Origin of the sequence: Pseudomonas sp. S30_BP2TU TE3576, assembly GCF_050436025.1 — a bacterium.
In the GTDB taxonomy this organism is placed as follows: Bacteria; Pseudomonadota; Gammaproteobacteria; order Pseudomonadales; family Pseudomonadaceae; genus Aquipseudomonas.
Window position 1 is genome coordinate 2666475 of sequence record NZ_JBNDLK010000001.1, and the last position, 115343, is coordinate 2781817.

Annotated in this window: 90 protein-coding genes, 2 tRNA genes, 1 pseudogene and 1 riboswitch (2 of these 94 cut by a window edge); of the genes and pseudogenes, 26 read left to right on the forward strand and 67 right to left on the reverse strand. The window is 60.4% G+C overall.

What is annotated here, in order from left to right; translation table 11 throughout:
• Positions 1-702, forward strand: partial view of an AGE family epimerase/isomerase gene (locus ABIA48_RS12130; protein WP_429488866.1) — the 3' portion only. The gene continues 432 nt to the left of window position 1, outside the view; 702 of the gene's 1134 nt are visible here — the last part of the coding sequence; its start codon lies beyond the left edge, outside the window; its stop codon occupies positions 700-702.
• Between the two features lie 9 nt (positions 703-711).
• Here the strand turns inward: ABIA48_RS12130 and ABIA48_RS12135 are convergent, their stop codons facing one another.
• The 9 genes from ABIA48_RS12135 to amaB all read right to left on the reverse strand — a co-directional run bounded on the left by ABIA48_RS12135 (position 712) and on the right by amaB (position 11853).
• On the reverse strand, positions 712-1617 hold the full coding sequence (locus tag ABIA48_RS12135; RefSeq protein WP_429488868.1) for a cation diffusion facilitator family transporter: 906 nt from the start codon (positions 1615-1617) through the stop codon (positions 712-714).
• Positions 1618-1789: 172 nt separating this feature from the next.
• Positions 1790-2560 (reverse strand): SDR family oxidoreductase, encoded by a 771-nt coding sequence (locus tag ABIA48_RS12140; protein ID WP_007991197.1) that lies wholly within the window; start codon positions 2558-2560, stop codon positions 1790-1792.
• A gap of 841 nt (positions 2561-3401) precedes the next feature.
• Positions 3402-4118 (reverse strand): ABC transporter ATP-binding protein, encoded by a 717-nt coding sequence (locus ABIA48_RS12145; RefSeq protein ID WP_007991194.1) that lies wholly within the window; start codon positions 4116-4118, stop codon positions 3402-3404.
• A complete protein-coding gene (locus ABIA48_RS12150) occupies positions 4115-4990 on the reverse strand; it encodes an ABC transporter ATP-binding protein (protein WP_007991192.1) in 876 nt (291 codons plus the stop codon). Before ABIA48_RS12150 ends, ABIA48_RS12145 begins: the two co-directional genes overlap by 4 nt.
• Entirely contained in the window at positions 4987-6270 is a 1284-nt protein-coding gene (gene livM / locus ABIA48_RS12155) for a high-affinity branched-chain amino acid ABC transporter permease LivM (protein ID WP_429488871.1), read from the reverse strand. Before livM ends, ABIA48_RS12150 begins: the two co-directional genes overlap by 4 nt.
• 3 nt (positions 6271-6273) lie before the next feature.
• Positions 6274-7188, reverse strand: coding sequence for an ABC transporter permease subunit (locus tag ABIA48_RS12160; RefSeq protein WP_429488873.1), 915 nt, complete (start codon positions 7186-7188; stop codon positions 6274-6276).
• Positions 7189-7428: 240 nt separating this feature from the next.
• On the reverse strand, positions 7429-8562 hold the full coding sequence (locus ABIA48_RS12165; RefSeq protein ID WP_429488875.1) for a branched-chain amino acid ABC transporter substrate-binding protein: 1134 nt from the start codon (positions 8560-8562) through the stop codon (positions 7429-7431).
• A 363-nt stretch (positions 8563-8925) separates the two neighbouring features.
• Complete coding sequence (gene amaA / locus ABIA48_RS12170; RefSeq protein WP_007991184.1) at positions 8926-10209, reverse strand: L-pipecolate oxidase; 1284 nt, start codon at positions 10207-10209, stop codon at positions 8926-8928.
• Positions 10210-10362: 153 nt separating this feature from the next.
• Entirely contained in the window at positions 10363-11853 is a 1491-nt protein-coding gene (amaB, locus tag ABIA48_RS12175) for an L-piperidine-6-carboxylate dehydrogenase (RefSeq protein WP_310064051.1), read from the reverse strand.
• A 175-nt stretch (positions 11854-12028) separates the two neighbouring features.
• On the opposite strand from amaB, the gene ABIA48_RS12180 reads away from it, so the two are divergent.
• The 3 genes from ABIA48_RS12180 (at position 12029) to nadE (ending at position 15205) form a co-directional block, all read left to right on the forward strand.
• Entirely contained in the window at positions 12029-12940 is a 912-nt protein-coding gene (locus ABIA48_RS12180) for a LysR family transcriptional regulator (protein ID WP_429488878.1), read from the forward strand.
• Positions 12941-13146: 206 nt separating this feature from the next.
• Complete coding sequence (gene pncB, locus ABIA48_RS12185) at positions 13147-14373, forward strand: nicotinate phosphoribosyltransferase (RefSeq protein ID WP_429488880.1); 1227 nt, start codon at positions 13147-13149, stop codon at positions 14371-14373.
• Positions 14374-14377: 4 nt separating this feature from the next.
• Complete coding sequence (gene nadE, locus ABIA48_RS12190) at positions 14378-15205, forward strand: ammonia-dependent NAD(+) synthetase (protein WP_429488882.1); 828 nt, start codon at positions 14378-14380, stop codon at positions 15203-15205.
• 200 nt (positions 15206-15405) lie between these two features.
• On the opposite strand, the gene azu is transcribed toward nadE, so the two are convergent.
• Positions 15406-15852 (reverse strand): azurin, encoded by a 447-nt coding sequence (azu, locus tag ABIA48_RS12195; protein WP_429488884.1) that lies wholly within the window; start codon positions 15850-15852, stop codon positions 15406-15408.
• A gap of 343 nt (positions 15853-16195) precedes the next feature.
• Between azu and ABIA48_RS12200 the strand changes: the two genes are divergently transcribed.
• Both ABIA48_RS12200 and ABIA48_RS12205 read left to right on the forward strand, forming a co-directional pair.
• A complete protein-coding gene (locus ABIA48_RS12200; RefSeq protein ID WP_007982025.1) occupies positions 16196-16783 on the forward strand; it encodes a TIGR00730 family Rossman fold protein in 588 nt (195 codons plus the stop codon).
• A 68-nt stretch (positions 16784-16851) separates the two neighbouring features.
• Positions 16852-17031: a hypothetical protein gene (locus ABIA48_RS12205; RefSeq protein WP_007973286.1), complete on the forward strand. Its 180-nt coding sequence runs from the start codon at positions 16852-16854 to the stop codon at positions 17029-17031.
• 133 nt (positions 17032-17164) lie between these two features.
• Here the strand turns inward: ABIA48_RS12205 and ABIA48_RS12210 are convergent, their stop codons facing one another.
• The 11 genes and pseudogenes from ABIA48_RS12210 to rnr form a co-directional block, all read right to left on the reverse strand.
• A complete protein-coding gene (locus ABIA48_RS12210) occupies positions 17165-18055 on the reverse strand; it encodes a transglutaminase family protein (RefSeq protein ID WP_429488886.1) in 891 nt (296 codons plus the stop codon).
• Positions 18055-20541 carry a circularly permuted type 2 ATP-grasp protein gene (locus tag ABIA48_RS12215; protein WP_429488888.1) on the reverse strand — a complete coding sequence of 829 codons (2487 nt, stop codon included), beginning with the start codon at positions 20539-20541 and terminating at the stop codon, positions 18055-18057. The genes ABIA48_RS12210 and ABIA48_RS12215 overlap by 1 nt, the downstream gene beginning before the upstream one ends.
• 88 nt (positions 20542-20629) lie before the next feature.
• On the reverse strand, positions 20630-23905 hold the full coding sequence (locus ABIA48_RS12220; protein ID WP_429488889.1) for a DUF2126 domain-containing protein: 3276 nt from the start codon (positions 23903-23905) through the stop codon (positions 20630-20632).
• A 363-nt stretch (positions 23906-24268) separates the two neighbouring features.
• Entirely contained in the window at positions 24269-26572 is a 2304-nt protein-coding gene (locus ABIA48_RS12225; protein WP_007982036.1) for a YgiQ family radical SAM protein, read from the reverse strand.
• Positions 26573-26759: 187 nt separating this feature from the next.
• Positions 26760-28157: a replicative DNA helicase gene (gene dnaB, locus ABIA48_RS12230; RefSeq protein ID WP_007982038.1), complete on the reverse strand. Its 1398-nt coding sequence runs from the start codon at positions 28155-28157 to the stop codon at positions 26760-26762.
• Positions 28158-28291: 134 nt separating this feature from the next.
• On the reverse strand, positions 28292-28738 hold the full coding sequence (gene rplI, locus ABIA48_RS12235; protein ID WP_007973276.1) for a 50S ribosomal protein L9: 447 nt from the start codon (positions 28736-28738) through the stop codon (positions 28292-28294).
• 19 nt (positions 28739-28757) lie between these two features.
• Positions 28758-29651, reverse strand: coding sequence for a hypothetical protein (locus tag ABIA48_RS12240; protein ID WP_116263000.1), 894 nt, complete (start codon positions 29649-29651; stop codon positions 28758-28760).
• 36 nt (positions 29652-29687) lie between these two features.
• Entirely contained in the window at positions 29688-29918 is a 231-nt protein-coding gene (rpsR, locus tag ABIA48_RS12245) for a 30S ribosomal protein S18 (RefSeq protein ID WP_002551829.1), read from the reverse strand.
• A 28-nt stretch (positions 29919-29946) separates the two neighbouring features.
• The gene (gene rpsF / locus ABIA48_RS12250; protein ID WP_007982042.1) at positions 29947-30369 is read right to left on the reverse strand and encodes a 30S ribosomal protein S6; all 423 of its coding nucleotides are present in this window, start codon (positions 30367-30369) and stop codon (positions 29947-29949) included.
• Positions 30370-30687: 318 nt separating this feature from the next.
• A pseudogene (gene rlmB / locus ABIA48_RS12255) lies at positions 30688-31456 on the reverse strand (23S rRNA (guanosine(2251)-2'-O)-methyltransferase RlmB).
• Positions 31453-34089: a ribonuclease R gene (rnr, locus tag ABIA48_RS12260; RefSeq protein WP_429488892.1), complete on the reverse strand. Its 2637-nt coding sequence runs from the start codon at positions 34087-34089 to the stop codon at positions 31453-31455. The pseudogene rlmB and the gene rnr overlap by 4 nt, the downstream one beginning before the upstream one ends.
• A gap of 225 nt (positions 34090-34314) precedes the next feature.
• On the opposite strand from rnr, the gene ABIA48_RS12265 reads away from it, so the two are divergent.
• The 4 genes from ABIA48_RS12265 (at position 34315) to ABIA48_RS12280 (ending at position 37572) form a co-directional block, all read left to right on the forward strand.
• A tRNA-Leu gene (locus tag ABIA48_RS12265) sits at positions 34315-34401 on the forward strand.
• A 167-nt stretch (positions 34402-34568) separates the two neighbouring features.
• Positions 34569-34655: transfer RNA gene (locus ABIA48_RS12270), tRNA-Leu, on the forward strand.
• 341 nt (positions 34656-34996) lie between these two features.
• A complete protein-coding gene (locus ABIA48_RS12275; protein WP_429488894.1) occupies positions 34997-36007 on the forward strand; it encodes an extracellular solute-binding protein in 1011 nt (336 codons plus the stop codon).
• The gene (locus ABIA48_RS12280; protein ID WP_429488896.1) at positions 36007-37572 is read left to right on the forward strand and encodes an ABC transporter permease; all 1566 of its coding nucleotides are present in this window, start codon (positions 36007-36009) and stop codon (positions 37570-37572) included. The genes ABIA48_RS12275 and ABIA48_RS12280 overlap by 1 nt, the downstream gene beginning before the upstream one ends.
• 121 nt (positions 37573-37693) lie before the next feature.
• Here the strand turns inward: ABIA48_RS12280 and ABIA48_RS12285 are convergent, their stop codons facing one another.
• From ABIA48_RS12285 to ABIA48_RS12340, 12 genes are all read right to left on the reverse strand, one after another.
• A complete protein-coding gene (locus ABIA48_RS12285) occupies positions 37694-39628 on the reverse strand; it encodes a methyl-accepting chemotaxis protein (RefSeq protein WP_429488897.1) in 1935 nt (644 codons plus the stop codon).
• Positions 39629-39777: 149 nt separating this feature from the next.
• Complete coding sequence (locus ABIA48_RS12290; RefSeq protein ID WP_007984000.1) at positions 39778-41070, reverse strand: adenylosuccinate synthase; 1293 nt, start codon at positions 41068-41070, stop codon at positions 39778-39780.
• 54 nt (positions 41071-41124) lie between these two features.
• Complete coding sequence (locus ABIA48_RS12295) at positions 41125-42312, reverse strand: ATP phosphoribosyltransferase regulatory subunit (RefSeq protein WP_310064355.1); 1188 nt, start codon at positions 42310-42312, stop codon at positions 41125-41127.
• Positions 42313-42608: 296 nt separating this feature from the next.
• Positions 42609-43478, reverse strand: a complete 870-nt coding sequence (gene hflC / locus ABIA48_RS12300; protein ID WP_204933348.1) for a protease modulator HflC — start codon at positions 43476-43478, stop codon at positions 42609-42611.
• On the reverse strand, positions 43478-44650 hold the full coding sequence (gene hflK / locus ABIA48_RS12305; protein ID WP_429488900.1) for an FtsH protease activity modulator HflK: 1173 nt from the start codon (positions 44648-44650) through the stop codon (positions 43478-43480). The genes hflC and hflK overlap by 1 nt, the downstream gene beginning before the upstream one ends.
• Positions 44651-44746: 96 nt before the next feature.
• Entirely contained in the window at positions 44747-46048 is a 1302-nt protein-coding gene (hflX, locus tag ABIA48_RS12310; RefSeq protein WP_007983993.1) for a ribosome rescue GTPase HflX, read from the reverse strand.
• A gap of 12 nt (positions 46049-46060) precedes the next feature.
• Positions 46061-46321 carry an RNA chaperone Hfq gene (gene hfq / locus ABIA48_RS12315; RefSeq protein WP_003221112.1) on the reverse strand — a complete coding sequence of 87 codons (261 nt, stop codon included), beginning with the start codon at positions 46319-46321 and terminating at the stop codon, positions 46061-46063.
• 93 nt (positions 46322-46414) lie between these two features.
• Positions 46415-47386, reverse strand: coding sequence for a tRNA (adenosine(37)-N6)-dimethylallyltransferase MiaA (gene miaA, locus ABIA48_RS12320; RefSeq protein WP_429488903.1), 972 nt, complete (start codon positions 47384-47386; stop codon positions 46415-46417).
• Positions 47386-49296 carry a DNA mismatch repair endonuclease MutL gene (gene mutL / locus ABIA48_RS12325; protein ID WP_007983989.1) on the reverse strand — a complete coding sequence of 637 codons (1911 nt, stop codon included), beginning with the start codon at positions 49294-49296 and terminating at the stop codon, positions 47386-47388. Before mutL ends, miaA begins: the two co-directional genes overlap by 1 nt.
• On the reverse strand, positions 49293-50723 hold the full coding sequence (locus tag ABIA48_RS12330; RefSeq protein WP_429488905.1) for an N-acetylmuramoyl-L-alanine amidase: 1431 nt from the start codon (positions 50721-50723) through the stop codon (positions 49293-49295). Before ABIA48_RS12330 ends, mutL begins: the two co-directional genes overlap by 4 nt.
• The gene (gene tsaE / locus ABIA48_RS12335; protein ID WP_429488907.1) at positions 50724-51194 is read right to left on the reverse strand and encodes a tRNA (adenosine(37)-N6)-threonylcarbamoyltransferase complex ATPase subunit type 1 TsaE; all 471 of its coding nucleotides are present in this window, start codon (positions 51192-51194) and stop codon (positions 50724-50726) included.
• Positions 51182-52681: an NAD(P)H-hydrate dehydratase gene (locus tag ABIA48_RS12340; protein ID WP_429488909.1), complete on the reverse strand. Its 1500-nt coding sequence runs from the start codon at positions 52679-52681 to the stop codon at positions 51182-51184. The genes tsaE and ABIA48_RS12340 overlap by 13 nt, the downstream gene beginning before the upstream one ends.
• Before the next feature lie 63 nt (positions 52682-52744).
• Here ABIA48_RS12340 and queG point away from each other — a divergent pair, with 63 nt between their 5' ends.
• Positions 52745-53824, forward strand: coding sequence for a tRNA epoxyqueuosine(34) reductase QueG (gene queG / locus ABIA48_RS12345; RefSeq protein ID WP_429488911.1), 1080 nt, complete (start codon positions 52745-52747; stop codon positions 53822-53824).
• 20 nt (positions 53825-53844) lie between these two features.
• On the opposite strand, the gene ABIA48_RS12350 is transcribed toward queG, so the two are convergent.
• The 5 genes from ABIA48_RS12350 to orn all read right to left on the reverse strand — a co-directional run bounded on the left by ABIA48_RS12350 (position 53845) and on the right by orn (position 65309).
• Positions 53845-58572, reverse strand: coding sequence for an RHS repeat domain-containing protein (locus ABIA48_RS12350; RefSeq protein ID WP_429488913.1), 4728 nt, complete (start codon positions 58570-58572; stop codon positions 53845-53847).
• 55 nt (positions 58573-58627) lie between these two features.
• Positions 58628-59605, reverse strand: coding sequence for a hypothetical protein (locus tag ABIA48_RS12355; RefSeq protein ID WP_429488915.1), 978 nt, complete (start codon positions 59603-59605; stop codon positions 58628-58630).
• A 226-nt stretch (positions 59606-59831) separates the two neighbouring features.
• Positions 59832-63833 (reverse strand): dermonecrotic toxin domain-containing protein, encoded by a 4002-nt coding sequence (locus ABIA48_RS12360; protein ID WP_429488917.1) that lies wholly within the window; start codon positions 63831-63833, stop codon positions 59832-59834.
• A gap of 107 nt (positions 63834-63940) precedes the next feature.
• Positions 63941-64552, reverse strand: a complete 612-nt coding sequence (locus tag ABIA48_RS12365) for a trimeric intracellular cation channel family protein (protein ID WP_429488919.1) — start codon at positions 64550-64552, stop codon at positions 63941-63943.
• A gap of 202 nt (positions 64553-64754) precedes the next feature.
• Complete coding sequence (gene orn / locus ABIA48_RS12370; protein WP_429488921.1) at positions 64755-65309, reverse strand: oligoribonuclease; 555 nt, start codon at positions 65307-65309, stop codon at positions 64755-64757.
• Between the two features lie 107 nt (positions 65310-65416).
• Here orn and rsgA point away from each other — a divergent pair, with 107 nt between their 5' ends.
• From rsgA to ABIA48_RS12390, 4 genes are all read left to right on the forward strand, one after another.
• A complete protein-coding gene (rsgA, locus tag ABIA48_RS12375) occupies positions 65417-66448 on the forward strand; it encodes a small ribosomal subunit biogenesis GTPase RsgA (protein WP_007983967.1) in 1032 nt (343 codons plus the stop codon).
• Between the two features lie 202 nt (positions 66449-66650).
• Positions 66651-67058 carry a TIR domain-containing protein gene (locus ABIA48_RS12380; protein ID WP_429488923.1) on the forward strand — a complete coding sequence of 136 codons (408 nt, stop codon included), beginning with the start codon at positions 66651-66653 and terminating at the stop codon, positions 67056-67058.
• A gap of 2 nt (positions 67059-67060) precedes the next feature.
• Positions 67061-68020 (forward strand): caspase family protein, encoded by a 960-nt coding sequence (locus tag ABIA48_RS12385; RefSeq protein ID WP_429488925.1) that lies wholly within the window; start codon positions 67061-67063, stop codon positions 68018-68020.
• Positions 68020-68511, forward strand: coding sequence for a toll/interleukin-1 receptor domain-containing protein (locus tag ABIA48_RS12390; protein ID WP_429488927.1), 492 nt, complete (start codon positions 68020-68022; stop codon positions 68509-68511). The genes ABIA48_RS12385 and ABIA48_RS12390 overlap by 1 nt, the downstream gene beginning before the upstream one ends.
• A gap of 51 nt (positions 68512-68562) precedes the next feature.
• On the opposite strand, the gene motB is transcribed toward ABIA48_RS12390, so the two are convergent.
• Positions 68563-69582, reverse strand: coding sequence for a flagellar motor protein MotB (gene motB / locus ABIA48_RS12395; protein WP_429488929.1), 1020 nt, complete (start codon positions 69580-69582; stop codon positions 68563-68565).
• Between the two features lie 3 nt (positions 69583-69585).
• Positions 69586-70437: a flagellar motor stator protein MotA gene (gene motA, locus ABIA48_RS12400; RefSeq protein ID WP_429488931.1), complete on the reverse strand. Its 852-nt coding sequence runs from the start codon at positions 70435-70437 to the stop codon at positions 69586-69588.
• Between the two features lie 166 nt (positions 70438-70603).
• On the opposite strand from motA, the gene ABIA48_RS12405 reads away from it, so the two are divergent.
• Genes ABIA48_RS12405 through asd form a run of 3 tightly spaced genes read left to right on the forward strand, consistent with a single transcriptional unit; the run spans position 70604 to position 73878 of the window.
• Positions 70604-72142 (forward strand): HDOD domain-containing protein, encoded by a 1539-nt coding sequence (locus ABIA48_RS12405; RefSeq protein ID WP_429488933.1) that lies wholly within the window; start codon positions 70604-70606, stop codon positions 72140-72142.
• A gap of 41 nt (positions 72143-72183) precedes the next feature.
• Positions 72184-72999, forward strand: coding sequence for a rhodanese-like domain-containing protein (locus tag ABIA48_RS12410; RefSeq protein ID WP_429488935.1), 816 nt, complete (start codon positions 72184-72186; stop codon positions 72997-72999).
• A gap of 18 nt (positions 73000-73017) precedes the next feature.
• Positions 73018-73878 (forward strand): archaetidylserine decarboxylase, encoded by an 861-nt coding sequence (gene asd, locus ABIA48_RS12415; protein WP_007983952.1) that lies wholly within the window; start codon positions 73018-73020, stop codon positions 73876-73878.
• Positions 73879-73991: 113 nt separating this feature from the next.
• Here the strand turns inward: asd and serB are convergent, their stop codons facing one another.
• Positions 73992-75206, reverse strand: coding sequence for a phosphoserine phosphatase SerB (gene serB / locus ABIA48_RS12420; RefSeq protein WP_007983950.1), 1215 nt, complete (start codon positions 75204-75206; stop codon positions 73992-73994).
• A gap of 135 nt (positions 75207-75341) precedes the next feature.
• Between serB and ABIA48_RS12425 the strand changes: the two genes are divergently transcribed.
• On the forward strand, positions 75342-76859 hold the full coding sequence (locus ABIA48_RS12425) for an AhpA/YtjB family protein (protein WP_429488938.1): 1518 nt from the start codon (positions 75342-75344) through the stop codon (positions 76857-76859).
• 250 nt (positions 76860-77109) lie between these two features.
• Here ABIA48_RS12425 and ABIA48_RS12430 read toward each other — a convergent pair whose 3' ends face one another.
• The 9 genes from ABIA48_RS12430 to ABIA48_RS12470 form a co-directional block, all read right to left on the reverse strand.
• Positions 77110-77823, reverse strand: coding sequence for an ABC-type transport auxiliary lipoprotein family protein (locus ABIA48_RS12430; RefSeq protein ID WP_204934687.1), 714 nt, complete (start codon positions 77821-77823; stop codon positions 77110-77112).
• A 175-nt stretch (positions 77824-77998) separates the two neighbouring features.
• Positions 77999-80266, reverse strand: coding sequence for a DNA topoisomerase IV subunit A (gene parC, locus ABIA48_RS12435; protein ID WP_007991562.1), 2268 nt, complete (start codon positions 80264-80266; stop codon positions 77999-78001).
• 7 nt (positions 80267-80273) lie between these two features.
• Positions 80274-80798, reverse strand: coding sequence for a retropepsin-like aspartic protease family protein (locus ABIA48_RS12440; RefSeq protein WP_429488940.1), 525 nt, complete (start codon positions 80796-80798; stop codon positions 80274-80276).
• Entirely contained in the window at positions 80795-81784 is a 990-nt protein-coding gene (locus tag ABIA48_RS12445; protein WP_429488942.1) for an esterase-like activity of phytase family protein, read from the reverse strand. The genes ABIA48_RS12440 and ABIA48_RS12445 overlap by 4 nt, the downstream gene beginning before the upstream one ends.
• Positions 81784-83691 (reverse strand): DNA topoisomerase IV subunit B, encoded by a 1908-nt coding sequence (gene parE, locus ABIA48_RS12450; RefSeq protein ID WP_429488944.1) that lies wholly within the window; start codon positions 83689-83691, stop codon positions 81784-81786. The genes ABIA48_RS12445 and parE overlap by 1 nt, the downstream gene beginning before the upstream one ends.
• A 74-nt stretch (positions 83692-83765) precedes the next feature.
• The gene (locus tag ABIA48_RS12455; protein ID WP_007991554.1) at positions 83766-84374 is read right to left on the reverse strand and encodes a YqiA/YcfP family alpha/beta fold hydrolase; all 609 of its coding nucleotides are present in this window, start codon (positions 84372-84374) and stop codon (positions 83766-83768) included.
• Positions 84375-84577: 203 nt separating this feature from the next.
• A complete protein-coding gene (cpdA, locus tag ABIA48_RS12460) occupies positions 84578-85393 on the reverse strand; it encodes a 3',5'-cyclic-AMP phosphodiesterase (RefSeq protein ID WP_429488946.1) in 816 nt (271 codons plus the stop codon).
• Between the two features lie 112 nt (positions 85394-85505).
• On the reverse strand, positions 85506-85958 hold the full coding sequence (locus ABIA48_RS12465; RefSeq protein WP_007977461.1) for a DUF1249 domain-containing protein: 453 nt from the start codon (positions 85956-85958) through the stop codon (positions 85506-85508).
• Positions 85949-86566 carry an NUDIX domain-containing protein gene (locus ABIA48_RS12470; protein WP_204934681.1) on the reverse strand — a complete coding sequence of 206 codons (618 nt, stop codon included), beginning with the start codon at positions 86564-86566 and terminating at the stop codon, positions 85949-85951. The genes ABIA48_RS12465 and ABIA48_RS12470 overlap by 10 nt, the downstream gene beginning before the upstream one ends.
• Positions 86567-86791: 225 nt before the next feature.
• Between ABIA48_RS12470 and ABIA48_RS12475 the strand changes: the two genes are divergently transcribed.
• On the forward strand, positions 86792-87538 hold the full coding sequence (locus ABIA48_RS12475; RefSeq protein ID WP_429488948.1) for an RsiV family protein: 747 nt from the start codon (positions 86792-86794) through the stop codon (positions 87536-87538).
• Here ABIA48_RS12475 and cytX read toward each other — a convergent pair.
• Together cytX and thiC are read right to left on the reverse strand one after the other, a co-directional pair.
• Positions 87507-88799 (reverse strand): putative hydroxymethylpyrimidine transporter CytX, encoded by a 1293-nt coding sequence (gene cytX, locus ABIA48_RS12480; protein WP_429488950.1) that lies wholly within the window; start codon positions 88797-88799, stop codon positions 87507-87509. The genes ABIA48_RS12475 and cytX overlap by 32 nt on opposite strands.
• Positions 88800-88951: 152 nt before the next feature.
• Positions 88952-90841, reverse strand: a complete 1890-nt coding sequence (gene thiC, locus ABIA48_RS12485; protein ID WP_429488952.1) for a phosphomethylpyrimidine synthase ThiC — start codon at positions 90839-90841, stop codon at positions 88952-88954.
• A gap of 166 nt (positions 90842-91007) precedes the next feature.
• A riboswitch (TPP riboswitch) is annotated at positions 91008-91113 on the reverse strand.
• A gap of 205 nt (positions 91114-91318) precedes the next feature.
• Here thiC and ABIA48_RS12490 point away from each other — a divergent pair.
• Positions 91319-92752 carry a TolC family outer membrane protein gene (locus ABIA48_RS12490; protein ID WP_429488954.1) on the forward strand — a complete coding sequence of 478 codons (1434 nt, stop codon included), beginning with the start codon at positions 91319-91321 and terminating at the stop codon, positions 92750-92752.
• A gap of 111 nt (positions 92753-92863) precedes the next feature.
• Here the strand turns inward: ABIA48_RS12490 and waaA are convergent, their stop codons facing one another.
• Both waaA and ABIA48_RS12500 read right to left on the reverse strand, forming a co-directional pair.
• Positions 92864-94141 carry a lipid IV(A) 3-deoxy-D-manno-octulosonic acid transferase gene (gene waaA, locus ABIA48_RS12495; protein WP_429488956.1) on the reverse strand — a complete coding sequence of 426 codons (1278 nt, stop codon included), beginning with the start codon at positions 94139-94141 and terminating at the stop codon, positions 92864-92866.
• An 11-nt stretch (positions 94142-94152) separates the two neighbouring features.
• Positions 94153-95055 carry a LysR family transcriptional regulator gene (locus ABIA48_RS12500; RefSeq protein WP_429488957.1) on the reverse strand — a complete coding sequence of 301 codons (903 nt, stop codon included), beginning with the start codon at positions 95053-95055 and terminating at the stop codon, positions 94153-94155.
• A gap of 103 nt (positions 95056-95158) precedes the next feature.
• On the opposite strand from ABIA48_RS12500, the gene ABIA48_RS12505 reads away from it, so the two are divergent.
• The 4 genes from ABIA48_RS12505 (at position 95159) to ABIA48_RS12520 (ending at position 98655) form a co-directional block, all read left to right on the forward strand.
• On the forward strand, positions 95159-95491 hold the full coding sequence (locus tag ABIA48_RS12505) for a DMT family transporter (protein WP_007991536.1): 333 nt from the start codon (positions 95159-95161) through the stop codon (positions 95489-95491).
• A 181-nt stretch (positions 95492-95672) separates the two neighbouring features.
• The gene (locus ABIA48_RS12510) at positions 95673-96848 is read left to right on the forward strand and encodes an NAD(P)/FAD-dependent oxidoreductase (RefSeq protein ID WP_429488959.1); all 1176 of its coding nucleotides are present in this window, start codon (positions 95673-95675) and stop codon (positions 96846-96848) included.
• Complete coding sequence (locus tag ABIA48_RS12515; protein ID WP_429488961.1) at positions 96845-97657, forward strand: aldo/keto reductase; 813 nt, start codon at positions 96845-96847, stop codon at positions 97655-97657. The genes ABIA48_RS12510 and ABIA48_RS12515 overlap by 4 nt, the downstream gene beginning before the upstream one ends.
• Positions 97658-97689: 32 nt before the next feature.
• Positions 97690-98655, forward strand: coding sequence for a metal ABC transporter ATPase (locus ABIA48_RS12520; RefSeq protein ID WP_310064279.1), 966 nt, complete (start codon positions 97690-97692; stop codon positions 98653-98655).
• Positions 98656-98819: 164 nt separating this feature from the next.
• On the opposite strand, the gene hldE is transcribed toward ABIA48_RS12520, so the two are convergent.
• Both hldE and msbA read right to left on the reverse strand, forming a co-directional pair.
• Positions 98820-100244: a bifunctional D-glycero-beta-D-manno-heptose-7-phosphate kinase/D-glycero-beta-D-manno-heptose 1-phosphate adenylyltransferase HldE gene (gene hldE, locus ABIA48_RS12525; protein WP_007991528.1), complete on the reverse strand. Its 1425-nt coding sequence runs from the start codon at positions 100242-100244 to the stop codon at positions 98820-98822.
• A 168-nt stretch (positions 100245-100412) separates the two neighbouring features.
• Entirely contained in the window at positions 100413-102215 is a 1803-nt protein-coding gene (msbA, locus tag ABIA48_RS12530) for a lipid A export permease/ATP-binding protein MsbA (protein ID WP_429488964.1), read from the reverse strand.
• Positions 102216-102369: 154 nt separating this feature from the next.
• Here msbA and ABIA48_RS12535 point away from each other — a divergent pair, with 154 nt between their 5' ends.
• Positions 102370-104232, forward strand: a complete 1863-nt coding sequence (locus ABIA48_RS12535) for an O-antigen ligase family protein (protein WP_429488966.1) — start codon at positions 102370-102372, stop codon at positions 104230-104232.
• A 112-nt stretch (positions 104233-104344) separates the two neighbouring features.
• Here ABIA48_RS12535 and ABIA48_RS12540 read toward each other — a convergent pair whose 3' ends face one another.
• The 11 genes from ABIA48_RS12540 to rfaP all read right to left on the reverse strand — a co-directional run.
• The gene (locus ABIA48_RS12540) at positions 104345-105229 is read right to left on the reverse strand and encodes a glycosyltransferase (protein ID WP_429488968.1); all 885 of its coding nucleotides are present in this window, start codon (positions 105227-105229) and stop codon (positions 104345-104347) included.
• Entirely contained in the window at positions 105226-106380 is a 1155-nt protein-coding gene (locus tag ABIA48_RS12545; protein WP_429488970.1) for a glycosyltransferase family 4 protein, read from the reverse strand. Before ABIA48_RS12545 ends, ABIA48_RS12540 begins: the two co-directional genes overlap by 4 nt.
• The gene (locus ABIA48_RS12550) at positions 106377-107819 is read right to left on the reverse strand and encodes a PIG-L deacetylase family protein (RefSeq protein ID WP_429488972.1); all 1443 of its coding nucleotides are present in this window, start codon (positions 107817-107819) and stop codon (positions 106377-106379) included. Before ABIA48_RS12550 ends, ABIA48_RS12545 begins: the two co-directional genes overlap by 4 nt.
• Before the next feature lie 8 nt (positions 107820-107827).
• Complete coding sequence (locus ABIA48_RS12555; RefSeq protein ID WP_429488974.1) at positions 107828-108724, reverse strand: antimicrobial resistance protein Mig-14; 897 nt, start codon at positions 108722-108724, stop codon at positions 107828-107830.
• Positions 108724-109854 (reverse strand): glycosyltransferase, encoded by a 1131-nt coding sequence (locus tag ABIA48_RS12560; RefSeq protein ID WP_429488976.1) that lies wholly within the window; start codon positions 109852-109854, stop codon positions 108724-108726. The genes ABIA48_RS12555 and ABIA48_RS12560 overlap by 1 nt, the downstream gene beginning before the upstream one ends.
• Positions 109838-111595, reverse strand: coding sequence for a carbamoyltransferase family protein (locus ABIA48_RS12565; RefSeq protein ID WP_429488978.1), 1758 nt, complete (start codon positions 111593-111595; stop codon positions 109838-109840). The genes ABIA48_RS12560 and ABIA48_RS12565 overlap by 17 nt, the downstream gene beginning before the upstream one ends.
• A 166-nt stretch (positions 111596-111761) precedes the next feature.
• A complete protein-coding gene (locus ABIA48_RS12570) occupies positions 111762-112097 on the reverse strand; it encodes a YceK/YidQ family lipoprotein (protein WP_429488980.1) in 336 nt (111 codons plus the stop codon).
• A 210-nt stretch (positions 112098-112307) separates the two neighbouring features.
• A complete protein-coding gene (locus ABIA48_RS12575) occupies positions 112308-113759 on the reverse strand; it encodes a lipopolysaccharide kinase InaA family protein (RefSeq protein WP_429488982.1) in 1452 nt (483 codons plus the stop codon).
• On the reverse strand, positions 113759-114511 hold the full coding sequence (locus ABIA48_RS12580; protein WP_429488984.1) for a lipopolysaccharide kinase InaA family protein: 753 nt from the start codon (positions 114509-114511) through the stop codon (positions 113759-113761). The genes ABIA48_RS12575 and ABIA48_RS12580 overlap by 1 nt, the downstream gene beginning before the upstream one ends.
• Complete coding sequence (locus ABIA48_RS12585) at positions 114508-115242, reverse strand: lipopolysaccharide kinase InaA family protein (protein ID WP_429488986.1); 735 nt, start codon at positions 115240-115242, stop codon at positions 114508-114510. Before ABIA48_RS12585 ends, ABIA48_RS12580 begins: the two co-directional genes overlap by 4 nt.
• Positions 115242-115343, reverse strand: the end of a protein-coding gene (rfaP, locus tag ABIA48_RS12590) for a lipopolysaccharide core heptose(I) kinase RfaP (protein WP_429488988.1). It continues 705 nt past the right edge of the window; the window shows 102 of its 807 coding nt (coding positions 706-807); its start codon lies beyond the right edge, outside the window; its stop codon occupies positions 115242-115244. The genes ABIA48_RS12585 and rfaP overlap by 1 nt, the downstream gene beginning before the upstream one ends.

Here is a 115343-nt window from a genome sequence, read left to right on the forward strand (position 1 = left end):
GAGTCGGTACTCAATGCCTCGCTGGAAGTGCTCGCCCAGCGCTTCGCCACGGGCGACGGCCTGTACGAAGCCATCCTCGACCGCGACTGGGCATCGCTGGCCAGCGGCCCTTTGCAAAACCCGCTGATGCACCTGGCCGAAGCTTTCCTCGCCACGCTATCGGTACGTGATGACCTTGATGTGCAACACGCGCTCGTTGAGTTATGCACAGCCATGCACGCGCGCTTTATCGATCCGCAGCACGGCGTGTTGATGGAAAAGCCGCTGGGGTCTGTGGATAACTGGTTTGAACCGGGGCATCAGTTCGAGTGGTATTACCTGTTGGAGTCATCCGCTCTGCTACGGGGCTCGGCACTGCATGGTTCGCTGCAACGTGCGTTTGCCTTCACCGAGCAATTGGGCGTCGATCGACAAAGTGGCGCAGTGCGGGCCATGCTCGACCTCGAACCGGATGGCGGCGTCCGGGACGCCACGCAGCGTATCTGGGCCCAGGCCGAGTACCTGCGCGCATTGACGCTGCGCCCGGACAGCGAAGCGGATGTACTGCGTCAATTGCAGGCGTTGCAGCAGCGTTCGCTGCACGCAGGAGGCTGGTTTGAATGCCGTGATGAGCACGGTGAAGTCAGCCGCCGCGACATGCCGTCGACCACGCCTTATCACCTGGCGACCTGTTATCGCGGGTTGGCGGACTATCTCGACTGATCTTGTGGGTCACTCAATCCACTTGCGATCCCCGGTAAAGCTGATGGTCAGCCATCGCGCTGCATCCGGCTTACCGAGCTTCGCGGAAATTTCCTCCCGCAAACTGTCCAGTTGCCCTACTCCGTCGAGCCAGTAATCCTTCGGCAATACGATGTGAATCTCGATAAAACAGGCCCTGCCGTGCTTCTGCACGTAGGAAATGTAGTCGTCAAAACCATGTTCAGACTTGGCCGCGTCCATCACCTGGCGCACCTTGTCGTCCAGTTGATCCGGGACGATCCCCAACACATCGCGCAAGGCCGGCCCGAGGATTTTGAACGCTGGAGGAAGCATGCCCAAGGCCAGCAGAATCAGGATCATCGGGTCGACATACACCGCCCACTTGTCGTAACCCTGAGTCTTGAGCAGCAGCGCAATCAGGAAACTCACCAGCAGTCCCGCCGACAGCATCGCGTCCACCAGCCAACTGATGTTGTCGAACTGGATCAGCGATGATTTGAGTGTGCGATTGCGATGGCGGACGTAGAAAAAATAAATCAGTTCAACGACGGTAAACACCGCTGCGTAGAGGATCACCAGACCAAGCTCGACCTCGCGGCCTCCACTGATGATGCCGAACACGCCGTTGAGAAAGGCATAAACGGCAACCAGGAATATGAAACTGCCTTCGATCACCAGCACCATGGGCTCCAGGTGCCAGGAACCGAACTGGAAGCGCTGATTGCTTTCCTTGGCGATCAACCGGGCGGTGATCAGCATCAAGACCTTGATGAAGGCCGCGATTAACGAAAAGAAGCCATCGAACAGGATCGATTGTGCGCCCGAAACAAAACCGGTGATGATCCCGGCGAATGTCACGGCGAGCATCAGGAAGGTCGATTGCTTGAGCAGCGACTGCTCGCCTCGATTACTCACTGGATCTCCTCTAATACCTCTAGACCGCCGGGTGCGGCGGGGTTGTTGGGTGAGGAGTCTAGCTGATGTCCCGTGCTGTCTGTTCCGACGCCTTCGCGAGCAAGCCCGCTCCCACATTAGACCGCGATCCAGTGTGGGAGCGGGCTTGCTCGCGAAGAACGATGACTCGGTATTAAGCCTTGCCACCACTGCGATCAATAGCAAACCCGGCCCAGGTCTGGCTCACCGGCATCAGCTCCAGGCTGTTGATGTTGATGTGCGCAGGCGCATTGAGGACCCAGAAAATGGTCTCGGCGATGTCTTGCGGCTGGATCGCCTCGGCGCCGGCGTAAGTGGCGTTGTAACGCTCCTGGTCACCGGCAAAACGCACCAGCGAAAACTCGCTCTCGCACAGCCCCGGCTCGATGTTGCTGACGCGCACGCCCGTGCCTTGCAGGTCGCAGCGCAGGTTCAGGGAGAATTGTTTGACGAACGCCTTGGTCGCGCCATACACGTGGCTGCCCGGATACGGATAGTTACCGGCGATGGACCCCAGGTTGACGATACCGGCGCCGCGACCATGGGCGATCAGGCGCGGCAAGAGCAGACGGGTGCTGTACATCAGGCCTTTGACGTTGGTATCGACCATGGTGTCCCAATCGTCCAGGTCGCACTTGGGTGCCGGATCGACGCCCAGGGCCAGGCCGGCGTTGTTGATCAACCCGCGCAGTTTGGCAAAGGATGGCGGCAGATTGGCAATCGCCTCTTCCATGGCCTTGCGATCACGCACATCGAGCACCAGGCCATGGACTTCGGTCTGCTTCGACAGCTCGGCGCACAGCGCATTGAGGCGCTCTTCACGACGGCCTGTCAGCACCAGTTTCCAGCCAGCCTCGGCAAAACGACGGGCACAGGCTTCACCAAAACCGGAGGTCGCGCCGGTAATAAACAGGGTGTTGGACATCGTGTTCTCCTTGCTTCGGCTGATCGCCAGCCATTGAAATAGAAAATCAGCAGGCAGCATGCCCGGCCTTGTTCGCAGCGGCAACCACTCTCAAGCTGTTCAAAAAATGTTCAATCCCGGCAAGCCCTTGACCAGCATGGCCTGCAGCCATGTGCGCGCACGTTATCCACAGGCCGGTCCACAGTCTTTGGGGGCAAGTGAAAAAGCTGCAAGCCGCTAACCACAAGGCTTTGCGCGGGGATTCAAAACTTTTTTGCTTGACCCTCAACCACCTGCTGTGTAGCCCTTGGCCATTTTCATGACTGACGGGTCAAACCAGCGATGGCGCCAAGCCAGTAACCACGGCCTTCAGCCGGGTCTTTCCAGAGTTTAATCACAGACTTATCCACAGGCTTGTCCATGCTGATTCAGTGCAGTTTCATCACGAACAAAAAGGTTGACAAAGCAGCCTGAGAGTTGAGCAAAAATACCTGATCAAAAAACAACCACACCTCTGCAAGCCACGGTTTCAAAGGCTTACAGCCAGCTACTCCCACGTTATTCACAGCCGGCTCCACAGCAAACGGGGACAAGTCAAAACCGTGGCAAAACAACTATTTGCAGCGGCTTTATGTCGCGCTTTGCGAGCTTGGAAATATTGTTTTCCACAATTTCCCGAAAGAGCACCACGGACAGTGTGGGAGCGGGCTTGCTCGCGAAGAGGGCGTGTCAGTCACATCAATGCCGAATGAATGGCCGCATTCGCGAGCAAGCCCGCTCCCACAGGGGGATTGATGGTGAATTGGAGAGACAAAAAAGCCCCGGCGATTGCGCGCCGGGGCTTGTGCATCACAACCGGAGCTCAGTGCCCGCCGAGGTAGGCGTTACGCACATCCTCGTTGACCAGCAACTCCTTGCCGGTGCCGGTCATGCGGATTTCGCCGTTGACCATCACGTACGCCCGGTCCGACAAACGCAGGGCGTGGTTGGCGTTCTGTTCCACCAGGAAGATAGTCATGCCGGTCTTGGCCAGCTCCCGCAGTGTGGCGAAGATCTGCTTCACCACAATCGGTGCCAGGCCCAGGCTCGGCTCATCGAGCAGCAACAACTTTGGCCGGCTCATCAATGCCCGGGCGATGGCGAGCATTTGCTGCTCGCCGCCAGACATGGTCATCGCCCGCTGGGTACGCCGCTCTTCGAGCCGCGGGAACAGCTCGAACATGCGTTGCATGTCTTCCTTGGCGTACTTGTCACCGATAGGGATGGTGCCCATCAGCAGGTTCTCCTCGACTGTCATGTCGGGGAACACCCGCCGCCCTTCCGGCGATTGCGCGATACCGTTGGAGGCGATGTAGTGGGACGACTTGTGGGTAATGTCCACGCCCTGATAAAGGATCTGCCCGTCCGCCGCCCGTGGCTGGCCGAAAATCGACATCAGCAGGGTCGACTTGCCGGCACCGTTGGAGCCGATCAGGCTGACGGTTTCCCCTTCCTTGATGTGCAGCGAGACTTTCTTCAGGGCCTGGATCGGCCCGTAAAACACATCCAGTTCCTTGAGTTCGAGGATGGGTTTGCTCATAGCACCACTTCCTCTTCATCGGCGCCCAGGTAGGCCGCAATCACTTTCGGATCGTTACGAATCGCATCGGGTCCGCCCTCGGCGATGACGATGCCGTGGTCCAGCACCACGATGTGGTCGGAAATGCTCATTACCATGCCCATGTCGTGTTCGATCAGCACCACGGTCAGATCGTGCTCGTCGCGCAGCAGTCGGATCATCGCGCTCAGCGCTTCGGTTTCCTGAGGGTTGAGGCCTGCAGCCGGTTCGTCGAGGCAGATGATCTGCGGACGGGTGCACATGGCCCGGGCGATTTCCAGGCGGCGTTGCTGGCCGTAGGACAGCTCACCGGCCAGACGGTTGGCGCAGTCCACCAGATCCACCACTTCCAGCCAGTAGAACGCGTGATCCAGCGCATCGCTTTCGGCCTTGCGGTAGCCCTTGGTGTTGAGGATGCCGGCCAGCATGCTGCGGTTGACCCACATGTGTTGGGCCACCAGCAGGTTTTCCAGCACCGACATCTCCTTGAACAGGCGAATGTTCTGGAACGTACGCGCCAGCCCTGCGCGGTTCACCAGATGGGTGCCACCAAACGCCTTGTAGAACAGCCGACTGGCAAAGGATTTCGGCGAAACGAAATCGGTTGGTTTGAACGATTCGCCCAGCAATTTGATGACGTTGGTCTTTTGACCACGCACATTGAGTTCGATCTTGCCGCCGGAGGCCTTGTAGAACCCGGTCAGGCAGTTGAACACCGTGGTCTTGCCGGCGCCGTTGGGCCCGATCAGGGCGAAGATCGAATTGCGGTGAACTTTCAGGCTGACATCGTTCAACGCCTTGATGCCGCCGAAGTGCATCATCAGCTTTTCGACACTGAGTACGACTTCGCTCATGGCGCTACTCCTTTACGCGGGGTCACACCGGTACGGCTGATCCGAATCAGGCCACGCGGTCGCCAGATCATCATCAACACCATCAGGATGCCGAACAGCAGCACCCGGTATTCGGCGAAGCCACGCAGCAGTTCCGGAGCCACGGTCAGCACGAATGCCGCGATGACGACGCCTATGGTCGAGCCCATGCCGCCGAGTACCACGATGGCAAGGATCAGCGCCGACTCAAAGAAAGTGAACGACGTCGGATTGACGAAGCCCTGGTAAGTGGCGAAGAACACCCCGGCCAGCCCGGCAGTCGAAGCACCGATGGTGAATGCCGAGAGCTTGACCAGCACGTGGTTCAGCCCCATTGAACGACAGGCGATTTCGTCTTCCCGCAGGGCTTCCCAGGCGCGGCCGACCGGCATGCGGGTCAGGCGATGCTTGATGTGCAGCACGGCCAGGACCACCAGGAACAACACGGCGTAGATGAAGTAGTACTTCACGTCAGGGTTGTAGGCGATGCCGAAGAACTCATGGAACGGCACCCCGCCTTCTTTCGCCCTTTTTCCGAACTCGATGCCGAAGAAGGTTGGCAACGGCGCTGCCATGCCATTCGGGCCGCCAGTCAGGGACAGCCAGTTATTGAGGATCAACCGAATGATTTCACCGAAGCCCAGGGTCACGATCGCCAGGTAGTCGCCGTGCAGGCGCAGCACCGGGAAACCGAGGATGCAACCGGCCAGACCAGCCGTGATCGCCGCCAGTGGCAACACCGTCCAGAAACCCAGCCCCAGGTACTGATAACCGAGCGCCAGGCCGTAGGCACCGATGGCGTAGAACGCCACGTAACCCAGGTCGAGCAGGCCGGCCAGGCCGACCACAATGTTCAAACCCAGCCCCAGCAATACGTAGATCAGCCCGAGGATGACCACGCCCAGCAGGTAGGAGTTGGAGAAAAACGGGAACACCACGGCGATGACAATCATCAGCGGGATGATCCAGCGCAACCGGGATTTGTAATCAGGCGCCAGTACATGAACCCCGGAGCCGGTGGTTTCAAAGCCTTCGAGAATTCTCAGGCCTTTTGGGGTTTGCAGGAACAGGCTCAAGGCAAAACGACCGGCCATGACGATAGCGACAATCCACGCCACGCGAGTGGGCTGCAAGTTGAAGCCGTAGCCATCGAGGACGATGCCGACAATCGGGCCGAACACAATCAGGGCGACCAGGCCGGCGAGAATCGCGTCAACCAGACTTCTTTTGATATCAATGGTTTTTTGAGTGGTTGAAGACATCGCTTACACCTTCGACACAAGAGGACGGCCGAGCAGGCCCTGGGGCCGAAAGACCAGAACGAGAACCAGCAGCGAGAAGCTGAAGACGTCTTTGTAATCCGAGTTCACCAGGCCGGAGAACAGCGACTCGGAGATGCCGAGGATGATCCCGCCGAGCATGGCACCAGGCAGCGAGCCAATCCCGCCGAGCACCGCGGCGGTGAACGCCTTGATGCCGATGACGAAGCCTGCGTAGAAGTCGAACGTGCCATAGTTCATGGTGATCAGCACGCCGGCCAGGGCCGCCATCGCTGCACCAATGATAAACACATAGGAAATGATGCGGTCGGTGTTGATCCCCAGGATCGAGGCCATCTTGCGGTCTTGCTGGGTCGCGCGGCACATGCGGCCGAGCTTGGTGTACTTGATGACATAGGTCAGCAGGCCCATCCCGACAAACGCTGCGACCAGGATGAAGATCTTGGTGTAGGTGAGCTGGACGAAGCCGGTCCCGACCTCTACTCGCCATGCACCGGTCAGCAGTGTCGGAACGCCTTGTTGGCGGGCACCCTGGGCGATCTGTGCATAGTTTTGCAGGATCAGCGAAATCCCGATGGCGCTGATCAGCGGTGCCAGTCGGGTCGAGTTGCGCAACGGTTTGTAGGCGACGCGCTCGATGACCCAGCCGTACACCGCCGTGATGACGATGGTGAAGACCAGTGTGCCGAGCATCAACAGGGGGAAGGATTCAATACCGAAGTATGCCAGCAGAGCCAGACTGATTGCCGCGAGGTAAGCGGAAATCATGTAAACCTCGCCGTGGGCGAAGTTGATCATGCCGATGATGCCATAGACCATTGTGTAGCCGATGGCGATCAGGCCATAGACCGACCCGAGGGTCAGGCCGTTGACCAGTTGCTGCAGGAAAATACCATCCATAACGCAATCTCACGCAATGAGAACCTGCACATGTGGCTGTGCGGTTCTTCTAAGGAAAATACAGATATACGTCGGAGCAATGACAACCACGATCAGGCTGGCCACCACCGCCCCCTGTGGGAGCTGGCTTGCCAGCGAAAGCGGTGTATCAGCCAACATTGATGTCGACTGATCTGGCGCATTCGCGGGCAAGCCCGCTCCCACAAGGGAACTGTGGGGTTCAGCCGATCGCGTCAGCCCTTACTTCTGTTTTTCCAGCTGGTGGTATTTGCCGTCCTTGTCCCACTGGTAAACCACGTAGTCGGAGATTTTCAGGTCGCCCTTGTTGTCCCAGGTCTTCTCGCCCATGACGGTCTTGACCGGGTTCTTCTTCAGCCAGGCAGCTGCGTCTTCGCCCTTGTTGGACTTGGCGCCGTTGAAGGCTGCTGCCAGGGTCTGGACCGAAGCGTAGGCGTACAGGGTGTAGCCTTCAGGTTCGGTGCCGGCCTTGCGGAAAGCGTCTACCACGGTCTTGCTGTCTGGCAGCAGACGTGGGTCGGCACCGAAAGTCATCAGTACGCCATCTACGTTCTGCGGGCCACCGGCGGTGGTCACCAGTTCGTCAGTCACGATGCCGTCATCGGACATGAACTTGACGTCTTTGAGGCCCTGTTCACGCAGTTGCCGAACCAGTGGACCGGCTTCCGGGTGCAAGCCGCCGAAGTAGACCACGTCGGCACCGGCCGCACGGATCTTGGTGACGACGGCGCTGAAGTCTTTCTCGCCGCGGGTCAGCCCTTCGTACAGCACCGGCTTCACGCCGCGTTTTTCCAGCTGAGCCTTGGTAGCGTCAGCCAGGCCCTGACCGTAGGTGTCCTTGTCGTGCAGTACGGCAACTTTCTTGCCCTTGAGCACGTCGACGACATAGTCGCCAGCCACGATCCCTTGTTGGTCGTCACGCCCGCACATGCGGAACATGGCACTCAGACCGCGCTCGGTCACCTTGGGGTTGGTGGAACCCGGGGTGATCGTGATGATGCCGGCTTCGTCGTAGATCTCGGAAGCAGGGATGGTCGACGATGAGCAGAAGTGACCTACCACACCAACGACTTTCTTTTCGGTCAGGTCCTTGGCGACTGTCACAGCCTGTTTCGGCTCGCAGGCGTCATCGCCTTTGACCAGTACGATTTTTTCCCCGTTCACGCCGCCCGCTGCGTTGACCGCATCGGCTGCTGCCTGTGCACCCTTCATGTACTGCTCGCCAAATGCCGCGTTGGCGCCTGTCATCGGGCCCGCCACACCGATTTTCACGTCAGCTTGTGCAAACGCAGAAACACCCAACGCAGTTGCCACTGCGAGGGCCAGAAAGCCTTTCTTGTAAAACGTCTGGGACATGAGGTGGTGCTCCATGGTTTTTTTTAATTGGCACTGCGACTTCACTGAATGCTCAGAGCAAGGGCCGTGCCATCGGTTTTTTATTCTGAAAAAAGTCGCTGCTTTCTTGTTATTTCGACTGTTTCGGGCCCATTTTCATTGGGCGTGCAACCGTCTAAACCGCGGAAGGTAAAACCATTATTTTTTTTAGGCGCAACCCGCCTGCGCCATCATTGCAACCGCGGCTTTAAACGACGTGCAACCAGCCTGTAACAACGTGCGTCACCGAAGTGCACACTGCTGGTGCGGGACTGCTACAACCCGCACCACTACAGGCTAGCTGCAGATCAAAAAAGCGCCGCTTTTCACTACGAAAAGCAACATTCAGATCACAATCCGCAGGCACTGGCCTGCGTGATACAGCGAGAATCCCGCCTCATACAGACAGCTGCGTAACCCCACCCCGGCCAGTGGTTGCATGGGGGCAAAGGGGATGGGCAGCGATTGAGGATTTCCGTTACACAAGTAGTCGGCAAAGGCTTTGCCGACCACCGTACCCGTGGTCACGCCCCGCCCGTTGTAGCCAGTGACTGCCACTAAACCGGGCGCCGGTTCGAACAGGCGCATCAAATGATCGGGGGTGAACGCGATGCAACCGGTCCAGGTGCACTCCCACTCCACCGGCTTGAGGTACGGGAAGTAGTGCTGCTGCACCCGGTCAGCCCAAGCCTTGAGAAACCAGGCCGGTTTCTGATTGCCATTGCCGAGACTGCCCAACAGCAGGCGTCCGTCTTTATCCCGACGAATGCTGCTCAGGACCTGGCGGGTGTCCCAGGAACCCTGGCCGCCGGGAAGAATTTGCTGCGCAGCCTCTTCGGTCAGCGGGACCGAGGCCACTTGATAGTAATAACCGGGGAAGAAATTGCGCCGCAGCTCCGTCCAGTCGCCTTCGGTGTAGGCATTGGAGGCAATCACTACTTTCTCGGCCATGACCGAACCCTGGGCGGTTTGCACTGACCAGCGCTGGCCCTGGCGTTCGAGCCGGGTGACCGGGGAATGATCGAACAGTTGACCGCCCAGGCCGATGGCCGCTTTGGCCAGCCCCGTGGTGTAGGCCATCGGGTTGAGCGTGCCGGCGCGGCGATCGAGCAGCGCGGCGGCGATTTTTTGGGTACCCGTCGCTTGTTCGCAGGCCTGACCAGTCAACAACTCCACCGGCGCCCCACGGCGCTTCCATTGTTCTTCACGACTGCGCAAGTCGGCTTCGCCACGGGCGTTGTGGGCCATGTGCAGCGTGCCTTCGCGGCGCAACTGGCAATCGATGTTGTACTTGTCCACAAGGCTGAACACCAGGGACGGCGCCGCACCCAGCATGCGGTTGAGCTGGCTGCCGACTTCCTTGCCGAACCCGGCTTCGATCTCGTCCGGGGGAATCCACATCCCGGCATTGACCAGCCCGACGTTGCGCCCCGAACCACCATGGCCGGCACGATGGGCCTCCAGCACACAAACGGTCTTGCCTTGCTCCAGCAGATGCACCGCCGCCGACAACCCGGTAAACCCGGCGCCGATGACGCAGACATCCACCGTGACCTCACCCTTGAGGGCCGAATTGTCCGGCCTTTGCGGCGTCAGTTTTTCCCACAGACACTCATCGCGTAACGGCATTGCCAGACTCCAACAGAAACCTAACCAACACACAAATCAGTGTGGGAGCGGGCTTGCTCGCGAATACGTCGGCACATCCAGCATCAATGTGACTGATAAACCGCTTTCGCGAGCAAGCCCGCTCCCACAGGGGATCACTGTTCGACGGGAGAATCAGTCGAACGTGATGCCCTGCGCCAACGGCAATTCCAGCGAGTAGTTCACGGTATTGGTCTGGCGGCGCATGTAGCCGCGCCATGCATCGGAGCCGGACTCACGACCGCCGCCGGTTTCTTTCTCGCCGCCAAACGCGCCACCGATTTCCGCGCCGCTCGGGCCGATGTTGACGTTGGCGATGCCGCAGTCGCTGCCCACCGCCGACATGAACTGCTCGGCTTCACGCACATCGGTAGTGAAGATGCACGAAGACAGGCCTTGTGGCACCGCGTTGTTCAGGCGCAGCGCTTCCTGGAAGTCGGTGTAGCCGACCACGTACAGGATCGGGGCGAAGGTTTCGTGGCAGACCACATCGCTCTGCTCCGGCATTTCGACGATGGCAGGCGACACGTAGTAAGCGTTCGGGAACTGGTCTTCCAACTGACGCTTGCCGCCGAAGACTTTGCCGCCTTCGCTCAACGCCTGCTCGAGCGAATCCTGCATGTTCTCAAAGCTTTGCTTGTCGATCAGCGGGCCGACCAGGTTGCCTTCCAGCGGATGGCCGATACGCACTTTCGAGTAAGCGGCTTTCAGGCGGGTAACGATTTCTTCTTTCACCGATTCATGCGCGATCAAGCGACGCAGGGTGGTGCAGCGCTGACCGGCGGTGCCGACGGCGCTGAACAGGATTGCGCGAACGGCCATGTCCAGGTCGGCGCTCGGGCCGAGGATCATCGCGTTGTTGCCACCCAGTTCAAGGATACTGCGGGCAAAGCGCGCAGCCACTTTCGGCGCCACTTCGCGGCCCATGCGGGTGCTGCCAGTGGCGCTGATCAGCGCCACGCGCGGGTCATCTACCAGCGCTTCGCCAGCATCGCGACCGCCGATAACCACCTGGCACAGGTGCGCAGGCGCATCGCTGAAGTTTTTCACGACGCGATCGAACAACGCCTGGCAGGCCAGTGCGGTGAGCGGGGTCTTCTCCGACGGTTTCCACACCACCGGGTTACCGCAGACCAGCGCCAGCGTGGTGTTCCAGGCCCAGACAGCGACCGGGAAGTTGAACGCACTGATCACACCGACGACCCCCAGCGGATGCCAGGTTTCACGCATATGGTGGCCAGGACGCTCGGAAGCGATGGTCAAGCCGTACAGTTGACGGGACAGGCCGACGGCGAAGTCGCAGATGTCGATCATTTCCTGAACTTCACCCAGGCCTTCCTGGGTGATCTTGCCGGCCTCCCAGGACACCAGCTCGCCGAGGTCGGCCTTGTATTCGCGCAGCACTTCACCGAATTGACGCACCAGTTCACCACGGCGCGGTGCCGGAACCTTGCGCCACAGTTCGAACGCATGATCTGCGCGACTGATGTGCTGCTCGACTTCAGCAGCGCCTTCCCAGTTCACGGCGGCGATCTTGCTGCCATCGATTGGCGAATGCACCGGCACTTTGCCGTTCTGGTACAGGGCCGGGTTCACACCTAGACGATCAAGCAATGCGGCAACCATGGGTCACTCCTCAAGCAAAAGACAGAACATGTGCAGCCGGAAAATCACGGCTGATCAGACCTGTAGTTTTAGCTGCCCGGAGGTTACTCAACAAACGACCTTTAAGAGAGATATCATTCCGTTTATTCATGCTGTGCATTGCTGGCAATAAAGAAACAAGAATCAAGGACCGCCCATGCTGAATAAACGCTACTTGCCATCGATCGCTGCGTTGCAGTGCTTTGAAGCCGTTACCCGGCACTTGAGCTTCACCCGGGCCGCCGAAGAGCTGAACCTGACCCAAAGTGCCGTGAGCAAACAGGTCGCGCAACTCGAAGAGCTGTTGCAGCACTTGCTGTTTCGTCGAGTGCGTCGACGCCTGCAGATGACCCCGGCCGGCGATCTGTACCTGGTTGAGGTGCGAAAAATCCTCACGCAGGTCGAAATGTCGACCCATTACCTGCGTTCCTACGGTGGCGAAACAGAAGTCCTGCGGGTTTCCACACCTCCCACCTTCGGCGCACGCTGGCTGGTGCCGCGCCTGAAAGGCTGGCGCCTGCGGCATCCGTCGATCCACCTGGACCTGTGCAGCGAGCAGGAAGCCGACGACCTGCTGCAAGGTCGCAGCGACCTGGCGTTCTACTTCGGCCAGGGCTCACGGCCCGGCACCGAATGCCTGAAGCTGTTCGGCGAAGAGCTGGTGCCAGTGTGTGCCCCAGGCAGCCTGCCGGACACGCCGTTCACCGACCCGACACAACTGACCGACCTGGTCCTGCTGCAAAACGCCTCCCGCCCCCAGGCCTGGCATGACTGGTTCGACCACCAGGGCTACCACACCGAGCACAGCTACCACGGTCCGCGTTTCGAAACGTTCTATATGTGCATCCGCGCCGCCCAGGTTGGCTGCGGTGTGGCGCTGCTACCGCGCTTTCTGGTGGAAGAGGAACTGGCCGACGGCAAGCTGGTCATTCCCTGGCAGCATGCAATGCCCAGCAGCGATGCGTATTACCTGGCCTACCCGGAGCATTCGGCGGAAGTGCCCAAGGTGCGGGATTTTGTGAAGTGGATGCTGGAGCAGATTGATAGCCCGGAGATGTCGCAAATCTAGGGTTGCCCGCTGAATGTGTGGGAGCGGGCTTGCTCGCGAAGGCGTCAGACCAGTCAACATTTATTTTGAATGTGCTGGTCTCTTCGCGAGCAAGCCCGCTCCCACAGGGGATTTGCTGCGGCTAAAAAACTGCTGGTAATCCTTGTCCCGGATATGCGCCACTAGCGCCATCGATCAATACCGCTGCAACGCTGGAGATTCCCGTTATGAGCGAGAGTGTATTTGCCGATCGCATCGTGCAGAACCTGCTCGACACCGACTTCTACAAACTGACGATGATGCAGGCGGTGCTGCACAACTATCCGAACGTCGAAGTCGAATGGGAGTTTCGTTGCCGTAATGGCGAGGATTTGCGCCCGTACCTGGCGGAGATCCGTTTCCAGATCGAGCGTCTGGCCGAACTGAGCCTGAGCGCCGATCAATTGAGTTTTCTGGAACGCATCAGCTTCCTGAAACCGGATTTCCTGCGTTTTCTCGGGTTGTTTCGCTTCAACCTGCGCTACATCCACACCAGCATCGAAAACGACGAGCTGTTCATCCGCCTGCGTGGCCCCTGGCTGCATGTGATCCTGTTCGAAGTGCCGCTGCTGGCGCTGGTCAGCGAAGTGCGCAACCGCTATCGCTACCGCGAAGTCGTGCTGGAGCAGGCCCGTGAACAGCTTTACCGCAAGTTCGACTGGCTGAGCGCCAACGCCGGCAGCGACGAATTATCCGAGTTGCAGGTAGCCGATTTCGGCTCCCGTCGTCGTTTTTCCTACCGCGTGCAGGAAGAAGTGGTGAATGTGCTCAAGCACGATTTCCCCGGACGCTTCGTCGGCACCAGCAATGTGCACCTGTCCCGGGAACTGGACATGAAACCCCTGGGCACCATGGCCCACGAATGGATCATGGCGCACCAGCAACTCGGCCCACGGCTGATCGACAGCCAGATCGCCGCACTCGATTGCTGGGTCCGCGAATACCGTGGCCTGTTGGGGATTGCCCTGACCGATTGCATCACCATTGATGCCTTCCTCGGCGATTTCGATCTGTTTTTCGCCAAACTTTTCGACGGTTTGCGCCACGACTCAGGCGATCCGGTGCGGTGGGCGGAAAAAGCCATCGCCCACTATCACAAACTCGGCATCGACCCGATGAGCAAGACACTGACATTCTCCGACAGCCTGACCCTGCCCAAGTCCCTGGAGATATTCCGGGCGCTGCGCGGTCGGATCAATGTCAGCTTCGGCATCGGCACCAACCTGACCTGTGATATTCCGGGTGTCGAACCGATGAACATCGTGCTTAAAATGACCGCCTGCAACGGCCAGCCGGTGGCAAAGATCTCCGACGAGCCAGGCAAGACGCACTGCAAAGACCCGAATTTCGTCGCTTACCTGCGACACGTTTTTCAAGTACCTGCCACCCTTTCAAGTACATCAAGCAAGGAGTGAATTCATGCAAGCCGTACAGCGTGAGATTGCTGAACAGCTCAAGGTCCAGCCGCCATTCGCCGACGAAGCCGCCCTTGAGGCCGAAGTCACCCGGCGGGTGACCTTCATTCAGGACTGCCTGGTCAACTCCGGGCTCAAGACCCTGGTATTGGGCATCAGTGGCGGTGTCGACTCCCTGACCGCAGGCCTGCTGGCCCAACGTGCCGTCCGTGAACTGCGCCAGCGCAGCGGTGACGCCGCCTACAAATTCATCGCAGTACGCCTGCCCTACGAAACCCAGTTCGATGAGCACGACGCCCAGGCTTCGGTGGACTTCATCAAACCGGACGAACGCCACACCGTGAACATCGGCCCGGCGGTCAAGGCCCTGGCCAATGAAGTGGCAGCCTTCGAAGGCAAACATGCAGTGTCGGTGGACTTCGTGCTCGGCAACACCAAGGCGCGCATGCGCATGGTCGCCCAGTACACCATCGCCGGCGCGACCCATGGCCTGGTGATCGGCACCGACCATGCGGCCGAAGCGGTGATGGGTTTCTTCACCAAGTTCGGTGACGGCGCCTGCGACCTGGCGCCACTGAGCGGCCTGGTGAAAAACCAGGTCCGCGCCATCGCCCGCAGCTTCGGCGCACCGGAGTCGTTGGTGGAGAAAGTCCCGACCGCCGACCTGGAAGACCTGTCGCCCGGCAAACCGGACGAAGCCTCCCACGGCGTGACCTACGCCGAGATCGACGCCTTCCTGCACGGCAACCCGGTGCGCGAGGAAGCGTTCAGGATCATTTGCGACACGTACAACAAGACCCATCACAAACGTGTGATGCCGTTTGCTCCGTGATTGGTGATTGAATGAAAAAGCCCGCTGAAGTGTTGAGCTTCAGCGGGCTTTTTCTTGGCGGGAGCATTTGTTGAGGCATCCGGCCCCTTCGCGGGCAAGCCCGCTCCCACAGGGTTTCAGGTGTTCACAAAAATTGTGTCCGACACAGAACCTTGTGGGAGCGGGCTTGCTCGCGAAGAACGATAACGCGGTGTGCCTGATTACTTCAGGGTCACGGTGCCTTTCATCATCGAGATGTGGCCCGGGAACGAGCAGAAGAAACCGTACTTTTCCGCCGCATCGAGCTTGGACACATCGAAGGTCACCGAGTCTGTCTCGCCAGCGCCGATGATCTTGGTGTGGGCGATAACGCGCGCATCACCTTCTTTCAGGTAGTTCTTGTCGATGCCGGCGCTCAGGCCGTCGGTGGCGATCGGCTGCATGTCGGCTTCTTTGCTCAGCACCCAGTTATGGCCCATGACGTTCTTCGGCAAGCTGCCGGAGTGCTTGAGTTCCACGGTAAACGTCTTGCAGCTCTTGTCGATTTCAATGGCTTTCGTGTCAAAAGACATCTGGTCGGTGGAGTCAATGGTGGTCTTGCACTCGGCAGCCATCAGTTGGCTGCTGGCCAGTGTCAACAGGGATACCGCAACGAGTTTGGCAAACATGGTGAATCTCCAAGGCAGGGTTAACGAAATCGCGAATGGACAGAAGACTGCCTGAAAACTTCGCAAGTTCATATGACTTGAATCAAAAATTGTATACAACTTTCGCGCTATGGCACCGATACGAAATATCTACCGGCCAAGCGTCTGGTCCGGCCCTATCATCAGACAGTCCCCTTCAAATGGAGCGTCTGTCATGTCGATCAACAGCCTGTTGTGCAGTTTGCTCGCCGCCTACGCCTGCGGCGCCAGCGGAACATACGAAACGTCAAAACAAGAAGTCTAGCCCTTGGAGTGCCGGGCGCCTGCCTTTACTCTGTGGCCGTGATCGACCCTGGAGCAAGGCATGTCTTTAGCATCTGTTTGTGTATTTTGTGGTGCCAGCACCGGCACCAACCCGGCTTACCGCGAAGCCGCCGTGGCCCTTGGCCGGGCATTGGCCGAGCGCAAGCTGACCCTGGTGTATGGCGGTGGCGCCGTGGGCCTGATGGGAATCGTCGCCGATGCGGCCCTGGCGGCCGGCGGTGAAGTGATCGGCATCATCCCGCAAAGCCTCAAGGACAAGGAAATCGGCCACAGCGGCCTGACTCGCCTGGAAGTCGTCGATGGCATGCACGCACGCAAGGCGCGGATGGCCGAGCTCAGCGATGCCTTTATCGCGCTGCCCGGTGGCCTTGGCACCCTGGAAGAACTGTTCGAAGTCTGGACCTGGGGCCAGCTCGGCTACCACGGCAAACCGCTGGGTTTGCTGGAAGTGAACGGTTTCTACAGCAAATTGACGTCTTTTCTCGATCACATCGTCGGCGAAGGCTTCGTTCGCGGGCAGCACCGTGACATGCTGCAGGTGAGCGAATCAGCGCAAACCCTGCTCGATGCACTGGATGCCTGGCAACCGTCCGTAGCGCCAAAATGGGCCGAGCAAAAACCCAGCTAACGGCTCGGCACCGATACAGGGCAGAATATACGCCGCTCAACCTCACCTTCGACCCCAGAGGATCGCCCATGGCTAAACCTAATTATTCCTTCGCCAAACGTCAGAGAGACTTGGCCAAGGAGCAGAAGAAAGAGGAAAAGCTTCAGCGCAAGAAAGCTACAGCTGAAGAAGCGGCACTGAACCCTGAGGGTGAAGTGGCGGCGGAAGATGATGTTGATGCACCGAAAGACTCGGCGCCCGACGCCTGAGAACCTCCGGGCCGGTTGATCTGATCAGGCCTGCCGGATCTGTGTCCAGGGTTGGCAGCTTTGCTGCCGACCCTCACAGGCCAATCTGAAATACCCCTATCCAGAAACCACTGCACATCCCCTGTGGGAGCTACTACTCCAGCGGCATCACCGTCACCTGAACTTCCGGATCATGGTTGCCCCCACCCAGAATCACCCCCCGCAACGGCGATACATCGGAAAAATCCCGGCCCCAGGCCAGGGTGATGTGCTCCAGCGCCGGTTGCACATTGTTGGTCGGGTCGAAATCCACCCACCCCAGCACCGGGCAAAATACCGAGACCCAGGCATGGGACGCATCGGCGCCGATCAATCGCGGCTGACCCGGTGGAGGCCGGGTCAGCAAATAGCCGCTGATGTACCGCGCCGCCAACCCTCTGGAACGCACGCATGCGAGCATCAGGTGAGCAAAGTCCTGGCAGACCCCGCGCCGGCGCTCCAGCACCTCCACCAGTGGCGTCGCCACCTGGGTCGCTTCGGCGTCGAAGGTGAACTCGCTGAAGATTTTCTCCATCAGTGCCTGCACACCAAGCAACAGCGGTCGACCCGCCGGGAAGCAGCTCTCGGAAAACTCGACGAAGTTTCTCTTCAAATGCACATACGGCGATTCAAACCGGTATCGGCAGGCTTCGAGCAACTCGGGTGACAGCGGTTGGCTGCTGTAGGTCAGCGCGCTTCGTGTGTCTTCCCACGCCGGAGACCGATTGAAGTCCAGCACAGGCCGGGGCAACACTTCGATCGTGAGGCTGGCGTTGACCAGCAATTCATCGTGGGGACGCTCGAACGCCAGCCGGGTCAGCGGGTTGCCGAATACATCCAGCTCATCGCGACGCGAGGTCGGCTGCGGACTGATCTGCAATTGTCGGTCGGTGCAGCGCTGCCAGGCACAAGGCCGCGGCCACAAATGCGCCAGTTGCTGGGCCAGGGACACCGGGCTGTCGTAGTGATAATGGGTGTCGTGGAAAATCTGGTATTGAGCACTCATCAGACGGACACCGTGCGCTGGCTGACATCGTCGACATGGGCGAAATGCCGCAGCGCCAGGCGATCGGAGACTTGCCCGCTGGCGTCGGCGATCTCCTGCAACAGTGCGGCCAGCCCTTCGATGGCGGCGCGAACACTCGCGTCGCCGAACAGCGGGTTTTCCAGGCAGCCCAGATCGAATCGCGCCAGACGCTCCACCAATTGCGCCAGCGCTGCTTCACGCGGCACGCCAAAATCATCGTTGAGGCGTTTGAGGGTGCCGGTCACCAGTTTCAACTGGAACAACACGGCGTGAGGGTTCTGCTCGTCGAGCAACAGCAGGTCGAGCACCGGTATCAACTGCGCCACCGCCAGGTATCGAGAGCGGTAGGTGATGCTGCTGTTGCCCAGTTCCAGCAACCATTCCAGCCCGGCCTGATCGAAGGCCCCGGCGCCTCGCAGGAACGCCGCCAGGCTGCCGCTGAGAAATTGCAGACGCTCGATCCGCCGGCCAATCATCAGGAAACGCCAGCCTTCGTCCCGGGTCATATCGTCCAGGGCAAAGCCTGACAGCGCCGCGAGGGACATCACCAGGCGGTTGAGAAAATCCAGCAACTCGCCGAAATCCGGCTCTTCGGTTTCCAGCTCCATGGCTTCGCGCTGTAACTCCACCAGCGCCTGCCAGTTTTCCCGCGAGAGCTTGCCGCGCACTTGCGAAGCGGCCCACTGCAAGCGTTGCAGGTTGGAGCGCAGGCTGAACGGCCAGTCGTCGCCGAGCAGCGCCGCCAACAGGCGCTCAGGCAATTCACCCTCATCGGGCAGCAGCATCAGCCGCTCGCCGAGATCGACTGCGGCCTGCAAGGCTTGCGGGTCGTCGCCGTCGACATAGCGTGCCAACATGATGCGCAGCAAACGGGCACTGTCATCGCAACGTTCGCAGTAACGGCCAAACCAGAACAGGTTTTCCACCACCCGCGATGGCAGGTACGGATCGCGCCGCACCAGGTCATGCGCGCCGATGTTGCGCTGGGCTTTCCATTGTTCGCCGCTGGGCGCTCGATCGCCCAGCACCCAGGTGTCCTTGCTGGCGCCGCCGCGTTGCATCGACACCACTTCGGCATCGGCTTGCGCGGCGACCCGGGTCAAGCCGCCGGGCAATACCCGATAACCCTCGCGGCTGGCCACCGCGTACATGCGCATGCCAATGGCCCGGGGTTGCAGTTGACCGTCCTCGGCTTGCCAGATCGGTGCCTGGGACAATTGCGCAAGTTCTTGCGCCACATAAGCATAGGGCCGCGCCTGCATGCGCTCGGCGAGCTCCTGGCGCTGTTTTTCACCCAAATCACGACCAAATACCGGTGCAAAGCTCTGGGACGGAAACGCCGGTTTGATCAGCAGCTCCGGGAGTTTTTCCAAGGCCTGGGCCAACACCGGCGCTTCACCGCACCACCAGGTGGCGATGGACGGCAGAATCAGCTCTTCGCCGAACAGGAATTGATTGATCTTCGGCAGAAAACCCAGCAAGCCTGGCGACTCCAGCACACCGCTGCCCAGAGCGTTGGCCACCAGCACCCGCCCCTGCCGCACAGCTTCCAGCAGACCCGGCACACCGAGGGCCGAATCGGTGCGCAACTCCAGCGGGTCGCAGAAATCGTCATCGAGCCGACGCATGATCGCGTGCACCCGACGCAGACCACTCAGGGTCTTCAGATAGACCGTGGCGTCGCGCACCGTCAGGTCGCCGCCCTCCACCAACGGATAACCGAGCTGTCGAGCCAGGTACAGATGTTCAAAATAGCTTTCGTTGAAACGCCCCGGCGTCAGCAGCACCACCAAAGGTGCGTCGCCGTCACTCGGGGCCTGACGGGCCAGTGTTTCCTGCAAGGTGCGGAAGAACCCGGCCAGGTGTTGCACCTTCAAATCACGGTACAACTCGGGAAAGGCCCGGGACACAATCGTGCGGTTTTCCAGCGCATACCCGGCACCCGAAGGCGCCTGGGTACGGTCCGCCGTGACCCACCAGCGGCCATCGGGCGTGCGCGCCAGATCCACGGCATACAAATGCAGGAAAGCCCCGTCAGGCGGGCTGATGCCCTGACAGGGCCAAAGGAAGTTGTTGTGACCGAACACCAGCTCGGCGGGCAGCAGACCTTCGGCAATCAGCCGTTGCGGACCGTAAAGGTCAGCCAGCACGGCATTGAGCAAGCGCGCCCGCTGAGCGATGCCGGCCGACAATTGTTCCCACTCATCAGCAGCGATCACATGGGGTAGCAGATCCAGCTCCCATGGCCGGTCAGCGCCCTTGGGGTCGGCATAGACGTTGTAGGTGACACCGTTTTCCTGGATTTGCCGGGTCAGCAGGGCCTGGCGCTGCACCAGTTGCGCCGGCGTGCTGCGTTGCAACTGCTCAAACAGCCGGCGCCAGTGCGGGCGCACGGCGCCACTGTCGTCGAGCAGTTCGTGATAGGTGCCCGCCGTCAGCGGGTAGCGGTCTAGCAGGTCAGGCATGGAAAGCTCGGCAGACAGCAATGAACGGTCAGACTAACGCAGGCTCGCGACACCCGGATATACGAAAAATCCGAGCGTCGCGTACGGTTTAGAAACGTCGCAAATCGAGTGTCATCGGCAGCTCGTCGTTAATTTCCAGATTGGGTATGGGAAGTTTCCCCGGCGTGTGTCCGATGCGGAAGAAACGCGCCATCCGCCGACTCTCGGCCTCGTTGGCATTGACCGGCAAGCTGTCGTAATTGCGTCCGCCCGGATGGGCGACGTGATACTGGCAGCCGCCCAGCGAGCGCTGCATCCAGGTATCGAGCAGGTCGAACACCAGGGGCGCGTGGACCGCAATGGTCGGCTGCAGGCAGTTGGCCGGTTGCCAGGCACGAAAACGCACGCCAGCGACGAACTCGCCGAGCCGCCCCGTGGGTTGCAATGGCACCGGGATGCCATTGCAGGTCAGCAGATAACGCTGGGGCGGCAAGCCGCTGAGCTTGACCTGCAAACGCTCCAGCGACGAATCCACGTAACGCACCGTACCGCCCATGGCGCCCTCTTCGCCCAGCACGTGCCAGGGCTCGAGCGCCTGGCGCAGTTCCAGCGCAATACCACTGACGGCGTAGTCGCCAACCTTGGGAAAACGGAACTCCAGATGTGCGGCGAACCACTCGGCCCGCACCGCATAACCAGCGGCGTTGAGGTCGACGATGACATCGGCAAAGTCTTGCTCGATGAAGTGCGGCAACAGGAAGCGATCGTGCAACTCCGTACCCCAGCGCGCCAGCTTCGGCGGCGCATAGGGTTCGCGCCAGAATCGTGCGACCAGCGCCCGCAGCAACAATTGTTGCGCCAGGCTCATGCGGGCATGGGGCGGCATCTCGAACGCACGCAGCTCCAGCAATCCGAGGCGCCCGGTGGCACCGTCCGGCGAATAGAGTTTGTCGATGCAAAACTCGGCGCGGTGGGTGTTACCGGTCACATCGATCAGCAGATTGCGCAACAGTCGATCCACCAGCCATGGCGGGCATGCCTCACCCGGTTCCGGCATCTGTGCAAAGGCGATCTCCAGCTCGTATAAGGCATCGTTGCGCGCTTCGTCCACGCGGGGCGCCTGGGACGTCGGGCCGATGAACAATCCGGAAAACAGGTAGGACAAGGACGGGTGGTTATGCCAGTAGCTGATCAGGCTGCGCAGCAGATCCGGACGACGCAGAAACGGCGAGTCGCCCGGAGTCGCCCCACCCAGCACGAAATGGTTGCCGCCGCCCGTGCCGGTGTGCCGGCCGTCGATCATGAATTTCTCGGTGGTCAGGCGGGTCTGGCGCGCTTCTTCGTAGAGAAACTCGGTGCGCTCGACCAATTCATCCCACGTCGCGGACGGCTGCACGTTGACCTCGATCACCCCCGGATCCGGGGTGATGCGGAAATTGCTCAGGCGCGGATCGCTCGGCGGCTCGTAGCCCTCCAGCAATACCGGGCACAGCAGTTCTTCAGCGGTGGCCTCGATGGCGGCGACCAGTTCGAGGTAATCCTCGACCCGCTCCAGCGGCGGCATGAACAGGTACAACCGGCCTTCCCGGGCTTCGGCGCAAAACGCGGTACGGGTCAGCCAATCGGCGGATTCGTCGATGTCCGGCACGCGCTCATCAGTGACGGCAGCCGCACTTTGGTTCTGCAGTTGCCCTGTGTCGGGCAGCGGCGGAAAGTCCTGATTCGGGTCTTGCGGATGAATGAATGGATACTCCGCCGCTTTTACCCACGGTTGCGAACCGAGTGGCAAGCGATAGCCCAGCGGCGAGTCTCCTGGCACCAGGCGACAATGCTCATCGCGCAGATACCAGCGCCCGCTCTGCCACTGATCGCCTTTGGCGGTGCGGGCCAGCGGCAGAACCTGGCCGATGACCTTGTCCAGGCCTTGACTGAAGACCTTGCGCAGACGCGCACGCTCCAGCGGTTCTTCCAGACGTGAGTCTTCGGCGCTGACGTTCTGCGGCAACATCCCTTCGCGCCAGAGGTAATAAAAATTGTCTTCGTAGGCCGCAAACACAAAGCGCGTCGGAATTTTCAAGCGTTCGGCAACACTGGCCAGAAAACGCCCGGCCAGTTCGCCGGTGGCGCCGTAGTCCTCTTGCTCGTCGGCGATCAGCGCGCTGTTGTGCCAGATCGGCACGCCGTCACGGCGCCAGTAGCAATTGAGCGACCAGCGCGGCAGTTGCTCGCCGGGATACCACTTGCCCTGACCAAAATGCACCAGGCCCTTGGGCGCGTAGTGTTTACGCATGCGCTGGAACAACTCGGCGGACAAGCGTCGTTTATCCGGCCCCAGTGCGGCGGTATTCCACTCGGCACCGTCCGGGTCATCGATGGACACGAAAGTCGGCTCGCCACCCATGGTCAGGCGCACATCGCCTTCGAGCAGGTCGGCATCGATCTGCCGCCCCAGGGCCTGAATCGCCAGCCACTGGTCGTCGGTGTAGGGCTTGGTGACCCGTGGCGCCTCCCAAATCCGCTCCACGGACATTTCGTGGCTGAATTCGCACTCGCACGGTTCCACCAGGCCACTGATCGGTGCCGCAGAGGACGGATCGGGACTACAGGCCAACGGAATATGCCCTTCACCGGCAAACAACCCTGATGTCGCGTCCAGGCCAATCCAGCCCGCGCCGGGCAAGTAAACCTCGCACCAGGCGTGCAGGTCGGTGAAATCCACCTCGGTGCCGGAAGGACCGTCGAGACTTTTGACGTCGGCGGTCAGCTGGATCAGGTAGCCCGACACGAAACGCGCCGCCAGCCCCAGATTGCGCAGCAGTTGCACCAGTAACCAGGCGGAATCGCGGCACGAACCCGAGGCCTGTTCGAGGGTGTGTTCAGGTGTTTGTACGCCGGGCTCCATGCGGATCAGGTAGTCGATGTCTTCGCTCAGGCGCTGGTTGAGCGCGACGAGAAAATCCACGGCAGGCAACGGTGTGCGGTCGATGCCGTCCAGATAGGCCTTGAACTTCGGCGTCAGCGGCAACGTTTCCAGGTACGGCGCCAGCTCCTTGCGCTCATCCGTGGCATAGGCGAAGGGAATCTTTTCCGCATAGGGCTCAAGGAAAAAGTCGAACGGATTGAAGATCGCCATTTCTGCCAGCAGGTCGACTTCAATGCGCAATTCATCGGTTTTCTCCGGGAACACCAGTCGCGCCAGGTAATTGCCCTGAGGGTCCTGCTGCCAGTTGATGAAGTGCTGTTCCGGGGAGATTTTCAGCGCATAGGACAGAATCCGCGTGCGGCTGTGAGCGGCGGGACGCAGGCGAACGATCTGCGGGCCGAGCTCGACAGCGCGGTCATAGCGGTAATGTGTGACATGGTGCAATGCGACATGAATCGACACGGCGTGCCTCCTGCGAGCCTTGAGCGTATTGGAAAGCGCGCAAGACTTATGCCATCCAGCAGCGCTGGCGCTTTCTTCGATTACTGGAGGCAGTACAGCACCAAAATCGGGCGATGCAGGAAAATGATTGAAGGCGATTGCACGTATATGTGGCAGCCAGCTACGAAGTCGTCGCCTGAGTCGGCCCCTTCGCGAGCAAGCCCGCTCCCACAGTGTCCGAGGCGAATACAAATTTTGCGAACGCCTCTAAACCTGTGGGAGCGGGCTTGCTCGCGAAGAGGCCAGCAGCCCTCGCATACCTTTCAAGCCCGGAATGCAAAACGCCAACCCGAAGGTTGGCGTTCTGTTCAGCGGAGGCGAGGCTTAGCGCGGCACGACCGGCTTGCGAGCCGGCTTCGGCCCCTTGCCCTTGGCCGCTTCCTTGCGCTCCTTGGCCGCCTGCTGGTTGCGGGCAAACGCCGCAGCCTTGGCCTGTTCGCGCTTGTCCCACGGGTTGCCGCCATCGCTGGCACGCGGTGGCAGGCCCGTGTGCTGGGTGAGGATCTTGGTGGTCTTTTCCTTGGCCACTTTATGGCTGCCGGCCGGCGTCGAATTCTTGCGACGGGCGCTCTGGTAGCTGTCGGTCGACGGCTGGTGCAAAGGAATCAACTGGTTCTTGCCCGGCCCGATCAGATCGGCGCGGCCCATGCGGGTCAGTGCTTCACGCAGCATCGGCCAGCCTTTCGGGTCGTGATAACGCAAGAACGCCTTGTGCAGACGGCGCTGCTCTTCGCTCTTGACGATGGTCACCGCGTCACTCTTGTAGGTGACCTTGCGCAGCGGGTTCTTGCCCGAGTGGTACATCGCGGTGGCGGTGGCCATCGGCGACGGGTAGAACGCCTGCACCTGGTCGGCACGGAAACCGTTGCCCTTGAGCCACAGGGCCAGGTTCATCATGTCTTCATCGGTGGTGCCCGGGTGGGCGGCGATGAAGTAAGGAATCAGGTACTGCTCTTTACCGGCTTCCTTGGAGTACTTCTCGAACATGCGCTTGAACTTGTCATAGCTGCCGATGCCCGGTTTCATCATCTGGTTGAGCGGACCTTCCTCGGTGTGTTCCGGGGCGATCTTCAGGTAACCACCGACGTGGTGGGTCACCAGTTCCTTGACGTACTCCGGCGATTCGACCGCGAGGTCATAGCGCAGGCCGGAAGCGATCAGGATCTTCTTCACACCCGGCAATTCACGGGCACTGCGGTACAGCTGGATCAGCGCCGAGTGGTCGGTGTTCAGGTTCGGGCAGATACCAGGGAACACACACGATGGCTTGCGGCACGCGGATTCGATTTCCGGGCTCTTGCACGCAATGCGGTACATGTTCGCGGTCGGGCCGCCAAGGTCGGAGATCACACCGGTAAAGCCCGGCACCTTGTCGCGAATTTCTTCGATTTCGCGAATGATCGACTCGTGGGAACGGTTCTGGATGATCCGGCCTTCGTGCTCGGTGATCGAGCAGAAGGTGCAGCCGCCGAAGCAGCCACGCATGATGTTCACTGAGAAGCGGATCATGTCATAGGCCGGGATCTTCTCCTTGCCGTACGCCGGGTGCGGAATGCGCGCATAAGGCATGCCGAACACGTAGTCCATTTCTTCGGTGGTCATCGGAATCGGTGGCGGGTTGAACCAGACGTCGACTTCGCCATGCTTCTGTACCAAGGCGCGGGCATTGCCCGGGTTGGTTTCCAGGTGCAGCACGCGGTTGGCGTGAGCGTAGAGCACCGCATCGTTGCGGACCTTTTCCACCGACGGCAAACGGATCACGGTCTTGTCGCGGGTCATGCGCGGGCTGGCCAGGATCTGTACGACCTTGGCTTCCTGCGGATCCTCGACCGGGCCCTTCTCCTGCTCGATGGCGCAGGCCTGGGTGTCCTGGGTGTTGACGTACGGGTTGATGATCTTGTCGATCTTGCCCGGACGGTCGATGCGCGTGGAATCGACTTCGTACCAGCCTTGCGGGGTATCACGACGGATGAACGCAGTGCCGCGCACGTCGGTGATGTCTTCGATCTTGTGACCGTAGGACAGGCGCTGGGCCACTTCAACGATGGCCCGCTCGGCGTTGCCGTAAAGCAGGATGTCGGCGCTGGCGTCGATCAGAATCGAGTTGCGCACACGGTCCTGCCAGTAGTCGTAGTGGGCGATGCGGCGCAGCGACGCTTCGATGCCGCCGAGCACGATTGGCACGTGCTTGTAGGCTTCCTTGCAGCGCTGGCTGTAAACCAGGCTGGCGCGGTCCGGACGCTTGCCGGCCAGGCCACCCGGCGTGTACGCGTCGTCGGAACGGATTTTCTTGTCGGCGGTGTAGCGGTTGATCATCGAGTCCATGTTGCCGGCCGCGACACCGAAGAACAGGTTCGGCTCGCCGAGCTTCATGAAGTCGTCTTTGGACTGCCAGTTCGGCTGGGCAATGATCCCGACGCGGAAGCCCTGGGACTCCAGCAGCCGGCCGATGATCGCCATGCCGAACGACGGGTGATCGACATAGGCATCACCGGTGACGATGATGATGTCGCAGGAATCCCAGCCGAGCTGATCCATCTCCTCCCTGCTCATGGGCAGGAACGGCGCTGGCCCGAAACATTCGGCCCAGTACTTGGGATAGTCAAATAACGGCTTGGCTGCTTGCATGTCGATAACCGGTGTTGGCTTTCATTGAATTTCGCGGGCGCGGAATATAGCACAAATTTTGACCAATTCCGACGACTGTGGTCGGAAATTGCGGCGCCCCCTTCGCGAGCAAGCCCGCTCCCACAGGTTCAATGCAATCCCTGTGGGAGCGGGCTTGCCCGCGAAGGGGCCAGCCGAGACAGCAACGTTATTCGTCGTCGTCGAAGTTATAGCTGCCCGGCGCCAGGTTTTCGAATCGGGTGTATTTACCGATAAAGGCCAGACGGATAAAGCCGATCGGACCGTTCCGCTGCTTGCCGATAATGATTTCAGCGATGCCCTTGTGCTCGGTTTCCGGGTGATACACCTCGTCGCGGTAAACGAACATGATCACGTCGGCGTCCTGCTCGATCGCTCCGGATTCCCGCAAGTCGGAGTTCACCGGGCGCTTGTTCGGCCGTTGTTCCAGGGAACGGTTGAGCTGCGAGAGCGCCACCACCGGACAGTTGAATTCCTTGGCCAGGGCTTTCAGGGATCGGGAAATCTCGGAAATCTCGTTGGTCCGGTTGTCACCGCTGGAACCTGGAATCTGCATCAATTGCAGGTAGTCGATCATGATCAGGCCGACATCGCCGTGTTCACGCACCAGACGGCGGGTCCGGGCGCGCATTTCCGACGGGCTGATGCCAGCGGTATCGTCGATGAACAGCTTGCGGTCGTTGAGCAGGTTGACCGCCGAAGTCAGGCGCGGCCAGTCGTCGTCCTCCAACTGACCGGAACGCACCTTGGTCTGGTCGATGCGGCCAAGGGAAGACAGCATACGCATGATCAGCGATTCGCCTGGCATCTCGAGGGAGTACACCAGGACGGCCTTCTCGCTACGCAGCACGGCGTTTTCCACCAGGTTCATCGCAAAGGTGGTTTTACCCATGGACGGACGGCCGGCGACGATGATCAGGTCGGCCGGTTGCAGGCCGCTGGTCTTCTCGTCGAGGTCGGTATAGCCGGTGGACAGGCCGGTGATGGCGTTGTCGGTGTTGAACAGGGTGTCGATGCGGTCGATGGCTTTGGTCAGCAGGTCGTTGACGCCCACCGGGCCACCGGTTTTCGGTCGGGCCTCGGCAATCTGGAAGATCTGCCGCTCGGCCTCATCGAGAATTTCGGCGGCGGTGCGGCCTTCCGGGTTGAAAGCGCTGTCGGCGATTTCGGTGCTGATGCCGATCAACTGGCGCAGCGTCGCCCGCTCGCGAACGATCTGCGCATAGGCCTTGATGTTGGCGACGGACGGGGTGTTTTTCGCCAGCTCGCCGAGATAGCCAAGGCCGCCGACCTGCGATGTCTGGCCTTCCTTGTCCAGTTGCTCGGACAGGGTCACGACGTCGATCGGCATGTTCTGATCGGCCAGTTTGGCGATCGCACGGAAGATCAGGCGGTGGTCATGTCGATAGAAATCGCCGTCGGAGACTTGATCGAGCACGCGTTCCCAGGCGTTGTTGTCCAGCATCAGACCACCGAGCACGGCCTGTTCGGCCTCGATGGAATGCGGCGGCACTTTCAGCGCGGCGGTTTGCAGGTCGTATTGCTCGGGAGCTGAGATTTCGTTCATGGCCACTTGGTTTTTTTTTGGAAAGCAGGAATGTAAAAACTGGGATGCCAGAAAGACAAAGGGCACGACCTGTAAACAGGATCGTGCCCGATGTTACCGGCAAGCACCCGAGGGTGCCAGCCGACAAGTGCTGCTTAAGCTGCTACCACGACAACGCGTACGGTGGCTTCAACTTCGGCGTGCAGGTGCACGGCTACGTCGAATTCGCCTACGTTGCGGATGGTGCCGTTCGGCAGACGAACTTCGCTCTTCTGCACTTCAACGCCGGAGGCGGTCAGTGCATCAGCGATGTCGTGAGTACCGATCGAACCGAACAGCTTGCCTTCGTCGCCAGCGGTGGCAGTGATGGTCACTTCCAGCTCGGCCAGTTGGGCAGCGCGGCTTTCAGCCGATGCTTTGCGATCTGCTGCAGCTTTTTCCAGCTCGGCACGACGCTCTTCGAACGCAGCCAGGTTGGCTGGGGTCGCAGCGGTAGCTTTGCCGTAAGGCAGCAGGTAGTTACGACCGTAACCAGCCTTAACGTTCACTTTGTCACCCAGGTTGCCCAGGTTGGTGACTTTTTCCAGAAGGATCAGTTGCATGTGAAAATCCTCTTAACTTTTAACCTTCACCGTTCGCGTTATCGGCATCTTTCGGTGCCGAACGACCGCGAAAATCAATCAGGCTGTCGACGATGGCCAGGACCACCAGCAACGGATAGATCAGTTGCATGAACAGCAACAGCGTCACGTACAACCCCACCAGCCAGAACCTGGCCAGTCGCTTCTGCGCCACCAGCCCGTGAATCAGGGCCAGCCCGGCGAACACCAGCGGTACGCTGCACAACGGCGTCAACATGGCCATCTGTGGACCGATGTTCGGCCCAAGAAGCATGCACGCCAGCAGCAACATCGCCGGCAATAGCGGGAAGCGGATGGCGCGAAACTCGCGACCAAAACCGCCCGGGTTGTACAACAACGCCTGCCAGTAGCGCCCGACAAGCAGGCTCAGCAAGCTGACGATTTGCAACAACGCCGCAATCAGGCCGGTCAGGACCGGTGCAATCAGGGACGCGAAACGCGCTTGTTCGTCTACCGACATCTTCTGGTAGACATCACCGAGTAGCGACGGCATGACTTTGATCAAAGCCTGCGCCAGCATCTCGATCTGGGGAGCAAAAGCTGTCCCCAACACCACTGAAAACACCACTCCCATCGCTATGCTGACCAGCAGCACGCGGTTCCAGGACTCGCTTGCGCGCAAAACCAACGCAAGGCTCGCAGACCCCAGCAGCACCAGAAGTGCCCGTGGGTCGTCGGAGTACAGCCACCAGATCAATGCCGGCAGCAGTCCCAGAGCAAGAACGCCCAGGGCGTCCCTCAATCCGCGCCGCAGGAGCACAAGGCATCCGGCGGCAGCACCCAACCAATAAAACAACGGCATCGCCGCGCATCCAGCCACTACCAGAGTGGCCTGCATACGGCCGCGCATGATGAACTCAGCTATGGCCCGCATGCATTCAATCCTTTGCTACGTGTCGACTGCCCGGTCTCAGCGGCCGTGGCTGTCGGTGTAGGCCAGCAGGGCCAGGAAGCGGGCGCGCTTGATAGCGGTGGCCAGCTGACGCTGATAACGAGCTTTGGTACCGGTGATGCGGCTTGGAACGATTTTGCCGGTCTCGGATACGTAGGCTTTCAGAGTGTTGAGATCTTTGTAATCGATCTCTTTCACGTCTTCAGCGGTGAAGCGGCAGAATTTACGACGACGGAAGAAACGTGCCATTTGATAGGCTCCTTAAAAGGTCCGTGGATTACTCGTCAGCGTTATCGCTGTTGTCGCTGTCATCACTGTCAACGCTTTCAGCGCCTTCGTGCTCAGGACGGTCGCGACGCTCACGGCGCTCACTGCGGTTTTCTTCAGCCTTGAGCATCTCGGACTGGCCGGTAACGGCTTCGTCGCGACGGATGACCAGGTTACGGATCACTGCATCGTTGTAGCGGAAGTTGTCTTCCAGCTCGGCCAGGGCCTTGCCAGTGCACTCAACGTTCAGCATCACGTAGTGAGCCTTGTGAACATTGTTGATTGCGTAGGCCAGTTGACGACGGCCCCAATCTTCCAGACGGTGGATTTTGCCGCCGTCTTCTTCGATCAGCTTGGTGTAACGCTCAACCATGCCGCCGACTTGCTCGCTTTGATCCGGGTGGACCAAAAAGATGATTTCGTAATGACGCATGAATGCTCCTTACGGGTTGTAGCCTGCCGCTCAAAAGCGGTCAGACAAGGAGTGAATGACACTTATGGACTTGCGGACGCTAGACACGTTGGTGCCTGCCATCACAGCAAGGGGCGCAATTGTAGAGAAGGGGCGAAGGAGGCGCAAGGTAATTGGTGAATATTTGAACAGCTCGTTCACACCACCAATCTTCAACATAACGCATAACCAATGTGGGAGCGGGCTTGCTCGCGAATGCGGTACTACATCCAACATTTTTGCTGAATGTTACTCCGCTTTCGCGAGCAAGCCCGCTCCCACATTTTGATTGCGTCGAGCTTAGGATTTCTTGGCGGCAGCCTTGGCTTTGACACTGCGCTGGCGCTGCGCTTCGAACAGGCAGACGCCGGTGGCCACGGAAACGTTGAGACTGCTGACGCTACCGGCCATCGGCAGGTTCACCAGATAATCGCAATGCTCACGAGTCAGACGACGCATGCCCTTGCCTTCGGCCCCCATGATCATGATGGTCGGGCCGGTGAGGTCCTGGTCATACAGACTGACCTCAGCCTCACCGGCCGTACCGACAACCCACAAGCCGCGCTGCTGGAGCTTTTCCAGGGTGCGCGCCAGGTTGGTCACGGCAACCAGCGGAATCACTTCGGCGGCACCGCAGGCGATTTTCCGTACGACCGGCGTCAGGGTCGCCGACTTGTCCTTCGGCACGATCACGGCCAAGCGCGCCCGCCGCATCGGCAGAACGCAAGCAGGCGCCGAGGTTGTGCGGATCGGTCACGCCATCGAGCACCAGCAACAACGGCGCGCCGTCGGTGCGATCGAGCAGTTCGTCGAGCATTGCCTCGCCCCAGACCTGGCTCGGACTCACGTCCGCGACCACGCCCTGGTGCACGCCTTCAACCCAGGCGTCCATTTCGCGGCGCTCGGCCTGGCCGACCTGGACCCGGTTTTCGTTGGCCAGCTCAATCAGCGTCTGGACCCGAGGATCATTGCGGCCTTCGGCCAGCCAGATCTGCTTCACGCGCTTCGGGTGGTGACGCAACAACGCTTCTACCGCGTGTACGCCGTAGATTTTTTCCAACTGACTCATGGCTTGGCCTTAGGTTTACGCGCCCCGCCACTCTTGGCTGGAGCCGAGCCCGCTTTGGGCGGGCCTTTACGATGTTTGCTCGGTTTGGCTGGCTTGCCGCCGACGGCCTTGTCAGGCGCCGACCGACTGGTCTTTCCCGCAGACGCCGCTTTACCGCCGTTTTTCGCACCGGCCAGCAACGCCTGTTTCATTTCACGACTTTTGCGCACTTCGGCGTTTTTTGCCGCTGCATCGCTCGGACGATAGGCCTCGACAGCCTTTTCCTTGGCAGGACGGCGACCGGTTTTCGCCGGGGCCGGTTCTGCGACTGTTTTTGTAGAGAGGGCCGCAGGTGCTGCCGCTTCCGTGCCACGCTTTTTGCGGCCGATCGGCGCGCTGATGGTTTTTTCAGCCATCTCGAAGTCAATCTTGCGTTCGTCGAGGTCGACGCGCATGACCCGCACTTCCACGGTGTCGCCCAGGCGGAAGCTGCGACCGGTGCGCTCACCGGCCAGGCGGTGGTGCACAGGATCGAAGTGGTAGTAATCGCCCGGCAGCGCGGTGACGTGCACCAGGCCTTCGACGTAGATATCGGTCAGCTCGACGAACAGACCAAAACCGGTCACGGCGGTGATCACACCCGGGAACGATTCGCCCACGCGGTCTTTCATGAACTCGCACTTGAGCCAGTTCACCACGTCGCGGGTCGCTTCGTCGGCACGGCGTTCGCTCATCGAGCACTGCTCGCCGAGTTGCTCCAGGGACGCTTCGTCGTACGGATAGATACGCGCCTTCGGAATGGTCATCGCACCGGCACGACGAACGTGCGGGGTGTTCTGCTTCGAATGGATCACGCTGCGAATCGCCCGGTGCGTGAGCAAGTCCGGGTAGCGACGGATCGGCGAAGTGAAGTGCGTGTACGCCTCGTAATTCAGGCCGAAGTGGCCCTGGTTATCGGCGCTGTACACCGCCTGGCTCAACGAGCGCAGCATGACAGTCTGGATCAGGTGGAAATCCGGGCGATCCTTGATACCGGCCAGCAACGCCTGGTAATCCTTCGGCGATGGACCGTCCTTGCCTTTGTGCAGGGACAGGCCGAGCTCGCCGAGGAAGGCGCGCAGCTTTTCCAGACGCTCCGGTGGCGGACCATCGTGAACGCGGTACAGCGCAGGGATTTCGTGTTTTTTCAGGAACTCGGCAGTGGCCACGTTGGCCGCCAGCATGCATTCCTCGATCAGCTTGTGCGCGTCGTTACGCACGGTCGGACGGATTTCGGCAATCTTGCGCTCGGAACCGAAGATGATCCGGGTTTCCTGAGTTTCGAAATCGATCGCGCCACGCACGTGACGAGCGGCCAGCAACACCTTGTACAGCGAGTACAGCTGCTTGAGGTGCGGCACCACGTCGGTGTATTCGCCGCGCAGCTTGCGCGCTTCAGTGGCTTTCGGCGTTTCCAGCATCGCGCTGACCTTGTTGTAGGTCAGACGGGCGTGCGAGTGGATCACCGCTTCGTAGAAGCAGTAGTCGGTCATTTCGCCGGTTTTGGAGATGGTCATCTCGCAAACCATGGCCAGGCGATCGACTTGCGGGTTCAGTGAGCACAGGCCGTTGGACAGCTGCTCGGGCAGCATCGGGATCACGCGCTCGGGGAAGTACACCGAGTTGCCGCGAACCTGCGCTTCGGCATCCAGCGCCGAGCCGAGCTTCACGTAGCTGGATACGTCGGCAATCGCCACGTACAGCTTCCAGCCGCCGGAGAACAGACGCAGCTTGCCCGGACGGGCTTCGCAGTAGACCGCATCGTCGAAGTCGCGAGCATCTTCGCCGTCGATGGTAACGAACGGCAGATGACGCAGGTCGATGCGCTTCTCTTTGTCTTTCTCTTCGACTTCCGGCTTGAGCTTGCCGGCTTCCTTGAGCACGGCGTCAGGCCAGACGTGAGGAATGTCATAGGTACGCAGGGCGACGTCGATTTCCATGCCCGGCGCCATGTAGTTGCCCACCACCTCGACCACGTCGCCTTGCGGCTGGAAGCGTGGCGTTGGCCAGTGAGTGATCTTCACTTCGACGAACTGACCGATCTGCGCGTTGGCATTACGGCCTGGCGTTACCAGCACTTCCTGCTGGATCTTCGGATTGTCGGCAACGACGAAACCGATGCCGCCCTCTTCGAAGTAGCGACCAACGATGGTTTCGTGAGCGCGGGACACCACTTCGACGATCATGCCTTCGCGGCGACCGCGGCGATCCAGACCGGATACGCGGGCCAGGGCACGGTCACCGTCGAACACCAGACGCATTTGCGCCGGGCTCATGAACAGGTCGTCACTGCCGTCGTCCGGCACCAGGAAGCCGAAGCCATCGCGGTGACCGCTGATGCGGCCCAGGATCAGGTCGAGCTTGTCCACCGGCGCATAAGTGCCGCGACGAGTGTAAATAAGCTGAGCATCGCGCTCCATGGCGCGCAGGCGGCGACGCAGGGCTTCGATCTGGTCTTCCGTGGTCAGACCAAACTCTTCGACCAGCTGCTCGCGGTTAGCAGGCGAACCCCGATCAGCAAGGTGCTGAAGGATCAGTTCGCGGCTAGGAATAGGGTTTTCATATTTTTCCGCTTCACGAGCGGCCTCGGGATCGAGGGACTGCCAATCGGCCATTAGAGAGTTTTCACCTTGTCTATATGCGGGTTAGTTTGGCATAGGCGTAATGAAACGGGAAATTTCAAGCTAAGACGACCCATCTAAAGCCCTGTATCGACACTGCAAAGCTGTTTTGAAGACCGCTGGCGAAATTTTCCAGGTTTTTTTGATGTCGGGGGTTTACAGTTAAAAAGACGCTCCGTATAGTGCGCGCCATCGACGACGGACAACGTTGCCGATACTGCCCAGATGGTGAAATTGGTAGACACGCCAGCTTCAGGTGCTGGTGACCTTACGGTCGTGGAAGTTCGAGTCTTCTTCTGGGCACCAATTTCGAGCTTGAGATTAGATCAATTTCAAGGCTCACACAAAAACCCGCGAAAGCGGGTTTTTGCATTTTTGGCCCCTGGTTTATTAATTTTAAAATCAGGGGTTTACAGATCAAAACGCTCTCCGTATAGTGCGCCACATCAACAGCGGCAACGCTGAAGATGATTGCCCAGATGGTGAAATTGGTAGACACGCCAGCTTCAGGTGCTGGTGACCTTACGGTCGTGGAAGTTCGAGTCTTCTTCTGGGCACCAATTCAAATTCAAGGTTACGACCTTGAACTTCACAGAAACCCGCGAAAGCGGGTTTTTGCGTTTCCGGCATTCAAAAAATCAACACATTCCCTGTAGCAGCTGGCGAAGCCTGCGTTCGGCTGCGCAGCAGTCGTAAAATCAGGCGATGCTGTGTGTCAGGATGACCTTGTACTCAGGATTAGCGACTGCTGCGCAGCCGAACGCAGGCTTCGCCAGCTGCTACAAGCGATTGCGTCGGGCGCTCTAGCAAACTCCTGCCAGCCCCGCAAGGCGCATTTGAGAAAGAATATCGTTTATCATTGTTGCAAGTTTTTGCAATGCGACAGTGAGGAACCCTGCGAATGATGTTTCGAAATACCCTGCGCCGCGGCTTGACCACTACCCTGCTCGGCCTGGCACTCGCCTCCCCCCTCACCCAAGCCGCCGATCCGGCTGCCCTGACCCTCTACAACGGCCAGCACAAAGAAGTCGGCGACGCGGTCGCCAAAGCCTTCGAAGCCAAGACCGGCATCCACGTCAATGTGCGCAAAGGCAGCAGCAACCAACTCGCCAGCCAGGTCGTCGAAGAAGGCGATCGCTCCCCCGCCGATGTGATCTACACCGAAGAATCGCCGCCACTGAACAAACTCGGCGAACAAGGCCTGCTGGCCAAGACGGATGACGCAACGCTGGCCGTTCTGCCCAAGGAATACGTCGCCGCCAATGGCACCTGGATTGGCGTGACTGCCAGGGTGCGCGTCGTCGCCTTCAACCCCAAGCTGATCGATGAAAAAGACTTGCCGACCTCGGTGATGGAATTCTCCAACCCAAAATGGCAGGGCAAAGTCGGTTTCGTACCCACCAGCGGCGCCTTCCAGGAACAAGCCGTCGCGATCATCAAAGTGCACGGCATGGACGCCGCCGAAGAATGGCTGACCGGGCTACGGGCATTCGGCAAGACCTACAGCAACAACATGGTGGCATTGAAAGCAGTGGAAAATGGCGAAGTCGCCACCGTACTGATCAACAATTACTACTGGTTCGCCCTGCAGCGTGAAAAAGGTCAGCTCGATTCGAAACTGCATTACTTCACCGGCGGCGATGTCGGCGGACTCATCACCGTGTCCAGCGCAGCAGTACTCAAATCCAGCAAACACCCCAAAGAAGCCCAGCAATTGCTCGCCTATATGGTCAGCGAGGAAGGCCAGCGCGTGATCACCCAGACCACCGCCGAATACCCTCTGCACAAAGGCATGGAATCTGATCGCGGACTCAAGCCATTCAGCGAGCTGCAAGCACCGAAAGTTACGCCAGCCGACCTGGGCAATGCCGAAGAAGCCCTGGATCTGGAACGTGACGTTGGCCTGAACTGATGAGCGCATCGCTATCTGCCACCTGCCTGCGCAGCAACAACTCGCCCCGCCGCAAGCGTCCGCCGATCGGGTTGGTGTTGCCGGTATTGCTGCTGGTCGTACTCAGCTTCCTGCCGCTGGCCTACGTCGGACTCAAAGCCTGGCAGGCAGGCTGGGCCGAAGCCTTGCACCTGCTGTGGCGGCCCTACGTATTCGGCCTGCTGCGCAATACCCTCGCGCTGATGCTCGGCGTAACCGTCACCTGCGGCGTGATCGGCTTGTCCCTGGCATGGCTACTGGAACGCAGCAATCTTTCCGGACGGCGGTTATGGGGGGTGATTCTGTGCCTGCCGTTCGCCGTGCCTGCGTTTGTCAGCAGCTTCACCTGGGTTTCGCTGAGCGCCCACTTTGAAGGACTCGGCGGGGCGATTCTGGTGATGAGCCTGTCCAAATACCCGCTGATTTTTCTGCCCGTGGCGGCGACCCTGCGCAATCTCGACCCGTCCCTGGAAGAGTCTGCCCGCACGCTGGGGCAGAATCGCTGGGGCGTGTTTTTCCGCGTCACCCTGCCACTGCTCTGGCCTTCGCTGCTGGCGGGTTCATTGCTGATTGCACTGCACATGCTGGTGGAGTTCGGCGCCTTGTCGATTATCGGTCTGCAAACCTTCACCACGGCGATCTATCAGCAGTTCGAGCTGGAGTTCAGTAACGCCAACGCCGCCATGCTTTCAGCAGTACTGCTGGCGCTGTGCCTGATGTTGCTGTGGCTGGAGTTGCGCGTACGCGGCAAAGGCCGACATGTGCGCACTGGCCAAGGCGCGGCGCGCAATGCCGAGCAAGTTCAACTGGGGCTGTGGGCAGTGGCGGGACAGCTTTATTGCCTGCTGCTGGCAATCATTGGCAGCGGGATTCCGCTCGGTATGCTGGCCTACTGGCTGGCGGTGGGATCATCGGCGGCCTTTCCCGTGGTGGCAATCGGCGAGGCACTGCTGTCATCCCTCGCGCTGTCGCTGGGTGGCGCGGCGCTGTGCCTGGTCCTGGCGGTGCCGGTCGGACTGCTGGTCGTACGCTACAAAGGTCAACTGGCGATCTGGGCCGAGCGTTTGCCGTATCTGCTGCACGCCCTGCCGGGGCTGGTCATTGCCCTGACCCTGGTGTATTTCGCCCTGCACTACGTGCCGATGCTTTACCAGACGTCCGCGTTGTTGCTGATCGCCTATGCCCTGCTGTTTCTGCCATTGGCCCAGGCGCCGATCCGCACCGCCCTGAACAAGGCAGCGCCGCAACTCGAGGAAGCTGCTCGTACACTGGGCGCATCATCATTCAGCGCTTTCTGCCGAGTGACACTGCCGATCATTTTCCCGGCACTGGGCGCGGCTTTTGCGCTGGTGTTCCTGGATGCGATGAAGGAACTGACGGCAACCTTGCTGTTGAGCCCCACCGGGTTGAACACCCTGGCAACGGAAGTCTGGGCGCATACCGCGAATATTGAATTTGCGGCGGCGGCGCCTTATGCGGCGTTGTTGATATTGGTGTCGGGGTTGCCGGTCTATCTGCTGACGACCCGGATGTATCTGAGCCGTTGAGACCGTATTCGCGAGCAAGCCCGCTCCCACACCAGATCTGCTGTGAACTCACTATTTGTGAACATCAGAGATTAAATGTGGGAGCGGGCTTGCTCGCGAAGGGGCCGGACCAGGCAACCCGTCAAGCCCGGAACTGCCCCAGGCTCGCCTTCAGCTGCGCCGCAAGACTGTCCAGCACCTTGCCACTGGCCGTGGTCTCCACGACAGCTTGCGCCGCCCTCTCGGCCTGGGCATGAATGGTCTGGACCCGACCCCGCACCGCCTGCGCCCCCTGAGCCTGATGCGCCGCGGCCTGGGTGGCCAGACCGATTGCCGCATGTACCTGCTCGACGGATGCCTGCACCGACTGCTGCAACCGCGCGCTGTCACGCAGCACCAGCAAACCCTCACTGGCCTGGCGCCCGGCCTGACCAATCGCCGCCACCGCCTCACGCGCACCTTGCTGCAACGCCACGATATGCGCCTGAATATCGCCGGTGGAGCTCTGCGTCTTGCTCGCCAGCGCCCGCACCTCATCGGCCACCACCGCAAACCCGCGCCCGGTCTCGCCAGCACGCGCCGCTTCGATAGCCGCGTTCAGCGCCAGCAGGTTGGTTTGCTCGGCGATCCCATGAATCACCGTCAGCACCACCTCAATCTGCTCACTTTGCTGCGCCAGACGCTCGATCACTTGCGCGCCAGTGTTGACCTGGCCCGCCAGCTCCTCGATCAGGCTGCCGACTTTCGCCGAGGTCCGGGTGTTTTCATCGGTCGCCTGACGAATGTCCACAACCTGCTTCAGCGCCGCCTGCATGGCGTGGCTTTCCGACTGAGCCTCATCCGCCATTTGCGACAGCGCACGCAAACTCTCCGCTACCTCGTCGCGCTGCATCCCCGCCGCCGCATCAGCGCCAGCGTTGCGCAAGGTCATGGCGCCAATTTCCACGCCGGTACGCTGGGCCACATCGCCCGCTTCGCGCACGATCGGCTGCAACTTATCCACAAAGCGATTGACCGCCGAGGCCATGTCGCCGATCTCATCCTTGCTGCTGATCTGCACACGCTTGGTCAGATCGCCCTCGCCTGCGGCCAAGTCATCCATGGCAACGATCAGCATTTTCAGGCGATTGACCACCCGGCGACCGAGCACTACCGCCAACAGCAGCAGAACACCGAAACCCACCACCGCCAGACACACACCGATGCGCCAGCGCAATGTCGCAGCCGCTTCCTGTACGGTGCTGGTGGTGTTGGCTTTCATTTCCGCCGCTGTGGACTGCGCTGACTGCAGGCGCGAGCGCATGGCCGCCGCGCTGTCAGCCGCTGCGCCTTTCAGGCTGTCGCCCACCAGTTGATCGCTGCTGGCGATCAAGGCCGAGAAGCGCTTGTCCAGGGCCGCGAGATCGGTCTCCACCGATGCGGTCGAGACCCCCATCAGGACCTTGCCGATTTCCACGCCATTGGGGTTGATCGAGGCCTCGACGTAGAACACCGAAGGATCGTTCTTCGCTGCATCCAGTACCTTGTCGAGTGCCCGCTCGCCCTGGCCTTTTTCCAGCAATGCCTTGTTGATCGGGTTTTCCCGGTTGAGGTAGCGCGTCAGGTGCTGGCCGGTAGCGTCGTCATACACCACGAACAGTACATTGGGATTGCGCTGGGCCCGGCGGGCGAACTCGGAAAGCGTAGGAACGTCGTTGTCCCACATGGCACGGGGTGCGACCGAAGCCAGAAGCTGCGCCATGTCGCTGGCGGAGTCCTTCAGGTCCTTTTCCAGGGTCGAACGCAATTGCGCCTGCTCTTCCTTCAGTCGCGAGGACAAACCGGCCGTGAGGCGCTGACGTGTACTGGTAGAGAGGTTGTCCAGGCTGGACGTGACTTCACGCCCTGCCTGTTCTAGCTCAGCGGAAAGCTTTTGACTGTCCGCGCCCAGGCGCATGCCCAGATCGGCTTCCAGCGCGGTCACCGTGCTCCGGGTCAGGGCAACAGCCACCAGCACCTGCACCAAAAGGGCGATACCAAGGGTAACGAACACGGGCCGCAACAAACGGCTTTGTAACAATGAGAGAACGGCCGACATCTGAAATCCCTCTGCTTTGGCGCCATTAAATTGATAGCACGCCGGAAGCAATGCTTTTTTAATGTTCGCAGCAAAGGTCATGCCGTCCAGCAGGCATAAACGACAAAGGGCCCAATTAAGGGCCCTTTGTTTTTTACATCAACGACTTATCAAGCAAACGGATGACGCAGAACGATGGTTTCGTTGCGATCCGGGCCCGTCGAAATAATGTCGATCGGCGCGCCGACCAGCTCTTCGACACGCTTGATGTAGTTACGCGCAGCCTGCGGCAGTTCTTCCAGGGTCTTGGCGCCCAGGGTCGACTCGCTCCAGCCCGGCATTTCTTCGTACACCGGCTCCAGGCCGATGTAGCTGTCGGCGTCGGTCGGTGCGTCGATCACTGCACCGTCAGCGTTTTTGTAGCCAACGCAGATGTTGATGGTTTCCAGGCCGTCCAGTACGTCCAGCTTGGTCAGGCACAGGCCCGAGATGCTGTTGACGTCGATAGCGCGACGCAGGATGACGGCATCGAACCAGCCACAACGACGGGCACGGCCGGTGGTCGCACCGAACTCGTGGCCACGCTTGGCCAGGAACGCACCCACATCGTCGAACAGCTCAGTCGGGAACGGACCCGAACCCACACGGGTGGTGTAGGCCTTGGTGATGCCGAGGATGTAATCCAGGAACATCGGACCCACGCCCGAACCGGTCGCGATACCGCCAGCGGTGGTGTTGGAGCTGGTGACGTACGGGTAGGTACCGTGGTCGATGTCCAGCAGGGAGCCCTGGGCACCTTCGAACATGATGTCTTTGCCGGCGCGACGCAGGTTATGCAGCTCGGCGGTGACGTCCAGCATCATCGGCTTGAGCAGCTCGGCGTATTCCATGCACTCATCCAGAGTCTTCTGGAAGTCGATGGCTGGCTCTTTGTAGTAATTCACCAGTACGAAGTTGTGGTAATCCAGCAACTCGCCCAGCTTGGCGGCGAAACGCTCGCGGTGGAACAGGTCGCCGATGCGCAGGCCACGACGTGCAACCTTGTCCTCGTATGCCGGGCCGATGCCGCGACCGGTGGTGCCGATCTTCAGCTCGCCACGGGCCTTTTCACGGGCCTGGTCCAGCGCTACGTGGTAGGACAGGATCAGCGGGCAGGAAGGGCTGATACGCAGGCGCTCGCGCACCGGTACGCCTTTCTCTTCCAGCTTGACGATTTCCCGCATCAGGGCGTCAGGTGCAACCACCACGCCATTGCCGATCAGGCACTGCACGCCTTCGCGCAGCACGCCCGACGGAATCAGGTGCAAGACGGTCTTCTCACCGTCGATCACCAGGGTGTGGCCAGCGTTGTGGCCACCTTGGTAACGCACTACGGCGGCAGCATGTTCGGTCAGCAGATCAACGATCTTGCCTTTGCCCTCATCACCCCACTGGGTGCCCAGGACTACGACATTCTTACCCATAACACTTGTCCTCATTCGCGCAAACTTGGTGCCGGCTGCAGCCGGCGGGAAAACTCAAGAAGCCAGTGGCGATACTTGCCAAAGCCCGTTCTGCTGAATCAATTGCCGGTCGCAGTCCGCTTCACGGGCGGCGGCCAAAGGTTGTCCAGGCAAGGCCTGAACGACACGCTGACCCTCACTGCGCAACTGGCAAACCTGCTGCCAGAGTGCCGCATCCGTACTGTCAGGCATCCAGATACCGCCAGACGGTAGCTCGATCTCAGCACGCCCCAGGGTCACCAGGGTTTTCAAATCGGTGGAGAAGCCGGTTGCCGGACGCGCGCGCCCGAAGTCGGCGCCGATATCATCGTAACGACCGCCCTGGGCAATCGACTGGCCAACACCCGGCACGAACACGGCGAACACTACACCCGTGTGGTAGTGGTAACCGCGCAGCTCGCCCAGGTCGAAATACAGCGGCAGCTCAGGGAAACGCACGGACAGCCGCTCGGCAATCGCCAGCAAGTCGTCCAGCGCCGCCGTCACCTGTGCCGGCGCCTTGGCCAGACGCTCGCGGGCCGCAGCCAGCACTTCACGGCCGCCACACAGATCGACCAACGCGCGCAGCATGTCCGACAGGTCGGCAGGCAAGCCCTCGGTCAAGGTAATGACCTCATCGATGGCCTTGCGTTGCAATGCGTCGAACAACTGCTGCTCAACCTCACCGGACAAACCGGCGGCGCGGGCCAGGCCACGGTAGATGCCGACATGACCGAGATCCATGTGCACATCCGGCACATCGGCCAGTTGCAGCATGGCCAGCATCAGGCTGATGACTTCGACGTCGCTGCTCGGGCTGCCATCGCCGTACAACTCGGCACCCAATTGGATCGGGCTGCGCGAGGACGACAAGGCGCGAGGCTGAGCATGCAGCACACTACCGGCATAACACAGACGGCTCGGACCTTCGCGACGCAGGGTGTGCGCATCGATGCGTGCCACTTGCGGCGTGATGTCGGCACGAAAACCCATCTGCCGGCCCGATTGCGGGTCGATGACCTTGAAGGTGCGCAAATCCAGGTCCTGGCCTGCGCCGGTCAGCAGGGATTCCAGGTACTCGATATGGGGAGTCACGACAAACTCGTAACCCCAGCTCTGGAACAGATCCAACACCTGACGACGCGCGACTTCAATACGCGCCGCTTCAGGTGGCAGTACTTCTTCGATGCCATCTGGCAGAAGCCAGCGGTCTACCGTTGCCATTACGCCTTCCCCTTTATCCGGGCGGCCAGCCCTCGGCCGAGCCTTGAGTGAAGCAGAAAATGATTGCTTCGCGCATGAGCAACGAAGCGAAAAGCCTCTTACCGGCTTCGCTAACCACTTTCCTCGAAAAACCGTCGAGCCAATCGGCCCGGCATCTGCTTAAAAACAGCAATCAAACGTGCAGACGCAAAAAAGCCGGGAATTTCCCGGCTGCCGCATCATACACACGTTTTCCCAAAGGATCACCCCGCCAGAGGTTTTAGCCGCCCGGCGGGAGGATTCGGGTCAACGTCGTATCAAGGCTTGGCTTTTTCCAGGTAGTGGAAGAAGTCGCTGCTTGGGTCGAGGACCATGACGTCGGATTTGTTCGCGAAGCTTTCACGGTAGGCGCGCAGGCTACGATAGAACGCGTAGAACTCCTGATCCTGACCGTAGGCCTTGGAGTAGATCGCAGCAGCCTGGGCATCGCCATCACCGCGAACCTCTTCGGATTCACGATAGGCTTCAGCCAGCAACACGCGGCGTTGACGATCGGCGTCGGCACGGATGCCTTCGGCCAGCTCGTTACCCTTGGCGCGGTGCTCGCGAGCTTCACGCTCACGTTCGGTGCTCATACGCTCGAACACACTGCGGTTCACTTCTTTCGGCAGGTCGATGGTCTTGACCCGAACATCGACAACTTCGATGCCCAGCTCCTTTTCAGCCATCTTGTTCAGCGAAGAAGTAATGTCAGCCATCAGCGCATCGCGCTCACCGGAGACCACTTCGTGCAAGGTGCGCTTACCGAACTGGTCACGCAGGCCCGACTCCAGACGACGGGACAGACGCTCGTCGGCGATCTGCTTGAGGCCGGAAGTCGCGGTGTAGAAACGCTCTGCGTCCTTCACGCGCCACTTGGCGAAGGCATCGACCATCACGGCTTTCTTTTCCAGCGTCAGGAAGCGTTGCGTCGGTGCATCCAGCGTCATCAGCCGTGCGTCGAATTTACGCACCTGGTTAACGTAAGGCACCTTCACATGCAGACCCGGCTGGACGTCGGCCTGAACCACGCGACCGAACTGCAGCAACACCGCACGCTCGGTCTGAGCCACGATGTAGAAACAGTTCCAGGCAGCGATCGCCACAACGACGCCGACAATAAGGGCGATCAGCGATTTATTGCTCATCAGCGACTCTCCCTGGTACGTGCTTGCTGCTGCAGGTCTGCTGCCGCACGCACATTCGCTTCATTGCTGCTGGCTGCCGCGCCGGTCACCGGAACGCCGGTGTTGCGACCACTTTCGACCATTTTGTCCAGCGGCAGGTACAGCAGGTTGTTCTGGCCGTTCTTGTTGCCGGTCACGAGAACCTTGCTGGTGTTGCTGAAGACTTCCTGCATGGTGTCCAGGTACAGACGCTGGCGAGTGACTTCAGGTGCCTTGCGGTACTCGGCGACCAGCTTGGTGAAGCGATCGGCCTCACCCTTGGCGCGCGAGACGGTTTCGTCACGGTAACCATTGGCATCCTCAAGGATGCGCTGGGCCTGACCACGAGCTTCCGGCACGACGCCGTTGGCATAGGTTTCGGCCTGGTTGCGCGAGCGCTGCTCGTCTTCCCGGGCACGGATCACGTCATCGAAGGCTTCCTGGACTTCACGCGGTGCCGCTGCGCTCTGAACGTTGACCTGGGTAACGGTGATACCGGTACGGTAAGTGTCCATGAAGCGTTGCAGACGCTCCTTGATTTCGCTGGCCATCAATTCACGACCTTCGGTCAGCACCTGGTCCATTGCGGTGGAACCCACCACATGGCGCAAGGCGCTGTCGGTCGCGTGCTGCAGGCTGATTTCCGGCTGGTCGACGCTCAGCACGAAGTCCTGCAGGTTGCTGATCTTGTACTGCACGGTCAGCGGCACTTCGACGATGTTCTCGTCTTCAGTCAGCATCTGGCCCTGCTTGGTGTAGGCACGCTCACGCGTGACGTTTTCCAGGTACTTCTTGTCGATCGGCGGGAAGTAGATATTCAGGCCCGGACCCACGGTTTCGTAGTACTTGCCGAAGCGCAGCACCACGGCCTGCTCCTGCTCGTCGACGACATAGACCGCGCTGTACAGCCATACGGCGGCCAGCACGACCAGGCCGATGCCGAGCAGGCCGCCAAAGCCGCCACTCTTGCCCGGACCACCGCCGTCGTCACCACCACGTTTCTTACCACCACCGAACAAACCGTTCAGGCTTTCCTGCAGCTTTCGGAAGGCCTCGTCGAGATCTGGTGGTCCCTTGCGGTCGCCGTTGTTACGACGCTTGCCACCCCAAGGATCCTGATTATTCGAGTTGCCACCCGGCTCATTCCAAGCCATAGCGCTCTCCATCTGATAAAGCAAAGACGCACCCACGGCGCGCCGACCAATGCTACAGAATGCCTGTCACCACGGCACAACCGCTTTCTCAGGCTTTTATTGCAAAGTGTGTTGCTCGATGAATTCCATCGGTTGCAAACCTTCGCGGCTCACCAGCCGATTCAATTCGGCTCGTGGCAAACGAACGGCCAGTAAACTGATGCCTTCGTCATCGTGTTCTTCTTTCTGTACTGCACCAAGTTCGAAAAACTGCGCACGCAGTCGAGCAAATCGATTCGGCAAGCGCAAGGTCCCGACAAACAACTCATCGCCCAGCAGCTCGGCGACAGCCTGCTTGAGCAGGTCCAGGCCTGTACCATCTTTCGCTGAAAGCCAGACCCGCTGCGGTTTGCCATCGGCATCGCGCTGGATCTGCGGCTCCACGCCCTCGAGCAAATCGAGTTTGTTATAGACCTCCAGGATCGGCAAGTCTTGAGCCCCGATCTCTCCGAGCACCACCATGACCTGTTCAATCTGGGCCATGCGCTCGGGCTCATGGGAGTCGATCACGTGCAGCAGCAGGTCGGAGTTGCTCGACTCTTCGAGCGTAGCCCGAAAAGCCTCGACCAGCTTGTGCGGCAAGTGGCGAATGAAGCCCACGGTGTCAGCCAGCACGATCGGACCGAGATCATCGAGTTCGAGCCGGCGCAAGGTCGGGTCGAGGGTGGCGAACAACTGGTCAGCCGCGAAGACTTCGGAATCGGTTACCGAGTTGAACAGCGTCGATTTGCCGGCGTTGGTATAACCCACCAGCGAAACCGTCGGAATGTCCGCCCGTTTACGGCCACGGCGCGATTGCTCACGCTGGCTGCGGACCTTTTCCAGGCGTCCCTTGATCTGCCGCAGGCGAACCCGCAACAGGCGCCGGTCGGTTTCCAGCTGGGTTTCACCCGGACCGCGCAGGCCGATACCGCCTTTCTGCCGTTCAAGGTGAGTCCAGCCGCGAACCAGCCGCGTACTCATGTGCTCAAGCTGGGCCAGTTCGACCTGGAGCTTGCCTTCATGGGTGCGGGCGCGTTGGGCGAAGATATCGAGAATCAAACCCGTGCGGTCGATTACGCGACACTCGAAAATGCGTTCGAGGTTACGTTCCTGACTGGGCGTGAGGATGTGATTGAAAATCACCAGATCGACCTGTTCGGCCTGGACCAGGTCGCGCAACTCTTCGACCTTGCCGCTGCTGATCAGGGTTTTGGCGGTTGGCCGATGACGCGGCACGTTGAAAAACGCGACGGTCTCGGCGCCAGCCGAAATTGCCAGCTCCTGAAACTCCTGCGGATCTTCGCGCGCCTCAGGGTCCTGACCATCCAAGTGAACGAGAATGGCACGTTCACCACCACCGTGGCGCTCAAAGAACAAAGGAGACTCCTATCAGGCGTTACCTGGCTCAGCGTCACCTGCGTCGGATTCGGTTGCGCTAGGCAGACGAATTGGACGAACCGGCACCACTGTAGAGATCGCGTGCTTGTAGACCATCTGGCTAACGGTGTTTTTCAGCAGGATGACGAACTGGTCGAAAGACTCGATCGTGCCTTGCAGTTTGATACCGTTGACCAGGTAGATGGACACCCCAACTTTCTCTTTACGTAAAGTATTCAAGTAAGGGTCTTGTAGCGAATGCCCTTTTGACATGTGCCGCACTCCTTTAAGGATTCAATATAAAAAATAGGTAAACAGATGGCTTGGGCCGTCACACCCCCAAGGATAGACGGCAATTGCAAGGACTCAGCTCAATATGGAGATGGTCCCCAGGTATTTCAAGGCGCGTGGCAGATTGTCGCAATCCAGACTGTCCAGCCAATGCAGATCAGCCCAACTGCGCAGCCAGGTGAACTGGCGTTTCGCCAATTGGCGCGTGGCAATGATTCCACGCTCCTGCATCTCGGCTGACGTCAGCTTGCCATCCAGGTAGTCCCAGACTTGGCGGTAGCCTACTGCACGTATAGACGGCAACCCGACATGCAGGTCACCTCTTTTACGCAGGGCTACGACCTCGTCAATGAATCCCTGTTCCAACATTAAAGTGAATCTTTGTTTAATTCGCTCGTGCAGTACCTGGCGATTTGCCGGGGCAATGGCCAAGTTCGCGACAGTATAGGGCAATTGTTGCCGTCCCGAAGCGGCTGCTTCAGTACTTTGCGCAGATTGTTGCAAACGCAGGGCAGTCATGCTTTGACCACTGACACGATAAACTTCCAGTGCTCGACTGAGGCGCTGGGGATCGTTCGGGTGGATCCGCGCCGCGGACTCCGGATCGATCACTGCCAATTGCTCGTGCAAAGCTTGCCAGCCAAGGCGTGCAGCCTCTTCTTCGATTTGCGCGCGAACGTCGGGATCAGCCGCAGGCATATCGGCCAGACCTTCAACCAAAGCCTTGTAATAGAGCATGGTGCCACCCACCAGCAGCGGTATTTTTCCGCGTGCGGTGATATCCGCCATGGCTTCCAGGGCGTCACGGCGGAAATCCGCAGCCGAATAGCTTTCGGCCGGATCGAGAATATCGATCAGACGATGCGGATATTGCGCCAGCAGCTCCCGGGAAGGTTTGGCGGTGCCGATGTCCATGCCACGGTAGACCAACGCCGAGTCGACGCTGATCAACTCGCAAGGCAAGACTTTGCTGAGTTCGATGGCCAGGTCGGTCTTGCCGGCGGCGGTCGGGCCCATCAGGAAAATCGCAGGTGGGAGCTGGCTCATCAACGACCGCGCAAGAACAGTTTGTCCAGATCGTCCAGCCCCAGTTGGGTCCAGGTCGGTCGGCCATGGTTGCATTGACCGCTGCGTTCGGTGTTTTCCATATCCCGCAGCAGCGCGTTCATTTCCGGCAGGGCCAAACGCCGATTCGCACGAACCGCGCCGTGACAGGCCATGGTCCCGAGCAACTCGTTCAGATGCGCCTGGATGCGGTCGCTGGTGCCGAATTCCATCAGGTCGGCCAGGACGTCGGCGACCAGCCGGTTGGCCTCGGCCTGCTTGAGCAAGGCCGGAATCTGCCGGATCGCCAGGGTTTCCGGGCCCAGGCGCTGCAATTCAAAACCCAGGCGCTGGAACCAGGCCACATGCTCCTCGGCGCAATCGGCTTCACGCTGACTGACGGCCAGGGACTCCGGCACCAGCAACGGCTGGCCGCTCAGGCCTTCGCTGGCCATGGCGACTTTCAGACGCTCATACATGATCCGCTCGTGGGCAGCGTGCATGTCCACCAGCACCAGGCCCTGGGCGTTTTCCGAAAGGATGTAGATGCCCTTGAGTTGTGCCAGCGCATAACCCAGCGGCGGGATGTCGTCCTGCCCGGCCGGTAGCGCGACGGCATTGGCCTCGGGCAGCGGTGCAAAAAACTCGCGATAAGCGGCCTGCGCTTCGGCGACAGGCACACCGGACTGCGGACGCGGCGTGTATTGATACTGATAACCCGCGCCAGCTCCCGAACCTGCCGGCGGATTGAACGACGGCTGAGCCTGAGGCTGCTCCAGCAACGCATTGGCGGCCAGGCGCATTTCGCCCTGGGGTCCGAATTCACCGGCTTCGAGGCCGGTCGGCCGGACGATGGCCGTGGCAACCGGCGCCGCCAGATGATCATCCGGTCGCACATCGCCCAAGGCTCGGTGCAAGGTGCCGTAGAGGAAATCGTGGACCATGCGCCCTTCACGGAAACGCACTTCGTGCTTGGTCGGGTGTACGTTGACGTCGACGCCGGTCGGATCGACCTCGAAAAACAGTACGAAGGTCGGGTGCCGACCGTTGAACAGCACGTCGCGATAGGCCTGGCGCACCGCGTGGGCCACCAGTTTGTCGCGCACCGCACGGCCATTGACGAAGAAATACTGCAAATCCGCCTGGCTGCGGTTGAACGTCGGCAAGCCGACCCAGCCCCATAGATGCAGGCCATTGCGCTCGATTTCGATCGGCAGCGCCTGCTCCAGGAAACCCGGCCCACAAATTGCCGCCACGCGCCGGGCACGGGCCGCATCGTCGTGGGCCTCGTGCAGGCTGAGGATGGTCTTGCCGTTGTGGCGCAGATGGAACGCCACATCGAAGCGCGCCAGGGCCAGACGCCGGATCACTTCTTGCAGGTGATCGAATTCGGTTTTTTCGCTTTTGAGAAACTTGCGCCGGGCCGGTGTGTTGAAGAACAGGTCGCGCACTTCAACCGAAGTGCCCACCGGATGGGCCGCAGGTTGCACGCGGGGCGCCATGTCCCGGCCCTCGGTCTCGACCTGCCAGGCCTGATCGGCGTCACGGGTGCGCGAGGTCAGGGTCAGGCGCGCGACGGAGCTGATCGATGCCAGGGCTTCACCGCGAAACCCCAGGCTCATGACCTGTTCGAGGTCTTCCAGGTTGCGGATTTTGCTGGTGGCGTGACGGGCCAGGGCCAGCGGCAGGTCATCGGCGGAAATGCCACTGCCATCGTCACGCACCCGCAGCAGCTTGACGCCGCCCTGCTCCACATCGACGTCGATGCGTCTGGCACCGGAGTCGAGGCTGTTTTCCAGCAGTTCCTTGATCACCGACGCCGGGCGCTCAACCACCTCACCCGCGGCAATCTGGTTCGCCAACCGTGGGCTGAGCAGCTCGATGCGAGCGCTGTTGTTCACGACCTGATTCATTCTTTGGCCGCCAGTTCAGTGCCCGGAATGGTCAGGTGCTGACCGATCTTGAGCTCATCGCTCGACAGGTTGTTGGCGTTGCGCAGGGTCGCGGGCGACACCTGATAACGCACGGCGATCATCGCCAGAGTCTCGCCCGGGTTGACGCGATGGTCGCGTGGCCCCTGCACAATCTTGCCGGAGTCGCGCAGCCAGGCAATGTAAGTGCCCGGCGGCGGGTTCTGCTGGAAGAACTGGCGCACACCGCTGCTGATCGAACGCGCCAACGCCTGCTGGTGGTTCGATGCCGCGAGTTTCGAGGCTTCGTTGGCGTTGGAGATGAACCCGGTTTCGACCAGGATCGACGGAATATCCGGCGACTTCAGCACCATGAACCCGGCCTGCTCGACCCGCTGCTTGTGCAGTGGCGTAACCCGGCCAATGTTGCTCAGCACTTTCTGGCCAACGTTCAGGCTGGATGTCAGGGATGCGGTCATCGACAGGTCGAGCAGCACGCCGGCGAGCATGCGGTCCTTGTCATCGAGGCTGACGTTGCCGGCACCACCGATCAGGTCGGAACGGTTTTCGCTGTCGGCCAGCCAGCGGGCCGTCTCCGACGTTGCACCGCGATCGGACAAGGCAAACACCGAGGCACCGAAAGCGGCGGCAGAAGGCGCGGCGTCGGCGTGAATCGAGACGAACAGGTCGGCGCCTTTCTTGCGGGCAATTTCGGTACGACCGCGCAACGGAATGAAGTAGTCGCCGGTACGGGTCAGTTCGGCACGGAAGCCTTTCATGCCGTTGATCTGACGCTGCAATTCGCGGGCGATCTGCAACACCACGTCTTTCTCGCGTTGACCGCGAGAACCCGATGCACCCGGGTCTTCGCCACCGTGTCCGGCGTCGATCACCACAATGATGTCGCGCTTGCCGGCCGGGGCCGGTGGCAGCTTGATTGCAGGCTCCGCAGGCGTTACCGGCACGGCGGGCACCGTGGCGACCGAGGGTGCAGGCGCTGGAGGTGGAGCGGCATCTGCGGCGTTATCGAACAGATCGACCACCAACCGGTTGCCGTACTGGGCATTCGGCGCCAGGGAGAAGCTTTTTGGCGTCACGGCCTTTTTCAGGTCGATGACCACCCGCAGGTCGGTCGGCGTGCGTTGAGCCGAGCGCATGGCGGTTATCGGGGTGTTCGAAGTGTTGACGTTGAGCGGCGCACCGAGGGTCGCGCCATTGATGTCGATGACCAGGCGATCCGGTGCCGTCAGGGTAAAAACGCTGTGTTGCACCGGGCCGGTCAGGTCAAACACCAGTCGCGTGTTGTCCGGTGCCCGCCACAGACGAACACTGTTGACCTTCGTATCGGCCACAGCGTCGACGGTCACCGCCAGAAACAACACCCCTACGGCAGCCACCAACGCGCGAAAGCGCATACCTAACCCCATCATCTATATGAATTCCAATGCCAAAGCGGCACACCAGGACTCGCCACGCGAACCCTGGGATAAAATTTTCAGCGAACGTCCGCTGTCTTGCGGGCTAATGGTAATGGTCAGGTCGGGCTTTGGCAAAAAGCCTGCACCTTTCTCGGGCCACTCGATCAGGCACAGGGCATCGTCTTCGAAGTAGTCGCGAATACCGAGGAATTCCAGCTCTTCCGGGTCGACCAGGCGATACAGGTCGAAATGGAAAGCGCGAATGTCGCCGATCTCGTAGGGCTCGACCAGGGTGAAGGTCGGACTTTTTACCGCCCCGACATGCCCCAGACCGCGGATGATGCCTCGGGACAACGTGGTTTTGCCCATCCCCAGGTTGCCCTCAAGGAAGATCAGGCCATGGCCTTGGGTGATTCGGGCAATGCGTGCGCCAAAGTCGCTCATGGCCTGCTCATCGGCCAGGTACAGGGTTACTTCAGACACGGGGCTTGCTCCTCCAACAACTGACGAATGGCTGGAATAAGATCACTGGCCGCCAGCCCACGGCCCAATTTTCCTTGTTGTTCACCGGCATTGGCGTGCAGCCAGACCGCCAGGCAGGCCGCGTCGAATGCCGCCATGCCTTGGGCCAGCAGCGCGCCGAGCAAACCGGCCAGCACATCGCCCAATCCGGCAGAGGCCATCGCCGGATGCCCTTGATGACACAGCGCCAGACGCCCATCGGGATGGGCGATCAGGCTGCCGGCACCTTTCAGGACCACGACCGCTGTATATTTTTTGCTCAAGGCCTGGGCCGCCGCCGGACGGTCTGCCTGAACCTCGGCGGTGCTCATGCCAAGCAACCGTGCAGCTTCCCCCGGATGCGGGGTGATTACGCAGCCCTTGGGCAGGCTCACCTGCTCTTCGGCCAGCAGGTTCAACGCATCCGCGTCCCAGACTTGCGGCAGCGGCGCGTTGGCGGCGGCCGACAAAAGACTGCGCCCCCAAGCGGCCTGGCCCAAACCGGGGCCGACGACCAATACGGAAACTTTTTGAAGCAATCCCATCAACTGATTGGCTGACGAAGTACCCAGCACCATTGCCTCGGGCACTCTGGCCAAAGCGGCCGGGACATGTTCGCTGCGAGTCGCCACAGACACCATGCCCGCGCCGCTGCGCAGCGCACTTTGCGCGCTCAACAGGATTGCACCTCCGAAACCACGATCACCGCCGATCAGCAGCACATGGCCGAATCTGCCTTTATGGGAGGCCGGCGCCCGGGCCGCCGGACGCGGCAGGTTACCGGCCGTCAGGCGGAGTGCCGTGATTGCAGCGCCCGCAAGCAATTGCGGATCAGCGTGCAAGTCGTTGAACACCAACTCGCCGACCACATCCACTGCATCACCGGTGAACAATCCCAGCTTCAACCCGATGAACGTCACGGTGAGGTCGGCACACACCGCGCAGCCAAGCACACGACCGGTATCGGCACACAGCCCTGAAGGGATATCCACCGCCGCAACCGGCAGCCCGCTGGCATTGATCGCGGCGATGGCGCTGGCATACGGCTCACGCACATCGCCACTCAGCCCGGTGCCAAGCAAAGCATCCAGCACGATGCCGTGCAATCCGGATTGTGCTGTCCAAGGCTCGATGAGCACTTTTTCAGACAGCGCCTCGGCATGGGCCAACGCCGCGTCGCCCTGCAAGCGCTGCGGATCCCCCACCGCCAGCACCCGCACCGTCCAGCCGGCGCGCCGGGCCAGCGCCGCCACCAGATAACCGTCCCCGGCATTGTTGCCATGACCGGCCAGCACGCTCAGTTCGCTCGCCGTCGGCCATTGGCGGACGAGCGCGCGCCACGTTGCCCGCGCCGCGCGCTGCATCAGTTCGAAGCCTTTTGTTCCGGCCGCAATCAGGCTCGCATCGAGCCCTCGCACTTGCGCGGCGCTGTACAGCACGTCGGGTAATTCATCTTTAGTGTGCGGCATGCGTCTTCAGGCTCCGATGTCTGGCAGAATTATACGCACCTCAGCTCCGGTTTCTCTCGCCTCATGCCCGCTATTACCACAGACCTGCCTGCCCTCGCCCAATCCATCAAGGACTGGGGCCGCGAGCTGGGCTTTCAGCAAGTCGGCATCAGCGGCCTCGACCTGGCCGAGCATGAGCAGCACCTGGAGCGCTGGCTCGAAGCCGGTTATCACGGCGAAATGGACTACATGGGCGCCCACGGCAGCAAGCGCTCGCACCCGGAAGAACTGGTGCCTGGCACATTGCGCGTGGTGTCCCTGCGCATGGATTACCTGTCGGGCGACACGCAAATGGCAAAAACGCTCGCACAGCCGGAAAAAGCCTACGTCTCGCGTTACGCCCTGGGTCGCGATTACCACAAGTTGATCCGCAAACGCGTGCAGCAACTGGCGGAAAAAATCCAGGCCGAGATCGGCCCGTTTGGCTTCCGCGCTTTCGTCGACAGCGCACCGGTGCTGGAAAAAGCCATTGCCGAACAGGCCGGCCTGGGCTGGATCGGCAAAAACACCCTGGTCCTGAATCGCAAGGCCGGCAGTTATTTCTTCCTCGCCGAGCTGTTCGTCGACTTGCCGCTGCCGGTCGACCCACCTCACGCCACCGAACATTGCGGCCGTTGCAGCGCATGCCTCGACATTTGCCCGACCAATGCCTTCGTCGGCCCCTATGTGCTGGATGCCCGGCGCTGCATTTCCTACCTGACCATCGAACTCAAGGGCGCCATTCCCGAAGAGCTGCGCCCCTTGATCGGCAACCGGGTGTTCGGTTGCGATGATTGCCAGATCGTCTGCCCGTGGAACCGCTTTGCCCGTCCGTCCGGCGAAAGCGATTTCAAGCCGCGCCACAACCTGGACAACGCCGGGCTGGCGGAACTGTTCATGTGGGATGAAGACAAGTTCTTGAGCAGCACTGAGGGCTCGCCGCTGCGCCGGACGGGCTATGAAAACTGGTTGCGCAATCTGGCGGTGGGGTTGGGGAATGCGCCTTCAACGATTCCGGTGCTGGAAGCGCTGAAGGCGCGGCGGGATTATCCGTCGGAGCTGGTCAGGGAGCATGTGGAATGGGCGTTACGCCAACATGCCGAGCGACAGGCAACCCGGCCGTAACTTGCACCGTCACACACCGCTCAGGGATGCCCGCCGATTTGCAGGATCTGCACTTCATGGCTTTTGTCGTGGATCGCGAACGAAACACGGTCCTTGCCACCGATGCGCACCGTCCATTGATTGCTGGCACCCCCCAGCTTCTTGAAAAACGGGTCATCCATCAGTTCGGCCGCCTGCTTGGGATGAAGCCCCTGATCCAGACCGCCCTTGAACTTCTCCCATTCTCCCCGGTAGGCCGCTTTCATGTCCGACGGGATTGACTCGTCGCCGACACCGGTGCGCGTCCATCTGGCCGGGGTACCTGGACCACTTTCACCGGCCTGGGCTGCCTTCGCGGCTTTTCTGGCCCCCTTGCCCTTGATGATGCCCGAGGCTTTCCTGGCCTTTCCCATCCCGCTCGCCATCGCCTTGGCCGCCGCTCGCGGATCGCCGCTCAGTCCCGACTTATAGGCCCCGGCGAGCCTGTTGCCGGCCTTGACCGCACTTTTACCCAGCGCCCCCATACCGACGGCCGCGGACAATCCACCCGTGGCCAGGCTCGCCCAGCCAAGCGCCTGGCCAACGCCCGAGTCCGGCGCGATTTCATCCACGACAATCCCGGAAATCGCCAACCCGGTAGAAGCGGTGGCGAGCGCCATGCTCATCAACGCCAATGGTGTGGCGGCACCCATTGTGACGATACCGAGCGCCAGGCCGGCGATGGACAGGGCGATGCCCAATATCGACTCCCAAACGTGCCCGGTCGGGTCGATCCGGTTGATCGGATCGCCGGCGCAGTAGGCATAGGGGTTCAGGCCGCCAGCGCCGAACGGGCTCAGACTGTCGGGGCTGACAAAGCGCATCAGCGCAGGGCTGTAGGCTCGATAGCCATTGCCCAGCAGATACAAACCGGTCAATGGATCGAGTTGTTCGCCATTGAACCCCGACAGACTGAATAAACCACCCTCCGCCGGACGGTGCCCATAGGGGCTGTAGGCGATGGGACGGCTTTGCCCTCCCAGCGTCTCAAGGAGCACACTTTGTTGCTGATCGACACCCAGCAAGCTGATTCCGGCATCGACACCTTTACGATTCTGGCCCAGCAAAATGCCCGTCGGGCGTAACGAAGTAGAAGTGTCGGGACCACAAATCCCGATGATTTCCCGTCCATTCCGATAGAAGCGCTGAACCGACGTCCGCGAGGGTTGTGACAATTCAGCCAAACGGTCCCGGGCATCGTAGTGATAGCCACGCACCACCGTGCCAATGGCACTCGCCACCTGGGTTAATCGCCCCAGCGCATCGTAGGCGAGCCGGCGCCCCTGCTCGTCCATGGTCATCTGGCCGTTGGCGTCGTAATGCAACACGACCGGCGCCGGGTAGTCAGGATGGCTGTTGCGAATCCCCGTCAGTTGGGTCGGGTCGCTGGCACTGAATTCGAACGATGCGAGGTTGTTGCCGCCGGGAAACTCGGTCTCCAGCGTCACGATGTTGTCGAATGCGTCGAACACGTAGCGCTGGCGGATGATTTCGTTACCCTGGGCATCGCGTGGTCGTTGCGTACCCGTGCAGGCATAGAGACCGAGCCGGCCGCGTGAGTCATACGTGAATTGTTCACTGCGCAACACTTCATCGCCCTGTTTCAGGGTCTTTTGCGCCAGTTTTCCCGCAAGGGTGTAGCTGGATGACAGGACTTGGGTAACACCGACGCCGGTATCGAATGTACGTGACGTTTCACGTCCCAGATCATCGTAGGCCAGGCGCGTCACCAGCGAGCCTTGACCATCGATGGCTTGCGCCTCGACGGTCGCCAGTTGACCCAATGCGTTGTAGGCAAACGTGGCTTTGAGCGCAGGTTGCTCAAAGGACCGCGGGCGGCCCGCGTCGTCGTAGTCGGTCTTGTGTGCGTCGCCCAGCACATCGGTGTAACTGAGCGGGCGACCACCCAGGGTATAGGTGTAAGAGGCAGTCTGTCGGCTCGGTCCGATCTTCGACGTTTCACGCTTGAGGCGCCCGGAGCGGTAATACTCCAGAACGGTTTCGCGCCCCTGCTCGACACACATCGTCAATTCGCCGAGTCGCGGATGATAGTCGAAGCGGGCGAGCAAACCGGCCACCTCGCGCTGAGTCATGCGCCCACCCAGATGGCGTTCATAGCGGTACTCGATCCGCTCACCACCGGGCAGTTGCTTCCAGGCCGGCTGGCTGAAACCGGCGTCGTATCCGGCGCGGATTGTCCGCCCGCCGCAACTGCTCTGAATCAGCCGCCCAAGTCCGTCAAAGCGTTGCTGCCCGAGGCTGCGACCGTCTACGGTGACTTCAATGGGCAATGACTCATCACTATGGGGCGCGTACTCGGTCTGCACCGCATGACCATCGGGCAGCAGGCTGCGGGTCAGCCGATCAAAGGCATCATATTCGTAAGTCGTCCGGTTACCGACCGGGTCAACCTGCGCAACACTACGTCCCAGACCATCGTACTCATACTGGCGTTTGCCCTGACTTTGCGCGCCGGTATCAAACAGTTCGACGCTCTCGGGTTTGCCGAACGCATTGTAGAGGGTGACCGACTTGCCCATCCCGTCCTGCCAACTCGTCTCCCGCCTGCCGACAGGGTCATAGTCGCGATGTTCCACACGGCCATCGGCATGAACCGTGGTTTTGACCTGGCCCCAGTCATCGAATACGAAGCCGGTATTGAGCGTCCGCTTCTGGCCCGGCCACCAATCGGTCAACACTTCGTGGGTCAGTTGTCCGAGCCTGTCGTAACGCGCAGCGTAAATCTGCCGGAATTCACCCGAAATTGAATGATCGACATCTTGCTCCTCGATGGCGATCACTCGCCCCAGGCCGTCGTAGCAGGTCCTTTGCAGGACGCCGTTGGCGTCGGTCATCAGCGTCATGGCGGGCACTCCAGCGCCCTTGGCCAGTTCATATTGCGTGCTGCGCGTGACCGTAAAGGCTGAACCGGATGCAACGGTTTCGCTGAGCACGCGCCCCAGGCGATCGTAGGTGTAATCGACTCGCCCTTCATCTTCACTTTGCTCGGAAAGCTTCAACCCATTGAGCACCGAAAACGTCAGGGTTGAAGATCTGCGGGTGCCGTCGAAGCCGATCTGAATGCTTTGCAGATCAAGCTTCGTGCCATCGAGGTTGTAATGAAATTCGGTTGTAGAGGCCTGGCCGTTTCGGATGACGGTCTGCTTTTGCAGCAAACCGTGACGCAAGGTGTCTGCCGGCAGATCGACATAGGCCAGAGTGGTCTGTGAGCGCAGGTTGTCGGCGACAGTCGTTCGCTCATAAAAAGCCTTTTGCTCCAGAACCACATCGCTCCCGGTCAACCCGGCCTCGCCAAGCATCCGGTAGCGATAACGAACCAGCGTGCTCGCAGCCTCGGCAAAACCGCGCGCTGGGAGTACGGTTCTTTGCTTTTCGAAGCGCACAAACCCCAACGGATCGGCGGGACACCCTTCAGCCCCGTCCGCTGGATAAAACTCCGAAAGGGTCGTGACCCCATTCGCCGCCACATGCTTGAGCAGATTCCCCCAGGCATCGAACTCGGTCCTGATCACTTCCTCGCGAGAAGTTCCGCTCCTGCGATCGGCATAGCGCAGCGTCTGGACACTGGGCAGTCGAAACTGCGCGGGTTGTTGATCGAAGCGCTTGCCAGGTTCCTGGTGATATTCGATCGACTGGGTCGTAACGCTCTGATTGCAGGTCGTCACTTGCGAGATCAACAGATGAAACTTGTTATAGGTTCGTTTGATGGACTGGTGCACAACGGCCCCGGCCATTAGCGTTTCCGTGGAGTCGTATTGGTAATCCGACGAACTCTGGTAAAGCGTATCGCCGTCCGGTGACCAGTGGATATCGTCGTCATCGAAGCCAAGGAAATTGCGCCCGGAAAAGGCGTAGTTCGTCGTTATCGGAGGCTGCTGCTGCCCAGGAAACAGGGTGTGGGAAATCACATAAGGCATGGCACGCATCGGCGCACCCGGTGGAAACCGATGACCGTCATCCTGGTAGTTGATGAGTTCGCGAGCGCCCAACGGCGAAGTAATCTGCGTCAGGCAATGGAACCCGCCGATGGGTTCGTGGGTGAACGACCAGACGCCACCTTCCGGCAAGCGAACGGAGCCCACGCCGTCGTTGAACAACATTAACGCAAAAGTCGCCGCCCACTCAGTGCCGGGATTCTGCGTCAACATCACCTGGCCGGGCGTGCGGGAAATACTTAACAACGTCCGTCGGGCGTCCCGCACCGCTGACAACACCGGCTGACCATTGATCGCCGTGTAATCGAACAGAATCGCCGCGCCATTGGCGGCAACGATCTTTGTCGACACCGCCAGATCGCTACCGCCATAAACGCTCAGTTCCTCGCGCAAACCACTTTTATGCACAACGTCAAAGCGCCCAGGGCCAAGACGCCGGACCTTGAGCGTTTCGAGTTTCAACTCATCAAAAACCAGTTGTGTATTCGTCTGCCGCGCCTTGTAGCGATCGCCTCCCGACAGCGTGAGCATGCCGCTGGCGACATCGTAACGGGTCAGTGCCAGCGACCAGCCTTTACCTAAACCGTCGTCGCTGCCATTGAGTGGATTGAAAAACAGCCTGACCGGCAGGGACGGGCCGTTCATGACGCCGGAGGTCAACTCCCCCAACATCAGGGAGCAGGTGTAAACACCCGTACGAGGATCGACGCCGCCGTCCAGAAACCCATCAAAATTAAATGCATTGGAATGAAGACTTGTCTGCTTGACCGCCATTTGAACTCCTTTCAAATGTCATGAATTGATTATTTCCTGGCAAGAGAGAACCCGCTCAACTTCGATTCAACAGAAATTCGCTATTTTGTATATCAACAACCAGCGAAAAGTTATGGGCGTTACCGAACTCATCAATCGCGGCAAACATGAAAGGAGCAAGCCGGGGCTCTTCAAGACTGGATTTATACTCCGATGGCACTCCTTTAAAAGCCACCAACTCTCCGACACGTGGACTGACCGGCAGTTGAAAACCGATAATATCGACACTTTTCGCCCGCACAGGCAGCATCACCCCCGTAAAAGACCTTGGGCGGGGATGCGACAGGATCATACCGGTGTAGCAGAACTTTACCGGCCACCGGCTCGACTCGCCGTATTGACGGGTTTCCCAATCAATTAATTTTATCTGCTGCCCACCCGGATAAAGGCCCAGGTCATAACGAAACAAGCTGGCACCACCAAAGGTGCCGTAAACTTCCTGCGACTTCCAGGTAAACAGGTCAGGGCTATATTCGGGGCTCCGTTCCGCGACAATCACAATGCTTTTGTTAATCTTCCCACCGTCCGGATTAACGCTGTTGTTACTCCTGTAAACCTTGCCCTGCACCGTCACTTCAGCGGCAATTTGCAATTGCCCTGCCTCTGAAGACGAGACCCAGAACTCAAGAGGAGTCCCCGTACTGCCACCAGCGCCCCCTGATGAATAAACGGCACCCGGCATCTCGTGGGTGTATCTGTTTTCCTGGGTGCCTGCATTCCAGCCAGGCATTGGTTGGCCCGTGTAGGCCTCACGGGCCAACGGCTTACCGTCGTGAAACCGGATCAGCCGTGTACTGATCAAGTCCGGATAATACGCTAGCGGCACCGGGGTACCCGATTCGTCGACAGCCTCGACAAATACCCAGACCCGGGCCTGCATTCTGCCGTTGGCAAAGATTTTTTTTGACTCGATCCCGGGCACTTCAAAGCGCACGTCCAGGCGCGAGAGTCTGATTGCCCCCTGAACAGCAAGATTGGTTTTTCCATCACTCATAAATCCGCCTTGTTACCGATCTATATTGGTATTGATTGACCTTGTATTGCCAACCTTGAACCCGCCAACTTGCGAAAACAAACTTCGCAAGCTGGCGACGATCAATAACAAAGACCCGCCATCAACTCAACCGACGCACGACAACCCCTGAAACAGCCGCAGTCATTACCAGCGACAAACTTATTACGCTTCGTTTCACCACATCTAAAATCACAAACAACAGAATTCAGCCTTCTTCATCGGACACTTCACTAAAACTATCCAATCCACTGTCGTCCGACTCTGTTTCGCTATCAAGATCACTGTCCCCCAGCACTTCGGCCGCACCATCAATCTGAATCAATAGTTTTCTATCAAGACTGGAATTCTCATCATATGTCGCAACACGTTGTTTGCTGGACTCATTCAATGGATTGTCACCAAAGTTATATTCGACATCTCGCACATCATCAACTTCAAACAACTCGTCTGGCAGTTCCACTATTCGATTCCCGCTCAAGTCGGCATAGCGCAGGCTTTCCAGATGAAACAGCCCGCCCGGCACATCTGTCAGCCCTGTTGAACCGAGCCGCAACTCCTCCAGCCTCTTCATGTGTCCAACATAAGGCGCGTACCCCAACGGGTTGTTATCCAGATCAAGCCTTTCAAGTCGCTCCATGTGCGCCAGACCTTCCACGGACGCCTCGTTCAAACGCAGGTTGCAATCCTCGAGATTCAGAGTGGTCAGTTCGCGCATGCGAAAGGTTTCGCCGGGAAACTCATCGAGTTGAATACCCTTGATGGTCAGAAATTTCAGATCGGCAAAATTTTTGAGAAAGTCACCCGCGCGCAGGGACGGACTGTCGTTGATCAAAAGGAATTCGGAAACATGGCTAAAGTCCGCCGATATCCTTGGCAGCTCGCCGAGAATGTCCAGCCGGGAAAAAAACCGCTGTGTGTCGAAAGGATTGTTGTCAGTCAGTTGCCGACGCCAACTTGCCTGTATTTCTTGAGCGAAGAGCCCCCGGCGCTGACGCTGCAGGGTGATTTGTTCGGCGGTCAGCGTCATGCCGGTCTGCGGATGGGTCGACGGGACATCGGCAGACCAGGCCCCCAGCTCATTGACCAGCGTAAGGTATTCGCTTTCCAGACGACCCAGCGCCCGCAATGGATCAGTCGCCAGCCGCTCTCGACGTACGGATTCCAGTGCGTCCTCTGCGAGTGTGGGAAACAGCCGTCGAAGGCGCCGGGTGAATGACGCCGTCTCCACCGGTTGGCTATCGCCGCCGCCCAGCAGATAACCGGCGCGGCCGACAGCCAGCCTCATTGGCGAGCGACCGTCGGGCGCCAGCGGCGGTTGCCCGAACAGCGCCCGAAGCTCGGGACGCGGCAAAAGCGCTTGGCGCCTGAGTGCTTGTTCGAGTTCGCGCCCCTGGCCGACATGCGGCAGGCCCAGAGCCTCGCGCCTCGCCAGTGGAAGTGCATGCTGAATCGCCCCAAACAAGTCGTCCAGACCATGCAGTTGTTCGCCCCGCTCATCGTAGGCCTCGTAGAGCCCCTGCTGCCTGACCAGCACTTTCCGAATCGGCGCGTCGACCGCTCCGATGCTGTCCAGCAACACGCCTTCGAAGTGTCCATCACGCACCTCCAGGCGAACATCGGCGTTCCAGCCTTCCAGGGTTTGGAGCATGTGCAAGGCCAGCCGGTCGGTGTCTGCGCTGGAAAACGCGTGCAGGTAAAGCCCTTCACAGGCGTGGCCAAGCCGTAACTCGCGCAAATAAAACAACACCTCATGCGCCATGCGCTGCGGCATTCCGGGTCGGTTATGCAGGTGCAGTCGTTCGGCGACACTGGCTTCACGCCATAGTTCTTGCGCAATGGTTCGAGGCAGCTCAGGAAAAATCCGGCGCATCAGCTGCGTCTCTGCGTCCGCCGCCGATTCGAACGCCTCTTCCATAATCGTGAACAACGACGTCCGCTGTTCTTCTGCCCATCGGGCCATCCTGCCGCGCAGCAATGCGGCTCGAACATGCCGCGCAGGCAGCGCGTCGCCCGGTGCCGGGCTCAAGCCCAGCAGTTGTTTCTGCTCGCGCTCGCCAAGGACGTCCCACAGGGTTTCCACCTGATGGCCTTCGGGCAGACTGACTTGCTGCATCTGCAACAGACGCCTTTGCATTAGAACGTCAGCCCTGGCATGGACGCCCGGGTCAGGGCTGAGCATTTGCTCTCGAAAAACCTGAATGCGTTGATCGAGTCTGAACCTTCGGATCGTATCTTCCAGCAAGGCCGGCGGGCGACGTGCGTGAACGTGCAAGTGCCGCAACATGGCTTCGTCAATACCGCTGACCGCCAGGATGCGTCGCGCCGTCTCGTCGGAAAATTCCGCAACCGAGTGCCCCAGACGCCGGAAAAGCTGCGCGCCTTGCCATTCCATCGGACGCTCGACTTCATGCGCCCAGGCGCCGGCTCCATTGTGTATAAGTTGCGGCCGATAGGCGTCCGGCCGCTGCGCGTGACGTATGTGATAGGCACTGCCCTCAGCGTCGGTGCCCACTTCATAAGTGCGGCCCTCAAGTATCAGCAGGCTCCTGCCCGCCTGATGGTGCAGACCCCATTCATCAGGCGCCGACCCTGTGGGCGGCGAAACACCTTGTTCATAAGGCTTGAGATCGGGATTCCATAAGCGCGTGCGGCCATCGTCCAGCACTACTGGCTTGAGCCCCTCGACAAATGCCGAAGACTCAATGGCCAGCACTCTTCCGACCACAGCGCCCGCCACCCCGAAAGCGCCCAGTTGCGCCAGGTTTTCGGCGATGGCCAGCAGGTGATCAGCGGCCTCGGTCAGTTGCCCCTCGGCCCAATCGACAATGCCGGTAAAGGTTTCATCCAGCAGTTGGTAGGCGATGTAAGTCAGCATCAGTTCGCCCACAAACGGTACAAAGGGCATCACCACCAGGGTGGCAGCCTGCATCACGATGGATGCCACGCGCTCAAGGTTGTCCCACAGCGCCCAGCGCGACTGGCGGTCTTCGTCTGCGGTAGGCACGGCGATGATTCGGGCGTCATTGAGGATTTTGTTGAGTTTGTCCTGGTACAGCCATTGCCACGGATTGCCTTGAATCCGGTGCATCTCAAAACGTAACCGGGGATTTTCGACTGGCGTACGGCGCCAGGCAGGTTGCGGGGCATCGGGTTGCGATGGGTGCCACGTCATCTCGTTCAGTTGTTGATCGAGTTCAGCAAAAAAATACCCGCGCTGTTCATGGGCAATAAACCGCGCAAAGAAGGCCTGATAGGCCGATGAGCGCAGCTGCCCGGTCAATGTCGCCCTGAACGCCAGGGTCGAGGGGTATTCTTTGATCGGATGTTGCGGATCATCGGGAATGTAGACCACCAGCGGCTCGACTCCGGCAGCACGTTCGAGATCGCCCGCCAGCACCATGATTCCGGTCAACCTGGCCGACATGATCTGCAACTGGTAGCCGCGCAACACCTGGCTCCCGGTGCCCTCCAGCAATTGCAGCAACGCGTCCTGAGAGCCCGCACCGATATCTCCTTTCATCCGCGCAAGAAGCACGGCAGCCCTGAAGCCATCGCTTTGACTGGTCTTGACCCGGTACTGCAGCATCGCTTTGGCCACTGCGTCGGTGGGTAATAGCAGTGCTTCCAGTTGTCGTGAGTATTGGCCACCGATATCCAGGTCACGGCACAGCGAAACAAAGGCATCGATATTCATCTGCCCATTGATTGCTAATACATTGAAGTGCCCGTGACTATCAGGCTCACTGATAAAACAGGATGCACGATCAAAGTAATTCGCAGCCGACTCTCTTTTCTCGAAGTTGTTCAGGGCGGCATCGAGTAGAGACAGTGTCTTGACTTGATAGCCCACTAAAATGCCTTTGGGCAAATAGAGCCGCAGGTACGTTCGGGTGACATCCAGTTCAACGCCAAAGCGATCTTTCAGCGCTTGTCGCAGCAAAGGCTCGGCAAACCGACGGACATCGGCGAGCGCTTCGAACATCCTGTCGAGCCTGGCCTGTGACATCCAGGCGGCCCTGACGGCCTGGGCCAGCGCAGCGTGTGAAGCTGCAGACGCCGCCCCATACCAAGGAGCAATGGCGACTGGAGTCTGGCGCAGCGCCAAGCGTCTGTGGGGGGATGCCTGGATCAGCCAGTCAGGGATTTTTTCTTCGATGAGCCGTCGATGACGATGACCAGAACAATGTTCATCACATACGTTTTGCATACAGGCAGCCTATAAACCGAAATGAACTTTCAGCTTATAAAAATCAGTCACCCGCCAAGTATTAGATAGTTACCGCACCTGAGCTTTTAATTGATGCCATGCAAACTTTAGGACTCATCGTTATAAACGAACTTTGGCATATCCCAATGGAAGCGGATGGCCAGCAAGCGCAGCAGAAAGCCACCGAACAGGGTAATTAGAATCGATTGCTCACCGGGTAACTGCAGGTAGATGCACAACATGTAACACCACGCCGCCGAAAACGACACACTGGCGTAGAGTTCGCGCCGGAAGATCAGCGGAATGTCGTTGCAGAAAATGTCCCGCAGGATGCCGCCGAACACCCCGGTGATCACGCCGCTGACCGATGCCACCAACATGCCATGGCCCATTTCCAGGGCGGTGATGCAGCCGATCAGGGTGAAAGCCACCAGGCCCATGGCATCGAGCACCAGAAACAGCGAGCGCAAATGGCGCATCCAGCGCGCCGTGAACACCGTGATCATCGCGGCAGCCGTGGTCAGTACCAGGTATTCCGGGTGTTTGACCCAGGTCAGCGGGTAGTGCCCGAGCAACACATCGCGTACCGAACCGCCACCCAGCGCCGTGACACAAGCGATCAGCACCACACCAAACCAGTCCATGCCGCGCCGGCCGGCAGACAAGGCGCCAGTCATGGCTTCGGTGGTAATGGCGATCAGGTAGAGCATCAGCAGCATGGTGGCGGTCCTTGCAGAAAGGCGCGCAGTCTACTCAGTTCACCCAGGCACCAAAAGAGGGCAAGTAGAGAACCAGTGGCGAGGGCTTGCCCCCGTTGGAGCGCGAAGCGCTCCCCGGCATTCTGTCAGTTACACCGCATTCACTGGTTTTACGACGGCTGCGCAGCCGAACGGGGGGAAAGCCCCCTCGCCACAGAGGCTTTTACTGCTGCTCGCTCGCCTTGATGAAATGCTTGCGGTAGTGCTGCAATTCAGCGATCGATTCGCGAATGTCGTCCAGCGCCAGGTGAGTGCTGCCTTTCTTGAAGCTGTCACGCACGTCCGGCGCCCAGCGTGCGGCCAGCTCTTTCAGGGTCGACACGTCGAGGTTGCGGTAATGGAAGTAGCTTTCCAGGGACTTCATGTGGGTATAAAGGAAGCGACGATCCTGGCAAATGCTATTGCCGCAAATTGGCGACTTGCCCTTCGGCACCCACTTTTCCAGGAAGGCGATGGTTTCGGCTTCGGCTTCGGCCATGCTGATGCGGCTGTCACGAACCCGCTGGGTCAGCCCGGAACCGCCATGTTGACGGGTGTTCCACTCGTCCATGCGAGCGAGGATTTCGTCGCTGTGGTGAATGGCGATCACCGGGCCTTCGGCCAGGGTGTTCAGGTCACTGTCGGTGACGATGGTGGCCATTTCGATGATGACATCGGTATCAGGGTTCAGACCGGTCATTTCCAGGTCGATCCAGATCAGGTTCTGCGGGTTTTGCATGTGTCGGCTCCTAGGCAATGCTGCGCAGTTTAGCCTAGGCCGGTGGCCGGGCGTGCTAAACTCGCGGCCGTTTTACCTAATCGCTGCATTCTTTATACGGAACACCCATGGCCAAACGCCAACTCAATCGTCGTCAAAACTGGCGCATCGAAAAGATTCAGGGCGAACGCGCCGCCCGCGCCGCCAAACGCGAGTCCTCGGCTGTCGAGGCACTTGAGGGTGGCGACCTGGGCCCGGAACAGCACGGTCTGGTGATCGCGCACTTCGGTGTGCAGGTCGAAGTCGAGGCCCGCGACGGCGAACTGGCCGGCCAGGTGTTCCGTTGCCACCTGCGCGCCAACCTGCCGGCGCTGGTGACCGGCGATCAGGTGGTGTGGCGCGCCGGCAACCAGGGCATCGGTGTGATTGTGGCGCAACTGCCCCGCAACACCGAGCTGTGCCGCCCGGACAGCCGAGGCCAGCTCAAGCCGGTGGCGGCCAACGTCGACATGATCGTCATCGTGTTTGCGCCGCTGCCCGAGCCCCACGCCAACCTGATCGACCGTTATCTGGTGGCGGCCGAGCATGCGGGCATCAAGCCGCTGTTGTTGCTGAACAAGTTCGACCTGATCGATGAAAACAACGCGCCTGCGCTGAATGCCTTGCTCGCGGTTTACCGTACCCTCGGCTATCCGGTGCTGGAAGTGTCGGCGCACCACGGCAACGGCATGGAGCAATTGCAGGCACAACTGGACGGGCGCATCAGCGTGTTCGTCGGCCAGTCCGGTGTCGGCAAGTCGTCGCTGGTCAACAGCCTGCTGCCGGATGTCGAAGCCCGCGTCGGTCCGCTGTCCGAGCTGTCCGGTCAGGGCACCCACACCACCACCACCGCGCGTTTGTTCCACTTCCCCGGCGGCGGTGAGTTGATCGACTCTCCGGGTATCCGCGAATTCGGCCTGGGCCATGTCAGCCGTGCCGATGTCGAGGCCGGTTTCATCGAGTTCAACGATCTGCTTGGCACCTGCCGCTTCCGCGACTGCAAGCATGACCGCGAACCCGGTTGCGCCCTGCTCAAGGCCCTTGAAGACGGCCGCGTGCAGCAACAACGGATGAACAGCTACCGCTCGATCATCGCCAGCCTGCCGGAAAACGGCTACTAAACAGACGTGTCGGCCACCCTGACTACGGCGGGGCGGTCGGCGGCTGGTTCTTTCCCCCCCCACTTAAACATCAGATTTTTCTGTAAGGCTTGCGCACGCCTGCTTGTAGGGCATTTCTCTTTCCGCCCCCGCCCCTTGTAGCTGCCCTGTAATCGCCTAAGTTCAAACCCTCTTCGCACTCCAGCGACACCGAGGGACACCCATGCAAATCTACCATCTGTTCATCAGCCACTCGTGGAACTACTCCGACGCCCACGACAATCTCGTGCGCCTGCTCAACGCCAAGCCTGGCTTCACCTACAAGAATTTTTCGGTGCCACCGGACAACCCGATTGTCGGCGCGAAAACCGACAAACAACTTGAGGAGGCCATCGAAAACATGATCCGCCCGTGTTCGGCGGTGCTGATCATGGCCGGGATGTATTCCACCTACAGCAAGTGGATCAACAAGGAAATCGAGATCGCCAAGCGCATGGGCAAGGTGATCATTGCGATCAAACCGTTCGGCGCCGAGCGGATCTCCACGGTGGTACGTGATGCGGCACATGCCGAATGTGCGTGGAACACCAACAGCATCATCAATGCCATTCGCCAGCATACGGCGGTGTAACCATGCGCAAGGGACTGTTTATCGGCATCAACGACTACACCCATGTGTCGCACCTGAGCGGTTGCTGCAATGACGCCATGGCCATGGCATCCGTGCTGAAGACCGACGCCAACGTCGATCCGAACTTCAAGAACATCGTGCTGACCTCCGCCGAGGACTACCTGAGCCGGGAAAAACTCGAGGAGCAGATCCGCGAACTGTTTTCCGGGGACTGCAACGTCGCGCTGCTGTACTTCGCCGGCCACGGCAGCTTCGACGCCGACACCGACGAAGGCATGTTGATCCCGCAGGATTACAAGAGCGCCAAGGACGGGATTCGCCTTAGCGACATTCTCAACTGGGCGAGCAAAGCCACGAAGATCAAAAACAAAGTGATCATTCTCGACTGTTGCCAGAGCGGCTCGGCCGGCGAGCTGCGCGCCTTGCGCAGTGAGGGCAGCGTGGTCGGCGAAGGCATGACCATTCTGACTGCCTGCAAAAAGGAAGAGCCGGCGATGGAGGGCGTGCAACATGGTGTGTTCACCGGTTTGTTGCTCCAGGCCCTGCACGGTGGTGCAGCGAACATCCTGGGCAAGATCACGCCCGGCAGCCTCTATTCGTTTGTCGACAATGCCCTTGATGCCTGGGAACAGCGCCCGGTGTTCAAGACCAATGTGTCGCAGTTCATTTCCCTGCGCGAAGTGTCGCCGCTGATCCCCAAGGAAATCCTGCGCAAACTCCCCGAATGGTTTGCCGAAGCCGAGTCGGTGTACCCCCTCGCGCCCAGCTTTGAACCCACCGAACCGGAATTCAACCCGGAACACGGCGAGGTCTTCGCCCAGCTGCAAAAGTGCAACCGCCACAGTCTCATCGAACCGGTGGACGCCGAGCACATGTATTACGCCGCCATTCACGCCACCGGCTGCCGCCTCACCGCCCTCGGCGCCTATTACCGCGAACTCGCGATCAAGGGACATTTCTGATGCCAGTATTTATCAGCTACCGCCACATGGATCGCGCCCACGCGGTCAAAATCAACACGCGCCTGATGCAGGCCAGCATCAAGACCTACCTCGACGTGCTGGATGCCGAATCCCAGACCACCGACGACATCACCGGGGTGATCACCCGCAACATCAGCGAATGCACGCACCTGCTGGCGGTGGTGTCGGAGAAAACCGCCCTGTCCTGGTGGGTGCCGTTCGAAATCGGCGAGGCGACCATCACCAACCGGCGTATCTGCTCGTTCAAGACCGGCCCGGCAGAACTGCCGCTGTACCTCGATAAGTGGCCGAAGCTGACCAGCGACCGGGACATCGAGTTCTTTATCGATGCCTATCGAAACGAGGCGACGCTCAAGCGCTCGATGTCGCTGGAGTCGGTGACCGGCAGCGAGTCGGTGCGCAGCGTTAACAAATCCAATGCGGATCGCTTCCACGCCGACCTCAAGTCCCGAATCATCCGTGGGTTCTAGTGCAGCCAACACCGATAAAAAAGCCGACATCGCTGTCGGCTTTTTTGTGCGTCACTGCTTGGGCGCTTCACCCGGTTTCGGCGCCGGAGCATCAAACAGATTCAACCGTTCGCGCAGCTCGTGGGCCGGCAGCGGTTCCTTGTCCGCCGGCAACGCGTTCGGGTCGACCGGTGTGCCTCCCGGAGCTGCCGAACCTTGCGGAGCATCAGGTGCCGGTTCCGCGCCTTGCGAACCTTCGATCGCATGCTGGGCTTTCCTGGTCAGCACGACGATGTCGATGCGACGGTTGACCGGGTTGAACGGATGCTCGCGATCGAACAGGGCCGACGAGGCATAACCGACCACGCGCGCTACCTGCGCCTCCGGGTAACTGCCCGCCACCAGTGCACGACGTGCGGCGTTGGCACGGTTGGCTGAAAGCTCCCAGTTTCCGAAATCACCGGTGCCGGTGTACGGCTTGGCATCGGTGTGGCCGCTGATGCTGATCTTGTTCGGCACCGCTTTGATGGTGTCGGCCATGGCCAGCAGGATGTCTTCGAAATACGGTTTCAGACGTGCACTGCCCGAGTCGAACATCGGCCGGTTCTCGGCATCCACGATCTGGATGCGCAGGCCGTCCGGAGTGATTTCGAACAGGATCTGGTCCTTGAACTTTTGCAGTTGCGGGTTCTCTTCGACCTTGTTCTGCAGTTCTTGCAGCAACAGTTCGAGGCGTTCTTTTTCGACCTGTTCGGCCATGCCTTCAACCTGGTCGGTATCGATGGTGACCTTGTCCGGCTGCGGCTGGGACTTCACCTCCGGGTTGAGGGTATTTTCCGGCGCCAGGGTCGGCGTGCCGCCCAGATCGATGATGTAGGGCGTTCCGCTTTCGGAGAAACCGATCGGGTCCTTGAAGTAACCGGCGATGGCGATCTTCTGTTCCGGCGTTGCCGTGGACAACAGCCATAACACCAGGAAGAACGCCATCATCGCTGTCGCGAAGTCCGCGAAGGCGATTTTCCAGGAGCCCCCGTGGTGCCCGCCCGCGTATTTCTTGACGCGCTTGATGATTATTGGCTGGTTATTTTCCATGACTTAGCGACCGCGAACCGCTTGTTCCAGCTCAGCGAAGCTGGGACGGTGCGCCGGATACAGAACCTTGCGGCCGAATTCCACCGCCAACGAAGGTGGCATGCCGGAAGCCGAAGCGACCAAAGAGGCCTTGATGGCTTCGTAGACGTTCAGTTCTTCCTTGGCATCGTGACCCAGGGCGTGGGCCAACGGACCGAAGAAACCGTAGGCGGCGAGGATACCGAAGAAGGTACCTACCAGCGCTGCACCAACGTGCAGACCGATCATTTTCTGGTCGCTTTCACCCAGGGAAGCCATGGTCACCACGATACCCAATACCGCCGCGACGATACCGAAACCGGGCATGGCGTCGGCGATGCCGTTGACTGCGTGGGAGGGGTGGTCCAGGTCTTCCTTGAGGCTGGTCAGCTCCATGTCGAACAAGCCTTCAAGCTCATGGGGAGCCATGTTGCCGGAGGACATGATGCGCAGGTAATCGCAGATGTACGCGGTCATGCGCTCATCTTTCAATACCGTCGGGTACTTGGCGAAGATCGGGCTTGCGGCGGCATCTTCGATGTCACCTTCGATCGCCATCATGCCTTCGCGTCGGCTCTTGTTGAGGATCTCGTAGATCAGCCCCAGCACTTCCAGATAGAAGCCGTGGTTGAAGCGCGAACCGAACATGCCAAAGGCTTTCTTGAGCACGCGCATCGTCATGTGGCCGGGGTTGGCCTGCAGGAAAGCGCCAAGTGCCGCTCCCCCGATAATCATCACCTCGAAAGGCTGGATGAGAGCGCCGATTTTGCCGTGGGAGAGCACGTATCCGCCGAGCACGCTCGCGAATACGACGATGATGCCGATAATTTTAGCCATAGGTAGGAGAGCACTTACTGAGTCGGGTTCAAGGTCATATTCGGAAGTTAAAAAATCTCTTCTTCTACTTATCGGCAAAACTGCGCCAGACTATAGGCCGTTCAGGCGAAAAGCCAATTTGACCCAATCCGGGCATAGGTAATGTTGACGATGATCGCCTCCCACCATGGTTAACGAAACGAACGTTCCAACGCCAATACCGACGACGCTCGAAGGTTGGGTCAAGCTGCTCGATGGCGTACGCCTTCCCGTTCCGCAAACCAGCCACGACCGCGTCTGCGCGGCCATCCGCGACAGTCGCAGCTCGCTGCGCGATATCACTGAATTGATGCAGGACAGCCCGGCCCTGGCCCTGAGTGTCATTCGCGAGGCCAACCGGCACACCCACGGCAGCATGACCGAGCCGGCGGAAAACCTTGAGATCGCGATCAATCGCCTCGGCTTGAAGCGCACGGAAGAGTTGCTCGCGCGCCTGCCCGCCCAACCCCGGTCCGATATTCCCAAAGCCCTGCGTCAGTTGCAGATGATCAGCCAGCACGCCACGCAACAGGCCAACGGTTTTTTTGCCAGTCGCCTGGCACGCCTGTGGCAGGACATCCACTGGGGCAGCCTGCTGTTTCTTTCGCCGCTGTGGCCGTTGGCGCTGACCCATCCAAAACTCCTCGAAGACTGGGAACTGCGGGTCATCCATAAAGGTGAGTCGGCACGCAAAGTCGAACAGCAACTGTTTGGCGTACGCCTGCTGGACATCGGCCAGGCGCTGGTGGATATCTGGCGCTTGCCGATCTGGGTGCAGCAGGGTTATCGGCTGTTACTCACTGAACAGCGGGAACTGGTGAAAGTCCTGCGCATCGCCCGTGACAGCGAGCATCCACTGCGCCAGCAGAACCGCCTCGATGACGATCCGACCCTGCGCCGCTGGCTCAATCAACCGGCCAATACAGTGTTGCTGGCCAATGGGCTGGCACTGTCGGCGCAACACGCATGGGACAGCCCGCACAGTGAACGCTGGCAGTACCTGACCAGTCTTTACCTGCAAATGCCGATGGATGAGGTGCAACAACAACTGCACCAGCAAGCCGCCAACAGCGCACGCCATCACGCCATGCCCGACCTCTGGCACCCCGCCGAATCGCTGATCTGGCCGTGGGGCTTGAACCGTATCCACGCCGGCTTGCTGCCGGCGGCGGCACCGAGTGCCGAAGAGCTGGCGATATGGCGCAAGCGATGTGCCGAATTGCTGGTCGAGCCGAGTCGTTTCACCAACGCCATGCACTTGACCATCGCTGCCCGGGACGCCCTCGTGGCCTGCGGCATGCGTCGGGTGATGATCCTGATGGCCGACCGCACCCACGCCAATCTGCGCGTGCACCAGACGGCGGGCCTGCCGAAGGACGCGGCCGGGCTGAACTTCGTGGTCAGCCAGAGCAGCGTGTTGCAACGCCTGCTCGCGCAACAGGCCCAGGTGCGCCTGACACCAGCCAACAACACGCAATTCTCGGCCCTGTTGCCCAACAGCCTGCGTTCGCAGTTCAGCGGCGAACATCTGCTGCTGCGCTCGCTGGTCAACAATGGCCGGGTGATCATGATCGTCGTGGCAGATCAGGGCGGCGGTCCGTTTTCGGAAATTTCCGTACAGGCCTTCGGCAAAACCGCGCAATGCATCGAAAAAGCCCTGCACAGCTTTAGCCACCGAGGCCAATAAGCTGCGTTACAATCCTCCCTTTTGTGCTCTGGAGACCTCACATGTCTGACTTCTCTGGCTTGCCGCTGGTGATCGAACCGAGCGACTTGCTCCCTCGCCTCGACGCCCGCGAACTGATTCTGGTGGACTTGACCAGTGTCGCCCGCTACACCGAAGGGCACATACCCGGCGCGCGCTTTGTCGATCCGAAACGCACTCAACTTGGCCTGGCGCCCGCCCCGGGATTGATGCCGCCGCAGGCAGCGCTGGAAACGTTGTTTGGTGAGCTTGGACACAACCCCAATGCCGTCTACGTGGTGTATGACGACGAAGGCGGCGGTTGGGCCGGACGCTTCATCTGGCTGCTGGACGTCATCGGCCACAGTAAGTACCACTACGTCGACGGCGGCCTGCGGGCCTGGCTGGCAGAAGGCTTGCCCATGTCGATCCAGGTCCCGCCAGCTGTGGGTGGCCCGGTTTCACTGACCTTGCATGACGAGCCCACCGCCACCCGCGAGTACCTGCAAAGTCGTCTCGGTGCCGCCGACCTGGCGATCTGGGACGCACGCGGGCCGCTGGAGTATTCGGGTGAAAAAGTGTTGGCGGCCAAGGGCGGGCACATTCCCGGCGCGATCAATTTCGAATGGACCGCCGGCATGGATCAGGCACGCCAGCTGCGCATCCGCACCGACATGCTGCAGATCCTCGAACAACTCGGGATCAGCAAAGACAAAGAAGTGATTACCCACTGCCAGACCCACCACCGCTCTGGCTTCACCTATCTGGTGGCCAAGGCTCTCGGTTATCCGCGGGTCAAGGGCTACGCCGGCTCCTGGGGCGAATGGGGCAACCATCCCGATACCCCGGTAGAAATTTAAGATTTTTAAGGACCGTTAATGAACAAGCGTCTGTTTCTCCTCGGCCAGTACCTGCTGCCCCACAACTTGCTCTCGCGACTGGCCGGCTGCATCGCCGAATGCCGCGTGCGCTGGTTCAAGAATGCCTTTACCGCCTGGTTCGCCAAGCGCTATCAGGTGGACATGTCCCAGGCGCTGGTCGAAGACCTGACTGCCTACGAACACTTCAACGCGTTCTTCACCCGCGCACTGAAAGACGGTGCCCGTCCGCTGGACGAAACTCCGGGCGCGATCCTCAGCCCGGCCGACGGCGCGATCAGCCAGCTCGGCCCGATCGAACACGGTCGTGTGTTCCAGGCCAAGGGCCACAGCTTCAGCGTGCTGGAACTGTTGGGCGGTGATGCGGCAAATGCTGCGCCGTTCATGGGCGGTGACTTCGCGACCATTTACCTGTCGCCAAAGGACTACCACCGCGTACACATGCCGCTGGCCGGCACCCTGCGCGAGATGATCTACATCCCTGGCCGCCTGTTTTCGGTCAACCAGACCACCGCTGAAAACGTTCCGGAACTGTTCGCCCGCAACGAGCGCGTGGCGTGCATTTTCGACACCGAGCGCGGGCCGATGGCCGTGGTGCTGGTGGGCGCGATGATCGTGGCTTCGATTGAAACCGTCTGGGCCGGCCTGGTCACGCCGCCGAAGCGTGAGCTGAAAACCTTCCGCTACGACGAAGCTGCACGCGCGCCGATCCATCTGGAAAAAGGTGCGGAACTGGGTCGCTTCAAGCTGGGTTCGACCGCTGTCGTACTGTTCGGGCCGGATCAAGTGAAGTGGGCTGAAGAAATGACCGCCGGTACAGCGGTGCAGATGGGTCAGGGCATGGGCTCACCAAAAGCCTGACCTGTATGAAGATCTGAATGTGGGAGCGGGCTTGCTCGCGAAAGCGGACAGACAGTCAACATAGATGTTGAATGTGACGACGCCTTCGCGAGCAAGCCCGCTCCCACATTGTGTTACAGCTGGCCGTCGCGATCGCGGAAGCCCAGCAGGTACAGCACGCCATCCAGGCCCAGCGTCGAAATGGCCTGCTTGGCCGACTGCTTCACCAGCGGCTTGGCGCGAAACGCCACGCCCAACCCGGCAATCGCCAGCATCGGCAAATCGTTGGCTCCGTCGCCGACCGCAATGGTCTGCTCCAGGCGCAAGCCTTCCTTGTGTGCCAGCTCCCTCAGCAAATCTGCCTTGCGCTGTGCATCGACAATCGGCTCGACCGCCACGCCGGTGACTTTGCCGTCGACCACTTCCAGTTCGTTGGCAAACACATAGTCGATACCCAGCTTCGCCTGCAATTGCTTGGCGAAGTAGGTGAACCCGCCCGACAGGATCGCAGTCTTGTAGCCCAGGCGCTTGAGTTCAGCGAACAGGGTTTCTGCGCCTTCGGTCAGACGCAACGAGGCGCCGATAGAGTCCAGCACGCCAACGTCCAGCCCCTTGAGCAAGGCCAAGCGCTCTTTGAAGCTGGCGCGGAAGTCCAGTTCGCCAGCCATCGCCCGTTCGGTGATTTCCGATACTTTGTCGCCGACACCGGCAGCCTTGGCCAGCTCGTCGATCACTTCGGCTTCGATCAGGGTCGAGTCCATGTCGAACACCGCCAGGCGCCGGTTACGACGGAACAGCGAATCTTCCTGGAAGGCGATGTCGACGTTCAGTTCCTGGGCAACGCTGAGGAATTCGGCACGCAGCGCCTGCGGATCAGCCGCTTCGCCGCGCACGGAGAACTCGATGCAACCCTTGCCCTTGTCGGCCGGCGTGTCCAGCGGCATACGCCCGGACAGGCGATCGATGTGATCGATGTTCAGGCCATATTTGGCGGTGATCGAACTCACGGCCTGCAACTGCCCGGCTGTCACCTTGCGGGTCAACAGGGTCACGATGTGGCGTTTTTTGCCCTGGTTGCCGACCCACTGCTGGTAATCCTGTTCGGACACCGGTGTGAAACGCACCTGTTGATCGAGCTCGTAGCCCTTGAACAGGATGTCCTTGAGCACGGACTTGCCTTGCTCGGTGTCGGGAATTTCAACCAGGATGCCGAACGACAAGGTGTCGTGGATCACCGCCTGACCGATGTCGAGAATGTTCACACCACCCTGGGCCAGAACGCCGGTAATGGCCGCAGTCAGACCCGGACGGTCGACTCCCGTGATGTTTATCAGGACGATTTCGCGCAAGGCGCACCCCCGCAGGTGGAAAAAAACCGCATTCTACCCACTTTCAGTGACCATCGGGCACCGTGAGCGCTTTGACGGTCTAGGGCCTGTCGCTATACTGCGCGTCAACTTCACGGACAAAAGAGCCGAGCGCAAGTGAACCGGCCCACGCCAGTAAAAACCGATAACTTCTTCCTGCTGATCTTCCGTGCACTGCGCCACCGCCGTGTACCGATTGCATTGCGCATCGCCAGCCATAACGTGATCCTGGTCGCCCTGGCCCTGGTCATCTATGCCGGCGTGATGGGCTTGCAGTTCAAGCAGGCCATGCACGAGCAGGCAGATGCGCTGGGCGAAAGCCTGACCACGCAGACGGCCACGTCGGCCACCGAGCTGTTGGTGTCCAACGACATCCTCAGCCTCAACGTGCTGCTCAATAACCTGACCAAGAACAAGCTGGTGGCCCACGCCGCCATCTACAGCCCGGATAACCGCATCCTCGCCGAGTCTGGCCAGCGTCCCAAGCATGGCCTGTTGGGCGAAGCCGAGGGCATGTACCAGAGCAAGATCACCTTCCAGGACGTGACGGCTGGGCAATTGCGCATCAGCCTGGACATGGACCAGTTCCAGCAGCCGATGACCATCAGCCTGCAAAGCATGGGTATTCTGAGCGCCATCCTGCTGGCCCTGTCTTTGGCACTGAGCCTGCGCATGGGGCGTTATCTCTCAACGCCCCTGCTGCAATTGCGGGTGTGGCTGCGCAATATCGATGAATACACCCCGGCCACCGACCGCCAGGACGAAATCGGCGATCTGGCGCGTCAGCTGCACGCCAACTTCGCCCCGGAGCCCGCCCCTGTGCCGGAACCGGAACCGGAGTTCGACGACGTCGATGATGAGGCCGACCCGGCCTTCGAAGTCCGTAACCTGCGCGACCCGAGTTTCGACGAGAGCCGTCCGGTAGCGGCGCTCAAGCCCGCGCCTCGGCAGATCGTCAGCACCGTCGAAGACGACGATGACGAAGACCCGTTCGCCGACCTGCGCGACGAGTCGCTGGACAGCACCCCACAACCGGTGATTCGCAAGGCCACGCCGAGCGTGCCGCAACAAAGCGCGGTACTGGCGGTGCAACTGGGTTCCCAGGAGCAACTGCGTCGCCTGCCGCGGGCGCGTCTGGAGGAACTGCTCGAACGTTATCGCGACTGCCTCGACCAGGCCGCATCGCTGTATCAAGGCGAAGTGGAGACCTTGAACGACGGCAGCACGCTGATGCTGTTCCACACCGAAGACAGCGGCGACGATTACCTGACCAACGCCATTTGCTGTGGCGAGTTGCTGCGGGCCCTGGGCCACCAGTTGCAAATCGAAGTCGCGGACAGTGGCATCACCCTGCAATTGCAGTTGGGCCTGACCCTCGGCGACGAACTGTTCGGCCTGAGCCAGATCGACCTGCTGCTGACCGACTCCGCCCAGGACGCCCTGGCCCTGTCGCAGCACAGCCGCAACCTGCTGCTGGTGGAGCGCAAGATCAGCGACGACGCCTTGATCCGCCAGCGCGCACGGATCCGTCCGATTGCCAGCCCTGAAGGCGCATGCTGCGTGGAGCGGTTGATGGAGCCGTATCCATCGATGCTGGAGCGGCAACTGGCGCGGATGCACGAACGCCGCGCTTAAACCTTAGGCCCGGCCACAATGAAGCCCGCAGATGAGTGATCGTCTGCGGGCTTTTTGTTGTCTGTACCTACGCCTTCGCGGGCAAGCCCGCTCCCACAGGGACGTGGTCGTACACAAGATCTGTGTTCACAGAGATAAGTGTGGGAGCGGGCTTGCCCGCGAAGAGGCCGGAACCGACGCCAGATATCCCCAGCCCGCAGAAACAACAAAGCCCGCATCAATGCGGGCTTTGTTTCAAATCCATCCAGGGTCAGAAGCGGAACACTTCCATATCCGTACGAACAGGCGCGGCCATCGGGATCTTCGGCTGCTTCTCCTGTTCTACTGCAGGCGCTGCTGGCTTGGCCGCCGGTTTGCGCGGTACTTCGGCGATCGGCGGCTGATTGGCCAGCGGCTTGAGCGCCACAGACAATTGCTCGGCCAGGCGTTGCAGCAACACGCCCTGCGCCTGGACCTGAGCTGCCGTACTACCGGCATGCTGTTCCTGCAAATGAACGATGCGATTATCGCGGACCTGCCCACGACGGTCGATCAGGCGCCATTGCGCGTCGAGGATCGCCGGTTGTTTTTCACCCGAATCCAGGCGCGTGATAGTCAGCAGCACCTGAACATCCGGGGTGAAACCCACTGTAGCCGGGGCCAGCACAACGCGCTGGCTGTCCAGGTGGCCTGCGACCTGACGCAGCAACAGTTGATCGATATCCGACGAAAGGCTGCCAGCCCAACGACCGTCGGTCGAGGCTTGCAGGCTGCCATCCGGCTGACGCTGCAACAGGGTTTCGCGTTGCAGGTAGTCGGCCACGGTGACCGGCCCCAACAATACCGCCATGCCCGCGTTCTGTGCAGGCTGAGCCGGACTTCCAGCGTCCAGCTGATACAGCGACACCGGCTGGTGAACGCTACAGCCCGCCAGGCCAAGAATGCTGGCGAGCATAAGAATAAAAGGAAGGCGCAGAGCAGTCATCGTCCCATCCAGGTGATCGCTAAAAGGCTGATCACAGTGAAAATACTCAACAAATATGAAGAACGCACGGCAGTGCCGGCGCTTGAAAGGCCATATCATCCGTGAATATGCGTTCCGACTCCAGCGCAAAGCGCCGAACTACGGGTTAAATCGTAGATCGGCGCTTCTAAGTCACCTAATTGGGGTTTTCGACGAGCAGCGCATCTACCCGCTGGAAACCACGCGGCAATTTATTGCCACGACGGCCACGTTCACCCTTGTAGTGTTCGAGGTCGTCCGCTTTCAGCGACAAGGTACGTTTCCCGGCCTGCAACACCAGTGTTGCACCGTCCGGCAATACGGCGATGTCCGTCACAAACTCTTCGCGACTGGCGACTCGCTCACCGGGAATCCCGATGATCTTGTTGCCTTTGCCTTTACCTAATTGTGGCAGGTCGCTGATTTTAAAGATCAGCAGGCGACCTTCGGTCGTCACCGACGCCAGCCAGTTCTGTTCACGATCGGCCACCGGGCGCGGCAGCATCACCTTGGCGTTGTTCGGCAGGCTCAACAGGGCCTTGCCCGCCTTGTTCTTGGCCTGCAGGTCTTCACCCTTGACCACGAAACCGTAGCCGGCGTCGGAGGCGATTACGTACAGCGCATCGTCTTCCGGCATCAGCACACATTCAAAACTCGCTCCCGGTGGCGGCGTCAGGCGGCCGGTCAACGGTTCGCCCTGGCCACGGGCCGACGGCAAGGTGTGGGCAGCCACCGAATAACTGCGGCCGGTGGAGTCGATAAACACGGCAAACTGGTTGGAACGCCCGGCGGCCAGCGCCTTGAAACCGTCCCCGGCCTTGTAGGAAAGCCCGGTGGCATCGATCTCGTGGCCTTTGGCGGAACGAATCCAGCCTTTTTCCGACAGCACGACCGTCACTTTCTCGTTCGGCAGCAGATCGTGCTCGGTCAGGGCTTTGGCTTCGGCACGCTCGACAATAGGCGACCGGCGGTCATCACCGTAGGTTTCAGCGTCCTTGATCAGTTCGCTGCGCACCAGTTTTTTCAACTTGGCTTCGCTGCTCAGAAGGGCTTGCAGCTTGGCTTGTTCCTTGAGCAGTTCATCCTGTTCGGCACGCAGCTTCATCTCTTCCAGTCGCGCCAACTGACGCAGACGGGTGTCGAGGATGTAGTCAGCCTGGATTTCGCTCAGGGCGAAGCGTTCGATCAGCCTGGCCCGTGGCTGCTCCTCGGTACGGATGATGTGGATCACTTCATCCAGGTTGAGGTAGGCAATCAACAAACCGTCCAACAGGTGCAGGCGACGCTCAACCTTGTCGAGGCGGAATTGCAGGCGACGACGTACGGTCTGCACCCGGAATTCCAGCCATTCAACCAGCAACGCGCGCAGGTTTTTCAGCTGCGGCTTGCCGTCCAGGCCGATGATGTTGATGTTGACCCGGTAGCTCGACTCCAGCTCGGTGCTGGCGAACAAGTGCTGCATCAAGGCATCGTGGTCGAAGTTCTTCCGCGCACCCGGAATGATCACGATCCGACACGGGTTTTCGTGGTCGGACTCATCACGCAGGTCGGCAATTTGCGGGGCCTTGGACGGCTTGGCCTGCATCATCGCAGCGATCTGCTCCAGCACCTTGGCGCCCGAGACCTGATGCGGCAGCGCGGTAACGATGATGTCGCCGTCTTCGATGTGATACACGGCGCGCATGCGCACCGAACCGCGACCGGTTTCGTAGATTTTCAGCAGGTCGGCGCGCGGGGTGATGATTTCCGCTTCGGTCGGGTAGTCCGGGCCCTGGATGTGTTCGCAGAGCTGTTCGACCGTGGCCTTGGGCTCATCGAGCAAACGCACACAGGCCGTGGCGACTTCACGCAGGTTGTGCGGTGGCACGTCGGTGGCCATGCCCACGGCGATGCCGGTGGTGCCGTTGAGCAGAATGTTCGGTAACCGCGCCGGCAAGACCAGCGGCTCGTCCAGCGTGCCGTCGAAGTTCGGGCCCCAGTCTGCCGTGCCCTGGCCCAGCTCGCTGAGCAGCACTTCGGAATAACGCGACAGCCGCGCTTCGGTGTAACGCATGGCGGCGAAGGACTTGGGATCATCCGGCGCACCCCAGTTGCCCTGGCCGTCGACCAGCGTGTAGCGATAGCTGAACGGCTGGGCCATCAGCACCATGGCTTCGTAGCAAGCCGAGTCGCCGTGGGGGTGGAACTTACCGAGCACGTCACCGACGGTACGCGCCGACTTCTTGTGCTTGGAATCGGCGTCCAGCCCCAGCTCGCTCATGGCGTAGACGATACGCCGCTGTACCGGTTTCAGACCGTCGCCGATATGCGGCAAGGCACGGTCCATGATCACGTACATGGAGTAGTTGAGGTAGGCATTTTCGGTGAAGTCAGCCAGTGACCGGCGCTCTACACCGTCCAGGCTGAGATCAAGGGAGTCGCTCATGCGGGCCTCATCGGTTCGTTGTCTGGCGCAGCAGCATGGTGCCACCGCGCTGGGTAAATTCAAGTTTGTTCAGTGCGCTCATGCCGAGCAACACCTGATCGCCATGCAGTCCCGGCGCCACCAATGCGCGCACGTCGTGCAGCACGATGTCGCCCAGTTGCAGGCGTTCGATACGAGTGCGATAGCCCTGGCTCAAGCCATTGGCCGTGCTCAGGGTCACGCCGAATCCTTCTTCGAGTTTCAAACGCCTGGCCAGATCCGCCGGGATCGACACATCGGTCGCCCCGGTATCGAGCATGAAGTCCACCGTCTGGCCGTTGATCTGACCACTGGCGACAAAATGCCCCTGGGCATTGCTGACCAGTTTCACCTCAATGAAACCTTCGCCCAGCTGCGAGCTGACCACCACATTCGGATTTTGCTGTCGCGCTTCCCATTGGCCAAAAAACCGCGTGGCCAGAAACAGCGCGGCACACCAGGCCAGTACCATAAACACCCGACCGATGCGCTGACCCGGCGTTTGTCGGCTCACGGCTTGGCACTCCAGCCACCTTCCGGTGCAGCGAAGCGCCAGACCACCGGACGCACTTCGCCATCGGCACGGGCGCCAAAGTTGTTGTCGACACCGACCCAGGCGCCATCGGCATCCACGATCAATGCTTCTTCCAGCCCGTAGTTCTGTGGATAACGACGGTTTTCCTGCAGTAACTCGGCGGCGTACGACCAGCAGCGCTCGACCTTGGCTGTCTGCGGATCCCGGCGGCAGATCTGGTAGGCGTTGCGTTCAAGGGTGAACAGCTTGCCGTTGAACAGCGACAGGTCAGAGAAGTCCCGCGGGGCAGCTTTGCCATGGGGAAACTGCTCGGGCTGCATTTCCATGCCTGCCTCGCTCAGCAGCACGCAGCCACCGTCGCAATCCCACAACGTCTGTTTGCGCTTGATCATTAGCAGTCCGCGGCCTTGACGCTCGGCGGCGAGCCACATTTGATCACCCGCCGGATTGATCGCCAGCCCTTCGAACAGCGCGTTGAATTGCAACAGCAGGCCACTGGCCCGCGCCTCGCGAACCAGCATCGGAGAGATTTTCAACCAAGAGGCAGGCCCCGTTGGCGGCACTTGCAAGACAGCGGCATGGCCTTCACTGACCACATAACGATTACCGGCGCTGTCGCAGGTGATGCCTTCGAAATCCAGATTACCGCCACGCACGAACGAAGCCCCCCAAACGCGAGACTTCAGCCCCCAGGGCAAACTGCTGTCCGGCACCGGCGGTACGTCAATGTGCACCGTTTCCGCCTGCCAGGCAGATTCACTGGTATCGAGGCGGTAGATCTGATCATCGTCGCGATCGGAAACCGCCCACAAATCTTTGCCGCACTGCGCCAGCCCGGACAGGTTGCCGCCGCGCATGCCGTCGACGACATGCTCGGACAACAGGCGTAGCTGTGGCGCCGGCTCGGCGGATACCGTGATCGACGTCAGCAGCAACCCACAGGCCAGGGCAAAGCCCAAGCGCATCAGCCCAGAACCTCGGCCAGGTTGCCCTTGGACTCCAGCCAGGTCTTGCGGTCACCGGCGCGTTTCTTCGCCAGCAGCATGTCCATCATTTCCGAGGTCGCTTCGAAATCCTCGCCCAACGTCAGTTGCACCAGGCGCCGGGTGTTCGGATCCATGGTGGTTTCACGCAGTTGCGGCGGGTTCATTTCACCCAGCCCCTTGAATCGGGTGACCTGCGGCTTGCCACGCTTCTTCTCGGCCACCAGACGATCAAGAATGCCATCGCGTTCGGCTTCGTCCAGAGCGTAGTAAATCTCCTTGCCCAGGTCGATGCGGTACAACGGCGGCATGGCGACATAGACATGACCGGCATCCACCAACGGGCGGAAATGCTGGACGAACAAGGCGCAGAGCAGGGTCGCGATGTGCAGACCGTCGGAGTCGGCGTCGGCGAGGATGCAGATCTTGCCGTAGCGCAGCTGGCTCATGTCCGCCGCGCCCGGATCGACGCCGATGGCCACGGCGATATTGTGCACTTCCTGGCTGGCCAGCACTTCGCTGCCGTCGACTTCCCAGGTGTTGAGGATCTTGCCGCGCAACGGCAGGATCGCCTGGAATTCTTTATCCCGTGCCTGCTTGGCCGAGCCGCCGGCGGAGTCACCTTCCACCAGGAACAGCTCGGAACGCATCGGATCCTGTCCAGCGCAGTCGGCCAGCTTGCCCGGCAGCGCCGGGCCTTGGGTAATGCGCTTGCGCTCGACCTTCTTGCTGGCCTTGAGACGACGGCCGGCGTTGTTGATCGCCAGTTCCGCCAGCAACATGCCGGTTTCCGGGTTGGCATTGAGCCACAGGCTGAAGGCGTCCTTGACCACACCGGAGACGAACGCCGCCGCCTCACGGGACGACAGGCGCTCCTTGGTCTGGCCGGAAAATTGCGGCTCCTGCATCTTCATCGACAACACGAAGGCAATGCGTTCCCAGACGTCCTCCGGCGCCAGCTTCACACCGCGCGGCAACAGGCTGCGGAATTCGCAGAACTCGCGCATGGCGTCGAGCAGGCCCTGGCGCAAACCGTTGACGTGGGTGCCACCCTGGGCAGTCGGGATCAGGTTGACGTAGCTTTCCTGGACTGCGTCGCCACCTTCGGGCAGCCACAGCAGCGCCCAATCCACCGCTTCTTTATTACCGGCCAGGCTGCCGCAGAACGGCTCGTCCGGCAGGCGCTCGAATTCGCTGACCGCATCCACCAGGTAGGAACGCAGGCCGTCTTCGTAATGCCATTCGACTTTCTCGCCGCTGGCCTTGTCTTCAAAACTGACCAGCAGCCCCGGGCACAACACGGCCTTGGCCTTGAGCACGTGCTTGAGGCGGCTGATGGAGAATTTCGGGGAGTCGAAGTATTTCGGATCCGGCGCGAAGAACACGCTGGTGCCGGTGTTGCGCTTGCCGACTGTGCCGACGATTTCCAGCTCGGTGGCCTTGTAGCCATCCTTGAAGGTCATCTGGTATTCGTTGCCGTCACGCTTGACCCGCACCCGCACTTCGGTGGACAAGGCGTTGACCACGGAAATACCCACCCCGTGCAGACCGCCGGAGAACTGGTAGTTCTTGTTGGAAAACTTGCCACCGGCATGAAGCTTGGTAAGGATCAGTTCGACGCCCGACACGCCTTCTTCGGGGTGAATGTCCACCGGCATGCCACGGCCGTCATCGCTGACTTCCAGGGAATGGTCGGCATGCAGGATCACCTGCACCGATGTGGCATGCCCGGCCAAGGCTTCGTCGACACTGTTGTCGATGACTTCCTGGGCAAGGTGGTTCGGCCGACTGGTGTCGGTGTACATGCCGGGGCGTTTGCGCACCGGGTCGAGGCCCGAGAGGACTTCGATGGCGTCTGCGTTATAAGAGCTAGCGCTGGGAGTGGCCATGGGGTCTCGTCGTCAGTGTTCCGTGAAAAAAAGTGTTCGGAAAAAAAAAGAAATCCATGAAAGCAGGCATTGCATCAAAGCGATGTGAAATCAATCGCCTGATACAAATCGGCGCCAATGCCGGCAAAACTCAACAAGGCTGGCAGTTGCGTGGCAAACCCCTGAAAACTATGGTCGCCGCCAGCCTGGATACGCAGGGCGCATGCCCGGTAATACTGCTGGGCGAGGCGATAGTCCAGCGTTTCGTCAGCCGTCTGCAACCACACCTGATAACGCTGCGGATCCTGGGGCGCCGGCACTTCCAGCTCGGCCAGGGCCGTCACGTGGTCGGGGGTCAACTCCCAGGTCTCTTCGGTATACAGGTTTTTCTGCGTTCCCAGATAGCCGTCGAACATCCGGTGCGGGCTGACGGCAGGGTTGATCAACAGGGCTTTCAAGCCATGGCGCTCGGCCAGGTGAGTGGCATAGTAGCCGCCGAGTGAGCTGCCGACCAGCAGCGGCCGCCCCAGCTCGGCAATCGCCTGCTCCAGTTGCGCGATAGCCTGGCGCGGGTGATGGTGCAACGCCGGAACTCGCAAGTGTTCGCTCACGCCCAGACGCTCCATCACGTTGATCAACTGGCAGGCCTTCTTCGACAACGGCGAGCTGTTGAGGCCGTGGATATAAAGGATCGAACCGGACATTTGAGCTCCCTGGACGTCGGCTAAAGAGACGGAGTTTACAGGGACTCAGGGGAATCGGGGATATCCGCGAAATTCAAGGCGTCTGTGTAGACGACTTCGCGAGCAAGCCCGCTCCCACAGGGGATTTGTGACCGACGCCAATCCTCTGTGGGAGCGGGCTTGCTCGCGAAGGCCGCGCCTCGGTCTACCTGAAAAATGAACAGTCAGTAGCCGTTGGAGCCGTAATCCACAGTGAAATCGAACCCGGTGACCCGCTCCACCCCGGTTTCCAGCCGCCCGTCGGGCAACAACCGCAACCAGCGATAGCCCGGCGCCTGTTCCCCGACCTTGAAATCCTCGCTGCCGGGCTCGAACTGGATGCAGGTGGACGGCGAAGCGATCAGACGCACATCGTTACGTAATTGATCGATTTCCTGGTGTACATGCCCCCACAACACGGCACGCACCTGTGGAAAACGATCCAGCACTTCAAAAAACGCCTCGGGATTGCGCAGACCGATAGGCTCCATCCACGCGCAACCAATCGAAACCGGGTGATGGTGGAAGCACACCAGATGATGACGCTCCGGCGCTTCACTCAAGGAGCGGGCAAGCAATTGCAACTGTTCGTCCTGCAAATACCCCGGCACCGAGCCCGGCACGGCCGAATCGAGCATCGTGACCCGCCAGTTACCGATATCCACCACCGGTTCGAGCAAAGCACTCTGCACCGCCGCCTCGGCCATGATCTGCGGTTCATCGTGATTGCCGGGAATCCAGCGCGCCGGTGCATCCAACTGGCGCGTCATGTCGCGAAATTGCTGGTAGGACGCAAGCGTCCCGTCCTGGGACAGGTCACCCGTGGCCAGGATCAAGTCAATCTGCGGCTGTTGCGCGCGCACCAGCTCGATGACCTTTTGCAGGCTGTCGCGGGTGTTCATGCCCAGCAGCGTGCCGTCCGCTTCGGCAAACAGGTGGCTGTCGGAGAGTTGCACCAGCAACGCCGGATCGGCAGTGGTCAATGTGGATACGCTCGGCAAGGCGTTCTCCCAGGGCGTGATCACGGGGATGGGTAAGTGCCGCAATTATGCTGGGGGACGGTCGAAAGGGGAAACCTGCGAACCTGAAATAGTTCACAACTGCGCTTCACAACTAACGTACTACTTCGTACTCATGCCCCAGCGCCAGGCAATGGCTCAGCCATTCGCCCAGAAACATGTTCAGCTGGGCCTTTTCGTCCGGCTGGTGCATTGAGGCGTTCGGGTAAGGATAGATGCCGCGAAAGCGTCGCGCATGTTCGGCGCTGACTACTTCGGCCATGCGTGCGTCGTGGTAGACCTGCACTTCCAGTTGCGGCACCGGCAGCCACGGCAGGCTGTGTTCCTGACGCACTTGCAGGGTCGTGGTGTAAGGGCAGGTCAGCAGCACTTCCAGGGCCAGCACACCGAGCATCTGGTCGCCATGGGTCACGGCGATGCGCCGGGCGGCGGGCTCGCTGCGCATGTCCGGCAGCAGTCGCATCAGGCGCGCGTAGTTCGCCTCGCAGGACGCTTGCAGCCCCACCAGGTCCACTCGATACCGATCGCGCAGCTTGTTTACGACCATAGCCCCCTCACTTCAACGCGGTTCAAAGCCAGCCATTGCAAGGCAATGATGCTCGCCGCGTTGGCAATACGCCCGTCGCGCACGGCTTGCAGGGCATCGTCGAAAGCCCAGACCGTGACGCGAATATCTTCTGCCTCTTCCTCCAGCCCATGCAGGCCGCCAACCCCTGTAGTGTCGCAACGCCCCAGGTAAAGATGCACGAATTCGTTGCTGCCGCCCGGCGATGGAAAGTATTTGAGCATCGGCCAAAGCGCCCCGATTTCCAGCCCAGCTTCCTCCTGCGCCTCGCGGTGAGCAACTGCTTCCGGCACTTCATCCTTGTCGATCAGACCAGCGACCAGTTCGATCAGCCACGGGTTGTCGGTCTTGCCCATGGCACCGACGCGAAACTGCTCGATCAGCACGACTTCATCGCGCTGCGGATCGTAGGGCAGCATGCATACCGCGTCATGGCGAACGAACACTTCACGATTGATCTCGCGGCTCATGCCCCCGGCGAACAATTCGTGGCGCAAGTGTACGCGTTCGAGTTTGTAGAAGCCCTCGTAGCACTTTTCGCGCCGCACGATATCAACGGCGGTCGGAATGGCGTTGGCAAAATCCTTCATGACAATCCTCGTTACTGCGAATCCTGTTCGAGGCTCCTTTTTTTCCTGGGCCTCGACTTCGCGCCATCCTAACGCGCCCGTGACATTTGATGCAGCCTCTTTCCCGTCAGCGGGATGGACGGTGAGGGCGAAACCCACTCTAATTAGCTTAGTGGCGAACTGACTGCTTTGTTGAGAGTCGAAGCCGGTAACTTTTTGCCTTCCCCTGTTTCAGAAAGGACGCTCATGTCGCTTTTCAAAATCGCCTCCGTGGCCGCTATCGCCCTGACCCTGGGCGCTTGCGCGAGCCTGTTCCAGCCCAATTACCGGACGCCGCTGGAAACCACCCGCGATGCCTCCGAGCAGCTCAAGCCCGGTTGCAGCAACCCGGATTGCCCACTGGTCAACATCGACACCCTGCACTTTCCGGACGAGCCTGCACTGGACGGCATTATCGAAAAGCGCCTGCTGCAAATGACCCGTACCTCGCCCGACGCCCCGGTGGCCCCGACCCTGGCGGCCTATCGCGAAGAGTTTTTGCGCACCGCCGGCCCGCGCAACAGCAGCTATCTACAGGCAAAGGTACGTGAGCAGCATGACGGCTTGGTGATCGTCGAATTGTCCAGCTACCTGGACACCGGCGGTGCCCATGGCACGCCAGGTCGAGGTTTTATCAACTACTCGCGCCAGCAGCATAAAGTGCTGACGCTGTCGGACATGCTGGTGCCGGGGCAGGAAGAAGCGTTCTGGAAAGCCGCACAGGTGGCGCACAACAGCTGGCTGATCAGCACCAAGCTCGACCAGGAACCGGAGTTCGTGAAGAGCTGGCCGTTCCAGAAAACCCGGAACGTGGCACTGACCTACGGCGGGGTGGTCCTCAAGTACGAAACCAGCAGCATCGCGCCTTACGCGCTGGGCCATGTCGAACTGAAGATCCCCTACCCTCGCCTGAACGGCATCATCAAGCCCGAGCTGTTTCCCGGCCGTAACTGAAGGCCCGACCCAGCACCAGCTGCAACAGCCCTGCCAGGACCAGCGCCGGCAGGGTTGCGCCGACATCCGGGTACAGGTTGGCGAGCAGATGGTAAGTGCTGATCCCACCCAGCCAGGCGAGCAGCGCCGGCCAGCGCAGTGCGGCCGAGGCCACCTGGCCGCTACGCTTGCGCAGGATGAAGTGGTCCACCAGCACCACGCCGAACAACGGCGCAAACACCGAACCGATCAGCAGCAGGAAGTTCTGGTACTGGGCCAATGGCGCCAACAGGGCAATCAGCGTACAGATAACGCCGATGGCCAGGGCCAGATGCTCGACTTTGGCACGCAACAGAATCCCGCTGGAGACCGCCGCCGAGTGAATATCGGCAAAGGCGTTTTCCGATTCATCCAGAAGAATCAGCAGCAGCGGAATCCCCAGGCCGGCACCGGCCAGCGCCAGCAGCAACGCATTGACTTCACCGCTCGGCGCGAACGCCAGGGTGTACGCCACGCCCAGGCTCATCAGCCAGAAGTTACCGATAAAGAAACCGATGGCGGTGCCACCGAAGACGTTTTTCGCCCGCTTGCCGAAGCGCGAGTAGTCGGCGATCAGCGGTAACCACGAGAGCGGCATGGCAATGGCGATGTCAAAACCCACGGCAAACGGCATCGAACCGTCACCGGCCTGGGCCCACAACGCGGCCAGGTCAGCCTTGGCGAACAGGTTCCAGGTCAGCCAGGTGCACGCGGCCAGCAACAGCCAGATGCCCCATTTGCGCAGGATCTGCCGGACGAACGTCAATGGACCGCTAACGGCCAGCAGGGTCGCCAGTGCGCCGAAGAACAGTGTCCACAACACCGGATTGGACAGCAGGCTGCCGTCACTGAACGCCTTGGCACCCAACAGGCTGGCGGCATCGCGCATGACGATGATTTCGAACGAACCCCAGCCGATCAGTTGCAGCAGGTTCAGCACCGCCGGCAGGCTCGCGCCTTTGGTGCCGAGGCTGAGCTTGAGCGCGGCCATCGACGACAGGCCGGTGTCACTGCCAATCACCCCGACCGCCGCCAGCAGTAGAACGCCGACCAGCGTGCCGAGAAAAATCGCCAGCACCGAACCCGACAGGCCCAGGCCCGGCGCGAGCAATGCGCCGGTCTGCAAGACCATCAGGCCGATGCCGAGGGAAAACCACAGGGAAAACAGGTCACGACCGCCGAACACACGTTTGTCGGTCGGCACCGCGATATCGGGGGAGTAAGTGCTGGGTTGAATGCTCAAGGGTGTTATCTCAGAGGGACATTTGTTGTTGTTAAGATCGCCATCGCGAGCAAGCTCGCTCCCACATTGGACCTGTGCCGTTCACAAATCCCCTGTGGGAGCGAGCTTGCTCGCGATGGCGGCAGTGCAAGCACCGCCGACCTCAGGTCAGATCAAACTTTCTGGTACAGCTGACTGCCTTCCTGCTTGAAGCGCTCGGCCTGTTCGGCCATGCCTTGGGCGATATCCACGTCGACCGCTTCGATCCGTTGGTTGGCCGCGTATTCGCGGACTTCCTGGGTGATCTTCATCGAGCAGAATTTCGGCCCGCACATCGAGCAGAAGTGCGCGACCTTGGCCGAATCCTTCGGCAGGGTTTCATCGTGATACGAACGGGCGGTATCCGGATCAAGGCCCAGGTTGAACTGGTCTTCCCAACGGAACTCGAAGCGCGCCTTGCTCAAGGCATTGTCGCGAATCTGCGCGCCCGGGTGCCCCTTCGCCAGATCGGCGGCATGCGCGGCGATCTTGTAGGTGATGATCCCGGTCTTCACGTCATCCTTGTTCGGCAGGCCCAGGTGTTCCTTCGGCGTGACGTAGCAGAGCATGGCGCAACCGAACCAGCCGATCATCGCCGCACCGATGCCGGAGGTGATGTGGTCATAGCCCGGCGCGATGTCGGTGGTCAGCGGGCCGAGGGTGTAGAACGGCGCCTCGTCGCAACACTCCAGCTGCTTGTCCATGTTCTCTTTGATCAATTGCATCGGCACGTGGCCCGGACCTTCGATCATGCACTGCACGTCGTGTTTCCAGGCAATTTTGGTCAGCTCGCCGAGGGTTTCCAGCTCGCCGAACTGCGCTTCGTCGTTGGCATCGGCAATCGAGCCCGGACGCAGGCCATCGCCCAGCGAGAAGCTGACGTCGTAGGCCTTCATGATTTCGCAGATGTCTTCGAAATGCGTGTAGAGGAAGTTCTCTTTGTGGTGCGCCAGGCACCATTTGGCCATGATCGAACCGCCACGGGAGACGATGCCGGTGACGCGTTTGGCGGTCATCGGCACGTAGCGCAGCAACACACCGGCGTGGATGGTGAAGTAGTCGACGCCTTGCTCGGCCTGTTCGATCAGCGTGTCGCGGAACAGCTCCCAGGTCAGGTCTTCGGCCACGCCGCCGACTTTTTCCAGGGCCTGGTAGATCGGCACCGTACCGATCGGCACCGGCGAGTTGCGGATGATCCACTCGCGGGTTTCGTGGATGTGCTTGCCGGTGGACAGGTCCATGACCGTGTCCGAACCCCAGCGAATGCCCCAGGTCAGTTTCGCCACTTCTTCTTCGATGGACGAACCCAGGGCACTGTTGCCGATGTTGCCGTTGATCTTCACCAGGAAGTTACGGCCGATGATCATCGGTTCCAGTTCGGTGTGGTTGATGTTGGCCGGAATGATCGCGCGGCCACGGGCGATTTCCTCACGGACAAATTCTGGAGTGATGACTTTCGGCACGCTGGCACCGAAGCTGTGGCCGGCGTGTTGCTGGTCCAGCAGGCCAGCGGCACGGGCCACTTCCAGCTTCATGTTTTCGCGGATGGCAACGTATTCCATCTCGGCGGTGATGATGCCTTTGCGCGCGTAGTGCATCTGGCTGACGTTGGCACCCGGCTTGGCGCGACGCGGATTGTTGACGTGAGCGAAGCGCAGTTTGGTCAGCTCCGGATCGGCAAGGCGCTCCTGGCCGAAGTTCGAGCTCAGGCCACTCAGGCGCTCGGTATCGCCACGGGCTTCGATCCAGGGCGAACGCACATCGGCCAGACCTTTACGCACATCGATGATGACATTGGGGTCGGTGTACGGGCCCGAGGTGTCATACACCACTACCGGTGCGTTGACCTCACCACCGAAGTCGGTCGGTGTCACGTCGAGGCTGATTTCGCGCATCGGCACGAGGATGTCCGGGCGGGAGCCCTGAACATAGATTTTTTGCGAGCGGGTAAACGGCTGAACCGATTGCTGATCGACCTTGGCCGAGTCACTCAGGTTGGTGGCGATTTTTGCTTTTGTAGTCATCACGGGCTCTCCAGACACACATCCAGGCAGTGGATTTTTTGTCGGAGCGAACCTGTAAACGAATGGACGCACGGGCGCTGGGAAAACCAGCAGTGCTGTGCTCAGTGCTCGAGGGGTGTTCGATTGTCGAACAACATCCCGGACGAAGCACAAGAGGACTCGCCGGGTGGCGAGAAATCTTGTTCCCTACGCAGGCGCTAACCTGATCAGGTTCAACGGGATCCGAAATTATTCGATCTCAGCCTCATAGCAAGGCACCCCGACAAGAACCCGGCCAGTCTAGACACAACTGGCAAAGAACGCCAACCCCACTGCAAACACCATGATGAATGGCGTAATTACAAGCAGTACCAGGATTGTTGCCACCTGAATGCACAACTACACTCGCTACGCTGAGCCATGCATTGACGCTGTCAAAGCAGCGCCTTAGCCTTGGCGCTCAAATTACCTGTGTAATATCAATTCTAGGGATCGTCTATGCTGCGCAAACTCTCACTGGCCCTTGCCGTGTCTTGTGCGTCAAATGGAATGGCCTGGGCAGCAGAAGCGCCCTTATCGACCAAGACGGATCTGGTCAGTGTCTATCAGGAAGCCGTGGACAATAATGCCGACCTGGCGGCCGCCATTGCCCAATACGGTGCACAGAAAGAAGTCGTTCCCCAGGCCCGCGCCGGCTTGCTGCCAAACCTTTCGGGCGGTGCCGATATTGCCGAGGTGCGTACGTCGCTCGATCAACCTTCGAGCACGTCCAACCGCGATGCTCATTCGTACCAGGCCACCCTGGCGCAACCCTTGTTCCGCGCCGATCGCTGGTTCCAGTTCCAGGCCGCCAAGGATGTAAACGAACAGGCCGCCCTGCAACTCTCGGCGACCGAGCAAAACCTGATCCTGCAAACCGCCAACAGCTATTTCAACGTGCTGCGCAGCCAGGACAATCTGGCTTCGACGAAGGCCGAAGAAGCCGCGTTCAAACGCCAGCTGGATCAATCCAAGGAGCGTTTCGATGTCGGCCTCTCGGACAAGACCGACGTATTGAACTCACAAGCCAGCTATGACACTGCCCGCGCCAACCGGATCGTCGCGCAACGCCAGGTGGATGACGCCTTCGAAGCCCTGATCACCCTGACCAACCGTCAGTACAAATCGATCCAGGGCATCAGCCATAAATTGCCGATCCTGCCGCCGGCACCGAACGATGCCAAAGCCTGGGTCGAAACGGCCGCCCGGCAGAACCTCAATCTGTTGGCGAGCAACTACGCCGTCAGCGCCGCCGAGCAAACCCTCAAGCAACGCAAGTCCGGTCACTTGCCAACGGTTGACGCGGTTGCCAAGTACGAGAAAGGCGACAACGACGCACTGGGCTTCAGCAACCCGAACAACCTGTCCGAGCCCTTTGGCGGCAACGTCGCGCAAACGACCGTTGGCCTGCAACTGAACATTCCGATCTACAGCGGCGGCCTGATCAGCTCCCAGGTGCGTCAATCGTATTCACAACTGGACCAGACCGAGCAGCAGCGCGAGTCCCTGCGCCGGCAGGTCGTGGAAAACACCCGCGACCTGCACCGTGCGGTGAACACCGATGTCGAGCAGGTACAGGCGCGCAAGCAGTCGATCATCTCCAACCAGAGTGCGGTGGAAGCGACGGAAATCGGCTATCAGGTGGGTACACGCAACATCGTCGACGTACTGGATGCGCAGCGCCAGCTGTACACCTCGGTACGCGACTACAACAACACCCGCTACGACTACATCCTCGACAACCTGCGCTTGAAGCAGCAGGCCGGCACGTTGAACCCCGGGGATTTGCAGGACCTGGCCCGCTGGCTCAAGCCCGACTACAACCCGGACAAGGACTTCCTGCCACCGGACCTGGCCGAGGCGGCAGCCGAGCAGTTGAAAGCCCGGCCCTGAGCGAAACGGTAAAGCAAAGGCTTCGCGAGCAAGCCCGCTCCCACATTGGATCTGTGTTGCTCACAAATTTCCTGTGGAAGCGGGCTTGCTCGCGAATGAAGGCAGCACGGCCTATCGGCCGATCAACCGCCCCAACCCATCCAGCAACCGCTGCAATGCCCCCTGATTGGTGCGCATCACTTTCAACCCGGCCTCTGCCATGCGCTGCGCATCAAGCGGCAGTTCAAACAACCGCTGCACCGCCACCGCCAGCCCTTCGGCATCCTCCACTTCCTGCAACGCCCCGGCACTGCGCAGCTGCGCGGCGATTTCGAGGAAGTTGAAAAGATGCGGCCCGCTTAGCACCGGTTTGGCCAGGGCCGCCGGCTCCAGCAGGTTATGCCCGCCGTTCGGCACCAGGCTGCCGCCGACGAATGCACTGTCAGCCAGGGCGTAGAGAAACAGCAATTCGCCCATGGTGTCGCCAAGCAGCACAGAAATATTCGCGCTGACCGCATCGCCGCTGGAACGCCGGACCGTGGCAAATTCTTGTTGCTGGCACAACCCGTACACCGAATTGAAGCGTTCCGGATGACGCGGCACCAGAATCAGCAACGCATCGGGGTGGCTGGTCAGCAATTGACGATGGGCCGCCAGCACCACCTCGTCTTCGCCGTCATGGGTACTGGCAGCGATCCATACCGGTCGTTCCAGCGCCTGCCATTGCCCGCGCAACTGGCTGGCGCGCTCAAGCAGTTGCGGGTCGATGGTCAGGTCGAACTTGATCGAGCCCGTGACTTCGACGGTTTCCACCCGTGCGCCCAGGTCGCGGAAGCGTTGGGCTTCGGCTTCGGTCTGCACCGCGAACAGGCTCATCTCGGCCAGCATCGGCTGGGTCAGTTTGTGCAAGCGGCCATAGCCCTTGGCCGAACGCTCGGACAGGCGCGCATTGGCCAGCGCCACGGGAATCCCGCGCTTGGCACATTGATGGATATGGTTGGGCCACAGTTCGGTTTCCATGATCACCGCCAGTTTCGGCTGGACCCGATCGAGGAAGCGCCGGGCGGCGCACGGCAAATCGTAAGGCAGATAGCAGTGCTGGATGCGCGGCTCATTGGCAAACAGGGCCAGGATGCGCTCCGAACCGGTCGGCGTCATGCAGGTCACGGTGATCGGCAGATTCGGGTAGCGCACCAGCAAGGCACGGATCATCGGTGCGGCCGCAATGCTCTCGCCAACCGACACAGCGTGCACCCAGATGCCGCCCGGTTTCATCGCCGGCATCGCGCAGGAGAAGCGCTCGCCGATACGCCTGGCGTACGCCGGCGCCTTGCGCGCGCGCAGCCAAAGCCGAATCGCTACCAATGGCAGCCCCAGATAAAACAGCGCGGTGTAGAGAGTTCTATTCATGGCGGCGGAGTTTATCGGCTTTTTTCGCCAATCGTCTGCAAGTGCACGGCAAAACGTTCGGCGAGCCAGCGCGCGGCCGGACCAAGCGGCTCGTCCCGGCGCCAAACCAGCTCCACCACCAGGGCCGGCGGGGTCCATTCGCTGACCAGTTCGACCATCTGGTTCTGATAGGTCGGGTATTGCACCACGTGGCGTGGCAACCAGGCCCAGCCGAGGCCGCGGACCAGCCATTCGGCCATCACATAGAAGCTGTCGGCGCGCCAGACCTGCGGACTGGCGGGATCACTGCCGGGATAAATGCTGGACTCCGTGGACATCAGCAACTGCCGGTGTTGCGCCAATTGTTGGCCGTCCACTGCGCCTTTGCGCGCCAACGGATGATCCTTGCCGCACACCGTGACCATTTCCACGCTGCCCAGTACCCGCCGCTCAAGTGCCTCGGGAATCTGATCGTGAAAGAACAGCAACCCCAGATCGGCGCGTCGCTCCACCAGCTTACGCGCGACATCACCCTGGGCAGCGCTGGTCAGTTGCACTTCAAGGCTGGGGAATTTTTCCGCCAGGGCCTCGAAGCTTTCGATGATCGGCTGATAAGGCATCGCTTCGTCCTGCGCCACACGCAGTCGTGCCTCCTGACCGCGCATCATCGCCAACGCCCGGCCGTTGAGCCGCTCGCACTGGCGCAATACTTCCCGTGCTTCGTCCAGCAAAGCGGTACCGGCTTCAGTGAGCTTCGGTTGACGGCCGCTGCTGCGGTCGAACAGGCTGACGCCCAGGTCTTCCTCCAGCAACGCTATCGAACTGCTGACCGCCGACTGCGCCTTGCGCTGATCCCGCGCCACGGCAGAAAACGATCGCTGCTCCACTACGCTGACAAACAACCGCAACTGCTCCAGATTCCATTGCATGCTCATGGCTCGACCCATCTCTCAAACAGATAGGTAATGACTTTACCGCATCTGGCGAATCACTAGAATGCCGACCTCAGAGAGCAACACTTCACACGAGGATTGACCCATGACCGCTTACTACTACCTGGCCATTGCCATCTGCGCCGAAGTGATTGCCACTGTTTCGATGAAAGCCGTCAAGGGCCTCAGCACCCCGCTGCCACTGGTGCTGGTCATCCTCGGCTACGGCATTGCCTTCTGGATGCTGACCCTGGTGGTGCGCAGCGTTCCGGTGGGTGTGGCGTACGCCGTGTGGGCCGGCATGGGGATCGTGATGGTCAGCGTTGCAGCATTGTTTATCTATGGGCAGAAGCTGGACGTGCCGGCGATGATGGGGATGGCGTTGATTGTGCTGGGGGTTGTGGTCATCCAGCTCTTCTCCAAAACCGCCGGGCACTAAGCCCGAAGTGAGGTCCATTGTGGGAGCGGGCTTGCTCGCGAAAGCGGCGGGTCAGTCAATTCATGTGCGACTGACAGAATGCATTCGCGAGCAAGCCCGCTCCCACAGGTTCTGCGTTCACCTCTCCCCTGCACTTCGAGTCTGTATACTGCGCCCTCGTCTTGAACACAGAGGTCGCTGCATGCCATCCGTTATTTCCACCGACGTACTGATTGTCGGCGCTGGTGTCGCCGGCCTCTGGCTGAATGCGCGCCTGCGTCGCCAGGGTTTTTCGACCGTACTGGTGGAAAACGCCAGCCTCGGCGGTGGGCAGAGCGTGAAGTCCCAGGGCATCATCCACGGCGGCGCCAAATACGCGCTGCATGGCGCCCTGACTGGCGCCTCGGAAGCCATCGCCGACATGCCGCGCCGCTGGCGCGAAGCCTTGGCCGGTAACGGCGAACTGGACCTGTCCGGGGTGCGCCTGCTGTCCGAAGCCCATTACCTGTGGTCCCCCGGCACCCTCGCCGGCAACCTCACCAGTTTCTTTGCCAGCAAAGCCGTGCGCGGTCGCGTCGATCAGGTCAAGGGCGAGCAATTGCCGCCCGCCCTGCAAGACAAACGCTTCAAGGGCAAGGTCTATCGCCTGGCGGAACTGGTGGTCGATGTGCCGAGCCTGATCCAGCGCCTGGCCGTTCTGGCGGGAGACGGTTTGCTCGCCGGGCAGAAAATCGAGCCGTTGCTCGAAGATGGCGTGCTGGTCGGCCTGAAAGTGGATGAGCGCGAAATCCGCGCCCAACGCATCGTCCTGAGCGCCGGTGCCGGGACAGCAGCATTGCTGGAAGCGCTGGGCCTGAGCCAACCCGCCATGCAGCGTCGCCCGTTGCACATGATCATTGCCAAGGGCCCGAGTCTTAAACCGCTATACGCCCACTGCCTGGGTGGCGGCACCAAGCCGCGTATCACCGTGACCACGCACCCGGCGGCGGATGGCCAATGGGTCTGGTACCTGGGCGGTGATATCGCGGAATCTGAAGGCGTGACCCGCGAGCCCGCCGAACAAATCGCCACCGCACAGAAAGAACTCGGCCAATTGTTGCCCTGGATCGACCTGAGCACGGTGCAATGGGCGACCTTGCGCGTGGATCGCGCCGAACCGCTGCAATCAGGCCTGACGCGCCCCGACAACGCCTTTGTTGCCGAGGAAGGCCGCCTGCTGGTGGGCTGGCCGACCAAACTCGCCCTGGCACCGGACTTCGCTGACCGGGTCATTGCCAGCCTGACCCGCGACGGTATCCAGCCAAGCCACCCGGCAGCGCTGCCTGATCTGCCGAAGCCGCCGATGGGCGTACCTGCCTGGGAGCAACTGCTGCCATGAGCCAAGCGACCCTGCACGACCTGCACCGCCCGTTGGGCAGCACCGGCCTGCTGGTTTCACCCCTGGGCCTGGGCACGGTGAAACTGGGCCGCGACCAAGGGGTGAAGTACCCCAACGACTTCCGGATTCCCGATGACGATGAAGCACGCATGCTGCTCAAGCTCGCCCGCGAACTGGGCATCAACCTGATCGATACCGCACCGGCCTATGGTCGCAGCGAAGAACGTCTCGGCCCATTACTGCGTGGCCAGCGTCAGGATTGGGTGATTGTCAGCAAGGTGGGCGAAGAATTTGCCGATGGCCAGTCCCGTCACGATTTCAGCGCCGCCCACACACGCATGTCGGTGGAACGCAGCCTGCAACGCCTGGAAACGGACGTTATCGACCTGGTGCTGGTGCATTCCGACGGTAACGACCTGGCGATCCTCAATGACAGCGAAGTCTACGCCACCCTCGCCGAACTCAAGGCCGAAGGCAAGATTCGTGGCTTCGGCTTTTCCGGCAAAACCGTCGAAGGCGGTTTGAAGGCGCTGGAGCAAGGTGACTGCGCGATGGTCACCTACAATCTGAACGAACAAAACGAGAAGGCCGTCATTGACTATGCTGCTGCACACGGCAAAGCCATTCTGGTCAAGAAAGCCCTCGCCAGCGGTCATGCATGCCTGAGTCCGGGCGTGGATCCGGTGCGCGCCAGTTTCGAGTTGTTGTTTGAACATCCGGGTGTTGCCAGTGCTATTGTCGGGACCATCAATCCGCTGCACCTCGCCCACAATGTCGCGACCGTTGCCCAGGTCCTTCGTAGCCACTGATGCCGCCCACGCGGCCTTAAGCAGGAGCCGACATGCCGCGTACGCTCATAAGAAAGAACCCGAGCAACTTCAAGACCCTGCCGTTATTCGTCGAAGCGACTCCCGAAGGCCTGGCCTATCAGAGCGTCGGCAGGCCGCTGAATTTCTCCCAGACCCTGCAACGTCGTCGCCCGGTGACGGTCGGCGACAGCGAACGGTTTGCCCTGGAGCTGGCCAATCTCGGGGTTTCGGTGCGCCTGACCCTGCATTGGCAGAATCGCGATTATTGGGTGTTGGTGCGCCAACGCCGGCAGGACCGTGGCGATGTGGTGCTCAAGTTGATCTCCGGGTACGTGCCGGCCCATGAACTGAACCTGCCCTTGCACACGGCGATCCAGGAGATTGCTGAAGAATGCCTCCTGGAAACCCCCGAAGGCTGGCTCGGTGGACGGTTCAATGACACCTGGTTGCCGACGCCCTACTCGGCTGCCCTGCATTACCGCGAAGCGCTGCCGTTTCGCCTGTCACCATTGTCCGGCTCGGCGCGGCCGGTACGTTGCGCCAACCTGATGCTGATGGAGCGCCCGCGGGCTTACGTGCATTTGCCAACGGCGTCCCTGCAACTGATCTACGACTTGCGCCTGGACGTTCCCAAGGACGCCAAATCCCTGAGCCTGTTCCATGTCGATGAAAGACTGGAAGGCGATCAACTCGTCGCCCGCCTCGACCGCAAGCGCCCCGATCTATACTTGATGCCCTTGCAGGACGGTCACCCGATGGCTGAGCTCTACACCTTGAAAAAAGATCAGCTGTGCCCGGCCAGCACGCGTGGGCTGTACCTGGCCGAGAGTTTTGCCCGACAGGAAGGCTGGTTGGTGAGGGATGAGCGAATTCGCTGGAAAGACTGGGTGAGGCAGCAGGGTTTGACGCCGCCGGGAAAGGATTCGGGTTTGGCGCGGTTACGCGGAAAAGCGAAGCAATTGCTGAAGAGGATGGTGCCGCGCAAGGCGGCACGATAGGAAGATCACGTGGATTCTTGTGGCGAGGGGGCTTGCCCCCGTTCGGCTGCGAAGCAGTCGCATATTCATCGTATGCGATGTTTCAGGCACATCACGATTGCAGGCTTTAGGGTCGCTTCGCGACCCAACGGGGGCAAGCCCCCTCGCCACAAAAAGCCCGAGCGTTACTCGGACTTGCGGATCTTCTCGACAATCGCCGTGGTCGAGCTGTTTTCCACCAGCCCCAGCACCTTCACGGTACCGCCATAGGCCGTCACGATGTCCGCGCCGACGACCTGGTCGATCCCGTAGTCGCCGCCCTTGACCAGCACGTCCGGCTTGATCGCGCTCAGCAGGTTTTCCGGGGTGCCTTCCGGGAAACTGATGACCCAGTCCACCGCTCCCAGGCCGGCCAGAACCGCCATCCGCCGGTCGACGCTGTTGATCGGACGGCCCGGCCCTTTCAGGCGGCTGACCGATGCATCGTCGTTGATCGCCACGATCAGGCGATCGCCCTGGGCCCGCGCCTGCTCCAGATAGGTCACGTGGCCTGCATGCAGAATGTCGAAGCAACCGTTGGTGAAGACAATCCGTTCGTTATGCGCGCGCGCATCATCGACCGCCAGCAACAGCTGCTCAAGACCCAGCACACCGCGCTCGGAACCCTCCGCGCGTTGAATCGCACGACGCAGTTCCGGCGCACTGATGGCCGCCGTACCAAGCTTGCCGACCACGATACCCGCCGCCAGGTTGGCCAGGGCCACCGCGTGGGGCAGTTCTTCGCCAGCGGCAATCGCGGCCGCCAGGGTGGAAATCACCGTGTCGCCGGCACCGGTCACGTCGAACACTTCACGGGCGCGGGCCGGCAAGTGCAGCGCCGGGTGATCCGGACGCAGCAGGGTCATGCCATGCTCGCCACGGGTCACCAGCAAGGCGCCAAGGTCCAGGTCGTGCATCAGTTGCGCGCCCTTGCTCACCAACTCGTGCTCATCGGCGCAACCACCGACGATGGTTTCGAATTCGTTGAGGTTTGGCGTGATCAGGCTCGCACCACGGTAGATCGAAAAATCCTTGCCCTTGGGATCGGCCAGCACTGGAATGCCACGGGCACGGGCGGCCTGGATCAGCGCCTGATGGTTTTTCAGCGCGCCTTTGCCGTAGTCGGACAACACCAGCACCTTGATGCCTTCAAGCAACTCGTCGACCTGCGCCGCCAACGCCAGCGCGTCGGTGGCGAAAGGCTCTTCGAAGTCGATACGCAGCAGTTGCTGGTGACGGCTCATGACCCGCAGCTTGACGATGGTCGGCTGGTGCGCAATGCGCTGGAAAATAGCCCGCACGCCAGCGCCCTTGAGGCTGTTGACCAGGCTGTTGGCGGCTTCATCGTCGCCGGTCACACCGACCAGCGAGGCCGGAGCCCCCAGGGCGGCAATGTTCAAGGCAACGTTGGCAGCACCGCCCGGGCGGTCCTCGATGTGATCGACCTTGACCACCGGCACCGGCGCCTCAGGGGAAATCCGTGAGGTACCACCATGCCAGTAACGGTCGAGCATGACATCGCCGACCACCAAGACAGGGGCTTGATCGAATCGCGGCATGGACAACTTCATGGTGAAACCCACATACAAAATGAACAGGGGCGCGATATTAACACAGGGTTGGTGTCGGCTTGTGCGGTGGCTGCAACGGGATGATTCGCCGGGTCTTTATGCTCATTTTTTGAGCATAAAGACCCACCAGACGACGACACCCTCGCGAAAGGGCGAGCCCTTTCGGGGTCAGGCGATGTCTTCGGCCGGGGCATCGAGGCCCATCGCGTTGAGGCGCGAGTAGTAGCCGTTTTGCGCCAGCAGTTGCTCATGGGTGCCGCGCTCGACGATTTTCCCCTGGTCCATGACCAGGATCAGGTCAGCCTTCTCGATGGTCGACAAGCGGTGAGCGATCACCAGCGTGGTGCGACCTTTCATGACCTGGTCCAGCGCTGCCTGGATATGCCGCTCGGACTCGGTGTCGAGTGCCGAAGTCGCCTCATCGAGAATCAGCAGCGGAGCATTCTTCAACAGCGCCCGGGCAATCGCCAGGCGCTGACGCTGGCCACCGGACAGCAGCACGCCGTTTTCCCCGACCTGGGTGTCCAGGCCTTCGGGCAATTGCGCAATGAAGTCCATCGCGTAGGCATCTTTGGCCGCTTTTTCAATGTCTTCACGGGGGGCACCGGCCAGGTCGCCATAAGCGATGTTGTTGGCCACGGTGTCGCTGAACAGGGTCACGTGCTGAGTCACCTGGGCAATATGCCGACGCAGGTTCAACAACTTGTACTGTTCCACTTCGACGCCATCGATGAGGATTTCGCCCTTGTCGTGGTGATAGAAACGCGGAATCAGGTTGGCCAGGGTCGACTTGCCGCTGCCGGAACGGCCCACCAGCGCCACCATTTGCCCCGGTTCGACCGAGAAACTGATGTCATTGAGCACCTGACGCTCGGTGTCAGGGTAGGTGAAGCTGAGGTTGCGCACGTCCAGGCGACCGCTGACCACATCACGCTCGACGGTGCCGGTATCGACTTCAGGCTCGACATCCAGTTGCTCGAAGATACTTTCGGCACCGGCCACACCCTTCTGGATGGTCGAGCTGACTTCGGACAGCTGGCGAATCGGCTTGGGCAGCAGGCCGGCCAGGGTGATGTAGGCCACCATGTCGCCGGCGGACGCATCGCCTCGCAGGAACAGCACCAGGAACATCAGCACGGCCATGGCGGTGTAGATCACCAATTGCAGCAGCGGTGTGTAGATGGCGCCGGTACGGGTCATGCGCAATTGCTTGTCGGTATTGCCCTGGCTGGCGTCGAAGAAGCGCTTCTCTTCATAGGCCTCACCGCCAAAACTGCGCACCACGCGATAGCCCTGGATGGTTTCCGAGGCCACGTGTGTAACGTCGCCCATCGCCAGCTGGATTTTCTTGCTCTGCTTGCGGAATTTCTTGCTGGCGGTGCGCACCATGACGGCGATCAGCGGCAGGATGGCGACCATGACCAGCGTCAGGCGCCAGTTCATGAACAGCAGCGAGGCAAACAGGAAGATCACTGTCATGCCTTCACGAATAACGACCTTGATCGCATCTGTTGCCGCCCCCGTGACCATGGTCACATTGAAGGTGATGCGTGAAATCAGGTGCCCCGAGTTATGCTTGTCGAAATACCGGTTTGGCAACACCAGCAGGTTGTTGAACAACTGGACCCGCAAGTCATGGACCAGGCCAAGGGAAACCTTGGCCAGAAAATAGTTGCCCAGATACGATCCCAACCCCTGCCACGCGGCGATCAGGATGATCAACAGCGGCACCGCCTGCAGCAGTTGCAGATCCCGCAGGTAGGGCACGGTTGGAAACAAGGCCGCTTCAGGGTTGGATAGACCGTCGACGAAGTACTTGAGGATGTAGCCCAGCATTGGCTGCGTCGAAGCGAAAATCAGAAAACCGACGATGCTGATCAGGAACAGGCTGATGTACGGCCGGACATAGCCGAGCAGGCGGAAGTAGATTTTCAAGCTTGATGGGCTTGCGGAGAGACTGGAGTCGGTCATATCACGCGAATGTCGATGAAAAGGACGCTGACTTTAGCACAGCTTCCTCTGGGTTCTGGCAATCGCATACAGTCTGTGTATTGTGGCGCGTCAAATAGCCACCCAATGCCCCTGCCTTGGTACGGTCGCTCAATTCAGGAATAAGTTACTCAGCATGCAATTAAACGCTTTGAACAGCACGTCCAATAGAATCTTCGATTTCATTTGTCTGTGGATCCTTCCGCTCGGTTATTTATTGCTGCTTTGTGCGCTGTTTTTCCTGCCAGGGCGCAGTGTGCTTCACAAGCTTTACTATGGCCTGTTCAGCATTCCGGCACTGATTGCGCTGTGCCTGCGTCCACGGCTCAGCAAAGAATTGCTGCACGAACCGGTCGTCATTGCCGTTCTGCTGTTTTTGGCATGGGCACTGCTCAGCCTGAGCTGGGGGCCAGGCGACGACATCGAGTTTGGTCAGTTCAAACCCTCATTGCATACCCTGTTTCTGTTCGTCGGCTGCTACCTGCTGGTGCGCTATCGCAGCGAAATCATTCAGCCCCTGCTGTTCTGCGCCGCGATGGTCGCGCTGATCGCTTCCGTCTACAACCTGTACAGGTTCGGCCAGATCTACCAACCGCAAATGCGCCTGATCGGTGTAGGCGCGTTCGACAATCCACTGCTCAGCTCCCACGTTTTCGGCTTTTTCTGTACCTACTGGCTGAGCCTGAGCATGACCTGCAAGCGACGCCAGGTACTTTGGTTGAGCATTCCGGCGATGGCCATCATGTTCGCCACAGTGCTGGCCACCGGTTCCAGGACTCCACTGGTTGCACTGACGCTGGCGGCGCTGTGGCTGTGTTTCATCTGCTGGAATCGACGCTCGGTCCTGATGCTTGGCTCCATGTTCATCGCTGGAACAGCGACGCTCGTTCTGTTTGCGGACAAAATCTTTGAAAGAGGCAGCTCCTTCCGTATCGAGCTCTGGCAGTTGACCCTGGGCAGGATTGGTGAACATCCATGGATCGGGCACAGCTACAACGCCGAGCTGACCCTGGACCCAGGCGTCGGCTACCCCCTCGAGGAACCCCATAGCTTTATCCTGGGCGTGCTCTACTACGTTGGCATTATCGGACTGCTGCCATGGCTGTTCTTCCTCGTATGGAGCTTCATCAGTAGCCGGCGCCATCGCGTGCAACCGCTGTTTATTATTGCCTCAGCCTGGCTGGCCTTCGGTATCGGTGCGGGCCTGACCGAAGGTGGCGGGATTATCTCTCGTCCCAAGGAGCACTGGTTCCTGCTGTGGATCCCCCTGGCACTGATCGCCGCGTTGAGCATCAATCAACGGGCCAGGCGCCTGCTGGACACGCCGATCAAGACCGCGACGCCAAGCGCCCTGCAACAGCTGACTGCCGATGCCCGGGTCATCGAGGAGGATGGCTTGGGCCCCAAAGTCCTGCGCCTGACCGATGGCAGCTTTCTCAAGCTGTTCCGCCGCCGCCGCTGGTACACCTCGGGCAGTTTCACGCCTTATTCCGATCGTTTTGCCGTCAACAGCGTGCAACTGCGCAACATGGGCGTCCCGACACCGCACATCCTCGACCTTTACCGGTTCGAAGACGGCAGCACCGCTGTGCACTACTCTCCGTTGCCGGGCAACACGCTGCGCCAGATCCTGCAAGGCATCACCGCCCCGGCGGTGCGCCAGGCACTGGTGGAGCGTTTCGGCAAGTTCATGGCTCAATTGCATCAGCAAGGGGTCTACTTCCGCTCCCTGCACCTGGGCAATGTGCTGGTGCTGGAGGACGGCGAGTTCGGCCTGATCGACCTGGCCGACCTGCGCATTTACCCTTCATCTTTAAGCCCTTCCCTGCGCCGGCGTAATCTGCGCCATATGCAGCGCTACGCAGAAGATCGGCGCTGGCTGTTCGAGGACCACTTCGAAGCACTGCTGCAGGGATACGCCGCAGCAGCCTCGAAAGCCGACGTGGATAATTTGCACAGGCAAGTACTGGCCGGGAGTCCTCCGGCCCAGGCTCACTGATGACAGAAACCAGCCCGCTTATCGCGATGGCGGCTTATGCGGGTATCTGGCCTTCGGCGTGCTCGGGCACCACTCGATCACTACCTGGATCTTTGTGCAAACCGGCGGTGACTCAGTCTTTCTCCAGCCGCGAGAAATACATCCGGCCCAACCCGCGCCAGGTTTTCTTGTTCCAGGCCTTGAACGGAATCTGCGCCAGCAACTCCCGCGCCAGCTTGCGATCACGGTTGGCGGTCTTGAGGAACATGGAGTTGAGAAACTTGTAGCGCACCTCGTCATACAACGGGTGGTCGCTGAAGAGCGCGTAGGTGCGCAGGATGCTGTCGATCATGAAGCGGTGGTTCTTGTAGGAGTTGGTGGCGTGCTTGCGATAGCGCGCCATCAACACATTCAGGCCATCGATGAAGTAACCGGCATGGGTCACTTTCAGTTCAATCAGCAAGTCTTCCAGGCGAATGGTCGGGTCGAAACCGCCCACCTTGTCCAGCGCTTCGCGACGAATCATCAGGGTCGGTGCCGGCGGATAGGGCTTGCGCTCCAGGAACATGTCATCGAAGTCCAGGCGACGGAACGGCACATCCCGGCGCTGGCGCTTCTCGGGGTAGAGATTGCCGTCGGCATCGATCAGCTCGATGTTGCCGGCGCAGATTCCGACCTCGGGCTTGCCGTCCATATGCGCGACCTGCGTGGCGATTCGCTCCGGCAACATGATGTCATCCGAACCGAACGGCACGATCAGGCTGCCCTTTGCCCGGGCAATCGCACCATTGAGGGTGTTGGTCAGCCCCTGGTTTTCCTGGACCCGGAAGTCGAAACCATGGATGGCCTGCAACGCTTTGATCCGCTCGACACTGTCATCCTTCGAGCCATCGTCGACCACCAGCAACTCAATGTTCTGATAGGTCTGGTTGAGGACGCTGAGAATGCTTTCCTCGATGTAAGGGGCGTGGTTATACGACGCGATGATGACCGTGACGATGGGGTTCGCGTCGTTCATGGCTGTTCCTTGCGGGCCTGTTCCAGGCCGGAGTCGATCAGGTTCAGGTACTCCTGGCGGAAGACCTCGATGTCATGGTGTTGTTGCAGATAACGGAAGGCCTGCTCACCCTTGGCCTTGAGCTCGTCATCCGACAGCCCGAGGTAGGTGTCCAGCGCAGCCTGCAGCGTCGGCACATCCTTCGGCGTAATCGCCAGGCCACCGGCCCCCTCGATCAGCGGCAACATGGCCGGCACGTTCGAGGCAATCACCGGCAAATGCCCGCTCATGCCCTCAAGCAACGCCAGCCCGAGGCCTTCGGCCAGGGAAGGCATGGTCCAGATGTCGAATGCGCGAATGTACTGCAGTGCGATTTCCTTGAACCCCAGCAAATGGGCACGACCGCTAAGGCCGAGGCGGTCGATTTCCGCAGCCAGGCGCGACTCTTCGCGACCGGCGCCGATGATCGCCAGCTGGGTGTTCGGGTACTTGTCCTTGAGTGCGGCAAAGGCCTGCAGCAAATAGATATGGCCCTTGACCGGCACCAGCCGCCCCAACGCACCGATCAACCGCACCGACGGATCGATGCCCAGCATTTCACGGGCCTTTTCACGACTATGCTGCAGTCTTTCGGCTTGCTCGATGTCGATGGCATTGGTGATGGCGTAGGTATTCTGGTCGGTGAAGCCGCAGTCACAGTCCAGCAGATACTGTTTCACCGCAGGCGACACACCAACGAAGCGCCAGTGACGATCGATCAGGCGCTGGGTCTGGCGGCGCCGGTAAAAACGGTCGTACTCGCCAAAGCCGTGGGAAATGCCGATGCACAGCGGTACTTTCAACCAGCGATTGAGCGCCAGCATCATGTTCACCGGCTTGAAGCGGTTGCAGATCACCACATCGAATTTTTCCCGGCGGCAGAACTTGTACAGCTGCCACATCGCCCGCAGGCGCATGCCCTTGAGGGACTTGTCGGAAAACTCGAAGTACACCGAACGGTCGGCTCGGCTCACCGCTTCCCCCGGCCCGGGTTTGCCGCGCAAAAACGCGGCGGTCACTTCATAGCGATCACTGGGCAGGGCCTTGACGATTTGCTCCGCCAGGTCGGCGAAATCATGGGCTTTGACGTTGTAGTCAGGCTGCAGCTGCAGGACCTTCGACCGCTGACTCATAACTCTCCCCGCTGAGAAACATTGCCTGGTGTGTGCTTGAGGGACCACAAAAGCTCGTGGCGCCGGACTGCCTTGCGAAAGAATTCGTTCTCGCCATAGGTTGGCGGCAACCGGCCGGCCAACAACCGCTGTATCAACCGACGCAAGCGACGCTTGAACGGCATCGCCGGTTGCAGGTCGTGCATCATGCCCAGCGCCATGGCTTTGTCCCGCTGTTGTTCCAGCGCCATCGGCAGGCAATAAGGCTGCATCGGCTGGGTCGCGTCGAAGGCAGGCGGCAAGGCGATACCATCGCCGGTATCGCCCATCGGCCAGCGGTCGTTATCGTGCAAGTGGTTGGCATAGCCCAGCAGCGTGGTCGGTTGCCAGTCCAGGCCTTGCAAGGCCTCGAGGACTGCCGCCTGGGCGCAGATATGATCGGGATGCGGATCCAGGGTCGGATGCGGCAGCACGATGACCTCGGGCCGGGCCCGCAGCAGCAACTCGCGCAGATCGGCCAGCAGATTGTTCCAGGTCGGCGCGCCATCGGCATCGCCTGGCAGCGCGAAAGGATTCAGCTGGCGAAATAGTCGGGTATCACTCAGATCCGCTTCCCGCGATCCCGCTGCCACGCCAGGCGCGGCCTGCATGCTTGCCAGTTGCAAACAGAAATAACCCAGTTGTACGCAGTGAGCCTCGGGCACACCGGCCCAACGCGGCACGGCAATGCTGTCCCAGGCGCGCAGACGGCCTTTCAAGCGAGCCGCATCGACCTTGTTCAGGCCCATCTGTCGATAGTGTTCGGCTTCGATTTCACCGGCGGTCAGCGTGACGATCCAGGTTTCGTCGGCCTGGCTGTACAAACCGTAGGCCGCCAGTTCAGCGTCATCGGCGTGGGGCGCGATGACCATCACCCGCTGACGCCGATAATCCGGATGTTCCAGTGCCCACAGCACGGGCTCGCCGAGCACGCGACAGAAACGCCCGCGCAAGCGCAGGTCACCACGGGACAGCGCCTGGGCCTGACCACTGAGGTTGAGGTAACGCAGGCCGTTTACGCCCCGCTCGAAGGTTTGCCGGTCAGGGGTTTCGCCCCCCAGCAACTCGACCACCGGATCGATAAACCGTCCCAGCCAGGAACTCTGTACCCGCAGGGCCAACACCAGCGTCGCGTCGTCGACCAGCATCACGCCTTCGTCCAGCCGCAAATGTTCACCGTTCAGGTGCACCTTGGGCTGTGGCGTGTAGGGAGGAAAGTTGTACTGGTAATCGTCTTTCGGTGAGTAGAACAGATGGTCGGCAAACCAGGCTTCGTGGGCAATCCAGCCCAGAACCGCCAGCACCAGCGGCAACCACCAGGCCACCAGCACACCAATGACGATCAACAGCACCAGCGCAATCAACAGGCCGATACGTTTATTGCGCCGATGGCGCTTGAGCAGTTGCTGCTTGCGGCTCATGGCTTGGCTCATACAGTGAAGACCGGCACGGAGTTGCACCAGCGATCCTTGTATTCACGGTCGGCGCGCCCGAAGGAAAAGCGCAACGGCTTGTCCTGCGCCCGGGCATGTTCCCAGGCGCTTTGCGTATTGAGAAAACTCAGCACACTGCCGGGACTGAACTCACGGGTTTGCGGATCGACCCCACCGTTGATGTACTCGACGCTGATCCACTGCGGGGTTTCGACGCGGTACACCAGTTGAATCGCGATCGGCGCATCGTTGAGGAAAATCACCGAACCGATCAGCCACTCGCGCAGCAGCTCGATGACCTCGGCCATGCGTTCGGCGCCCGTCGCCGGGAAGCCCCAGCGGCGCTGGAACAGGTCGCAATAAATCGCCGCCAGATCAAAGCTGGAAAACTCGGACACCGGCCGCACCACGCCACCGGCCTCCTCAAGCAAGCGCAATTCGCGGCGCTGGTTGTAGCGAAACTTTTTCGACAATTCTTCGGGGGTGCGAGCCATGGCCAGTTGCTCGGCCTGCAACCTGATGCCGGTGAACCGCCCCTCGTTCAACGCTGACAGATAGCGCCCGCGATGGCGCAAAGGCGCCTGGGCATCGGCAGCGGCCGGCAGGATGATCTCGGCGTTACCCAGATCGAACAGCCCTTTCTTGCCGCGACGCTTGAGTACGTCCTTGGACAAGGCAAGGTCGCGGCCCCAGGTCGGGATCGCCGCCTTGATCTCGTCAGCCTGCACCCAAGCCAGGTAACGCACAGGAATGTCGGCCAGTTTCGCCAGCCGCTCGACCACCATGGGATGAGTCGCGACGCTGCCGCCATAACGCTGCCAGGTTTCGGCGTAAGTCGAGGCGTCGACTACCGCCCAGCCACGCTCGCGCCAGCCTTGAAATCGGTTGAGCATCAGCCCCTCTGTGCCAGTTCGGTAACGTGCGGCAAGTGCCAGAAAGCATCGCGCACGGCGCGGTCGGAAAAGCGTTCGCGCAAGCGCTCGAGCATCAACTCGGCACACTGTCGACGTTGCTGCTCATCCATGGCGGCCAGATGTTGCAGCCCCTTGGCCAGATGTTCGGCATCGCCCAGCGGAAACAGGATACCCACGCCTTCGACCACTTCCTTCGCTCCGCCGCAGGCGGTGGCCAGCAACGGTACACCGGCGGCCATGGCCTCCAGCAGCACCATGCCGAACGGTTCGTGATCGGAACTCAGGGCGAACACATCGAAGGCGCGGAAGTAGTTGCGTGCATCCGGCACCTGGCCAAGAAACAGCACCCGATCGCCGATGCCCAGTTCGCGGGCCTGAGCCTTGAGGTTTTCCTCCAGGCGCCCTTTGCCGAGAATCACCAGCTGGCTGTTGGCCGGCAACTGCGGCAACGCCTCGGCGAAACCGTGCAGCAGCGTGGCCTGATCCTTGTCTGGATGCAGCCGTCCGACGTTGCCGACGATCCAGGCATCCGCCGCCAGCCCCAGGGTTTCCCGGGCCTCGCGAGCCGACACTTGCGAGGCGTGCAGGGCCTCTACGTCGATACGGTTGTACAACGTCTGAATTCGCGAAGCCGGCCACTTCGGCAGGCAATTGCGCATGTCGTCGCGCACCGCGTCGGACACGCCGAGCAAACTCAAACGCTTGCGGAAAATATGTGCGAACAGTTTGCGGCTGCCGCGCTGGTAATCTTCAAACCCGTGGTGCACGCCAATGACCGGCAACGACGTACCGAGCAAGGCGATGTAGATAGGCTTGAAGCGGTGTGCGATGCAGAAACTGAAGTTGCGCGACGCGGCGATCTTGCGCAGATCGCCGATGGCTCCCAGCTTCAGGCCACGAATGGCCTTGGAGCTGTACTCCATGAACAGCACTTCATCGGAGGCACAGCCCGCGGCGACCTCGGCATCGGCAGCCCCGGTGAGGAACACCGTGGTCACTCGATAGCCGGTCCCCGCGAACAGGCTGGCGTACTGCCGTGCGCAGTCCAGGAACGGCCCGTCATAGCCGTGACAGAACTGCAGCACATGACGTTCAGCCGAACGTGTCATAGGCGTTCGCGCCCTCTTTGACCACCAGGATGTCTTCCATGATCAGATACTGTAGATCCGAACCGAAGAACATGTTCAGCGCATCGGTCGGCGAGCAGATCATCGGTTCGCCGCGACGGTTGAGCGAGGTGTTGAGCGACACGCCGTTGCCGGTGAGCACTTCCAGCGCTTTCATCATGTCGTAGTAGCGCGGGTTGTATTCGCGCTTGAGCACCTGGGCGCGGGAGGTGCCGTCTTCGTGGACGACCTCCGGCACGCGGGTTTTCCATTCTTCCGCCACTTCGAAGGTGAAGGTCATGAACGGAGCCGGGTGATCGATCTTGATCATCTGCGGCGCCACGGTGTCGAGCATCGACGGGCAGAAAGGCCTCCAGCGCTCGCGGAACTTGATTTGATGGTTGATGCGATCCGCCACGCCCGGCACGCTCGGGCAGCCGATGATCGAGCGACCACCCAGTGCACGCGGACCAAACTCCATGCGCCCCTGGAACCAGGCCACCGGGTTGCCATCGACCATGATCTTGGCGATCTGCTCCGGCATGTTGTCGAGCTTGCGCCACGTCGGCTTGTTGGCGTGACGGGCACAGGCTGCAATCACGTCTTCGTTGCTGTACGACGGGCCGAGGTAGACGTGTTCCATCTTCTCGACCGGTACGCCACGGGCGTGGGACACGTAGGCTGCCGCACCCACCGCGGTACCGGCGTCGCCGGATGCAGGCTGTACGAACAGCTCTTTGACGTCGTCGCGGGCGATGATTTTCTGGTTCAGCTTGACGTTCAACGCACAGCCGCCGGCGTAGGCCAGTTTGCCGGTTTCCTTGAGCACGCCGCCCAGGTAGTAGTCGATCATCTGCAGCGCAATTTTTTCGAACAGCGCTTGAATGCTCGCGGCGTAGTGGATGTAAGGCTCGTCGGCGATGTCGCCTTCGCGCTTCGGACCCAGCCACTCGATCAGCTTCGGCGAAAAGTAGTAACCCTTGCCCTTCTCTTTATAGCGACGCAGACCGATGACGTTGGCGTAGTCGGTGTTGATCACCAGCTCGCCGTTTTCGAACGAAGCCAGGCGCGAGAAATCGTATTTGCTGGCGTCGCCGTACGGCGCCATGCCCATGACCTTGAACTCACCGTCGAGCATATCGAAACCGAGGAACTCGGTGATCGCGCCGTACAGGCCGCCGAGGGAGTCCGGATCGAAGAATTCCTTGATCTTGTGGATCTTGCCGTTTTCGCCATAACCGAAGAAGGTCGTGGCGTACTCGCCCTTGCCGTCGATGCCCAGGATCGCGGTTTTCTCTTTGAAACCGGAGCAGTGATAAGCGCTGGAGGCGTGGGCCAGATGGTGTTCGACCGGCTCGATCTTGATCTTCTTCGGATCAAAACCCAGTTGCTCCAGGCACCAGACGATCTTGTTGCGATAGCGCTTGTAGCGACGGTTGCCCATCAGGATCGCGTCGAGTGCACGGTCAGGGGCGTACCAGTAACGCTTGGCGTACTGCCAGCGGGCCTTGCCGAACAGGCTGATCGGGGCGAACGGGATCGCTACCACGTCGACATCGGACGGCTTGATGCCGGCCTGCTCCAGGCAGAATTTCGCCGATTCGTAGGGCATGCGGTTCTTTGCATGTTTATCGCGTACGAAGCGCTCCTCTTCAGCCGCCGCGACCAGCTTGCCGTCGATATACAGGGCTGCGGAAGGATCATGGCTAAGGGCGCCGGACAGGCCAAGAATCGTCAATGCCACAGGGGTCTAGCCTCTTTAGTCTGCATGCAGGCGCAAGCGCCTCAAAAATTAATGTGCCCTCGCAAGGGGCGAGAGACAGCTAAAGGGCGGGATTATAGCGTAAAAGCAGCGGCTAGCCTCTAGCTACAAGCCGCAAGCAGCCACGGTGGTGACCTTGCGATTACTTTTAACCGCGCGAAGGCCGCCAGTAGACACGGATATTGCCGTCCACGCTTTGCCGGTAAATCGTGTAGGGCAAGGCGGCGGTGTCCAGTGCGCCGGACAGGGCCAGGTCGAGCAAAATGAGCGGTACGAGGATACCCGTGGGATCGGGCGGCGCGTTCAATACGCAGAAGTCATAAGCCAGGCCGCTGTAGACCCGCGGAATGGACTGGCAATAGGTCTTTTGCCTGCGCAGCCCTTGCGCCGCTTCGGCTTCATCCTGCAGGACGGTGGCGGCGGTCCCGCAGCCCATTAGAGATACTGATAAAACACCCGATGAAACTGCCATTTTGATAGTCACAGCCTGCCCTCCGAGAACGTCAGGCAAACTAGCATCGGGGTGATTTCGACCACAGTTCACAGCTTCCCAAGATCGCGTAGGACGGTTCACAAGAACTTGTCTGCTTTCTCGGTTGGCTGTTCCGGCCCCTTCGCGAGCAAGCCCGCTCCCACATTTGATTGCATTCAAGTGTGGGAGCGGGCTTGCTCGCGAAAGGACCGAAGGTCCGATTCAATCAGCGCTGGAGATGTCTTTGGGAAGACGCTGATCGATGACCTGGTAAAGGGCGCTGCTTTCAGGCCAATTGCGCATGAACCGCGCGCGGTCCTTTGCGTACGCCGGGGCGAAGCTGCCGAGGGAGCCGTGCTGGCACATCGCGTCAAGGTCGATCAACGCCCAGCGATCCTGCTGCCAGAACAGGTTATGCCCCTTGAAGTCGCCATGACTGATGCGTTCGCGAATCAGCTCGGCGAACAGATGATCCAGCGCCGCCAGCTCGGCTTCCGGTGCATCGCCACGCTCAACATAAGGTGCAAACCGCTCGATGATGTCCGGCCCCGGCAGATACTCGGTGATCAAGTACGCCCGGCTGCGCAGCCAGAGAGCACGTTTTTCCAGCAGCGCCAGCGGCTTGGGCGTGGCAATCCCGAGGAACGCCAGGCGATTGCCTTCGCGCCATGAATGCCAGGCCCGGCTCGGACGCCAGAAGCGCTTGAGCCAATGGGCAAAACCCTTGATGTTGTAGCGCTTGATCACCAGCGTGCGGCCATCCACCTCGACCTTGCCGACGCTCGCTGCTCCGCCGGTCTTGTACAGATGCCCCTGATCGAGCAAGGCATCGGCGCGCTCCAGCACCGGCAACATCGACGACTCTTCCTCGCGGCGAATCGCCCGCAATCCAAAGGCTCCGCGCTGGACGCTGAACAGTGTGCACTCGCGGCCGACCTTGTTCAGGAAGTCCTTGAGGCGCCAGTTGCGGACCTTGTCGATCTGCTTCTGCAACGCTTCCATCGGCAGGGCGTGCTCGCCGTTGCTGAGCAGGTAATACACCAGCAACTCTTCAATGAAGGGCTCCAGCGACTTGGGCAACTGGGCGAAGAACACCCCGAGGTTTTCCAGGACTTTCTGCCGCGACAGGGGCTGTCCCGGCGTTTCGGAGCAAATCCCGGCGCCGTCGATCAAGTACAGACGACCACGCTGACGCAGCAGGTTGTCCAGGTGCAGGTCTTCCTGCCACAGTCCTTTGCGGTGCATTTGACCGATGGCGCCTAACGCCTCGGCCAACACCGCCCCCTGCCCGTCGGACAACACCGGTAAATTCTCGACCTGCTTCCAGGTATCACCCAGGCTTTCGGCGCCCTCCAGAAACTCGAACAGCAGCCAGCCACCCTCACCTTCTTTCAGGCCGTCGGCCAACAGCTGCGGCGTGGTCAGCCCTTGGGCAGAGAGCAGGCGCACGCCGTCCAGTTCACGCTGAAAATGCCGGGCCGCCTTGCTGCCGACCAGCAACTTGGCCAGCACCGGCCGACCACGCCAGACGCCAGCACCGACATAACGCTGCCCCGGCAACACCCGCAACAGGCTCAGCAGTTGTAAATCGGCGGGGCCGGCAGCGTCGGCCAGCGATATGCTCAGCGGCAAAACCGGATTGCGGCCGACGGACTTCAATTCAGACAATCGCATCAGCGCGGCCTCTTTTGGCTGCGTCGCGCCGTCAAGCGCTGCAGCCAGCTATCGATCAGTGAGCTGTCCTGCGGTTGATCCAGATAGGCGGCCAGCAATTCCCGCAGTTGCGACTCGCCCCACTCGGACGCACGGCGCGTCAGCGGTTCCAGGTCCTTGATTCGGTCACGCTGCCCGTACAGCAGCGGCCGGGTCTTTTCCAGATCGATCAATTGAGCCTGATAGCCGTTGCCGGTGGCGCGCATGAAAATGTGCTTGGGGTAGAAGCAACCATGCACCTGGCGTGCAGCGTGCAGTTGCCGGGCCAGTTCACCACTGGCCTTGAGGATTTCCGAGTGCTGCTCGGGGCTCAATTCAGCCCAGCGCTGCAACAGCGAGTCGAGGTCGTCCCAACCATCCAGGGCACGGGTCAACAGGATCGCCCGGACTTCGCCATTGACCTTGCGCTCACCGTAAAAAACCGCTTCCAGCGCCGGAACCCCCAGTTTCTGGTAATGGGAGATGTTGCGAAACTCGCGTGCAAAACTTGGCTCGCCGAACGGTGCGCGCAAGGTGCGGGTCAGGTAATTGCTTTGGCGCTTGAGGTAGAAACCATGGCCTTCCAGATCCAGCCGAGACACGCTGCTCCAGCCGCCGCGGCCGGTGTTGGGTTCATCCACCGCTTCGAGCTGTATGGCCCAGAGTGCCTCGAACGTACCGAGACCATGGCGCTCAAGCAGCGCGCGGTCCTCAGCGGCCAGAAAATCGCTCATTCGCGTCCCTCGAAAAATCTCACCACATGCCGGATGCGTTTTTTGTCCGCAGCGTTGAGCCGGGTCCGATTGCGGTATTGCAGGTAAAAGCGCAGGCGCTGGGTAGCCGACAGTTGATACTTGGCGACCTTGTCCAGGCACGCCAGATCCTTGGTAATACGGTACTTGAGCCAGAAACCGCGCCAGAAATCGCCGTTGGGGCAATCGATCAAAAACACTCGAGCCTCATCGTCGATCAGCAGGTTGCGCCACTTCAAATCGTTATGGGTGAAGCGGTGATCGTGCATGATCCGGGTATATTCGGCCAACTGACGACTGACAGTATCGACCCAGGCGCGATCCGAAAGTTTCGGGTCGCGCCGCTCGGCCAGTGCCGACAAGTCTTCAGTACGCGGCAGCTCCCGGGTAATCATCGCACCACGAGCGTAGGCCACACCGCGCCGCTCCAGCCCCCAGGCCACCACTTCGGCGGTGGGAATGCCCCACTTGGCGAAGCGCTTGAGGTTCTGCCACTCCATCTTCACCCGAGGCTTGCCGAGGTAACGCCGCAAGCCTTTGCCAGCGCCCACGTAGCGCTTGACGTAATAGTTGACGCCATTGCGCTCGACACGGATGACTTCCGAAAGCAGATCGCTGGTCAATTGCTCGCCCTGCAATGCAAACACAGCCTCGAGGCTGCCGAAGTCATCGACCAGGTCGCTGTAGGCCGGTTCCAGTTTCCAACCCGACATCAGAGCGCATCCCCGTATCGCTGTTTACGCTCGTAGAGCTTGTTGGCCTTGCCGTCGAGCCACGCCAGCAACGACGCCTCTTCAATCAGGATCTGACGCAG

Coding starts and splice junctions, on each gene's coding strand:
- ABIA48_RS12540 (WP_429488968.1), bottom strand. CDS start 105,229: ATGAACGACGCGAACCCCATCGTCACGGTCATCATCGCGTCGTATAAC.
- rsgA (WP_007983967.1), top strand. CDS start 65,417: ATGGCCAAACGCCAACTCAATCGTCGTCAAAACTGGCGCATCGAAAAG.
- ABIA48_RS12225 (WP_007982036.1), bottom strand. CDS start 26,572: ATGCAAGCAGCCAAGCCGTTATTTGACTATCCCAAGTACTGGGCCGAA.
- dnaB (WP_007982038.1), bottom strand. CDS start 28,157: ATGAACGAAATCTCAGCTCCCGAGCAATACGACCTGCAAACCGCCGCG.
- parC (WP_007991562.1), bottom strand. CDS start 80,266: ATGAGCGACTCCCTTGATCTCAGCCTGGACGGTGTAGAGCGCCGGTCA.
- rpsF (WP_007982042.1), bottom strand. CDS start 30,369: ATGCGTCATTACGAAATCATCTTTTTGGTCCACCCGGATCAAAGCGAG.
- ABIA48_RS12360 (WP_429488917.1), bottom strand. CDS start 63,833: ATGCAAAACGTATGTGATGAACATTGTTCTGGTCATCGTCATCGACGG.
- ABIA48_RS12355 (WP_429488915.1), bottom strand. CDS start 59,605: ATGAGTGATGGAAAAACCAATCTTGCTGTTCAGGGGGCAATCAGACTC.
- azu (WP_429488884.1), bottom strand. CDS start 15,852: ATGTTTGCCAAACTCGTTGCGGTATCCCTGTTGACACTGGCCAGCAGC.
- hldE (WP_007991528.1), bottom strand. CDS start 100,244: ATGAAGTTGTCCATGCCGCGATTCGATCAAGCCCCTGTCTTGGTGGTC.
- motB (WP_429488929.1), bottom strand. CDS start 69,582: ATGGAAAATAACCAGCCAATAATCATCAAGCGCGTCAAGAAATACGCG.
- amaB (WP_310064051.1), bottom strand. CDS start 11,853: ATGGTTGCCGCATTGCTTGATCGTCTAGGTGTGAACCCGGCCCTGTAC.
- ABIA48_RS12150 (WP_007991192.1), bottom strand. CDS start 4,990: ATGAGCGAAGTCGTACTCAGTGTCGAAAAGCTGATGATGCACTTCGGC.
- ABIA48_RS12490 (WP_429488954.1), top strand. CDS start 91,319: ATGCTGCGCAAACTCTCACTGGCCCTTGCCGTGTCTTGTGCGTCAAAT.
- thiC (WP_429488952.1), bottom strand. CDS start 90,841: ATGACTACAAAAGCAAAAATCGCCACCAACCTGAGTGACTCGGCCAAG.
- ABIA48_RS12240 (WP_116263000.1), bottom strand. CDS start 29,651: ATGCGGGCCATAGCTGAGTTCATCATGCGCGGCCGTATGCAGGCCACT.
- ABIA48_RS12520 (WP_310064279.1), top strand. CDS start 97,690: ATGCCGCGTACGCTCATAAGAAAGAACCCGAGCAACTTCAAGACCCTG.
- ABIA48_RS12200 (WP_007982025.1), top strand. CDS start 16,196: ATGTCTTTAGCATCTGTTTGTGTATTTTGTGGTGCCAGCACCGGCACC.
- hflC (WP_204933348.1), bottom strand. CDS start 43,478: ATGAGCAATAAATCGCTGATCGCCCTTATTGTCGGCGTCGTTGTGGCG.
- hfq (WP_003221112.1), bottom strand. CDS start 46,321: ATGTCAAAAGGGCATTCGCTACAAGACCCTTACTTGAATACTTTACGT.
- ABIA48_RS12445 (WP_429488942.1), bottom strand. CDS start 81,784: ATGCGCTTGGGCTTTGCCCTGGCCTGTGGGTTGCTGCTGACGTCGATC.
- mutL (WP_007983989.1), bottom strand. CDS start 49,296: ATGAATCAGGTCGTGAACAACAGCGCTCGCATCGAGCTGCTCAGCCCA.
- ABIA48_RS12550 (WP_429488972.1), bottom strand. CDS start 107,819: ATGAGCCGCAAGCAGCAACTGCTCAAGCGCCATCGGCGCAATAAACGT.
- ABIA48_RS12285 (WP_429488897.1), bottom strand. CDS start 39,628: ATGTCGGCCGTTCTCTCATTGTTACAAAGCCGTTTGTTGCGGCCCGTG.
- ABIA48_RS12555 (WP_429488974.1), bottom strand. CDS start 108,724: ATGCTCAACCGATTTCAAGGCTGGCGCGAGCGTGGCTGGGCGGTAGTC.
- ABIA48_RS12575 (WP_429488982.1), bottom strand. CDS start 113,759: ATGCGATTGTCTGAATTGAAGTCCGTCGGCCGCAATCCGGTTTTGCCG.
- ABIA48_RS12455 (WP_007991554.1), bottom strand. CDS start 84,374: ATGTCCGGTTCGATCCTTTATATCCACGGCCTCAACAGCTCGCCGTTG.
- ABIA48_RS12465 (WP_007977461.1), bottom strand. CDS start 85,958: ATGGTCGTAAACAAGCTGCGCGATCGGTATCGAGTGGACCTGGTGGGG.
- ABIA48_RS12330 (WP_429488905.1), bottom strand. CDS start 50,723: ATGATGGGGTTAGGTATGCGCTTTCGCGCGTTGGTGGCTGCCGTAGGG.
- ABIA48_RS12515 (WP_429488961.1), top strand. CDS start 96,845: ATGAGCCAAGCGACCCTGCACGACCTGCACCGCCCGTTGGGCAGCACC.
- ABIA48_RS12535 (WP_429488966.1), top strand. CDS start 102,370: ATGCAATTAAACGCTTTGAACAGCACGTCCAATAGAATCTTCGATTTC.
- ABIA48_RS12380 (WP_429488923.1), top strand. CDS start 66,651: ATGCAAATCTACCATCTGTTCATCAGCCACTCGTGGAACTACTCCGAC.
- ABIA48_RS12210 (WP_429488886.1), bottom strand. CDS start 18,055: ATGAGTGCTCAATACCAGATTTTCCACGACACCCATTATCACTACGAC.
- ABIA48_RS12180 (WP_429488878.1), top strand. CDS start 12,029: ATGCTGAATAAACGCTACTTGCCATCGATCGCTGCGTTGCAGTGCTTT.
- ABIA48_RS12580 (WP_429488984.1), bottom strand. CDS start 114,511: ATGAGCGATTTTCTGGCCGCTGAGGACCGCGCGCTGCTTGAGCGCCAT.
- ABIA48_RS12430 (WP_204934687.1), bottom strand. CDS start 77,823: ATGACTGCTCTGCGCCTTCCTTTTATTCTTATGCTCGCCAGCATTCTT.
- livM (WP_429488871.1), bottom strand. CDS start 6,270: ATGTCTTCAACCACTCAAAAAACCATTGATATCAAAAGAAGTCTGGTT.
- ABIA48_RS12510 (WP_429488959.1), top strand. CDS start 95,673: ATGCCATCCGTTATTTCCACCGACGTACTGATTGTCGGCGCTGGTGTC.
- ABIA48_RS12280 (WP_429488896.1), top strand. CDS start 36,007: ATGAGCGCATCGCTATCTGCCACCTGCCTGCGCAGCAACAACTCGCCC.
- ABIA48_RS12340 (WP_429488909.1), bottom strand. CDS start 52,681: ATGCCGCACACTAAAGATGAATTACCCGACGTGCTGTACAGCGCCGCG.
- ABIA48_RS12350 (WP_429488913.1), bottom strand. CDS start 58,572: ATGGCGGTCAAGCAGACAAGTCTTCATTCCAATGCATTTAATTTTGAT.
- rpsR (WP_002551829.1), bottom strand. CDS start 29,918: ATGGCACGTTTCTTCCGTCGTCGTAAATTCTGCCGCTTCACCGCTGAA.
- ABIA48_RS12585 (WP_429488986.1), bottom strand. CDS start 115,242: ATGTCGGGTTGGAAACTGGAACCGGCCTACAGCGACCTGGTCGATGAC.
- asd (WP_007983952.1), top strand. CDS start 73,018: ATGAACAAGCGTCTGTTTCTCCTCGGCCAGTACCTGCTGCCCCACAAC.
- ABIA48_RS12505 (WP_007991536.1), top strand. CDS start 95,159: ATGACCGCTTACTACTACCTGGCCATTGCCATCTGCGCCGAAGTGATT.
- ABIA48_RS12365 (WP_429488919.1), bottom strand. CDS start 64,552: ATGCTGCTGATGCTCTACCTGATCGCCATTACCACCGAAGCCATGACT.
- ABIA48_RS12205 (WP_007973286.1), top strand. CDS start 16,852: ATGGCTAAACCTAATTATTCCTTCGCCAAACGTCAGAGAGACTTGGCC.
- ABIA48_RS12560 (WP_429488976.1), bottom strand. CDS start 109,854: ATGACACGTTCGGCTGAACGTCATGTGCTGCAGTTCTGTCACGGCTAT.
- ABIA48_RS12470 (WP_204934681.1), bottom strand. CDS start 86,566: ATGAAGGATTTTGCCAACGCCATTCCGACCGCCGTTGATATCGTGCGG.
- rplI (WP_007973276.1), bottom strand. CDS start 28,738: ATGCAACTGATCCTTCTGGAAAAAGTCACCAACCTGGGCAACCTGGGT.
- ABIA48_RS12295 (WP_310064355.1), bottom strand. CDS start 42,312: ATGGCAACGGTAGACCGCTGGCTTCTGCCAGATGGCATCGAAGAAGTA.
- ABIA48_RS12475 (WP_429488948.1), top strand. CDS start 86,792: ATGTCGCTTTTCAAAATCGCCTCCGTGGCCGCTATCGCCCTGACCCTG.
- ABIA48_RS12160 (WP_429488873.1), bottom strand. CDS start 7,188: ATGGATGGTATTTTCCTGCAGCAACTGGTCAACGGCCTGACCCTCGGG.
- ABIA48_RS12405 (WP_429488933.1), top strand. CDS start 70,604: ATGGTTAACGAAACGAACGTTCCAACGCCAATACCGACGACGCTCGAA.
- rnr (WP_429488892.1), bottom strand. CDS start 34,089: ATGGCCGATTGGCAGTCCCTCGATCCCGAGGCCGCTCGTGAAGCGGAA.
- amaA (WP_007991184.1), bottom strand. CDS start 10,209: ATGCCGTTACGCGATGAGTGTCTGTGGGAAAAACTGACGCCGCAAAGG.
- nadE (WP_429488882.1), top strand. CDS start 14,378: ATGCAAGCCGTACAGCGTGAGATTGCTGAACAGCTCAAGGTCCAGCCG.
- miaA (WP_429488903.1), bottom strand. CDS start 47,386: ATGAGCCAGCTCCCACCTGCGATTTTCCTGATGGGCCCGACCGCCGCC.
- ABIA48_RS12215 (WP_429488888.1), bottom strand. CDS start 20,541: ATGCCTGACCTGCTAGACCGCTACCCGCTGACGGCGGGCACCTATCAC.
- ABIA48_RS12290 (WP_007984000.1), bottom strand. CDS start 41,070: ATGGGTAAGAATGTCGTAGTCCTGGGCACCCAGTGGGGTGATGAGGGC.
- queG (WP_429488911.1), top strand. CDS start 52,745: ATGCCCGCTATTACCACAGACCTGCCTGCCCTCGCCCAATCCATCAAG.
- ABIA48_RS12145 (WP_007991194.1), bottom strand. CDS start 4,118: ATGAGCAAACCCATCCTCGAACTCAAGGAACTGGATGTGTTTTACGGG.
- ABIA48_RS12275 (WP_429488894.1), top strand. CDS start 34,997: ATGATGTTTCGAAATACCCTGCGCCGCGGCTTGACCACTACCCTGCTC.
- pncB (WP_429488880.1), top strand. CDS start 13,147: ATGAGCGAGAGTGTATTTGCCGATCGCATCGTGCAGAACCTGCTCGAC.
- ABIA48_RS12385 (WP_429488925.1), top strand. CDS start 67,061: ATGCGCAAGGGACTGTTTATCGGCATCAACGACTACACCCATGTGTCG.
- ABIA48_RS12410 (WP_429488935.1), top strand. CDS start 72,184: ATGTCTGACTTCTCTGGCTTGCCGCTGGTGATCGAACCGAGCGACTTG.
- parE (WP_429488944.1), bottom strand. CDS start 83,691: ATGGCCACTCCCAGCGCTAGCTCTTATAACGCAGACGCCATCGAAGTC.
- ABIA48_RS12545 (WP_429488970.1), bottom strand. CDS start 106,380: ATGAGTCAGCGGTCGAAGGTCCTGCAGCTGCAGCCTGACTACAACGTC.
- motA (WP_429488931.1), bottom strand. CDS start 70,437: ATGGCTAAAATTATCGGCATCATCGTCGTATTCGCGAGCGTGCTCGGC.
- msbA (WP_429488964.1), bottom strand. CDS start 102,215: ATGACCGACTCCAGTCTCTCCGCAAGCCCATCAAGCTTGAAAATCTAC.
- hflK (WP_429488900.1), bottom strand. CDS start 44,650: ATGGCTTGGAATGAGCCGGGTGGCAACTCGAATAATCAGGATCCTTGG.
- ABIA48_RS12390 (WP_429488927.1), top strand. CDS start 68,020: ATGCCAGTATTTATCAGCTACCGCCACATGGATCGCGCCCACGCGGTC.
- ABIA48_RS12500 (WP_429488957.1), bottom strand. CDS start 95,055: ATGAGCATGCAATGGAATCTGGAGCAGTTGCGGTTGTTTGTCAGCGTA.
- waaA (WP_429488956.1), bottom strand. CDS start 94,141: ATGAATAGAACTCTCTACACCGCGCTGTTTTATCTGGGGCTGCCATTG.
- ABIA48_RS12165 (WP_429488875.1), bottom strand. CDS start 8,562: ATGTCCCAGACGTTTTACAAGAAAGGCTTTCTGGCCCTCGCAGTGGCA.
- orn (WP_429488921.1), bottom strand. CDS start 65,309: ATGCAAAACCCGCAGAACCTGATCTGGATCGACCTGGAAATGACCGGT.
- ABIA48_RS12140 (WP_007991197.1), bottom strand. CDS start 2,560: ATGTCCAACACCCTGTTTATTACCGGCGCGACCTCCGGTTTTGGTGAA.